This is a genomic window from Alcanivorax sp., assembly GCF_017794965.1.
GTDB lineage: Bacteria > Pseudomonadota > Gammaproteobacteria > Pseudomonadales > Alcanivoracaceae > Alcanivorax.
In genome coordinates, this window is the sequence record NZ_CP051240.1 from 1,892,236 (window position 1) to 2,007,578 (window position 115,343).

Genomic DNA, 115,343 nt, shown 5'->3' on the forward strand with positions numbered 1-115,343 from the left:
GTCCCCCCTTTGATGATCCGAAAGTTCGCCACGCAGTGAGCCTGCTTTTTGATTTTGAATGGTCTAACCGCAACCTGTTCGCCGATGCATATAGCCGCACCATCAGCTGGTTTCCCAATAGCCCATACAGCGCAACAGTCCCTGCCAGAGATGATGAAAAGGCCCTGCTAGAGAAATTTACCTCACAGCTTCCTTCTGACTATTTTTCAGCCAACATTACTCCGCCCGTTAACGATGGTAGCGGCCAGATTCGCAACCGCATGCGCGAGGCTCTGGAACTGCTTAAAGAAAGCGGCTGGACATTAAACGGACAGACCATGGTGAATTCAGAGGGCAAACCACTTCGGTTCACCGTTATTAATGATCATAATCCCGGGATATATCGAATACTTGCCCCATGGTTCAAAAATCTTGAGCGCATTGGGATAAAAACTGATTTTCGCGAATTTACGCCTGCGACTTTTAAAGAATACATCGACAAGTTTGACTACGACGCCGTTATCCATGTGATAACGATGAGAGACTACCCAGGAGCTGAGCTTGAGAATTATTTCAGCTCTCAAGCCGCGAAAAAGCCTGGAAGCCTTAACTTGGCTGGTATCGATGACCCCATTGTCGATTTTCTGGTCAAACAGGCGCTGTCCGCCAAGAATGAGTCCGAATACACACTGGCCCTGCAGGCACTGGATCGTCGCCTGCGCTACCAGCATTACGGGGTACTGAATTATCATATCCGCCACCATAGGGTTGCCTGGTGGAACAAGTTCGCCCGTCCAGCGGAACCAATCCCCTTCGGATTGGGTCTGGACACCTGGTGGATGAAAAAATAACAAGGAGTCGACATGGCCAAACACGGCACCATTCACACCCGAATGCTGCGTGGGCTGATTATGGGTCTGTGCCTTTGCACCGGCCTGGCAAATGCCGGTATCAACAAGAGTCACGCCATTGCCATGCATGGCGAGCCGCTCTACCCCGCCGACTTTAGCCATTTCAGTTATACGAACCCTGATGCTCCCAAAGGAGGCGAACTGAAGCTGCAGGTAGTCGGCAGTTTCGACACGCTTAACCCTTTTGTGCCCAAAGGCCGTCCGGCGGCCGGCATGACCGCCACCGATAATTCCTATCTGTATGACTCACTCACCGTGCGGGGTGAAGACGAGCCCTTTACCCAGTACGGACTGCTGGCCGAAACCATTGAGTGGCCTGACGATCGCAGCTGGGTGCGTTATCACCTGCGTGAAGAGGCCGCCTTTTCAGATGGCGAACCAGTACGTGCGGATGATGTGGCCTGGACCTTCAATACCCTGATCAGCGATGGCCACCCCTTTTACAGTTTCTATTACGCCGAAGTGAAAAAGGTCGAGGTCAACGATCCGCTCACCGTGACCTTTCACTTTGCCGAGGACACCGTCAACAAGGAACTGCCCCTGATCATCGGCCAGCTGCCTGTCCTTCCCAGTCATATCTGGGCGGACAAGGATTTTGCCAAGGCCGGCATGACCCTGCCCGTGGGCTCTGGCCCCTACAGCATCAGCAAAGCCGATCCTGGCAAGAAGATCATTTATCAGCGCCGGAAGGATTACTGGGCCAAAGATCTGCCGGTAATGAAAGGTCGCAGCAACTTCGACACCATCAGTTTCGACTATTTCCTGGATGAAAAAGCCGCCATGATTGCGTTCAAGGGCGGGAATTATGACTGGCGTAACGAAAACAATTCCAAGGAATGGGCCACCGCCTATAACGGCCCGGCCTTCGCATCCGGAAAGCTCAAGAAGGAAGTGGTGGAGCACCATAACCCTGCAGGGGCCCAGGGCTTCATTTTCAACATCCGCAAGTCGCTGTTCCAGGACAGAACCCTGCGCAAGGCCATTGGCTACGCCTTTGATTTTGAATGGTCTAACGCCAATCTGTTTTACGGCCAGTACAAACGCACCCGCAGTTATTTCCAGAATTCCGACATGGCGGCAACCGGCTTGCCCTCTGAGGCAGAACTGGCACTGCTGGCGCCATTTCGCGAGCAACTGCCTGATCAAGTCTTCAAACAGGAGTATCAACCGCCGAAGAGCGATGGCTCCGGGCGTCCACGGGAGAACCTGAGAGCAGCGCAGCAGATGCTCAAACAAGCCGGCTACCAGTTCCGTGATGGCAACCTGTTCACCCCTGACGGCAGCCCGGTGAAGTTCGAAATCACCCTTGCTTCGCCGGCCTTCGAGCGTATCGTCCTGCCCTTCACCCGCAATCTCAAAGCGCTTGGCATCGATGCCAGGGTGGTCACCATTGACTCCGCCCAATACGTGGAACGGCTTCGCAATTTCGAATTCGACATGGTGGTGAACACCATGGGGCAGTCCAGCTCGCCGGGGAATGAGCAGAAAGAGTACTGGAGCTCCGAGGCGGCAGACAGCCCCAATAGCCGCAACCGCATTGGCATCAAGAATCCGGTGGTGGATGCCCTGGTAGACAGGATCATCGCCGCCCCGGACCGTGATTCACTGATCACTGCCTGCAAGGCCCTGGACCGGGTGTTGCAGTGGAACTACTACAGCGTATTGAACTGGTATACCGACACGCACCGTATCGCCTACCAGTCACGCCTCAGACATCCGGAGTTTGGCAAGTATGTCGGGCCGGGCACCTCACTGGATACCTGGTGGGACAGTAGCGCGAAATGAAACTCTACATAGGCAAACGCCTGCTGTTGGTATTGCCGACCCTGCTTGGCATCCTGCTGCTCAACTTTGTAGTCATTCAGGCAGCCCCGGGGGGGCCCGTAGAGAAAACTCTGGCTGAACTGCAGGGCATTGGCACCGACGGCGCAGGCAGCAGCTTTGCCGGTGGCACCGCCGACACCATGAGTGGCGGCAATTACCAGAATGCCAGGGGGCTACCGCCGGAGTTGGTGGAACGCATCGAAAAAATGTACGGCTTCGACAAACCGGCCCATGAGCGCTTCTGGCTGATGCTGAAGAATTACTTCACCGGCAACTTCGGTGAATCCTATTACCGGGACCGCTCCGTCACGGAACTGATCATCGAACGTCTCCCTGTATCCATCTCGCTCGGCTTGTGGAGCACATTGATTGCCTACCTGGTGTCGATTCCTCTCGGCATCCGCAAGGCAGTAAAGGACGGCAGTCGCTTTGATATGTGGAGCAGTACCGCCATCATCGTCGGTTTTGCCATTCCCAGCTTCCTGCTTGGTCTGTTGTTGATCGTGGTCTTTGCCGGTGGTTCGTACTTCGAATGGTTTCCGCTGCGTGGTCTCACCTCGGATAACTTTGATGAATTGAGCATGATGGGCAAGATCGGCGACTACCTGTGGCACATCACCCTGCCCACCATCGCCATCGTGGCCGGCAACTTCGCCGCCCTGACCATGCTCACCAAGAACTCGTTCATGGATGAAATTCGCAAGCAGTATGTACAAACCGCCCGCGCCAAGGGTCTGGAAGAAAAACAGGTGCTGTACGGGCATGTATTCCGCAACGCCATGTTGATCATTATTGCCGGTTTCCCTGCCGCCTTTATCAGCATGTTCTTTACCGGCGTACTGTTGATCGAATTCATCTTCTCTCTGGATGGGCTTGGTCTGCTTGGTTTTGAAGCGGTGATCAGCCGTGATTACCCGGTGGTGTTCGGCACCCTGTTTATCTTTACCCTGCTCAGTCTGGTCATGAAGCTGGTCAGTGATCTGACCTATATGTGGGTGGATCCACGCATTGATTTCGAGCGGAGGGACCACTGATGGGCGCCCTGCTCGGCAGACTGTTCAGCAACAACCCGATCAAGACGAACCCCGTCTGGGCCCGTCAATGGCGCGCCTTCCAGAGCAATCGACGTGGCTACTGGTCCCTGTGGATTTTCCTCGCTCTTTTTGGCCTCACCCTGGGGGCGGAACTGGTAGCCAACGAAAAGCCCCTGCTAGTGCGTTACGAAGGCGATTTCTATGTGCCCGTGTTCAACAGCTATCCGGAAACCACCTTTGGCGGGTTCTTTGAATCCGAAGCCAACTACCGCGATCCGGTCGTCGCAGAGCTGATCAACGACAAGGGCTGGATGATCTGGCCCCCCATCCGGTTCAGCTATAACACCATCAATTACGATCTCGAAGTGCCGGCACCGGCGCCCCCCTCTTCGGAAAACTGGCTGGGTACCGATGATCAGGGCCGCGATATTCTGGCAGGACTGATATACGGTTTCCGCATTTCGGTATTGTTCGGTCTCATGCTCACTGTCTTGTCCAGCGTTGTCGGCATTGTTGTTGGTGCGGTCCAGGGCTACTACGGCGGCAAGCTGGACCTGTTCGGGCAGCGCTTCATCGAGATCTGGTCCAGCATGCCTACCCTGTTCCTGATCATCATTATCTCCAGCTTTGTGGTACCCAGCTTCTGGACACTGCTGGTGATCATGCTGCTGTTTTCGTGGATGACCCTGGTGGACCTGGTGCGCGCCGAGTTCCTGCGCTGTCGCAATATGGACTATGTGCGCTCCGCCAAGGCCATGGGGGTGCGTTCCCCCATGATCATGTTCCGGCACATGCTGCCCAATGCCATGGTGGCCACCCTCACCTTTCTGCCATTTATTCTCAACAGCGCCGTGGTCACGCTCACCTCCCTGGACTTCATCGGATTCGGCCTGCCACCGGATGCGCCGTCCCTGGGCCGCCTTGTGGGACAGGGCAAGGCTAATCTGCATGCCCCCTGGATCGGTATCAGCGTATTCGCCACGCTCACCCTGATGCTGACGCTGCTGGTCTATATCGGCGAAGCCATCCGTGACGCCTTCGACACAAGGAAATTCCTGCAATGAGTCTGCTCAGTGTTCGCGGGCTGACCATTCGTTTTGGTGATCAGACCGCCGTCGACAACATGGATCTGGATCTCGAACCTGGCCGCATGCTTGCCCTGGTGGGCGAGTCCGGGTCCGGCAAGTCCCTGACCGCCCTGTCGTTCCTGGACCTGCTGCCCGATGCGGCCCAATGGTCTGCAGACAGCATGAGTCTGGGCAGCGAGAGCCTGCTCAATCTCGGTGACAAGCAGAAACGCAGCCTGCGTGGCGGTCGCATCGGGATGATTTTCCAGGAGCCGCTCACCGCCCTGAACCCACTGCACAACGTGGAAAAACAGATTTCAGAAGGGCTTTTCCTCCACCAGGGCATGAGCCAGACACAGGCCAGAGAGCGCTGCCAGGAGCTGTTGCGTCAGGTGGAACTCCCCGACAGCACAGAAATGCTGCAACGCTATCCGCATCAACTCAGTGGCGGGCAACGCCAGCGGGTGATGATTGCCATGGCGTTGGCCAACAATCCACAGATCCTGATCGCCGATGAGCCCACCACGGCACTGGATGTCACCGTTCAGGAAACCATCCTCAACCTGATCAAGCGGCTGCAGGAAGAGCTGGGGCTGTCGATTCTGCTGATCAGTCACGATCTGGGTGTGGTGGGCCGCTTTGCCGACGATATTCTGGTGATGCACCGTGGCAGGAAGGTAGAAAGTGGCCCCACCAAAGAGGTAATGGCGAACCCGCGGGATCCCTATACCCGCCATCTGCTCGACGCCGAACCTTCCGGTAGAATGCCGCCGCTGGCCGAAGACAGTCCGGTGCTGCTCGAGGCACGTGACATTGAAGTGGGTTTCAAGACCAAACGCACCAGGCTGTTCCAACCCGCCCCGGTGTTCCGGGCGGTTGACCGGATCAGCCTTGCTCTGCGCAAGGGGGAAACCCTGGGCATCGTGGGCGAATCCGGTTCCGGGAAATCTACCCTGGCACTGGCCATTCTGCGCCTGATTGGCAGCACCGGCAGCATTACCCTGGACGGCGAGGCGCTCCATGAACTCAGTCAGGGCCAGCTGCGCCCCTGGCGGCGCCGCATGCAGGTGGTCTTCCAGGATCCCTTCGGCAGTCTCAATCCGCGCATGACCATCGGCCAGATCATTGCCGAAGGGCTGGCAGTGCACGAGCCCTCCCTGCCCCGTAACCAACGGGAACAACGGGTGGCCGATTTGCTGCAGGAGGTGGACCTTTCTGCAGACGCACGCCACCGCTATCCGCACGAATTTTCCGGCGGGCAGCGACAGCGGATTGCCATTGCCAGGGCGCTGATTCTCAATCCGGATCTGCTGATTCTTGATGAACCGACCTCGGCACTGGATCGCAGTGTGCAGTACCAGATTCTGGAGTTGCTGAAGACACTGCAGCAGCGTCATGGCCTCAGTTACCTGTTCATCAGCCATGACCTCAAGGTGATTCGTGCCATCTGCCACCGGGTCATGGTGATGAAAGACGGTAAAGTGGTGGAGCAAGGCGACGTTCAGCACATCTTTGAGCAGCCCGGCAAAGCCTATACCCGTAAATTGATCGCCGCTGCCATGGCCTGACCACAAGGCCTGGCAGGAAACACACCGTTGCATTTCAATGGGCCCCGGATCACGTCATGGACGGCGAAATTGCCTATACTTGGCCGCAAAAGCCCCTGACCAGCATCACCGGGAAACCAACATACGATTTGAGGGACACTCATGGGATTTCTTGCAGGTAAACGCTATCTGATCGTTGGTATCGCCAGCGACCGCTCCATCGCCACCGGTATTGCCGAAGCCATGCACCGTGAAGGTGCCGAGCTGGCTTTTACCTACCAGAACGACAAGCTCAAGAGCCGCGTGGAGAAAGCCGCAGAGCGTTACGGCAGCAGCCCGGAATTCTGCTTTCCCTGTGATGTCAGCAGCGACGATGAGATCAAGGCCGTTTTCGCCGGTCTGAGCCAGAAGTGGGATGGGCTGGACGGCATCATCCATGCCGTGGGCTTTGCTCCCGGCAATGAACTGGATGGCAACTTCGTCGACGTGGCCACCCGTGAAGGCTTCAAAATCGCCCACGACATCTCCAGCTACAGCTTCGTGGCGCTGGCCCAGGCTGGGCACGAGATGATGAAAGGCCGCAATGCCGCCCTGCTGACCCTGAGCTACCATGCTGCCCGTCAGTCGGTTCCCAACTACAACGTGATGGGCCTGGCCAAGGCCAGCCTGGAAGCGTCCGTGCGTTACCTGGCTGCCAGCATGGGTCCGGAAGGCATCCGCGTTAACGGCATCTCCGCCGGCCCGATCCGAACCCTGGCCGCCTCTGGTATCAAGAAATTCCGTTCCATGCTGGACTACAACGCCGCCAAGGCGCCGCTGCGTCGCAACGTGACCATCGAGGAAGTGGGCAACACTGCCGCCTTCATGTGCTCTGATCTGGCCTCCGGTATCACCGGCGAGATCACCTATGTGGATTGCGGTGCCAGCACTGTCTCCATGCCGTTCGAGCTGGAAGCCGAGTAAGTCACCGGCTGCAACGGCGGAAGCGGATAAGCCGCCTCCCCCTCTCGAACACAACAAAAAGCCCGCCCGGGAAACCGGGCGGGCTTTTTGTTGGCCGCTCTGCGGCTGCTGCACAGACTTGTGCGTAGCTGTGTTTTTGAAGGGTCGTAGCGCAGCGGAGTGACCATGCACTCTGGAATTCTTTCCTCGCTTAGGCTCGGATCGCGAGCAGGCTCGCTCCCACAAGCTCCAGAAAGACTGGTGCCCACAGCATCTCAGTTCCTCGCTGTCGCTCGGTTCGCACCTCAAGATATGTTATTCGCTGCACTCACCCTTCGGGGCGCCCTCCGTGAGTTACTCCGCTACGCTACGGCTCGCAATCTTCGAGTAGCGTTTCTGGAATCCTTACCTCGCTGAGGCTCGGATCGCCTGCAGGCAGGCTCCTACAGCGGCTTCGTAGTAATGCAGAAACGCGGGAACTTATTGGATTTTCCTTTCCAATCAAGCATAGCTTGTAGCTGATAGCTGATAGCTGATAGCTGATAAAAAAAGCCCACCGTCTGGTGGGCTTTTTTTTCAATCGTTCCGACTGACGACAGGCTTACTGACTGTCATCTGCGTTGGGGTTGAGGCGGGCCGGGAACAGCTCGACATCGCCTTCCTCACGCAACAGGGCAAGTACCTGGCGGAAGTTACGCTGTCCTTCCACGTTGCTCAATTCACTGAGCGCGGCCATTTGCTGTTGCGCATTCAGCGGGTCAGCATTGCCATCTTCAACGCGGGTCAGCTGGTAAGCCACCACGGAGCCATTTCCGGTACGAATCAGCGCCAGGTCGGATGCCTCACCTTCAGCAGGTCGGGGCAAGGCGAAGGCGCCATTGACCACTTCCATGGACGGTTCGGCGCCGCCACGCTGCAGGCCTTCCTGCTCTTCCACCTGGGTATCGAACAAGCTTGCCAGCGTCTCCAGATCTGCGCCTTCGGCGATGCGGGTTTCCGCCTCGGCAAACAGGGTCTGGACCTTGTCCGCCGCCATGTCGCCTTTGATGCGTTCACGAATGGCAAATGTCACTTCTTCCAGCGGCATGGCTTCAGCGGGCTTCTCATCCGCAATACGCACCGCCAGATAGTGGCCCTGGGATAGCTCGATCAACTCACTGTTGTGCCCTTCACTGCGTACTTCCTGGGTACCCAACGCCTGTTGAACACGGGGAGTCGCCAGCGGTGCCGGCAAGGAGGACAACGGCACCCAGTCGGTGGTCAGCACCTGGGTGTTCACCTGCTCGGCCGGGCTCTGCAGATCACCATGTTCGTACAGCAGCTCTTCCAGGGTTGCCACGTCATCGGAGAGTAGCGCCTCAGCACGGGCCTGTTGCAGATCCGCACGAATCTGACCCGCCAATTCTTCCAGCGGCGGCATGTCACGCTTTTCGGCCACATTGGTGACCTTGATCAGGTGCACACCCGCATCACTGACCACAGGCTCGGAAACAACATCCGGTGACAGCGCTTCAATAGCGGTTTCCATTTCTTCCGGCAAAGCGCCCTTGGACACCACACCGAGATCACCGCCAGCATTGGCTGAGCCAGGGTCATCCGAGTATTGTGCAGCGGCATCAGCGAAGCTCATGCCGCCGGCAATGGCCGACGCGGCTTCTTCAGCGCGGGCCTTGGCAGCTTCCAGATCACGATCTCCGCCCACTTCAATCAGGATATGGGACACATGGCGAGCCGTGTTAGCCGCGGAGTCTTCCATGATTGCCTTACGAACTTCATATTCGGCAGCCACATCCTCATCGCTGACGGACACCTTGTCGGCGTAGTCATCCGTGGAGAGTTCCACATAGGCAATCCGGAATTCTTCCGGACGCATGAATTCGCCCTGGTTGTCAGTGTAGTAAGCTTCGACTTCCTCGTCGCTTACGGTGAAACTGTTGCGCAATTCATTCAGGTCCAGCTGCGCATAACGAATATCACGCACCTGCTCACCCAGACGACGCTGTTCATTCAGTTCGGCAGGCAAGGCAAAATCGGTGGCCATGAACCCGGAACGATATTGCTCCTTGACCATGTCCTGACGCAGGCCACGGATATAGCTTTGCGGGGTCATGCCACGGGCGCGAAGCTCACGCTCGAAACGCACGTTGGAAAACTTGCCCTCTTCCTGGAACAGCGGCTGGCTCTGAATCATCGGATTCAACTGATTGACGCTGTACACCATGCCAGCGTTTTCTGCCGCACTCAGTATCAGTTGCTCATTGACCAGGCCATCGAGCACCATCTCCGGGCGCACAAAGGAATCCAGCATGGCCGGGTTCATGTTCGGGCTTTGTTGGCGCAGCATGTCGCGAACACGCTCAACGCGCTGGCTGACTGCTCGGCGAGTAATGGAATTGCCTTCCACCTCGGCCACCACATCTCCGCTACCGCCGCCGACGAAATAGCCGTAGAAGCCGGAAATCACAAAGGGAAGGATAATCGCGGCAAGCAGGACCTTGCCCACGGGACCGCGGACAAACCGTCTGAACTCCTGCATGTAATTACTCCGTAGGGATACTCTGTTGAATCTGTTTTTTTATTGAGAACACCCTGTATGGATAGTTCCCTTTAAACGGAAAAAAGCGCATCCGCGGACGGCTGCGCTTTCTCAAACTGGCGGAGCGGACGGGACTCGAACCCGCGACCCCCGGCGTGACAGGCCGGTATTCTAACCAGCTGAACTACCGCTCCTGCAAACAGTTTAGTTTACCGCGTCTTTCAGCGCCTTGCCGGCCTTGAAGCCCGGTACCTTGGCAGCTTTGATCTGGATGGTCTGACCCGTCTGCGGGTTACGGCCTTCGCGGGCAGCACGCTCTTTCACTGCGAAAGTACCGAAGCCTACCAGAGATACGCTGTCGCCTTTTTTCAGGGCGCCAGTTACCGCTTCCAAAGTAGCGTCCAGAGCACGACCTGCGTCGGCTTTGGAAATGTCCGCGCTAGCGGCAATCGCATCAATCAACTCTGACTTATTCACAAAGTTCCCCTTTCTGTTTTTTCCCGGTTTTATGGTCGAGGCGGATGCACTCTCCTAAGCGAAGCCGACTTTATACCAATGGGTATAGGGGGCGTCAAGGAAGGAAAAATGCTATCTCACCCAAGTTTTAAAAAGTTGAAAAACCAAACAGATCAATACGTTAAATTACTTTCAATATGATCTGTCAGTGTGTACTGGGTCGTTTGTTACCTTCCTGGTTTTTCTCTTCTGAAAGCGCCAAATCCTCATCCTGCTCAGCTTGAGACAGCGGGCTGGGTTGATGAGTCAACGCTACATCAAGCACCTGGTCAATCCATTTTACCGGCTTGATCTCCAGAGATGCCTTGATATTCTCCGGAATCTCTTTCAGATCCCGTTCGTTTTCTTCCGGAATCAATACCGTCTTGATTCCGCCACGGTGTGCCGCGAGGAGTTTTTCCTTGAGACCACCAATGGGCAGCACCTGACCGCGAAGGGTAATTTCGCCGGTCATGGCTACGTCTGCGCGAACCGGGATACCGGTCAACACGGATACCATAGCAGTACACATGCCAATACCTGCGCTGGGGCCGTCTTTCGGCGTCGCGCCTTCAGGCACGTGCATGTGCAGGTCGTTACGCTCAAGTGCGCGACGACGAATGCCCAGGGTGCTGGCGCGGCTTTTCACCACTGTCCATGCAGCCTGAATGGATTCCTGCATCACATCGCCAAGGGAACCGGTAGAGATTACCCGCCCCTTGCCGGGAGTGGAAACACTTTCAATGGTCAGCAACTCACCGCCCACAGACGTCCAGGCCAGCCCGGTCACCTGACCGATCTGATCCTTATCTTCGGCACGACCAAAGCTGAACTTGCGAACCCCAAGGTAATGCTCAACCTGTTCATCGGAAAGCGTGATGGTCTCGGTAGAGCCGGCCAGCAGGTTTTCCTTAACAACCTTGCGGCAGATCTTGCTGATTTCCCGCTCCAGGCCGCGCACACCCGCTTCCCGCGTGTAGTGCCGCACGATAAAACGCAGCACTTCGATATCAATTACCAGCTCATCCTTTTTCAGACCATTGTTCTTGATCTGTTTGGGGAGCAGGTATTGCAGGGCAATATTGACCTTTTCATCCTCGGTGTAGCCCGGGATACGGATCACTTCCATCCGGTCCAGCAACGGGCCGGGGATATTCATGGAGTTGGACGTACAGATAAACAGGGTTTCGGACAGGTTGTAGTCCACTTCCAGATAATGATCGCTGAAAGTGTCATTCTGTTCCGGATCCAGCACTTCCAGCAGTGCAGACGCCGGGTCACCACGGTTGTCCATGCCCATCTTGTCCACTTCGTCGAGCAGGAACAGGGGGTTACGCACACCAACCTTGGAGAGTTTCTGGATTACCTTGCCAGGCATGGAACCAATATAGGTTCGGCGATGACCACGAATTTCCGCCTCATCACGAACGCCGCCCAGCGCCATGCGAATGAACTTGCGATTGGTGGCCTTGGCAATGGACTGACCCAGCGAGGTCTTGCCCACACCCGGCGGGCCCACCAGACACAGGACCGGCCCTTTCACCTTCCCGACCCGGCTTTGGACCGCCAGGAATTCGAGGATCCGGTCTTTTACTTCTTCCAGCCCGTAGTGGTCGCTGTCCAGCACGTTCTTGGCATTGACCAGGTCATGTTTTACCCGGCTACGCTTCTTCCATGGCACTGAGGTCATCCAGTCCAGATAACCGCGCACCACCGTGGCCTCCGCAGACATGGGAGACATCATCTTGAGCTTGTTGAACTCACTCTGGGCCTTGTCGCGGGCTTCCTTGGGCATGCCCACGCTGTCCAGTTTCTTCTCCAGCTCATCCAGATCATTGCCGGTCTCGTCGAGATCGCCAAGTTCCTTCTGGATCGCCTTCATCTGCTCGTTCAGGTAATACTCGCGCTGGCTCTTTTCCATCTGCTTCTTGACGCGACCGCGAATGCGCTTCTCAACCTTGAGCACATCAATGTCGGATTCCATCAAGGCAATCAGATGCTCGACACGCTCACGCACATCCACCATCTCAAGCACGTCCTGTTTTTCTTCCAGCTTGAGCTGCAAATGCGCCGCGATGGTATCGGCCAGTCGACTCACTTCATCAATGGAGGAAACAGAGCCCGTCACTTCAGGCGCCACTTTCTTGGAAAGCTTTACGTAGTCTTCGAACTGGGTCAGCAAAGACTTGGCCAGGGCGTCCTGCTCAGCAGCCTCCGGCAACCCTTCTTCCAGTTCACGGACGTCCGCCACCGCACCCTCATCGGCGAAATCCGCCTTGATCAGATGGGCTCGGGTGCCGCCTTCTACCAGCACCTTAACGGTACCGTCGGGTAGTTTGAGCAACTGCAGGATGGTGGACACGGTGCCGACCTTGTAGATCTCGTCGACACCCGGATCGTCGTCCGAGGCATTTCGCTGGGCAACCAGCATGATTTGCTTATCAGCTGCCATGGCAGCTTCGAGGGCCGCAATGGATTTTTCCCGGCCAACGAACAGCGGGATCACCATGTGCGGGTACACCACCACATCACGCAGTGGTAACAGCGGAATATCTTTCAGCACGTATTGCCTCTAATAACCAGGGGTGGCGCCTCAGTCGGGCGCCACTTTGGAAGACTGCTCGCTGTTTTCATAGATCAACAGCGGGTCGGATTCGCCTTTGATGGTCGGGCTGTCGATAACGACCTTGGCAACCCCATCCATGGAAGGCACCTGGTACATGGTGTCCAGCAGAACGCTTTCCAGAATGGATCGCAGGCCCCGGGCACCGGTTTTGCGCTCCATGGCCTTGTGGGCCACCGCGCGCAGGGCATCGTCACGGAAATCCAGTTCGACGCCTTCCATCTCGAACAAGCGGCCATATTGCTTGGTCAGCGCATTGCGTGGCTCGGTAAGGATCTGTACCAGAGCATCTTCGCTGAGCTCTTCCAGGGTAGCGATCACCGGCAGACGACCGATGAATTCCGGGATCAGGCCATACTTGACCAGATCTTCCGGTTCCACATCCACCAGCAGCTCACCCAGGTTGCGGGTGTCGTCCTTGCTTTTCACTTCGGCAGAAAAGCCGATACCGCCCTTCTCGGAACGGTCGCGAATAACCTTGTCCAGGCCAGCAAAGGCGCCACCACAGATGAACAGCATGTTGGAGGTATCCACCTGCAGGAATTCCTGCTGGGGATGCTTGCGCCCACCCTGAGGCGGCACAGACGCCACAGTACCTTCGATCAGCTTGAGCAATGCCTGCTGCACGCCCTCACCACTCACATCACGGGTGATGGAGGGGTTGTCGGACTTGCGGGAAATCTTGTCGATTTCATCGATGTAAACAATGCCGCGCTGGGCTTTGTCCACGTCGTAGTCACATTTCTGCAGCAGTTTCTGGATAATATTTTCAACGTCCTCACCCACATAACCGGCTTCGGTCAGGGTGGTAGCATCCGCAATGGTGAACGGTACGTTGAGCAGACGGGCCAGGGTCTCGGCCAGCAGGGTCTTACCACTACCGGTGGGACCAATAAGCAAAATATTGCTCTTGCCAAGCTCTACCTCATCACGTCCCTTGCCGCCGCTGCGCAGACGCTTGTAGTGGTTGTACACCGCTACCGCGAGCACTTTCTTGGCCCGGTCCTGACCAATCACGTATTCATCAAGGGTGTCCTTGATCTCTTCGGGCTTGGGCAGTCGCTCGCCACCGGTATCACCGGTGTCTTCCTGCACTTCCTCGCGGATAATGTCGTTACACAGATCCACACACTCATCGCAGATAAAGACCGAGGGCCCCGCAATCAGCTTGCGAACCTCATGCTGGCTTTTGCCGCAAAATGAGCAGTACAGCAGCTTGCCGTCATCGCTCTTGCCAGTGGAATCGGTCATCGAATTGCCTCTAAACCTGTGTATTGGATATCGGGTTGTCTTTGAAGATGCAGGGAGACCGGGGCTTTTTCAAGTCCACCGGGCCTCTCCGCCCCTCCGTTAGGACACTTTTTATACGAAAGTCCCTCAATTACACCGGTCGCTGTTTCAATACAGCGTCAATGATGCCGTATTCCTGGGCTTCATCCGCACCCATGAAGTTATCGCGATCGGTGTCCTTTTCCAGCCGCTCCAGCGGCTGCCCGGTGTGATGCGCCAGCAGGTTGTTCAGCTGCCCCTTGATCTTGAGGATTTCCTTGGCGTGGATCTCGATATCTGAAGCCTGGCCCTGGAATCCACCCAGCGGCTGGTGAATCATCACCCGCGCGTTGGGCAGTGCATGCCGTTTGCCGGCCGCACCTGCGGCCAACAGGAAGGCGCCCATGCTGGCAGCCTGGCCTACACACATGGTGGACACATCCGGCTTGATGAACTGCATGGTGTCGTAGATGGACATGCCCGCCGTTACAGAACCGCCCGGGCTATTGATGTACAGATGGATGTCCTTGTCCGGGTTTTCGGACTCCAGAAACAGCATCTGAGCCACGATCAGGTTGGCCATGTGATCTTCTACCTGGCCGATCATGAAAATCACCCGCTCCTTGAGCAGGCGGGAATAGATATCAAACGAACGCTCACCACGGGCGGTCTGCTCAATCACCACCGGTACCAGGCCAAGGTTGGTCGGGTCCTTGCTCAGCTCGGTCATTTCCGGGGTCATGGATTGAATACGGCTCAAGTCGATCATGTAGCGCTTTCCTTCTCGTCGATCGTCCGCGGACGCTCTTGTTGGTATGGGTGCATTGAGCGACGTTTTGCCGCCGCCAAGGCCCTCTCCTGATGCTGCAATGGGGCCCAATCAGGCGCAAAACAAGGCGTTCAGGAAAATTTAGTCTTCCCGCATCTTATGACGGCACCACAGGGGCGTCTATAAAAGCGGGCGCAGGAGGGGTTCAAGTGCACAATTCTTGGCCAGATTGTGCATTTATAGGTCAATTCAGGCAGAAAACCGTGCAAAAAAGACGCCTGAAGAGCGAAAAAGTGGCTCAATTGGGGTAACAAAACCGGGTGATATTAGTAGCGAGTTACGAGTTTCGAGTTGCGAAAGGTGAAAACCAGGCGAGCCTAATGCCTTGTTTCTTGCCCGCAGTCAGGTTTTCCCGGGTTTGCGGGAATCTGCTGCTCCAGCGCTTTACTCCGCCTTGAGTGAGATTGATGCCATGGGGACAGCTTGCGGAACAAAGGGGGTTTTGATCCTGGGTTTTGATCGCCCCTCGAGTGGGGCTCCTACAGCAACAACAGCAGCACTCAGCAATTCGCGCTCAGTGAACTCTGTGACCTCTGTGGTAAATCCGCTTTTGATCTTTGCGTGTTGCGTGATGCATGAAGCGTGTTGCAGCCGCAGAGCGGCATAAAAAAAGGGCCCGAAGGCCCCTTTTTTATGCGCAGAGCGCCGGGATCAGGCTTCAGCCTGCTCGCGGGGCTTCACGGCGTCCTGGTAGGACATGGTCTTTTCTTCCACCTTGGCGCTGTCCAGCACCAGGTCGACCACTTGCTCTTCCAGTACCGCGCCTTCGATCTGCTGCAGCTGCTGGGGGTTACCGTACACCCAGTTCACGACTTCTTCCGGCTTTTCGTACTGCTCAGCGATTTCCTCAACACGGGCCTTCACCTTGTCAGCGTCAGCTTTCAGCTCGTTCTGATCCAGGATGGCACGGATGATCAGGCCCAGGCGTACGGAACGCTGTGCCTGCTCGGTGAACAGATCGTCAGGCAGAATAGACGCATCGAACTGCTGGCCACCGCCAAACTGCTGCACCATCTGCTGACGCATGCGCTGAACTTCCTGGCTGACCAGGGCTGCCGGCAGATCAAATTCGTGCAGTTCAGCCAGTCCTTCCATGACCTGCTCTTTTACCTTGCCGGTCACAGCATTCTTCAGCTCGCGCTCCATGTTCTTGCGCACTTCAGCCTTGAATTTGGCTTCATCGCCATCTTCAACGCCAAAACCTTTCATGAACTCCGCGTCCACTTCCGGCAGCTGCTTGCCTTCCACCTTGTTCACCTTGATCTGGAACACCACCGCCTGACCTTTCAGGTCTTCAGAGTGGTATTCTTCCGGGAAGGTCACGTTGATGTCTTTCTCTTCGCCGGCCTTCATGCCAACGATGCCATCTTCAAAACCCGGGATCATCTGACCGGAACCCAGCTCCAGGTTCTGACCTTCAGCGGTACCGCCCTCAAAGGCTTCATCGCCCTTCAGGCCCTTGTAGTCGATGTTGACGCGATCGCCTTCTTCAGCGGCACGGTCCACTTCTTCGAACTGGGCACGTTGCTGACGCAGGGTCTCGATCATGGTGTCCACGTCTTCATCAGACACGTCAGCCACCGGCTTTTCTACCGCCACACCATCGAACGCTTTCAGTTCGACTTCCGGGTAAACTTCAAAGGTGGCAACGAATTCCAGATCCTTGCCTGCTTCATTGGTGGTCGCTTCAAAGCCAGGCATACCGGCCGGTTGCAGCTTTTCCTGCTCAACGGCTTCGATGAAGGCTTCACGCATGACATCGGCCAGCACCTCGTTACGCACAGTACCGCCGAAGCGACGCTTCACTTCGCGCATGGGCACTTTACCCGGGCGGAAACCGTCCAGACGGATATTCTTTTTGGCTTCCTGCAGTTTATTTTCTACTGCAGAGTCCACCTTCTCCGCCGGAACACCCACCGTCAGACGGCGCTCAAGACCTGAAGTCGTTTCAACAGAAACCTGCATAACATCCTCTTTAAAAAGACTTTTTGCTGCTCACCGCCAATAACAATGACGCAGACGGCTCGATTAAGGGCGCAGATTATAATCAAACACGCCCCGTATGCCTACATAACCCGCCGGGTTAGTGGTGGCCACATACGAAAAAGCCTCCGGGGTGTCCCGGAGGCTTTTTCGATATTGCGTATGGGGTGACTGAGGGGATTTGAACCCCCGACCACCGGAGTCACAATCCGGGGCTCTACCAACTGAGCTACAGTCACCATAAACTTGTCGCTTCCCTGCCTGGCACGCCTGGCAGGACTCGAACCTGCAACCGACGGCTTAGAAGGCCGTTGCTCTATCCGGTTGAGCTACAGGCGCATTGCAGGTTCCGCTGTTCACTGATGGTCGGGGTGGAGGGATTCGAACCCCCGACATCCTGCTCCCAAAGCAGGCGCGCTACCAGGCTGCGCTACACCCCGTGTATCAGTCACGCCAACAGTGCTTGAAAGCGAGGCGCGCATAATACTCGGCACCCCGGGTAGCGTCAACGCACCGGGGAACAAAAAAATCTCTAACGCACAGATTTTAAACAACTTGTGAGGGTAGCCGCCATTCTGACAGCACCTGTTCGGACAGTTTTTCGATTCCAGGGGGGAGCACTCCGCCCTCCCCTTATCAGCAATGGCGGCCGCCCGACGCCTGATGTGAAAAGCAAAACACTCCGCATCAAGGCCAGGCAGTCGACCATCGCCGGGATCTGAAACGAACACACATCAGCCGCGAACAACAAAAACAACACCTTAGGCCTTCGCACTGAAGCTTGCTTTGCGCCCATGGGCCGCCCGTGCGAAAATCTCGCGCCCTGATTCCCCTTTATCTTTACCGCAGAGAGAGACTTCATGACCGCCCAGATTCTCGATGGCAAGGCCCTGGCCCAGCAATTCGAAGAAGAGATGCGCCAACGGGTTGAGGCCCTGAAAGCCAAAGCGGATGGCCGCACCCCGATTCTGGCCACCATCCTGGTTGGGGCTGATCCTGCCTCCGCCACCTATGTAAAGATGAAGGGCAATGCCTGCCGCCGCGTGGGCATGGAATCCGAGGCCATCGAAATGGCGGAAAGCACCACCACCGAGGAGCTGCTCGCCAAGATCGACGAACTGAACAACAACCCGGATGTGCATGGCATCCTGCTGCAGCACCCGGTACCCGCCCAGATTGACGAGCGCGCCTGTTTTGACGCCATCAGCCTGGAAAAGGATGTGGACGGCGTGACCTGCCTGGGCTTCGGGCGCATGAGCATGGGCGAAGCCGCCTATGGCTGCGCCACCCCCAAGGGCATCATGCGCCTGCTGGAGCACTATCAGGTAGAAATGGAAGGCAAGCACGCCGTCGTGGTCGGCCGTAGTGCCATCCTCGGCAAGCCCATGGCGATGATGATGCTGGAAGCCAACGCCACCGTGACCATCTGCCACAGCCGCACCCAGAACCTGGCCGACCTGGTGAAACAGGCGGATATCGTTGTCGGAGCCGTAGGTAAACCGGAATTCATCAAGGCTGACTGGATCAAGGACGGTGCAGTGGTCGTGGATGCCGGCTACCACCCGGAAAAATGCGGCGACATCGAGCTGGCCCCGCTGGTTGACCGCGTAGCCGCCTACACCCCGGTCCCCGGCGGTGTCGGCCCCATGACCATCAACACCCTGATCTTCCAGACCCTGCAGTCCGGCGAGAAAGCCCTGGGTTAAAAACCTGCCCAGCCAAAAGCCGCGACCAGCCCATGCTGCTCGCGGCTTTTTTGTGTGCCGCTCTGCGGCTGCAACACGCTTCACGCATCACGCGGCACGCTACATGTAAACACGGGGGCATCACACAATGTGGGAGTTTGCTTGCAAACGAAGCTTTTCCCAACCTCGCCCCACCCCTCTTCGCTTGCAAGCAAGCTCCCACAAAAAGTGAAAGCCACTGCCACAAAAAAGCCGCACCCAAATTCGGGCGCGGCCTCTATGCTCTCAGCCAACCACCACGCGAAACCGCGCAGCTATTAACTATTCACTGTTAACTATTAACTGCTCTTAATTGTCTTTGGGCCACGACTCCCGCAACCCCACCGTCTGGTTGAACACCAGCTTGTCCTCACTGCTGTCCTGGTCCACACAGAAGTAGCCTTCGCGCTCGAACTGGTAGCGGGTTTCAGCCAGCACGCCACGCAGCCCGGGCTCCACCAGACAGCCATCCAGAACCTGGAGCGACTCGGGATTGATGTTGTCGAGGAAGGTCTGTCCTTCCTCTACCTTGTCCGGGTTGGCCACGGTAAACAGCCGATCGTAGAGACGCACCTCACAGGGCAGCCCCTTGCTGGCGCTGACCCAGTGAATGACACCGCGCAACTTGCCCTGCCCTTCGTCATTTTCCGGGTTCTTGCCAAGGGTGTTCGGGTCATAGGTGCAACGGATCTCAACAATCTCACCGCTGTCATCCTTCACCACATCCGTGGCCCGGACCACGTAGCCATAACGCAGCCGAACCCGATCACCCAGCACCAGGCGCTTGAATTTCTTGTTGGCCTCTTCGCGGAAGTCCTCACGGTCGATATAGACCTCACGGGTCATGGGTACCTGACGGGTGCCCATACTTTCATTCTGCGGGTGCACCGGTGCAGTCAGCGACTCTTCCTGTCCCTCTTCCCAGTTTTCGATGACCAGCTTGAGCGGATTCATCACACACATGGCACGGGGGGCATGCTGGTTCAGATCGTCCCGGATGGACGCTTCCAGCATGGCCATATCCACCACGGAATCGGCACGGCTGACGCCCACGGACTCGCAGAAATGGCGAATGGACGCCGGCGTATAGCCACGCCGGCGCAGGCCGGAAATGGTCGGCATGCGCGGATCATCCCAACCCTCCACATGGCCCTCATCCACCAGCTGCTTCAGTTTGCGCTTGCTGGTGACCGTGTAGTTGAGATTGAGTCGGGCAAATTCGTACTGGCGCGGGGTGGCGGCCACCGAGGTATTCTCCACCACCCAGTCATAAAAGGGGCGATGGTCTTCGAATTCCAGGGTACACAGGCTGTGGGTGATGCCCTCAATGGCATCGGACAGCGGGTGGGTGAAATCATACATAGGGTAAATGACCCACTTGTCACCCGTCTGGTGGTGGGTAGCCCGACGCACCCGGTAGAGCACCGGGTCACGCAGGTTCATATTCGGGCTGGCCAGATCAATCTTCGCCCTCAATACGGCCCCGCCGTCAGGGAACCCACCGTCACGCATCTTCTCAAACTGTGCCAGCGCCTTTTCCGGGCTCTGGTCACGGTATTCGCTGGGCGTGCCCGCCTGCTGAGCCCAGCCACGCATTTCGCGGATCTGCTCCGGCGTGGACAGATCCACATAGGCCAGGCCTTTCTGGACCAGCTCCACCGCCAGTTCATACAACTGGTCGAAGTAACTGCTGGCGAAACGTATCTCTCCCGCCCATTCGAACCCGAGCCACTCCACGTCCCGCTTGATGGACTGGATGTACTCGTCCTCTTCCTTTTCGGGGTTGGTGTCGTCAAAGCGCAGGTTGCAGGCACCCTGGTAGCTCTCGGCGATACCAAAATTCAGACAAATGGATTTGGCGTGACCGATGTGCAGGTAGCCATTGGGCTCCGGCGGGAAACGGGTGACCACCTGACCGTCATTTTTGCCCTCTGCGAGGTCGCGATCGATGATCTGTCTGATAAAATTGCTGGGCGCTTTGGTTTCGCTCATTGCCTTCGCCGGATACAGTGAAAATAAAGGTGCGCTAGTGTACAGTGCAGCCCCCCTCAGTCAAAGACTCCGGGCCTGCACATCGGCAATTTACGCCATGGCTTACAAGCTCGACCAGTGGAGAGATACCCAATGAAAGTGGTGCTGAATACAACCTACGGCAAAATCACCCTGCAACTGGACGCAGAAAAAGCGCCTTTAACCACCGAGAACTTCGTGCAATACGTCAAGGATGGTCATTTTGACGGCACCATTTTCCATCGTGTGATCAGCAACTTCATGATCCAGGGCGGTGGTTTCACCGAAGACATGCAGCAGAAACCCACCCGTGACCCGATCCAGAACGAAGCTGGCAACGGCCTGTCCAACAAGGTGGGCACTGTCGCCATGGCGCGCACCCCGGATCCGCACTCTGCCTCTGCCCAGTTCTTCATCAACGTGGCCGACAACCACTTCCTGGACAAGGAGCGCAGCCAGGACGGTTGGGGCTATGCCGTGTTTGGTGAAGTGGCTGAAGGGATGGACGTGGTCGAGAAGATTCGTGGCGTAGCCACCGGCAACGCAGGCTTCCACCAGGACGTGCCGGTAGAGCCGGTACTGATCGAATCTGCCGAGCTGGTCGGGGAGTAAGCCTCATGCGCCTTGTTGTTGCCCTCTTCGCCCTGCTCCCCTGCCTGTTGCTGGCCAACCCCACGGTTCGCCTGGAAACTACGGCCGGGCCGGTGACTGTGGAGCTGTTTGAGGACAAAGCCCCACAGACCGTTGCCAACTTTCTGCAATATGTGGACAGCGGCTTCTATGATGGCACCCTGTTCCACCGTGTGATCAAGAACTTCATGATCCAGGGCGGCGGCTTCGACAAAGACGGGCAACGCAAGGCCACCCGGTCCCCGATCCAGAATGAAGCGGACAATGGCCTGAGCAACCGTCGTGGCACCCTGGCCATGGCGCGCACCGGCAACCCGCACTCAGCAACAGCCCAGTTCTTCATCAATCTGGTGGATAACCGTAACCTGGACTTCACCAGTAAAAGCCAGCGTGGATGGGGTTATGCGGTGTTCGGCAAGGTCACCGAAGGCATGAATGTGGTGGACAACATTGCCCGCGAGCGCACCACCAGCCAGCGCCTCAGCGGCATGATGGCACGCGATGTGCCCGAAGTGCCGATCCTGATCACCAAGGCGTACCGTCTGGGTGAAAACAGCGGTGAACAGGCAGATCAGTAATTACCATGGCGTATTCCCTGTTCATTTCTGATCTGCACCTGGATCCGGAACGTCCCGAGCACCTGGAGGCGCTCAAGACGCTACTGGCTGAGCACGCCGGTCAGGCCGACGCGCTTTACGTTCTGGGTGACCTGTTCGAAGCCTGGATCGGCGACGACGATGACACCCCGTTCAACCAGGCCGCCATCGCTGCCTTCCGGCAGTTTTCCGACAGTGGCAGCAAGCTGTACTTCATGCATGGCAATCGTGACTTCCTGCTTGGTGAGGACTTTGCAACTGCCTGTGGTGGGACCTTTCTTGAAGAAGGCACGGTCGTGGATCTGTACGGTACTGCCGCCCAGCTGATGCATGGCGACAGCCTGTGCACCCTGGACACCGAGTATCAGCAATTCCGCGCCATGGCGCGCAGCCCGGAGTGGCAACAGGGAATGCTCTCGCAACCGCTGGAACAGCGCCGCATGATCGCCCAGGGCATGCGCATGCAAAGCCAGGGCAAGAACGCCAATAAAGCGGAAAACATCATGGATGTGACTCCGGAAGAAGTGATCAAATCCATGGAAACCGCTGGCGTTCAGCATCTCATCCACGGCCACACGCATCGCCCCGATGTCCACGATGTTCGCCTGACTGACGGCACCGGCAAACGCTGGGTGCTGGGGGATTGGGGCAAGCTTGGGTGGCAGATTGTGGCGGATAGTGAGCGGGGGTTGAGGCTGGAGAGCTTTGCGATCAGTTAACAGTTAACAGTGAACAGTGCGCGTTCAGCGCAGGATGTTCATAAACGCATGAGGCCGCGCTCAGAGTATGGGCGCGGCCTCATGCGTTTAAGATCAAAACATCCTGATCCGCGACGCTGTTAACTATTCACTGTTAACTGTTCCCTGCTTAGGGACGCCCGAATGAAACCGAAATTCCTCATCCGGCGTTTCGATCAGTTCCCGCTCCGCGTCCTTGAAGAACGCCACCCGCTCATCAATGGACTCGCCAGCATACTGCTCTGCCAGGCGCAGATAGTCTTCGTAGTGGCGGGATTCGCTTTTTAGCAGGTAGCGGTAATAGCGGCCCAACTCCTCGTCCACGTGGGGCGCCAGGGCGGCGAAGCGTTCGCAGCTTCTTGCTTCGATCAGGGCGCCGATGATCAAGGTGTCGACCAGACGCCCCGGCTCGGTGGTGCGCACATGCTTTCTCAGCCCCTGGGCATATCGGGCCGGTGACAGATGATCATAGGTCACCCCGCGCTCGCGCATGATCTGAATGACTTGCTCGAAATGCAGTAACTCCTCCCGGGCCAGCTGGCTCAGCGCATCCAGCAAATCGGGGCGATCCACGTAGCGGAACATCAGGTTCAGCGCGGTACTGGCCGCCTTCTTTTCGCAGTGGGCGTGGTCAATCAGCAGGATATCCGGATGCTGCAGAGCCCAATCAATCCAGGCTTGCGGAGTGGGGCAAGGAAGAAACTGCTGAATGTGGGTAATGTCGTGCATGGCATCCTCATGGTCGGCGCGCATTATAGCGGTCACAGGCCCTGCCAGCATCCCGGAACTTTTGCATTTCTCTGTCCCGCGTCTGGCGTCCAGCCGCTGGCGCTTTATACTCCACGCCATGGGAAGAAAAACCAATCCACGCATCCAAACCTTCAAGGGCCGTCTGGCAGTCTGCATGCTGCGCCTGATCGGCTGCCTCCCCTTTGTCGCCAATCGCTGGCTGGCCACCCTGCTTGGTCATCTTGTCGCTGCCTTTCCTTCACAGGCACGAAGGGTATCCGAGGTCAACCTGGCGCTGTGCTATCCGGATAGACCTGAAGCGGAACGTCGCAAGTTGGCGCGTATCTCGCTGGTGGAAAGCATCAAGAATACCTTCGAAATTGCCCTGTTCTGGTCACGGCCGCAGGCTGGCATGGAACGCATCGTCAGTATAGACGGGGGCGATGCCCTGAAAGCCACCGTGGATGACGGCCACCCGGTGATGATCCTCGCCCCGCATCTGGGCTGCTGGGAAGTACTGAATTTCTGGCTGGCCGATCATTACGACCTGCATGTGATGTTCGCCCCATCAGGTCTGCCTGAAGTCGATCAGCTGGTTAAGCAGGGGCGGGAGCATTTTGGCTCTACCATGTACCCCACTACTGCACGTGGTGTTGCAGGGCTGGTACGGGCCATGCGCAAGGGAGCCATGACAGCCATTCTTCCGGACCAGGTTCCAGATCGTCGCAGTGGCCGGCATGCAGATTTTTATGGGCATCCCGCCTATACCGGCACCCTGGCCTGTAAGCTGATCCAGCAAACCGGGGCTCGTCCCTTTATGGCATGGGCTCGCCGCCTGCCGGGTACCGCCGGGTTTGAACTGCGCTTCCGCCCTGCGGATTCCGCCATTGCCGATGTCGACCTGGATACCTCCCTGTCGGCACTGAACCGCTCCATCGAAAAACTCATTGATGAGGGCCCGGAACAGTATCTGTGGAGCTACAAACGCTTCCGCCGCCCCCCCGCCGGTGAACATGCCCCCTATTGAGTTGGCAGAAAGTGACCGCAAGTGATTATGAGTATTCACCCCATGAATGACCGCAACGGTCGTTTCGCTTAACAGTTGATGCCGAATCGGCTATACTCCGCGCGCAATTCCAACCCCCAGTTACACCCTAAAACGCTGATTTCCAAAAGAATTCAGCTGGATTCGTAACAGAACGCCGAGCAAGAGGGAAACGCTGTGCTAGAAGCCTATCGCAAACATGTTGAAGAGCGCGCCGCAGAAGGTGTGCCGCCCAAGCCGCTGAACGAGCAGCAGGTCGCTGACCTGGTAGAGCTGCTGAAGAACCCGCCGGCTGGCGAAGAAGAATTCATTCAGGACCTGTTCGTTAACCGCGTTCCGCCGGGCGTGGACCAGGCCGCTTACGTAAAAGCAGCGTTCCTGAGCGCGATTGTTAAAGGCGAAGCCACTTCTCCCCTGATCGACAAGAAGCGTGCCGTTAAGCTGCTGGGCACCATGCAGGGCGGCTACAACGTGGCTCCCATGATTGAAGCCCTGGACGATGCCGAGCTGGCCGACGTGGCCGCTGAAGAGCTCAAGCACACCCTGCTGGTCTTCGATGCATTCCACGACGTGGAAGACAAGATGAAAGCCGGCAACGCCAAGGCCAAGGAAGTCATCGAGTCCTGGGCTGAAGGTGAGTGGTTCACCCAGCGTGAAGATCTGGCCGAGAAAATGTCTCTGACCGTATTCAAGGTCACCGGCGAAACCAACACCGATGATCTGTCCCCCGCCCAGGACGCCTGGAGCCGCCCGGACATCCCGGTTCACGCCAACGCCATGCTGAAGAATGCCCGTGAAGGCATCTTCCCCGAGAAAGACGGCGAGATCGGCCCTCTGAAGCAGATGGAAGAACTGAAGGCCAAAGGTCTGCCGGTTGCCTACGTGGGTGACGTTGTCGGTACGGGTTCTTCCCGTAAGTCTGCCACCAACTCTGTTCTGTGGCACTTCGGTGACGACATTCCGAACGTACCGAACAAGCGCGCTGGCGGTGTATGTATCGGCGGCAAGATCGCCCCGATCTTCTTCAACACCATGGAAGATTCCGGCGCCCTGCCCTTCGAGTGCGACGTTTCCAAAATGGAAACCGGCGACCAAATCGACGTTTACCCGTTTGCCGGCAAGGTAGAGAAGAATGGCGAAGTGATCGCTGAATTCGATCTGCGTTCCCAGGTACTGCTGGACGAAGTACGTGCTGGTGGCCGTATCAACCTGATCATCGGTCGCGGTCTGACCACCAAGGCTCGTGAGTCTCTGGGTCTCGAGCCCAGCACCCTATTCCGCAAGCCGGAACAGCCGGGTGACACTGGCAAGGGTTACACCCTGGCCCAGAAGATGGTCGGCAAGGCCTGTGGCATGGACGGTGTGCGCGCCGGCATGTACTGCGAGCCGAAGATGACCACTGTCGGTTCCCAGGACACCACTGGCCCGATGACCCGTGACGAGCTGAAGGATCTGGCCTGTCTGGGCTTCCAGGCTGACCTGGTCATGCAGTCCTTCTGTCACACCGCGGCCTACCCCAAGCCGGTAGACGTGGAAACCCAGCACACCCTGCCCGACTTCATCATGAACCGTGGCGGTGTATCCCTGCGTCCGGGCGACGGCATCATCCACTCCTGGCTGAACCGTATGCTGCTGCCTGATACCGTCGGTACCGGTGGTGACTCCCACACCCGTTTCCCCATGGGCATCTCCTTCCCGGCCGGTTCCGGTCTGGTTGCCTTTGCTGCTGCCACCGGCGTTATGCCGCTGGATATGCCGGAATCCGTTCTGGTGCGCTTCAAGGGCAAGCGTCAGCCTGGCATCACCCTGCGTGATCTGGTACACGCCATCCCCATGCAGGCCATCAAGGAAGGTCACCTGACCGTGGCGAAAGCCGGCAAGGTAAACGTCTTCAATGGCCGCATCCTGGAGATCGAAGGTCTGGAAGAGCTGACCGTCGAGCAGGCGTTCGAGCTGTCTGACGCCTCCGCCGAGCGCTCCGCTGCCGGTTGTACCATCACCCTGTCCGAAGACAGCGTGACCGAGTACCTGAAGTCCAATATCACCATGCTCAAGTGGATGATTGCCAACGGTTACGGCGATGCCCGTACCATTGAGCGTCGTATCTCCGGCATGGAAGAGTGGCTGGCCAACCCGACGCTGATGCGTGCTGACGCCGATGCCGAGTACCACACCGTCATCGAAATCGACATGGATCAGATCAAAGAGCCGGTACTGTGTTGCCCGAACGACCCGGACGATGCCAAGACCCTGTCCGACGTGGCTGGCGCCAAGATCGACGAAGTGTTCATCGGTTCCTGTATGACCAACATTGGTCACTTCCGCGCTGCCGGCAAACTGCTGCAGAAAGTGGAAAGCGGCACCATGCCGACCCGTCTGTGGATCGCTCCGCCGACCAAGATGGATCAGCACCAGCTGACCGAAGAAGGCTACTACAACATCTTCGGCAGCGCCGGTGCGCGTACCGAGATGCCGGGCTGCTCCCTGTGCATGGGTAACCAGGCTCGCATCGCGCCGAAGTCCACTGCGGTATCCACCTCCACCCGTAACTTCCCGAACCGCCTGGGTCAGGGTGCGGATGTGTACCTGGCGTCTGCCGAGCTGGCGTCTGTGGCCTCCATCCTCGGCAAGCTGCCTACTGCAGCTGAGTACATGGAATACGCGAACACCATCGATTCCATGTCCTCCGAGATCTACCGTTACCTGAACTTCGACCAGCTGCCGGAGTACCAGGAAGTGGCAGACAGCGTGAAGATCCCGGTTGCCCAGTCTGTCTAAGACGCGGTAATCGCTTCACCACAAAAAAGCCCGGCAATAAGCCGGGCTTTTTTGTGGGTACTACGAGTTGAAAGTTCATAGTTTAACGTTGAAAAGCGCGAACTGATGGTAGTCGTAGCCTGAAAAGTAATAGCCACGCCCATGAGTTTCAGCGCGGGGGAAATCGTTAAACCATTAACTGCACACCCTATTCGCGTTTCAACTTTAAACTTTGAACTTTCAACTCGCTTTTAACCTCTCAGGCTTGCAACGCTTCCAGTGCATTCCTCAACCGCTCAGGAATCGGCACAGGCCTCCCCGTTTCGCGGTTCACAAATACGTGCACTACAAAGCCAGTAGCCTTGGCCGGGCCGGTTTCGCCGAATAGCGCCAGGCCATAACGCACTGAGCTGGAACCCAGCTTGTCCACCTTCATGCCGATTGCCAACTTGTCCGGATAGGCCGCCGCTTCCAGATAATCACACCCGGAGCTGACCACATAGGCAATGTGTTCGCCATCGTGGATATCCAGACCACCTTCATCAATTAGATAGCGGTTGATGGTGGAATCAAAGTAGCTGTAATAGACCACATTGTTGATGTGGCCATAGATGTCATTATCACGCCAGCGAGTATCTACCGGGCACAAATAGCCATACTCATCGCGTTCAGGCCGTGGGGCTTTATCAGTCATCGTTCTCACTCTTTAAAACACTGCCTTGTAGATAGCGAGGGCATCCGCCTCACTGACTTCACGGGGATTGTTCACCAGCAGACGCTGCTGGAGCATGGCGTCGGCGGCCAGGGTTTCCAGGCTATCTTCGGTCACACCCGCATCACGAAGTCGAGTGGGCAACCCTACGTCCTCAATCAATTTTTCCAGGGACGCAATCAGGATCGCTGCGCCATCAGCGTGGCCGGCAAACAGGCGATCACTCAAAATCGGAGCCAGCTGAGCATACAGGGGAGCCGCATCCCTGGCGTTGAAACGCAGTACTTCGGGCAGCACCAGAGAGTTGCTCAGTCCATGGGGGATGTGGAAGTGACCTCCCAATGGATAGGCCAGCGCATGCACAGCCGCCACCGGGGCGTTGGCAAACGCCTGCCCCGCCATCATGGCCCCCAACAAGCAGGCCTCGCGAGCCTTCAGATTGCTGCCGTCCTTCACGGCCTGGACCAGATTACCGCCCAGCAGTCGCAGTGCTTCACGGGCCAGCATGTCAGAGTACGGATTTTTCTTGTGGGCACTGGTATAGGCCTCAATGGCATGCACCATGGCATCCACACCGGTGGCGGCAGTTACATGGGGCGGCAGGCCAAGAGTCAGTTCCGCATCCAGCACTGCCAAATCCGGCAACAGGGATGGCGCCACCACACCGGCCTTGGTGGTTTCACCGGTGGTAACAATGGCCACCGGGGTCACTTCAGAGCCGGTACCCGCAGTGGTGGGCACCTGGACCAGCGGCAGGCGGGGACCGTTAGCCAGCCCTACTCCGTAGATATCTGCCAGGCTCTGGGTCGCATCCGGATGCGACAACAAGGCCACCAGTTTCGCCACGTCCATAGACGAACCGCCACCAAAACCGATGACCAGATCCGCTCCCACATCACGTGCCTGCCCAGAAGCTTCCAGCACAATCCGGTCCGCCGGGTCCGCACTCACCTGGTCGTAAATACTTAGCGACATGCCTGCGCGCTGAAAGCTGTCTTCAACCGGTCCCAGTAACGGGGTGCTGCGAATGCCGGGATCGGTCACCAGCATCACATGATTGGCGCCCAGCTCCTGACATAATTGCGGCAGCCTTGCAGCCGCCCCGGCTTCCACCAGAACACGATGGGTAGTGGCAAACTCAAAACCTGACATGGTGCTTTCTCCAAGGTCCTTAACCCTTCGATGCTATCACAGGCTCAGGAGACAATTGTCGCCATGCTGGATGCCTTTTGAGACAAATGCAGAGGTGGAATCAGAAGCGAGTTACGAGTATCGAGTTGCGAAAAGCGACACCCAAAATCTTTAAGTGTTATTTACCACAGAGGTCACAGAGATCACTGAGAAGGGACCACGGGCTTTCCCAGTGGATTCTGTGGTGGAAATGCTTTTGATTCTGGGCGGGGGGCGTGTCGCTTACTCTGACGAGAACAAGCACGACGCTACAGCGGGGCGCAACCTGCAGGGACCTTATCTTGCCTCCTTTAACCATAATGAACAAAAACGCGCCCGAAGGCGCGTTGTTCTGTTCGATCAAGAAAGCAATCAACCGATGAAATAGTTGCTCGCGTTCTCGTTGATCTGGTCACTGACGTACTTGGCCATGGCATGCACGGTCCACTGGATGGGCGCGCTGATAGACTCCGGAATCAGGCTGGAGTCCGCCACGAACAAGCCTGGCGTATCGTGCAATTCACCCGTGGGTGAGACCACAGACTGATAGGGATCCGCGCCCATACGACAGGTGCCATGGGGAGAGAAACTGTTGGACCGGAAGGTGTAAAGACCCTTGATGCCGTAGTCTACTTTGTCCAGTTTCTCATCCAGTTCAAAAACGGAATCAGCTTCCAGACTCTGAAAGGTGGGCAGGAAAACCTTCTCCGCACCACCGGAAAAGAAGATCCGCGCAGCCAGCGCCGCAGAGGCTTTCATGTTCTCGAACTCTTCCCGGCTGGGATTGAAATGAATGGTCTTGTCACCGGTCCAGGGGTCGCCATCCCATTGCACATAACCATTGCCCAGGTCCTTACTGAATGCATTCACCCCGGCGTAGTATTTGTAGTCCTTCATGAAGTCGATGTGCGCCTTGCCCGCCTTCATGTCCCCCTGTGCCAGCAGGGATTCCGGCTCGGCAAGACCGGAGTAAATGGTATAGCCATCCGTGTGGGTGAACTCATCCACCTGCACGCCCACCAGCGCACCCCGGAAACCAAACAGGGGCTCCTTGAATTTGCCCAGCACCTGGGTGAAAGGCTGAATGGCAAGATTGCGACCCAGCTGGCCGCTGCGGTCAGGCACCTGGCTGCGCTGCAGGATCAGTGGTGTGTGGATACCCCCTGCAGCCATAACCACCATGTCCGCATCCACCTGCATGTCGGCTACATGAGCGCCGCTGTCCGGGTCCACAACCCGGGCTTCCAGGCCTCTGGCCCGCCCATCCCGTGTTTTCACCCGGATCACTTCCGTATCCGAAAAAATGCGCGCTCCGTACGCTGCAGCCCAGGGAAGATGCGTCACCAGCGAGCTCATCTTGCGGTCCGAGGGGCACCCGGCCAGACAGTGTCCGGTGAGCGCACACTGTTTCACGTTGCGCTGGGCCGGCTTCCAGGAAAACTGCATCTTTTCACAGCCCTGAATCACCTTGTGGGCACAGGCATTGATCTCATGGGCTTCATTGGTGTGGATCTGCAACTCATCGGCCACTTTGTCCAGATAAGGACGAAAGTTCTTCGCCGACAATCCCTCAAGGCCGTATTTCTCGGCCCAGCCATCCAGCACCTTGTCGCCCGGCTCTTCCATCACACAGGCCCCCACCACCGTGGAGCCACCCACACAGGCGCCCTGAATAAAGATAATGTCGGCCGTGGTATTCACCTGCCCGACCTGATCCTGGTAGATCTTGGTCATGGTATCGCCAAGGTGCTCGGTAAATGCCGAGCTGGGGTGGTATCGCCCTGCCTCCAGCACCAGAACATCCCTGCCGGCCTTGGCCATTTCATAAGCCACCATGGAACCCGCCGCGCCGGAACCCACCACCACCACATCGGTCTTCAATGTGAAGCGTTTACCCAACGTGGGGTCCAGTGCCACATCCTTCGCCTGGGTGACCGGCACCCCGTCTCTTGGAACGCGAACAAAAGCCATAACTCTCCCCTCAGACCCGCGGCAACGGGGCGTTGCCGAGCCGGCGAACCCCCCAGGTTTCGGTTACCGGACCGTGGTATTCCAGTCCCGGCCAGGTCCGCTCATCGCGCCAGTAATTCAAAGCAATCAGTGCTTTCAACGTGGTCATCAGACCACGCTCGAAGAAGGCACCTTCCTGCATGGCATTGACGTATTCCAGCGCCTTTTCATCGGACAGGGAGGTGAACTGCCTGAACTTGAAACTCATCATGGGACGGTTGTTGAACACCCAGATACCCAACCCGAGCAGGTCCCGGGTCTGTTTTGGCATTCGCTGGGCCATGGTGTCGATATTCCTGACGGTTGGCACCACGCTGGTACTGGAGGGCAACCCGAACTGCTCGGTGGGCAGCATGACGGCGGTGAGGCGGGTGATCACCTCAATCTCGTCCTGATTGAGGCTGTAATACTCCAGGGATTCCGGAGCTTCCTTGCGGCCGAAAAGGCTGGCACAGCCACTGGTGAGCGCCGCGCTGGCGAGTACGGAAGTGCGCAAGAATCCGCGGCGGCTGAGCGGCTCGAGACCGGCCAGATAGCCGGGCAAGGGCGCGCGGTGGTTATTCTTCATCAACACCCTCTCCTGGGCAGGCCTGCAAGGCCCTTGTTGTTATTGGTGGAGATTTCAGACTGAGTCTATAACAAACCGTAACAAACACCAAAGCCCGCAGTGGCGCAGAAGACGCCGGCTTCCGTCAGATGGGTAACTCCTTGTAAACAAAAAGGGGGCATCGCGGAATTGCACGGAAACAAGCTGGTCAGACGCCTGAAGTCGGACGTCTGACGCGAAAGACAGAAAACCGGTAGCCCCAACCAGGCATCCACGCTATTAGCCAGCCACTCCCGGCAACTGCATTGCTCACCGGTATCCCTTGGCCAAGCGAGCCTGGTTTGAGCGTCAGAGCTCCGACCAGGCCCGTCACCTTCCCATCAACCCCCGATGGGGGTTTGTACCAGGCATGTTGGGTGTTGCCTCATGCGTGTTGCAGCCGCAGAGCGGCCAGCCGCCGCCCTGCTCTCCTTAACTCATATGGCGGGCGATTCGGGTGGCCAGGGCATAGACCGTGATTTGCGGGTTAACGATGATGGAGGTAGGCAGCAGGCTCGCATCTGCCACATACAGCCCCGGCACATCATGGGTTTCACCATTGGCCTTGACCACACTGGCATCCGGGTCAGCCCCCATCCGGCAGGTGCCCTGGGGATGATAGCTCACCATGCGCAGATGCTGGGGCGCGTTCTCAAGGGAGTCCACCTGGTCATCAATGTCCGCCTCGGAACGGATTACCCGCTTGTCGCTGGCCGGCACGTACACCTCGCTGGCCCCGGAGGCCAGGTGCAGTCTGGCGGCTGCCTTGATGGCACGCTGCATGGACGGGAAGTCCGCGTTGCTGAGCTGGTAATTGATCGCCTTGCGTTCGCCATCCCATTCGATGGTCCCCACATTGTGATCATGAATGAGGGTAACCAAACCGGAGAGATAGCGGGCATCGGCCATGTAGTCCATGAACGGCTTGCCCGTCCCGGGCTCGGCCAGCATGGTCATTTCCACCAGACCGAATCCCCCGTCTTCAAGCACAAAACCGCCCTTGTCCGGATGCATGAACTCATCCACGTGCACGCCCAGCAAGGCCCCGCGCCAGGGATGGATGGGCTGTGGGTAGCGGGCTGCTACCAGCAGGGACGGGTGACAGGCAAAATTGCGCCCCACCTGCCCTGACCGGTTGGCCAGACCACTCTTGAGCAACAGCACCGGCGTCTGCACGGCCCCGGCAGCCAATATCACCCGCGGCGCCTTGACGGTCATGGAGGCCGCCACCGTGCCATCATGGCGAGTGATTACCGCTTCCACTCCGCTGGCCTCGCCGTTCTCGGTGAGCACCTTTTCAACCCGGGTATCCGAGTAGATGCTGGCACCGTAGGCCTGCGCCCACGGCAGATACGTAACCAGCATGGATTGCTTGCGTTCGGTCTTGCAGCCGGACAGACAGTGTCCGGTCAGGCCACACTGGCGAATATTGCGGCGCAGGGGCTTAACGGACCAGCCCAACTTCTTCGCCCCTTCACGGATTACCTGGCCGTGGCGGGCAATTTCGTGCTCGCCGTTGTCATGCACTGACAGGTTCTTTTCCACTTCATCAAAATACGGCGCCAGCTCGGCCTCGGTGAGCTCACTGAGCCCGAAGTCACGTTGCCAGTCCTGCAGGATGAAATCCGGTGTGCGAAAGCAGACACAGCCATTGACCACGGTGGAGCCACCCACACAGGCCCCCTGCAGTACCAGCAGATCACCACTGCTATTGGCCTGCCCCCCCTGATCCTGATAGAGATCGTGGAGGCTTTGGGTGAAGTCTTCGGTAAACGCCTGGGACGGCACATAGGGACCCGCTTCCAGCACCACCACTCGCTTCCCCTGGCGTGCCAGTTCATAGGCGCTGACCGCCCCACCCGCACCCGAGCCTACGATCACCACATCCGCATCCAGTGTGATCTGACTGTCGATAACGTCTGCTGCCTGATGAACCTTGAGGCCGCTGGCCTGAAACCGTATCTGACTCATGCCTGCTCCTGCTGTGATGCGACTGGGGAATCCTGAGGTAATGGGGCATTGCCCAGATAAGGCAGCCCCCATTTGTCGCTCACGGGACCATCGAATTCGGTGGGTGGCCAGGTGGCCGGTTCCTGCCAGTAGCCGCTGTAGACCAGCTGCTTGATGACCGTGGTAAGGGTACGCTGCAACACGCTGCCCTCGCCCCAGCGATCAAACAGCTCACGGGCCGGACCCGCTTCCAGATCGACAAACCGGCAGCCATGGCTGAAAACCACCACGTTATCGAACAGCGACAGGCCTGCCCCCAACTCCTTGCGGGTAACCGGGTCAAGGAAGCTCAGTGTGGTCTGCACATTTTGCACCACAGGTACCGTGGCACTGTCTACCAGGTTGGTGCCTTCCACCGGCAACAGCACCACCCGTGCACGTTCAAAGAGATGGTATTCGGCAGCAGACAAGCCTGTAGCCCACTCGGGTGCCGGCATATCGTCACGGGGAGAACGGCGCAAAAGCGCAAAACCACCGGCCGCTACCGCCGTCACCGCGGCAACGCCGCCAAGGCCCCATTTGAGAAATTGTCGCCGGGCCATGCCCTGCTGCCAGACCCGTTGAATACGGCCTGCCTGATACTGGCTGTTCATCGCCATTCCTTACCCTGAAAACGTGCATTTCAAGCTAAAGAAAAGGCCAGATGAATACAATATGTTTACCGAACAGGGGAGCTTGACCGGAAAGCACAACCACCATGTGCAGGCTGTATCATCAGGCGTGGGGAGGCTCCACCGGCACCTTTGGCCCGACGGCCACCGGGTCCAGATGAATAATCACATCGGCGCCGGGAAAGGCCTTCTTGATATCCATCTCTATGCGGTCGGCCAGATCATGGGCCATTCTCAGGGTGAGATTCTGATCCATATCCAGGTGCAGCTGGATGAAACAGGTACGGCCGCTAAGACGGGTGCGCAGATCATGGAAACCCAGTGCATCGGGATGGGAAGACACAATGGCGCTGATCTGGTTGCGCACCTCCCCGGGCATCTCCCTGTCCAGCAACAGCTGGCTGGATTCCGAGGCAATATGCCAGGCACTTCGCAGAATATACAGTGCAATGGCCAGGCCCACTGCGCCATCCAGCCACAGCCAGCCAAAGCTACTCACCGCCAACACGGCAATGATGCCCACATTCACCGCCAGATCAGAAAGATAGTGCAGCGAGTCCGCCTCAATGGCGGTGGAACCGGTATGGCGGATGACGTAGCGCTGTATCAACAACAATCCGAAGGTCAGTGCTATGGATAACACCATGACACCAATCCCCACCATACTGGCCTCGATGGGAGCCGGATCCAGCAGTTTCAGCACCGACTGATGAATCAGAAACAGGGATGAACCGGCAATGAAAATGGCCTGCCCCAGCCCGGCCAGCGCCTCTGCCTTGCCGTGGCCGAAACGGTGCTCCTCATCGGCAGGCACCAGCGAAAAACGGATAGCGAAGAAGTTGATCAGGGACGCCAGAGAATCCATCACTGAATCCACCAGCGATGCCAGCATGCTCACCGAGCCCGTCATGATCCAGGCCACCGACTTGGCGGCAATCAACACCAACGCCGTGGCAATCGACGCCGTGGCGGCCAGCATCAGCAGTTGGTGGTCTCGTTTGGTACCGTCACTCATGGGTGAGCCCACTTTCAGGTATTACTGTTTGGGGAGGTACTGCATGGGATCCACTGGCTTCCCGTCCCGGCGAATCTCGAAGTGGAGCTGGGTCCGGAAGGTGCCAGTTGCGCCCATGGTGGCAATCTTTTGCCCGGCTTTCACCTTGTCGCCCTCCTTGACCAGCATGGAATCATTATGGGCGTAAGCACTCAACCAGCGGTCATTATGCTTGAGGATCAACAGATTGCCATAACCGGTCAGACCACTGCCGCGATACACCACACGGCCATCGGCGGCGGCAATGACCGGACTGCGTGAACTGCCACTGATGGCAATCCCCTTGCGCCCTGAAGAGGCAGAGGAAAAACGCTCCACCACCGAGCCGCTGGCCGGCCAGCGCCAGGTAACCGGCCCGACCGTGCGAGCCCCGCTGCCGGACGAAGCCACCGGTTTGGCAGGTGCAGGCTTTTTCGCCGGGGCCGGGCTGGCGGGCGGTTTGCTGGAGGAAGCGGGCTTCGGTTTGCTGGCCGGTCGGGAGGAGCTATTCAGGGCCAGAGAAATGCGCTGGCCGGGATAGATAGTGTACGGGGCGGAGATATTATTGGCCGCGCCCAGTTCACGGTAATCCCAGCCATATCGCCAGGCAATGGAGTACAGGGTTTCCCCTTCCCGCACCTGATGCGTACCGGAAGTGACTTTCCGTTGGCGGGCATCCTGACCATAAATATCGACCACGGGAGCCAGGCTGGCGCTGCAGCCGCTCATCAGCACCAGAAACACGATTGCCACAAGCAATCGAAACTGTTCTGTCACTTTTATGCCGTGGTTACTGATACGAATCGTCCTCAACCAAGTCAGGGTTATGCCTTGCCATTCTGCCCCGGCGCCAACCGGTGCAGTAGCCATACTAGGGCGACGGCAATCAGCGCCGTCGACGCGGCAAACAGGGTCTGTGCACTGTCCCCGGTGGCAACCGCATACCCTGTAGGGGTGAACCACTGATCCTCAAGTCCGGAAGCATCAGCAACCCGCCAGGGCCAGAGTTTCACCAGGGAGCCGGCCATAAAGCCCGCCAGCAATGCCATTACTGTGTCGTGAAAACGATGCAGGGTCCATTTGAGAATATGAACAAAGCTTAGCAAGCCCAGCGCACAGCCGGACAGAAACGCCAACAACAATGGCAGGTCAGCGCTCTTCACAGCTTCCAGTACGGGCTGGTACATGCCCAGTAAAAGAAGGATAAAACTCCCGGAAATGCCGGGCAGGATCATGGCACAGATTGCCACCATGCCACTGAGGAAAAACACCAGTGCGCTTCCCCCTCCCTGCAGACCAGGCGCCAGCGCAATCATCACGGCAATCACCGTGCCGACCAGCCAGGCCAGACCCTGCACCGGGCCACGCTGCTGCAAGGGCGCCACCACCATGAAGATGCTGGCCAGAATCAGGCCACTGAAAAATGCCCAGACGGGTATTGGATGGGTTGCCAGCAGCCAGGTAATCAGCCTGGCCAGCAAGGCGATGCTGGTAAAGATGCCGGCCAGCAAGGTGACCAGAAAGGCGAAGTTGCCCTGTCGCCAGAACGCGGCAAAGCCCTCGCGGCGCCACACGCCCAGCAGTCGTGGCGTCATACCGCCAAGGGTATCGATCAGTTCTTCATAAATGCCGGTAATCAGGGCCAGGGTGCCACCGGACACCCCAGGCACCACATCCGCCGCCCCCATGGCCATGCCACGAAAGAAAATACCGGGTCGAATCATTGTGTTCCTCATTCATCACGCTGCATGCAGCAGCGGGATATCGCTGTTTTTATTGTGAAATGTCTTTGACCTCGACGAGGGGGTTTAGTTGAAAGTTAAAAGTTCAAAGTTGAAACGCGAATAGAGGCAATCGTGTTCTGAAACGTCCTATCCGCGTCTCATGCATCAGAACGCGGAGATAGCCTGGCAGGACACGGCAAGCACACGCGCGCTTTTCAACTTTAAACTTTTAACTTTCAACTCATCTCATCACCCCGCGCTGGAACGGCACAAACCGCACCGCATCCAGCGACCGGGAATGAAAATCATCGCCGTCACGGTCGACCACGGTGAGAATCTGTTTGCGGTCATCACCCACGGGCATCACCAGCCGGCCGCCATCCGCCAATTGTTCGAGCAGGTCGCCCGGAATATCAGGTCGGGCGCAGGCGGCGAGGATGCCATCAAACGGCGCTTCGGTTTTCCAGCCAAAACCGCCATCGGCATGCTTGAGCTGCACCTTGGCAAGGCCAAGGCGGAGCAATCGCTTACGCGCCTGGTCCTGTAAGGGTCGGATGCGCTCAACGGAATAAAGTTCATCACAGAAAGGGGCCAGTACCGCAGTCTGGTAGCCGCAGCCGGTACCAATCTCCAGCACCTTGCCACGCCTGCCCTCCTCCATCAGCAGCTCTGTCATGCGAGCCACAACCCAGGGCTGGGAGATGGTCTGGCCATGGCCGATGGGTAAGGCCGTATCGTCATAGGCCTGGTGAGCCAGGGCTTCCTCAATGAAAAAATGGCGCGGCGTATTGCGAATCGTATCCAGCACGCGCTCGTCCTGGATACCGGCGTCCCGCAGCCGCTGCACCAGACGATCCCGAGTCCGTGCAGAGGTCATGCCGATGCCGCTGAGTTGGATATCCATGTTGTACTTCGTTCTCTACGCAGAGTCTCTGGGTGTACTCACCAGCTCTGCCATGACTGTTGTTGCAAACGCACCTGCAGGCAGCGTGAACGCCAGCTCCAGGCAATGTTCCCCTTCCCTATCCTGCTGCAAGGACCATTGCAAGTCCTGTACCGGCAACCGGGTGGCACGGCGGATTTCATCCACGCCTTCCCGACACAGGCCATCGATCACGGCCTGGCTGGGCGCCAGAATCTGTTGTTCCATATCCCGGCAAGGGCCAGATGATGCCATGCCCGCCACCCCCGGCATAGGGGCGGTGGGATGCACCTCGCCACTGGCCACCCGTGCGGCCGCCTCGGCATCCTCATCGGCATTGAACAGGCCCCGGCTGCCTTGCGGCTGCAGGATGTCCCCTTCCAGCAACCGGTTCCAGACTCCCCGATGAACCCGCTCAGCCAGCACCTGATTGAACAGGTCACTGCGTACCGCTGACAGCCAGATACTGCGTAGGGACTTCTTGCGCGGCGCCTCACCACCAGTAAGCCAATCACGCCCACGGACCAGATTGCCGGCACCGCGGCCAAAACGCTGCTCGCCAAAATAATTGGGAATGCCCTCGGCATCAATTGCCGCCAGACGGCCTGCCAGTGCCTCGGCATCGCCTTGAAAATCCGTAGCACGAATCACGAAACGATTGGCACGGTGCGTGCCGCGGTTCAGCTTGCGGCGATGACGGCTCGCCTGGATCAGCTTCAGCCCCTGCGGCCATTCAAGGTCAGGATCCGCCTTGCCAGGCAGATGCAGGCTAAACCACTGGCGGGTCACCGCATGCTTGTCCTTGAGGCCGCTGTAACCGACTGAAAGCCGGTGCACCCCGGCCGATTTGGCCAGCCACATGGCCACGTCTTCGGTGTTCCAGCCGGTCTTTTCGATTTCCAGCCAGAGATGCTCACCCTCACCTTCCGGATTCACATGCATGCACTCATACACCTGAAAGTCTTCAGGGCGGGCTTTCAGACAGGCTTCGGCCACCGGCCCGCCGTGGGCAAACGGCAGGCTCACCGGGATTCCAGCAACACCGCCGCCTGCACGGCAATGCCTTCCTTGCGGCCGGTGAAACCCAGTTTTTCCGTGGTGGTGGCTTTCACGGAGACCTGATGCACCTGGCACCCCAGCAGCCCGGCAATGCGCTCACGCATGTCGCGAATGTGCGGCGCCAGCTTGGGCGCCTGGCAAATGATAGTGAGATCGGCATTACCCATCTGCCAGCCCGCTGCGGTGATGTCCTGGTAGATGGCCTGCAGCAGCTTGCCGGAATCCGCGCCTTGCCATTGCGGGTCAGTGTCCGGAAAGTAATGGCCGATGTCCCCCAGTGCCAGTGCACCAAGCAAGGCGTCCGACAGGGCATGCAGGGCCACATCCCCATCTGAATGCGCCTTGAGGCCATGACTGTGTGGAATCGCCACGCCACACAGCATCACATGATCACCGGCATCGAAGGCATGTACATCAAACCCCTGACCAATACGCACGGGCATCACACGCCTCCCTGTTCTTCAAACTGACGGGCCAGATAGAAGCGTGCCAGCGGCAGGTCTTCCGGCACGGTAATCTTGATGTTGTCGCTGTGTCCGCGCACCAGCCCGGGGCGCCAGCCCTGGCGCTCCATGGCGGAGGCCTCGTCGGTCACCGCGCTGAGATCACCACTGAGAGCTTCGTACAGGGCCGCCGCCGGAAACAGCTGGGGAGTCAATGCCCGCCAGATGACCTCACGGTCCAGGGTAGCCTCGATCAGGTTATCGCTGCTGGCCTGCTTGATGGTATCCACCACCGGCAGTGCCAGGATCGCGCCCTGCTCGCCAGTGCTGGCCAGCAGGCTGTGAATATCTGACAGACGCACCAAAGGCCGGGCCATGTCGTGTACCAGCACCCAAGCCTCTTCACCGCCGTCCATAAGCACCTGGGCGACGGCATTGCGTACCGATTCCGCCCGGCTTTGACCGCCGGTCACTGCATGCACACGACGATGGGTCGCCACCGGCAAGGTGGGCCACCAGGGATCATCCCCGGACACGGCAACCACCACACTCTCGATGGGCGCAAAGGACAACAGCCGCTGCAGCGTATGTTCGGTGAGCGTCTTGCCGGCCAGAGTCAGGTACTGTTTGGGAATGCCGGCCTGCATGCGTTCGCCGACACCGGCAGCAGGCACAACAGCATAAAGAGGTCCACGGATTACCGGATTCACTCGGTACTCCCTGGCTGTTCGAGAATCAGAAAAAAGGTTTCACCCTTGCGGATCATGCCCAGGTCCTTGCGAGCGATTTCTTCCACCGCTTCTGTGCCCTGCTTCAGGTCTTTTACATCCGCGGCCATGAGGCGGTTGCGCTCATTGAGTTTGGCGTTGGCTTTTTTCAGTGCCGCCACGTCCTTTTCCAGACTGGCCACATGGCGCAGGCTGCCCTCGCCAAACCACAGACGTGCCTGCAACCCCAGAAACACCAGAGCCAGCACGGCGATCACCACCTGCCGGGCAGGCGACAGCTTCAGTGCTGCACGCTTGCCCTCGAGGGGGGACATCTTGCTGGCCCGGGTGCCTGGCATCAGTGCTTAACCGAGGAACTTGAACTCTTTGCGGCCATGGTAGGCAGCGCGACCCAGCTCCTGCTCGATGCGGATCAAACGGTTGTACTTGGCCACGCGGTCGGAACGGCACAGGGAACCGGTCTTGATCTGGCCGGCAGCAGTGGCCACTGCCAGGTCGGCAATGGTGCTGTCAGCGGTTTCGCCACTACGGTGGGAGATCACCGCGGTGTAACCGGCATCCTTGGCCATCTTGATGGCTTCCAGGGTTTCGGTCAGAGAACCAATCTGGTTGAACTTGATCAGGATGGAATTGGCCACACCCTCATCGATACCCTTCTTGAGGATCTTGGTGTTGGTTACGAACAGGTCATCACCTACCAGCTGTACCTTGTTGCCCAACTTTTCGGTGAGGATCTTCCAGCCCTCCCAGTCAGACTCGTCCATGCCATCTTCGATGGAGATGATCGGGTAACGATCACACAGCTCGGCCAGGTAGTCGGCAAACTCTGCAGAGGACATGCTGCGGCCTTCGCCTGCCAGAACATACTGGCCATCCTTGTAGAATTCGCTGGACGCGCAATCCAGTGCCAGGGTCACGTCATCACCGGCCTTGTACCCGGCGATCTCGATGGCTTCCATGATGGCTTCCAGTGCCGCCTCGTTACTGGGCAGGTCAGGTGCAAAACCACCCTCGTCACCCACAGCGGTATTCAGGCCACGCTTCTTGAGTACCCCTTTCAGGGCATGGAAGATTTCAGCGCCATAGCGAATCGCTTCAGCCACGGTGGAGGCACCCACGGGTTGAATCATGAATTCCTGGATGTCCACATTGTTGTCGGCATGCTCACCGCCGTTGATGATGTTCATCATTGGCACCGGCAGGGAGTACTCGTTGTCGTCGTCCTGCAGGTCGGAGATGTACTCGTACAGGGGCTTGCCCTGGTCCACAGCAGCGGCCTTGGCGGCAGCCAGGGACACGGCCAGGATGGCGTTGGCGCCCAGCTTGCCCTTGTTCTCGGTGCCGTCGGCCTCGATCATGGCCTGATCAATGCCTTTCTGGTCAGCCCCTTCCTTGCCAATCAGCAATTCACGGATTTCGGAATTCACGTTGCCCACCGCCTTGGTCACACCCTTGCCCAGGTAGCGGCTCTTGTCACCGTCACGCAGTTCAAGGGCTTCACGAGAACCGGTGGACGCACCGCTGGGGGCACAGGCACTGCCACGGGCACCGGATTCCAGAATCACATCGGCTTCGATGGTGGGGTTGCCGCGGGAATCGAGAATTTCGCGGGCTTTGATATCAACGATCTTGGACATGAGGGTCAATCTCTCTTCAATCAGTTGTTTTCAAAGGCAGGCAGTGCCTTGACGGTATTATCCAGGGTTTGCATCTGGGCAAGGAATGGCTCCAGACGGTCCAGACGCAGGGCGCAGGGGCCATCGCATTTGGCGTTGTCCGGGTCAGGATGGGCTTCCAGGAACAGTCCGGCAATGCCCTGACTGATACCCGCCCGGCCCAATTCGGCCACCTGGGCACGGCGGCCATCGGCGCTGTCGGCACGACCACCCGGCTTCTGCAGGGCATGGGTCACATCGAAGAACACCGGGTAATTGAATTGCTTCATGATTCCGAAGCCGAGCATGTCCACCACCAGGTTGTTGTACCCGAAACTGGAACCACGTTCGCACAGGATCAGCTGATCGTTTCCGGCATCCTCGCACTTGTGCAGGATATGGCCCATTTCATGGGGGGCCAGAAACTGGGGTTTCTTGATATTGATGATGGCGCCGGTCTTTGCCATGGCCACCACCAGATCCGTCTGCCGGGCCAGGAAGGCTGGCAGCTGGATAATGTCACAGACTTCGGCCACCGGTGCCGCCTGGTAAGGCTCATGGACATCGGTAATTACCGGGCAGTTGAAGGTCTTCTTCACTTCTTCAAAGATCTTCAGGCCTTCCTCCATCCCCGGACCCCGATAGGAACTCAGAGAAGAACGGTTAGCCTTGTCGAAGCTGGCCTTGAACACCCAGGGGATGTTCAACTTGCTGGTAACTTCGGCATAGGCCTCCGCTACCTGCATAGCCATATCCCGGGATTCCAGCACGTTCATGCCGCCAAACAGCGCCATGGGCTTGTGGTTGCCGAATTCCAGCTTCCCCAGACGAATGATTTTCTGCTCGCTCACTACACCACTCCTTGTGCGTGTTATTTCGCGGCCTTGTAAGACAGGGCGGCTTCCACATACCCCCTAAACAGGCCATGGCCATCACGGGGGGTGGAGGTGAATTCCGGATGGAACTGGCAAGCCACAAACCAGGGATGATCCGCCACTTCGATCACTTCCACCAGCTCGCCATCCACGGAACGGCCGACAATCTTGAGCCCGGCGGCTTCCAGCGCGGGCAGATAATTGTTGTTCACCTCATAACGGTGACGATGACGCTCAACAATATGGGTGGAGCCATAACATTCCGCAGCTCGGCTGCCAGCTTCCAGCACACATTCCTGGCCGCCGAGACGCATGGTGCCGCCCAGATCGGAATCCGCGGAGCGTTGCTCCTTGTGGCCATCTTCAGTAATCCATTCGGTGATCAGCCCCACTACCGGATCCGGCGTTTGCGGATTCAGCTCGGAAGAATGCGCTTTCTCGATCCCCGCCACATCACGGGCATACTCGATCACCGCCAGCTGCATACCCAGACAGATACCCAGGTACGGGACCTTGTTCTCACGGGCATAACGGATCGCTGCGATCTTGCCTTCCGTACCGCGGTCACCAAAACCGCCCGGCACCAGAATGGCGTCCAGGTTATCCAGCACACCGGTGCCATCGCGCTCAATGTCTTCGGCATCCAGATAAAGGATGTTCACCTTGGCACGATTGCTGATGCCAGCATGAATCAGGGCTTCGTTCAGTGACTTGTAGGCATCCACCAGCTCGATGTATTTACCCACCATGCCAATGGTGACCTCACCTTCCGGGTTGAGCTGGGCTTCGACAACACGATCCCACTCGCTCAGATCCGGGACCGGCAGATCCAGGCCGAACTTGTTGACGACGATGTCATCCAGGCCCTGCTCATGCATCACGCGAGGCACCTGGTAGATGGTCTTGCAGTCCGGCGCGGAGATCACGGCACGGGCTTCCACGTTGGTGAACAAGGCGATCTTCTCCCGGGCGCCCTGGGGAATCGGGTCATCGGCACGGCAGACCAGAACGTCAGGCTGCAGACCAATAGATCTCAGCTCTTTTACAGAATGCTGGGTGGGCTTGGTCTTGATCTCGCCAGCGGTGGCGATATAGGGAACCAGGGTCAGGTGAACCAGCAGGGACTGGCTGGAACCCAGTTCCACACGCATCTGGCGGGCGGCTTCCAGGAACGGCAGGGACTCGATGTCACCGGCGGTACCACCGATCTCGACGATGGCCACATCGGCATCCCCTGCCCCTTCACGAATCTTCAGCTTGATCTCATCGGTGATGTGCGGAATCACCTGTACGGTGGCCCCCAGGTATTCACCGCGACGTTCCTTGTCCAGCACGTCCTGATAGACACGCCCGGTGGTAAAGCTGTTGCGGCGGTTGAGACGGGTACGAATAAAGCGCTCGTAATGACCCAGATCCAGATCGGTCTCGGCGCCATCTTCGGTCACGAACACCTCACCGTGCTGGTAGGGACTCATGGTGCCGGGATCCACATTGATGTAGGGATCCATTTTGATCAGGGTGACCTTGAGGCCGCGGGCTTCCAGCAAGGTGGCCAGAGAAGCAGAGGTAATCCCCTTACCCAGGGAAGACACCACACCGCCAGTGACAAAGATGAAACGTGACATGCACTCACCAGATTGCTTGGGATCAGCGTCTACCGGCACCGGTGAGAGGTGGCAATAACGCTGATTCCCTGATGGATTAGTAGCGCGCCATCAAGTGTGAACCGGCCCCAATAAAAAAAACACCCTGCTCGTGGCATCACGGGCAAGGGTTGCTCTTGGATCGGGTTGGCCAGCTACGCAAGTGATGGATGAACACCTGAAAATTCAGGGGCTTGCGCTACATCAGGACGGGAGAAAATGTTAACAGAAGCGGCCCCGCGCCTCAATCGGGAATACACGGGTTAGATGAATATTTTGCAGTGCCAGTGAATTGCTGTCTTACGGCCTTCAGCCACTGCTTGCTATTGGGGCCTCCACAGCCCCCCATCCCGGCAATCACACCAGGATCGGAGGTTACCCGTAACAGAGCTGGAAAGTGAGACTCAGCCCTTGCCCTGCTGGCAGCTTTCCAGCACTTCGGCAAACGGCGTCTCCACCAGAGACGCAAACGCCGGATGTCGGCCAAGGCGGGCTCGGCTGGCCCGGGGACTGGTAATGCCACACAGAAACCGGGCCAGCTGACGAGGGCTGGCCAGCGCGGCATGTCCTTCCTGCTGCACCTCATGGATCACCTTGAGATCGACAGCACGGTGCTGGCGGGGAGGCATTGCCCCGCTCTGGCCGAGACAGGCGCTGCACTGTCCACAGGGTTGCGCCAGCTCCTCGCCGAAATACCCCACCAAAGTCTGCTGGTAACAACGGCTTTGCCCGGCCCAGTCAGCCACCTGCTGGAGCCGGTCGATATCCCGTTGTTCGCGCAGCAAAAACTGGGACTGCAAACGATCAATCAGCCCCTGGCTGTCGGAGGGAGGATTGACCATGCGAAAGCCCTGGCGCACCCCGGCTACCCGCAACTCCACCATGCCCTGCTGCTCCAGGTAACCCAGCGCATTGAGAATTCGAATGCGCTCCGCCTGCAATTCCCGGGCAGCGTCGATGGGTGTCAGGGTAAGCCAGGTCCGCCCCTGCTTGCCGGTGGCAAACAGGGCCTGGAGGAAGGCTGCACGCTCGGCATCAAACCGGGACAGCAGCGTCTCCTGCGGCGTCAGGAAAGCGAGCTTGTATTCAGTATAGAAAGGCGCTGTGGCCTTGATGATGCCCTCCAGCTCCAGGTAGGTCAGCAGGGTATTGATGACCAGAGGGCGGACATCAAACTGGCCGGATAACTCATGCACGGAGAGATCAAACTGCTCGGGCTGACCCAGTAACCAGCGCACCAGGCCGGCCAGTGCCTCGCCATCCGGGGTATCACCATAGCTGAAGTTTTCCAGCACGGTCAGATCATCCAGGCTGGCCAGCAAGGTACAGCGTGATGGCTTGCCATCACGCCCTGCCCGGCCAATTTCCTGCATGTAGTTTTCCAGCGACTTGGGCAGGTTGTAATGGTAGATGGCGCGGATATCGGCCTTGTCGATACCCATGCCAAAGGCAATGGTAGCCACCACGATATCCACCAAACCGCTCATGAAGGCTTCCTGTGCCTGGTGCCTCAATTCATCCTTCAGGCCGGCATGGTAAGCCAGTGCCTTCAGCCCCTTGCGTTTGAGGAACGCCGCCACCTCTTCGGCGGTTTTCTGCAGGGTTACATAGACAATGGCTGGCTCCGAAGGCTGAGAGGCCAACTGTTGATAGAGCACCTCCTGGCGCTGCGACGGGGTTGCCGGTTGCACATGAATGGCCAGATTGGGGCGAAAGAACCCGGTCTGCACATGATCATCGGCGCCGATGGCAAAGCTGTCACGAATCTGGCTCGCCACCTGAGGGGTCGCTGTGGCGGTGAGCGCCAGTACCCGGCCTACCTTCAACTCATCGGCCAGCCGGGCCAGCTTGAGATAATCCGGCCGGAAGTTGTGCCCCCATTCAGAAACACAATGGGCCTCGTCCACCGCCATCATGCTGATAGAGAGGCGTTTCAACCGGGCCATGAAACGTTCATTGGCGAGCCGCTCCGGCGCCACATAAAGCAGCTTGATACTGCCCTGCTCCAGCCCCTGGTAGATGGCTTTCAGCTCATCAGCATCGACACTGGAATCCAGCCGTGCCGCCGGGATATTCAGCGCATTGAGCTGATCCACCTGGTCCTTCATCAGCGCGATCAGCGGCGAGACCACCAGGGTCAGGCCATCCATCATCAAGGCAGGCAGCTGATAGCAGAGGCTCTTGCCGCCACCGGTTGGAAACACCGCCAGGGCGGAACGCCCTGACAGCAGGGTCTCGATCACCTGCTGCTGGCCCGGCCGGAAGTCCTGCAGACGAAAGGTCTGTTGTAACAGCTGCTGAATGTCTTGCCGCATGGGAGCCCTCTGCCAGCGATGACGGCAACGCCCCACCACTGACTGTTTGTTCAGTACGCATTAACGAGAGAGAGTGTGGCAGACCCGGAGGCTCACATCGAGGGAATAGTGGCGTATTTTGCTGTCAGCCCAGGCTTACAGGGAAGGCAACAGAAACCATTGCTCCGCAGCGTCAGCCGCTTCACCATCGGCCAGCCCCACCTGGGGTACCGAGACCAGCACCTGGTCACGGTACAACAGCGGCCACTGCTTGCGCTGCCAGGGCGGCACCCCCGCTTCACGCCACAGCTCCTTGACCTGCTGGTGCATGCCATGACGGCGGATCCGGCACGATCCCCTGATACCACGCAGGGTCAGATCTCCCGGCGGTCGCAATACCGATACTGCACCCTCCCCCGGTTCCCGGCTCCAGCGCCACTGGGGCAATAGCGGAGGCGGGGTATCGGCACGCCATTCCAGACAATCGCTCCAGGGAGTGAACGTCTCACGTTCGCCAAGATAGAGCGCTCCCCGGTACAAGCGAACAGCCCAGTCACCCCACTCCACTCGGGCCTGGCTGTCCCCGGCTGCGTGTTGGACCTCAAGCAGTTCAGCCAATACCGCCTGACTGGGCGCCGTGGCACCGTTGTGCTGCAGCCACCAGCGCACCAGATTGCGCTGGCGCGCCGCGGATAGCCGGTGCAGCTGGCCCAGAGGCAGGGTTCTCCCCATCACATTCTGGTCGCAGGCATCCTCACTGGCGATTTCTTCCAGCAGCCCGGCCGCTTCCGACATATGATCTGCTGCCCGTGCCAGGGTGGCATCTGCTCCCGGCCAGTGCTGGCGTAACAGCGGCATGATATGCAGTCGCAGGAAATTGCGGCGCAGACGGTCGTCCTGATTGCTGGGATCGTCCAGCCAGGTAACGCCTTGATCCTCCGCCCAGCGGGCCAGTGTCGGCCGATCCACAGCCAGCAATGGCCGCCAGATACTCACTTCGTTGCGACGGGAACGGGAACGCATGGCAGACAGACCTCGTACCCCTGCTCCCCTGAGCAGTCTGAGCAGCAGCGTTTCTGCCTGGTCGGAACGGTGATGGGCCGTGATCAACGTGGCGCCTTGCGCAGCCGCCAGCGGCAGCAGCACCCCATAGCGGGCATCCCGGGCGCCCGCTTCCAGCCCTTCAGCAAGGTCCACATCAACCTGCTGCAAGGTAAAGGGAACGCCGTGCTGTTCAGCCTGTGACTGACAGAACTGTGACCACCGGGAACTGGCCGCCTGCAGCTGGTGATCCACATGCACCACCGCCAGACGCGGGCCAAGTCCGGCCCGGATCAACAGGGTCAAAAGCAGGGAGGAATCGAGCCCGCCGCTGAGCGCCAGCAACAAAGGCCCGGCAGGCGCCTGTTCTGCCAGCTCGCGGCAGAACCGGGCAAGATCCTGCATGATCAGCTGTCGGCGGACTCGGTGGTGAAGTTGCCGTAGCTCATCAGACGATCATAGCGACGGCCCACCAGCTGCTCGATGTCCATCCCCTTGAGGATGTCCAACTGCTTGACGAAGGACTTGCGGATCGCTTCAGCAGCCATGTCGTAATCACGGTGTGCGCCACCCAGCGGCTCCTTGATCACCTGATCGACGATACCCAGCTCATGCAGACGTCCGGCAGTCAGGCCCATGGCTTCGGCCGCATCCGGGGCTTTGTCGGCACTGCGCCAGAGAATGGAGGCACAGCCTTCTGGTGAAATGACTGAGTAAGTGGAGAATTCCAACATCTGGAGATGATCACAGACCCCGATGGCCAGTGCACCACCGGACCCCCCTTCACCGATAACGGTGGCGATGATCGGGGTTTTCAGCTGGGACATGACGCGCAGGTTACGGGCAATCGCTTCAGACTGGCCACGCTCTTCCGCATCAATACCCGGGAAGGCACCGGGAGTATCAATGAAGGTCAGGATCGGCATCTTGAAGCGCTCGGCCATTTCCATCAGGCGCAGGGCCTTGCGGTAGCCTTCCGGCTTGGGCATGCCGAAATTGCGACGCACCTTTTCCTTCACTTCGCGGCCCTTCTGGTGACCGATCACCATCACGGGCTGGTCGTCCAGTCGGGTCACCCCGCCAACGATGGCCGGATCATCCGCAAAGGCGCGATCGCCGTGCAGTTCATCAAAGTCGGCAAAGATACGCTTGATGTAATCCAGCATGTAGGGACGCTGGGGATGACGGGACAGCTGGGAAATCTGCCAGGAGGACAGGTTCTTGAAAATCGACTCGGTGAGGCTGATGCTCTTTTCCTGCAGCTTGCCCACCTCTTCGGAGATGTTCACTTCGCTGCCGCTGCCCACCAGTCGCAATTCCTCGATCTTCGCTTCCAGGTCGGCGATCGGTTGTTCAAATTCGAGGAAGTTCGGGTTCATATCTGAGCCTGTTTGATCAAATTGTCGTAGTTGGGCCCGTTCCTCAGACCCAATACCCTGATTTATATGCCGACCAAGTGTAGCGGCAACCAGACGAAAAGGTCGAGCAATGGCCGCAAGCTGAAGGTTGCAAACTGTTTCAATAAGAGACGCGGCATGTAACATGCATCACGCATCACGCATGCGCCCTGCCAGCATTAGCCATGGCGGAGATGGGCTTTCGCCCATTTCCGCCCTACGAAAAGCCTGGAAGAACGTGGCCAGAGCCTGCCAATCGCGCCGCCAGCGACGATCCTACGGCCAGGTTTCGATTTTCGCGTGCAGCATGCAGCGTGTTGCGTGTTGCATGCGACGAAGTCGCCCTCAATACTCCACGCGTACCGAGTCATCCCCGAACTGCACACGCAGCTCTTCCACCAGGGAGTCGTGGGGGCTGACCTTCCAGTCGTCGCCCAGCCACACGCTGGCGGCGGCGATCTGGTGGTCCAGATCCAGCAACACTGGCGTGTTGCCGCCCTGGTAAGGTGCCAGGGTCTGCTGCAGACGCTCTGGCAGGGAGTCCTGTACGGGTGTTGCCAGGCGCAGACGCCGGGCAAAGGTTTCCCGCGCCTGGCGCATGTCCATAATTTCGTCTGCTATCAGGTTGAAGCCGCCAGTGTAATCATCATTGCGCACGCCGCCCTTGAAGATCAGCAGCTCATCTTTCTGTACCAGCTCACCGAACTGGGCAAATGTCTTGCCGAACACGGACACTTCCAGCCGCCCTGTCTTGTCATCCAGAGTGACAAACGCCATACGCTCGCCGCTACGCTTGCTGCGCGTAATACGCAGTGCCACTACCAAGCCGGCCACCATGGCCGCTTCGCCCTTCGCGGTAGGTTGCAGGGCATTCAGACGGGAAGAGACAAACTGGCGCACCTCCCCTTCATACTGATCGATGGGGTGACCAGTAAGAAACAGCCCGAGGGTATCGCGCTCACCATTGAGGCGGGTGTCATCATTCCAGTTACGTGCCCGCTTCCATTCCACTGCGGTGGCCGGGGATTCATCCACGGCACCGAACATGTCCATGATACCCGCCGCTTCATTGCGGGCATCCTGATCGGCCGCCGCAATAGCATCCGGCAGTGTGGCAAGAATCGTGGCCCGGTCGTGGAAACTTTCACTCTCTGTTTCCGGGGTCGGGCCCAGTTTGTCCAGCACGCCGGCACGCACCATGGCTTCCAGGGAGCGACGATTGATCTTCTTCAGATCGATCCGGCGGCAGAAATCGAACAAGTCCTTGAAATCGCCCTTGCCGTCATCCCGGGCAGCCACAATGGCATCAATGGGGCCTTCGCCCAGCCCCTTGATAGCGCCCAGACCATAGACGATGTCGCCTTCCGGATTCACCGTAAAGCGGTAGCCACAGGAATTCACATCCGGCGGCAACACCTTGAGCCCCATGGTCTTGCACTCATCAATGAAGGTCACCACCTTGTCGGTGTTCTGCATATCCGCAGAGATGGTGGCGGCCATGAACTCTGCCGGGTAATGCACCTTCAGCCAGGCCGTCTGGTAGGCCACCAGCGCATAGGCCGCAGAGTGAGATTTGTTGAACCCGTAACCGGCAAATTTTTCCACCAGATCGAAGATCTTCATGGCAAGTTCAGGGTCCACGCCTTGCCCCTTGGCACCTTCCTCAAAGATCTCCCGCTGCTTGGCCATTTCCTCGGGTTTCTTCTTGCCCATGGCCCGGCGCAACATGTCCGCACCACCCAGCGTATAACCTGCCAGGACCTGGGCAATCTGCATTACCTGCTCCTGATAGAGAATCACCCCATAGGAGGGTTTCAGGATCGGCTCCAGCCACTCGTGCTGGTACTGTGGATCCGGATAAGCCAACGGCTCGCGACCGTGCTTCCGATTCACGAAATTGTCCACCATGCCGGACTCCAGCGGCCCCGGACGATACAGGGCCACCAGTGCGATAATGTCCTCGAAGACATCGGGCTTGAGCTTCTTGATCAGCTCTTTCATGCCCTGACTTTCCAGCTGGAAAACCGCGGTAGTATCCCCCCGTTTCAGCAACTCGAAACTACCCGCATCATCCAGCGGGATGTGATCAATATTGAGATCATCCTGGCCTTCACGCTGACGCTTCACATTGGCCGCTTTCACCGCCCAGTCGATAATGGTCAGGGTCTTCAGGCCGAGAAAGTCAAACTTCACCAGCCCCGCCGCTTCCACATCATCCTTGTCGTACTGGGTCACCAGGTTGGTGCCGTCTTCTTCACAATAAAGCGGCGCAAAGTCGGTAAGTTTGCCGGGGGCAATAACCACCCCACCTGCATGCTTGCCCACGTTACGGGTCAGGCCCTCCAGCTTGCGGGCCATATCCCAGATTTCATTGGCGGATTCCTTGTCGGAGTTCTCATCGCTTTCGAGGAACTCGCGGAGGGTTTCCTCCTGCTCAAGGGCCTTTTCCAGGGTCATGCCCGGCACACCGGGAATCATTTTCGAGAGCCGGTCTGCCAGACCATAGGGCTTGCCCTGCACCCGGGCCACATCACGCACAACCGCCTTGGCGGCCATGGTACCGAAGGTAATGATCTGGCTGACCGCATCGCGGCCATACTTGTCAGCGGTGTAGTTGATCACCCTGTCCCGCTTCTCCATGCAGAAATCCACATCGAAGTCAGGCATGGAAACCCGTTCCGGATTAAGGAACCGCTCGAACAGCAGATCGTATCCAATCGGATCAAGGTCGGTAATCTTCAGTGCGTAGGCCACCAGGGAGCCGGCACCGGAACCCCGGCCCGGCCCCACCGGTACCTGGTTGTCCTTACCCCACTGGATAAAGTCAGCAACGATCAGGAAGTAGCCGGGGAAACCCATCTGATTGATGATATCCAACTCGAACTTGAGACGGTCATCGTAGGGTTTTCGTTTTTCAGCGTACTCAGGATCATTCTCGTCGAGCAGCACCTTGAGGCGTTCTTCCAGCCCTTCCCGCGATACCTGCTCGAAGTATTCATTGATGGTCAGGCCTTCCGGAATCGGGAAATCCGGCAGGAAGTTTTCCCCGAGGCGAATATCCAGGGTACAACGGCGGGCGATTTCCACCGTGTTTTCCAGTGCTTCCGGCAAGTCGGAGAACAGTTCGACCATCTCTGCTTCAGACTTTAGATACTGTTCTTCGGAGTATTTCTTGGGCCGACGCGGATCTTCCAGAGTGTTGCCATCATGAATGCAGACTCGGGCCTCATGGGCTTCGAAGTCTTCCTTGCTGATGAAACGCACATCATTGGTCGCCACCACCGGTAGCGACAGCTGCTCCGCCAGGGCCACGGTGGCGTGCAGACAGTCCTCATCCCCGGGCCGGGACGTGCGCTGTACTTCAAGGTAGAACCGGTCGCCATACAGGGAAGCCAGCCAGGATGCCTGCTGTTGGGCGAGATCGGTTTTCTCGGCCAGCAGTAACTGCCCGATTTCCCCGTGACTTGCCGCCGACAGCACGATCAGGCCCTCGTTAAGCTCGGCCAGCCATTCCGGTTTCACCAATGCCAGACCGCGATCCTGGTTAGTCTGCCAGGCCCGACTGATGAGCAAGGTCAGGTTCTGGTAGCCCGCCTCATTAAGGACCAGGAAGGACAACCTGGCGGGGTCTTCAAGATGGGTGGATTCCACCCAAAGGTCTGCTCCCATGATCGGTTTTACACCGGCGCCCATGGCACTCTTGTAGAACTTGATCAGGGCGAACAGGTTGGAATCATCCGTGACAGCCACGGCAGGCATGGCATTGGCTGCACAGTGCTTGATCAGCTCTTTTACCCGCACTACTCCGTCAGAAAGGGAATAGTCAGTATGCAGACGCAGATGAACAAAACGGGGTTGGCTCAAAACAACTTACCTTGTGCAATTGCGGCAGACACCGGGCCAAAGGAGCGGCGATGCTCGGCCAGGGCGCCATGTTCATTCAATGCCGCCAGGTGAACCTTGGTGGGGTAACCCTTGTGGCGATCAAAACCATACTGGGGGTACTGCTCATGAAGCTGCTGCATTTCCCGATCCCGGGCCACCTTGGCCAGAATCGAGGCAGCGGAAATGGCAGGCACCCGGCCATCTCCCTTGACCACCGCTTCCGCCGGACACGGCAAGGGTGGGACCCGGTTACCGTCTACCAGCACGGCATGGGCGTCAAGCGACAATCCCTGCACCGCTCGCTGCATGGCCAGCATGGTGGCATGGAGGATATTCATTTCATCGATTTCTGCCGGTTCCGCACGCCCCAAGGACCAGCTCAACGCTTTCGACTTGATCTCAGCTTCCAACTGCAAGCGTTTCTTTTCTGTGAGTTTTTTGGAGTCGGCAAGGCCGGGAATGGGCTGTTCGGGGTCGAGGATCACCGCGGCAGTCACCACCGCGCCAACCAGCGGGCCCCGGCCTACTTCATCCACCCCGGCGACACGCATGCCGGGAGACCAATCGAATCGTGACGGAAGAAAAGGTTCAGCCAGGGCGTACTCAGAAAACGGGTCCATCTCAGCGCTCCAGCAACTGGCTGACGGCTTCGGCTGCCTTCTCACTGGCGCCACCGCGTAACTGCTCATGCACAGCGCGGAAACGAGAGATTAACGCCTGTGCCTGATCAGGGTTATCCAGCCAGCGGGAGACGGACGCCACCACGGCCTGCGGAGTCAGATCATCCTGGATCAGCTCGGGCACCATCTCTTCACGGCACAGTAGGTTGGGCAGGGAAACAAATTCGCTTTTTACCAGCCGGCTGGCAATCGCGTAAGTCATCTTGCCGACGCGATATCCCACCACCATGGGCTTACCCACCAGCAACCCCTCAAGCGTTGCCGTACCAGACGCCATCAGGATCACGTCCGCCGCCGACATCACCGTGCGGCTCTCGCCATCCACCAGGGTCACTGGCAGCGCGGGAGCCTGCCCCAACACGGCTTCAATCTGTTCCCGGCGGGCGGCATTGGCGGCCGGGATGACAAAGCCCAGTTCGGGACGGGCGCTGTGCAGCGCCAGCATCGCCTCCAGGTAGACCGGCATCAGCTGTCCGACCTCCCCTCCCCGGCTACCCGGCAACACGGCCAGCAGGGTATCGTCCTGTCTCAGACCCAGCGAGGAGCGAGCCGCAGCGGTGTCCGTTTCCAGCGGCACCCGATCCGCCAGCGGGTGGCCAACAAAGGCTACCGGGACCTGATGCTCTTCATAGAAGCGCGCTTCAAAGGGCAGCAGGCACAGCATCAAATCGATGCTTTTCTTGATCCCCTTGATCCGCCCCTGACGCCAGGCCCACACCGACGGGCTGACATAGTGAACCGTCTTGAGCCCTTGCGCGTGCAAACGTCGAGCAATGGGCAGAGTGAAGTCCGGGGAATCGATACCGATCACCACATCAGGCTGTTGATCTAGCAGAAAGCGGATCAGCTGTTTGCGCAAACGCAGTAATTCTGGAAGGTGGGCCAGCACTTCGGTGATGCCCATCACCGAGAGCTTTTCCATGGGAAACAGGCTGTCCAACCCGGCAGCAGCCATTTCACTACCACCGACGCCGATAAAACGGGCACCAGGATAGCGGGCCTGCAGTGACTGCATCAGGCCAGCCCCGAGGATATCGCCGGACGCTTCGCCGGCGATCAGGGCAATCAGGGGAGCGTCGTTTCGCAACGCCATATCAGCGTGTAATGCCGCGCTCGGATGCCTTGAGGGAATCGATCAGGATCTGCAGCTCATCACCGGCAGGCATGGCTTCCAGCTCCACCAGTGCTTGCTCCAGCGTCAGTCCCTGACGGTAGATCACCTTGTAAGCATTGCGCAGGGTCGCGATCACTTCTTTGGACCAGCCACGACGCTTCATGCCCTCAAAGTTCATGCTGCGCGCCTGGGCCGGGTTGCCGGACACCATCACGTAGGCAGGAATGTCCTTCAGCACCAGAGAGCAGCCAGAGGTCATGGCATAGGAGCCAATCTTGCAGAATTGGTGCACCCCGGTCATGCCACCGAGAATCACACCGTTGCCCACATGGGCATGCCCTGCCACCGAGGCGTTATTGGCAAAGATACAGTCGTCGCCAATCATGCAATCGTGGGCCACATGCACATAGGCCATCAGCAGGTTTCGACTGCCGATTCGGGTAAGAGAGTTATCCTGGATAGTGCCACGGTGAATGGTCACGGATTCACGGATAACGTTGTCGTCACCGATTTCCAGACGGGTGGGTTCACCGTTGTACTTCTTGTCCTGGCACTCTTCGCCCACCGAGGCGAACTGGAAAATGCGATTGTTCTTGCCAATGGTTGTTGGTCCGTTAACAACCACATGGGGACCAATCACGGTACCGGCACCGATTTTCACGTCAGGGCCGATGATGGAATATGGGCCGACCTGCACGTCCTCTGCAAGCTCCGCGGCCGGATCAATAATGGCGGTCGGATGAATCATGGTGTTATCGCTTGTTCTTGATGTAAGTGAGCCAAGTATACGTGACTACGCGACTCGATCCGACCGTTTGTTGATGGTTTTGAGCAATCAGCTCTTGTGCTCTGCCACCAGCATCTCGGTAGAAGCAACCGTCTTGCCATCCACCTGGGCTTCGCACACGAACTTGAGAATATTGCGTTTGGTGGTCACGTGTTCTGCGAACAGGTGCAGGGTATCACCCGGCAGCACCTGGCGCTTGAAGCGGGTCTTGTCGGTGCCCACCAGCAGGTAGTTGAAGCCATCAGCCGGCTTTTTGTTCTCGGTGACAAAACCGAGGATGCCCGCGGCCTGGGCCATGGCCTCGATAATCAGCACGCCAGGCATGATCGGTTCATGGGGGAAGTGCCCATTGAAGAACGGTTCATTGATCGTTACGTTCTTGATCGCCTCCACACGCTTGCCCGGCTCCAGTGCCAGCACACGGTCTACCAACAAAAAAGGGTAACGGTGGGGCAGGTATTCCCTGACCTCAAGGATATCCATCATCTTGTGTTCCACACAGGCAGGGGCCGCAATACGCGGCCGTTAATCACTCAAACGTTCCAGTTTGCGTACGCGGCGTGCAAGCTCATCCAGCTTGCGGAAACGTGCCACATTCTTTCGATAGCGGGTCTGTTCATCCGCAGGCAAGGCAGAGCCGTAGGTGCCTGGCCGGGTGATGGAGCTGGATACCAGGGTCATACCCAGCACCTGCACCTTGTCACAAATTTCAATGTGACCGGACACCCCGACGGCGCCCCCCAGCAAACAATAGGAGCCAATCCTGGAAGAACCGGCGATGCCGACCTTCCCGGCCAGGGCTGTATGGTCGCCAATAATCACGTTATGGGCGACCTGAATCTGGTTATCCAGAATAGCGCCGTTGCCGATAATGGTATCGTCGATGGCACCCCGGTCAATGGTGGTTCCCGCGCCGATTTCCACATCAGCGCCAATCCTGACACCGCCTACCTGATGCACCTTGGTCCACCCTGCCCCATTGAAGGCAAAGCCGAAACCGTCCGCACCGAGCACACTGTTGGCGTGTATGATAGTGCGCGGACCCACTGTAACACCATGGTAAATTGTAACATTTGGCCAGATACGACACCGCTCACCGATGCAGGAACCTGCACCAATGACAGCGTTGGCCATAACCACAACGCCCTCTCCAATCTGCACATCCGCATCAATCACCACATTGGGACCGATGCTGGCCGTGGTCGGCACCACGACAGACGGGTCGACCACCGCAGAAGGATGAACACCCGGTTGCGCCTGGGGCGCCACTTCGAACAGGGCACTGGCCCTGGCAAAGGACAGATAGGGATCCTTGACGATCAGGGCCGGCACCGGACAGAACTCACACTGGTCCTCCTGCAACAACACCACAGCTGCACGGGTCTGCTCCAGGTAACTGCGGTAACGCGGGTTCGCCAGAAACGTCATCTGGGTGGCGGTTGCCGATTGGATCGTACCCATGCCATCCACTGGCTGGTCGGCGTCACCGCCAACCAGTTCGGCGTCCAGAAGACGGGCGAGTTCTGCCAGGGTATGCATTATTTCATCTTGTTCAGTTGCTGACTGACCGCTTCAGTTACGTCGAGAGCCTCTTCGCCCACATACACAGCGGCCTGCGCATTAATCACCAGGTCCAGGTTCTTTTCCTTGGCAACGGCACTGATCGCCTGCTGGAATTTGGGCCCCATTTCTTCCATGACTTCACGCTCGGTTGCCTGGGCACGGCCCTGCAGTTTGCGCTGCAGGCTCTTGATCTCGATCATTTTCTGCTGGCCCTTGGTGCTCATTTCTTCCTGTTGCTCAGGAGACAGGGTCATGGCCTCTTTCTGCATCTTGGCCTGAATTTCCTGTACTTCCATGCCCAGCTTGTTGAGCTTTTCTTCGTCCGGGGCCAGTTCTTTTTCCAGCGCGGACATCTTCGACTTCACAGCCGTGGTTTCCTGAAGGGCCTTGAGCGGGTAAACGATACCGATGCTGGTCTCAGCAAACGCCAGAGCGGGAAACAAAAGCGCGACGGCGAGCAGGCATTTTTTCATCATTATTAAAACTCCTAGAAAGTCTGTCCCAAAGAAAATTGAAATACTTCTGTGTCATCACCCGGCTGATCATTGAGCGCCTTGGCCAGGTTGAAGCTGAGCGGACCGATAGCAGTCAACCAGCTCAGACCGATACCCGCTGACGTGCGGATATCCTGCGGTTCGAAGTCCGCAAAGATGTCATCCCGTTCGGTCTCGAAGACGTTACCCGCATCCACAAAGAAGAAGGTGCGCACGCTTCGCGACTCCGGGGCAAACGGGGTCGGGAAAATCAGTTCCAGACTCGCTTCCGTCAGCAGGTTACCGCCAATCGGGTCCGGGTCCGGGTCAACGGTTCCGTTGAGGAAATAGCTCAGGCCTTCGGAGCGTGGCCCCAGAGAGCGAGACTCATAGCCGCGCACCGAACCGATACCACCGGAATAGTAGTTCTCGAAGAACGGCAGGACTTCATCGTCACCGTAACCGTCACCGTAGGCCACATCACTGCGCATGCGCAATGTCCAGCGCTGGCTGATCGGGAAGTATTTCTGCCCGGTCCAATTGGCGCGATAGAAGCCATAATCCGACCCGGGTACAGCCACTTCCAGCCCCAGTGTGCTGGACCAGCCGCGGTCCGGGAAAATGCCCCGGTTCAAGGTACTGGTGGACAGAGAAGCATTGAGTTTGTACTCGTCAAACTTGTTGCCTTCGGTAATCAGGAAATTGGCAATATCCACCGCCACGAAGTCACCGGTGGTGATGTCAGTACGCTCATAGGTACCACCGAAACTCAGACGCGAGTATTCAGAAATCGGATACCCGAAGGTGACCGAGCCACCCAGTCGGTCAGCGGCATAGGACGCCACCGACGTTTCATCGTAATCAATTTCCGAGAAGAACAGGCTGAACCCGCGGCTTACCCCGTCCAGTGTGTAGTACGGGTTGTAGTGCGAGAAGCTGTAGGAGTCCCGCACCTCGGAACGACTCAGGGCAAAGGAAACCCGGTTACCCGTACCACGCCAGTTATTCTGGCTCACGTTGGCACCAAAAATGAAACCGGAGGCGTCGGAGAAACCCACATTGGCGCCGATGGAACCGGAGGGCTGCTCCTCGACGGTGTATTCCACATCCACCAGATCATCGGTATTAGGCACCCGCGGGGTGTCCGCCTGCACCACGCTGAAGTAACCCAGGCGCTGCAGTCGCTGGCGGGACAGATCCACCAGCGAGGTGTTGGCCGGTGCATTCTCGAACTGGCGAAGCTCACGGCGCACCACCTCGTCAGAGGTCTTGGCGTTACCGGAGAAATTGATACGGCGCACGTAGACCTTGCGACCCGGCTCCACGTAGAAGGTCACATCCACCGTCTTGTTCTCATCGTCCGCGTTGTGGTCCTGACCACGCACCTCTGCAAACGTGTAGCCCTCATTACCAAGACGACGTTTGATCAAATCATTGGTATAGGTCACCAGCTGCTGACTGAACACCTGCCCTTTCTTGACGATCAGCAAGGGTTTGAGTTGTTCCTCTGCCACCACCAGATCACCGGCCAGATTCACCTCGTTGACGGTGTACTGCTCACCTTCAACCACATTAAGGGTAATGAAAACACTACGACGATCAGGGGTAACAGACACCTGGGTAGATTCGATGGAGAAGTTGATGTATCCACGGTCCAGGTACCAGGAGCGCAACCGCTCCAGATCACCACTGAGCTTCTCCCGGGAGTATTTGTCATCACCTTTGATAAACGACCAGAACCCGGTGGAATGCAGCTCGAAATCTTCCAGCAGCTCCTCATCGTCGAACAACTGGTTTCCGACCACATTGATGTCGCGGATACGGGCAGCCTTGCCCTCATAGATCTCGATCTTCAGCGCCACCCGGTTTCTCGGCAAGGGGGTGGATTCGGTCTTGATACTGGCCCCGTAGCGGCCCTGACTGACATACTGGCGTTCCAGTTCACCGGCAATGGACTCCAGGGTGGAGCGCTGGAACACCTCACCCTCAGCCAGCCCCGCTTCGGTGAGACCCTTACGAAGATTTTCTTCGTCGATGGACTTGTTGCCGGACAGTTCGATGCGGGCAATGCTGGGGCGCTCGGCCACGATCACGACCAGATCATCCCCATCACGCCCAAGCTGGACGTCCTCGAAATTACCCGTGGCAAACAGGGTCTGCACGGCGCTCACCACAGCCTCCCGTGTTACAGTGTCACCGGCCTGAATAGGCAGCTCGGCGTAGACACGCTCTACAGGCAAGCGCTGAAGGCCCTCAACGCGAATATCGTGCACCTTGAACGGCAACAAGCCATTGGCAGAGGCCAGAGAGGCTGCGAACAGGCAAATCATGGCCAGCCAGCCCTTGAAAAGGCGGCGGGTAGTGTCCCCAAATATCATGAAAACTGCTTCACCAAGTCGTTATAGATCGCCAACAGCATGAAACTGACAACCAGAGTCAGCCCAACACCCTGAGCGGCTAGAAGAAAACGTTCAGGTAAACTGCGACCGCGAATCATTTCAATGATTCCAAAGAAAATCCAGCCACCATCCAGCATGGGTATTGGCAGCAGGTTGATTACCCCGAGGGTAATGCTGAGATAGGCCAGCAATGCCAGAAAACTGGCCATACCAACGGCGGCACTCTCACCCGCAACCTGGGCGATGGTAATCGGACCGCCGAGGTTATCAAGGGAGAGCTTGCCGGTCACCAGTTTGGCCAGGCTGGCAAGGATCACTTCCACCTGCTCCACGAATCGGTCACCGGCATGCGGAATGGCCGAGAACAGGGAAAACTCCTGACGATAGAGACCACCGGCGGCGACCCCGATACGTCCAAAGGTCTGCCCTTGCTCGGTCACGGCTTCAGGCACGACCGACAAGTCCAGCAGGCGCCCGTCACGCATCACGGTCAATGACAGCGCTTCACCGGCGTGGCCCATGATCTGTGTCTGCCACATCTGCCAGTTGTTCACGGGAGCCCCCTCCAGCCCCAGCACCAGATCGCCCTTTCTTAGGCCAGCACGGGCGGCGGCGCTGTCATCCAGCACGTCACCAATGATCACCGCCTGGTTCAGCCCCAGCGTCTCCAGCGGCGAGCTTTCCGGGTCCTCAGACCACAGACCGATATCCAGCTGCCGGACCCGCTGCTCACCCCGTACATCCTGCACGGTGACCGCCAGGGGTTGCTCCTCACCAATATGCAGGATCATTTCATTGTAGAACGGGCGCCAGCCTTCCAGCGTCACATCACCCACCGCCTGGATGCGGTCACCGGGCTGAAATCCCGCCTGTTGCGCTGGGGTGTCCGGCGCCACCGGACCAATTACCGCCCGCATACCGGATTGCCCATAACTGGCCAGCAGCACCCAGTAGATCAGCATGGCGAGAATGAAATTGAACACCGGTCCAGCGGCGTAGGTAATGACGCGCTGCCAGGCGGGCTTGGAGGAAAACTCACCGGGGTCCCCTTCCGCCGTCTCATCTTCGCGGGCATCCAGGGGTTTCACATACCCACCCAGGGGAACGGCACTGATAGTCCACAGAGTGCCCTTGCGATCGGTGAAATTGAGCAGCTTGGGGCCAAACCCCACAGAGAAAGTCAGCACACGAACGCCAAAGGCTCGCATGGCAAGAAAGTGGCCCCACTCATGGAAGGCCACAATGATGATGATGGTGACGACAAAAGCCAGAACCGTCAGCATCCGCGCTCCTTGATCAGGCGACAGGCCACATCGCGGGCCTGTCGATCAATATTCATTACGGCGTCCACATCCTCACAGGAAGGCGCGGACTGCCTGGCCAGTGTCTGCTCCACCACCGCCGGAATCCCCATGAAATCCAGCGAGCCGGCAAGGAAAGCCGCCACAGCCTCTTCATTGGCGGCATTGAGTACCGCCGTGGCCGTGCCTCCCGTTTCCATGGCCGCCCTGGCCAGCGCCAGGCAAGGAAACCGTTGGGTATCCGGCAGCTCGAAATTGAGCCCTGCCAACCGGGAAAAATCCAGTCGCTGCGCCCCTGACTCCACCCGCTCCGGCCAGGAGAGGCCGCAAGCAATGGGAGTGCGCATATCCGGCGTCCCCATCTGGGCAAGGACCGAGCCATCGCGATAGGCCACCATGGAATGCACCACGCTCTGCGGGTGCACCACCACATCAATCTGGCTGGCGGGCACATCGAATAACCAGCAAGCCTCAATAAACTCCAGCCCTTTGTTCATCAGGGTGGCAGAGTCCACCGATATCTTGGGGCCCATATCCCAGTTGGGATGCTTGATCGCCTGGGCCGGAGTTACCGCCTGCAGCTGCGCCTCGCTGAAATCACGAAAGGGTCCGCCGGAAGCAGTGAGCAACAAACGCTCTACTCCGTCGTTCACGCCCTCTGCCGGCAGGCACTGGAAAATGGCGTTATGTTCGGAATCCAGCGGCAGCAACGTGGCGCCACTGTCGCGCACGGCATTCATGAACAGGGCACCGGTAACCACCAGCGCTTCCTTGTTGGCCAGCAGCACACGCTTCGCGGCCTTCACAGCCGCCAGGGTCGGCCTGACACCGGCCGCGCCAACAATAGCCGCTACTACGGTATCCGCCTGTTCGTGGGCCGCCACCTGCGACAATGCCGCCTCACCTGCCAGCACCTCAGTGTCCGACCCGCCAGCGCGAAGATGGTTCCGCAGCTTCTCGGCTGCCTGCTCATCGGTGAGCACGGCAAAACGGGGCCTGACGGCCAGGCACTGCTCGGCCAGCAACTCCCACCGCGTACTGGCGGTAAGGGCAAAAATTTCATAGCGATCCGGGTGACGTGCAACCACGTCCAGCGTTTGCTGGCCAATACTTCCCGTTGCACCCAGCACCGTGATGCGCTGTTTCACAGGCTGCCTCCCGGCAGGCCAAACCAGTTGAAGCCTGCCAGCGCGATGGGCATGGCCGCTGTCACGCTGTCGATGCGATCCAGCATCCCGCCATGGCCCGGCAGGATGGTGCCGCTGTCCTTGAAGCCGCGCTGGCGCTTGACCATGCTCTCGAACAGGTCACCCAGTGCCGATGCCAGCACCGTCATCAGGGCCACCAACAACAACGGGATCAGGGAAGCATCCAGTACACCGCTGGCGTAAACCCCGCCAACCACCACCAGGGACAGCAACACGCCACCCACCAGCCCTTCTATGGTCTTGCCCGGGCTGACCAGTGGTGCCAGCTTGTGCTTGCCCAGCGCGCGGCCGGCAAAATAGGCGCCAGTGTCTGCGGCCCATACCCACAACAGAATAAACAACAAGGCAAAGGGACCAGCCAGCCCCAGCGCACCTTGATCCTGCAATTGCACAACCGCCGCCCAGGACGGCACCAGCAACAGGAGGCCAACCACTGACATCAGGCCGGTGCGATACCAGACCCCGGCATTACCGGGGTAACCAACAACCAGCACCAGCGCCAGCAGCCACCAGGCAGGAATTGCATTGAGCAGCCAGGCTGGCTGAAACAACTCGGCCAGCACCATGGCCCCTGCAAGCAGCAGGGTCCAGAGCAGGCGTACCGCCTGGGAAATCTTCCCCATCATGGCCGCCCATTCCCAACCGGCCAGCAAAAAGAAGATTCCGGCCACAAGGGCGAAGGGTATCCGGTCCAGGCCGAACATGGCCCCCAGAACGATGGGCAGCAGTACCAGCGCGGTGATCACCCGCAGCTTTAGCATTATTCTTCTCCTTTCAGGGCGGCCACTTCCTCACCGGAACGGCCAAAGCGGCGCTGACGCCCCGCATAGTCCTGCAACGCCTGGTCGAAGGCGTCAGCATCAAAATCCGGCCACAATAGCGGGGAAAAACAGAACTCGCTGTAGGCCAGCTGCCAGAGCAGGAAATTACTGATTCGTTGATCCCCACCGGTGCGGATCAACAGATCCGGAAGCGGCAGGTCAGACATGGCGATCCTTGCCCCGAGCGCCTCGCTATCAATCTGCTCCGGTCTCAGTTCACCGGCAGCAACCTGTTCAGCAAGCTGACGGGCCGCGTGGGCAATATCCCATTGTCCGCCATAATTCACGGCGATCACCACGGTCATGCGTGAATTACCTGCGGTCAGGGATTCAGCCTCATCCATGCCCGCCTGCAGTGCTTCGGAAAAGGCAGAGCGGTCACCAATGAAACGGATACTGACCCCTTTGGCATGCAACTCCTCTACCCGGCCACTCAGCGCCTTGAGAAACAGCGCCATCAGGTGCGCCACCTCTTCCGGCGGACGGCGCCAGTTCTCGGAACTGAAGGCAAACAGTGTCAGTACTTCAATCCCACGGGTGGCCGCCTGGCGGATAATCGTCTGCACCGCCTGCTCTCCAGCCCGGTGACCCTCCTCCCCGGGCAGTCCGCGCTTGCGTGCCCAGCGATTGTTACCATCCATGATAATGGCAACATGACGGGGCAAGGCCCCTTGATGAGAGTCGATATCCGGCGCACTGGAGCGGGGCTGGTCACTGGACATAATACTTCCGCCAATAACAAAAGCGGGCTGCTGCGCAGCCCGCCTGCATCGAAATTCGAAACCGACAACCGTATCAGACGGTCATCAGCTCCTCTTCCTTTTCTTTCAGAACCTTCTCTACTTCCGCCACCATCTTGTCGGTGAGCTGCTGGATCAGTTCCTCACCGCGACGGGATTCGTCCTCGGAGATTTCCTTTTCCTTGAGAAGTTCTTTCAGGTCACCGTTGGCATCACGGCGGATGTTACGGATGGAGACGCGCGCCTGCTCGGCTTCACCACGAACCACCTTGACGAGGTCCTTACGGGTTTCTTCAGTGAGTGGCGGCAGCGGCAGTCGGATCAGGTTGCCGGACGTGGACGGGTTCAAACCCAGATCCGAGGTCATGATAGCCTTCTCGATTTGCGGAATCAGGCTCTTGTCGAACGGAGAAATGGTCAGCGTACGCCCTTCTTCCACAGAGATATTGCCCAACTGTTTGAGCGGCGTCTCGGAGCCGTAATAGTCCACCGTTATATTGTCCAGCAGACTGGGATGGGCGCGCCCGGTACGGATGCGCTTCATGGCCGTATCCAGTGCCGCCAGGCTCTTTTTCATGCGGGATTCCGCATCTTCACGAATATCGTCAATCACCGGTATTTCCTCACCATCTCTTCAGACGCGCTTACTGCGCGGCTTCAACCAGGGTGCCTTCATTGCCGCCCAGCATCAGGTTCAGCAGGGCACCCTTCTTGTTCATATCAAATACACGCAGAGGCATGTTGTGGTCCCGCACCAGACAGATCGCGGTCAGGTCCATCACGCCCAGTTTTTTATCCAGCACTTCGTCATAGGTCAAGATGTCGTATTTGACCGCATCCGGGTTCTTTTCCGGATCATCATTATACACACCGTCTACCTTAGTAGCCTTGAGCACCACATCGGCATTGATCTCGATGCCACGCAGGCAGGCCGCAGAGTCCGTGGTAAAGAACGGATTGCCGGTGCCTGCACAGAAGATCACCACCTCGCCATTCTTCAGGTGACGGTTGGCATTACGATGATCGTAATGCTCGACAACGCCACTCATGGGAATTGCCGACATCAAACGGGTGCGAATATTGGAACGCTCCAGAGCATCCCGCAGGGCAAGCCCGTTCATCACGGTTGCCAGCATGCCCATATGATCACCGGCCACCCGGTCCAGACCGGCGCTTTGCAGGGCCGCGCCGCGGAACAGGTTACCCCCGCCGACCACCAGTCCGACCTGCACGCCAATACCGACCAGCTGGCCAATTTCCAGAGAAATTGCGTCCAGGACTTTGGGGTCGATACCAAATCCTTCGTCACCCGCCAACGCCTCACCGCTCAGCTTGAGCAAAATACGGTTATAGCGCGGCGAGCGCTCCTTGTTCGTCGGCATGTCCAAGTCTCCGCCACTCATGAATACCCGCCATTATTCAGTTGGTTGCCGTTTCCGGCCAGCACATCCTGCCGCGGCCTGTTCACAGTACCGCCAAGCACGATGGTTGCAAGCACTTTCCTCTTTTCGCCAGCTGACGCCCGGGCAGCAATTGGGCGCACCCGCATCAACAGGCGAAAAAAACGCCCTGCCGGCAGGCCGGCAAGGCGTTATTTTCTCATCGACAGGCAGCCTTAGCCTTTCGCCGCAGCTTCTACCTCGGCAGCGAAGTCGACTTCTTCCTTCTCAATACCTTCACCCACGACCAGACGCTCGAAAGCGGTGATCTCGGCGCCGGCACCCTTCACCAGAGCACCAACAGAGGTATTGGGATCCTTCACGAAGGGCTGATCCAGCAGGCTCACTTCCTTCAGGAACTTGTTGATACGACCACCGAGCATTTTCTCGACGATCTCAGCCGGCTTGCCTTCCATATCAGGCTGGGCACGGATGATTTCTTTCTCTTTTTCCAGCACGTCAGCCGGAACCTGGTCGCCGCTAACCACCATCGGGTTAACCGCAGCAACGTGCATGGCAACGTCTTTACCCAGCTCGGCATCACCACCTTTCAGGGCAACCAGAACACCGATCTTGCCACCGTGGACGTAGGCACCGATGGCACCTTCAGCTTCCAGCTTGGCAGCACGACGGATCTGGATGTTTTCACCGATCTTCTGAACCAGCGCCTGACGCGCTTCTTCAACGGTGGCACCATCTTCCAGCTTCAGATCAGCGATCTTGGCCGCATCGGTCTCGCCAGCAGCCAGGGCAGCTTCAGCCACCTTGTTGGCAAAACCCAGGAAGTTGTCGTCACGGGCAACGAAATCAGTTTCGGAGTTGATTTCAACCAGTACGGCAACGGTGTTGTCAGCATTGGTAGCGACAACAGCAGCGCCTTCGGCAGCAGTACGACCGGCTTTCTTGGCCGCTTTGGCCTGACCGGACTTACGCATTTCGTCGATGGCCAGTTCGATATCACCATCAGCTTCCACCAGCGCCTTCTTGCACTCCATCATGCCAAGACCGGTACGCTCGCGCAGTTCCTTAACCATTGCAGCAGTTACAGCAGCCATGATTATCCTCTCAAAACGTTTGGTTTCGGTAAGACGGGCAGGCGAACGCCTGCCCGAACAGATCAGCCTTCAGCGCTCTCGCCTTCAGCTTCGCCTTCTACCTCGACGAATTCACTCTCACCACCGGTCTGGGTCTGGGCGTACTGCTTGCCTTCCAGAATGGTGTCGGCTGCCGCTTTCACGTACAGCTGAATGGCGCGGATTGCGTCGTCGTTACCCGGGATCACGTAATCAACGCCATCCGGGTTGGAGTTGGTATCGACAACGGCGACAACCGGGATACCCAGCTTGCGGGCTTCCTGCAGGGCGATGTCTTCATGATCCACGTCGATCACGAACAGGGCATCGGGCAGACCGCCCATGTCCTTGATACCACCGATGGAACGCTCGAGCTTGTCCATCTCACGCTTACGCATCAGCGCTTCTTTCTTGGTCAGCTTGTCGAAGGTACCGTCCTGGGCCTGAGCTTCCAGGTCACGATAACGCTTGATGGACTGACGGATGGTTTTCCAGTTGGTGAGCATGCCGCCCAACCAACGGTGATCCACATAGGGCATGCCGGCACGCAGTGCTTCTTCGCGAACCGCTTTCTGCGCTGCACGCTTGGTGCCGACAAACAGAATCTTGTTGTTGCTGGCAGCCAGCTTGTTCAGGAACGACATGGCGTCGTTGAACAGAGGCAGGGTCTTTTCCAGGTTGATGATGTGAATCTTGTTACGGGCGCCAAAGATGTAGGTGTTCATCTTCGGGTTCCAGTAACGGGTCTGGTGGCCGAAGTGCACACCGGCCTTCAGCATATCGCGCATAGTTACGCTGGACATTGGTTTTTCTCCACTTTGGGTTAGGCCTCCACGCCCCCGCATACACCCAACCCGGCTCACCTTATAGAAGGAAGACAGGCACCCAGGGCAATGTGACGGGGCATGTGTGATTTCCTTCCCCTGCTTCGACGGTTACAATGCAGCACCATTGCCACAGAGCAGACCATGAGCGGGAAAGCGCGCGCTTTATACCACAGCACCCCGCCACAGGCAACGAAAAGTCGCCTTTTTTACTGTTTTGCCTCGGCCTAAAAAATAGCCAACCCACTGAAAATGCTGGAGTTTCCTCGATCCCCATGAATGTCGTCATTAAAACCCCCGAACAAATCGCCAAAATGCGAGAAGCAGGCAAACTGGCTGCAGAGGTCCTCGAAATGATCGGCGAGCACGTGAAACCCGGGGTCACCACCGAGGAACTGGACCGTATCTGCCACGACCATATCGTCAACCGGCAGCAAGCCATCCCCGCCTGTCTGGGCTACCGTGGCTTCCCCAAGTCCATCTGCACCTCAGTCAATCATGTGGTATGCCACGGCATTCCCAACGACAGCAAGACGCTCAAGAAAGGGGACATCGTCAATATCGACGTGACCGTGATCAAGGATGGCTGGCACGGCGATACGTCCAAGATGTTCTTCGTGGGCGAGCCGTCAGTGCTGGCCAAGCGCCTGGTGGAAACCACCCGTGAATGCATGATGGCTGGCATCAGAATGGTCAAACCCGGGGTCAAACTGGGTGATATTGGCCATCGCATCCAGAAGATAGCGGAAGGAGAACGATTTTCCGTGGTCCGCGAGTACTGTGGGCACGGTATTGGTGAAGGCTTCCACGAAGAACCCCAGGTACTCCATTACGGCAAGCCGGATACCGGTCTGGAACTGCAGGAAGGCATGGTGTTCACCATTGAGCCCATGATCAATGCCGGCAAAGCCGCCAACAAGCTGCTTCCGGATGGCTGGACGGTGGTCACCAAGGACCGCAAGCTGTCTGCCCAATGGGAACATACCATTGCGGTCACCGCCGATGGCTACGAAGTGCTCACCGCCCGCAGTGAAGAAAACGACCTGTACTGATTCGCTTCGCTGACGACTGGCGTGCGTCCTGCATGATGCAGAGCGCCCGCTGTTCGTCAGCCTTACATCACAGGACAATAATGCAGCTCACCCCCGTGCTTACCCAGCAAGCCCTCCTCAACGCCATGCAGGAGAGCGCCCAACCCGGCCAGTACGCCCGCCAGTACCTTGAGCAGGGCCAGGAGCGCCTGAACCAGCAGTTCGAAACTGCCGACATCACCGATCTGGTCCATGCCCGTGCCGAACTGGTCGATCAGGTAATGATTGCCGCCTGGTCCCTGTTCGGTCTCGCCGAGCACAACGATGCCGCCCTGGTGGCCGTGGGCGGCTACGGCCGCGGTGAACTGCATCCCTGTTCAGACGTGGACCTGCTGATGCTGATTGCAGACAGCAGCAATAATTCCCTGTTCGACAGCCTTGAGCGCTTTGTGGCCTTTCTGTGGGACATTGGCCTGGAAATCGGCCATGCAGTGCGCACCCTGGATCAGTGCGTGGAACTGGCCCGGGAAGACATCACCGTGGCCACCAATATCATGGAAGCGCGCACCCTGGCCGGCGACGACGGCCTGCGCATTAAACTGGAGGAGCGCACCGGCCCGGACCAGATGTGGGACTCCGCCGCCTTTTTCGCTGCCAAGTGGGAAGAACAGGTTGGCCGCCACAAACGTTTCAATGACACCGAGTACAACCTGGAACCCGATATCAAGAATGCCCCGGGCGGCCTTCGCGATGTACAAATGATCGCCTGGGTGGCCAAGCGGCATTTCAACGCTGACAGCCTGGAAGCCCTGGTCGACGCCGAATTCCTCACCAAGGAAGAATACTCGGTGCTGCGCAAGTGCCTGGATTATCTCTGGGAGGTGCGCTGGCAGCTGCACGTGCTGACCGGCCGCAATGAGAACCGGTTGCTGTTCGATCACCAGCGGCAGCTGGCAGCCCGGCTCGGCCATGAAGACTCCAGCGCCAACCTGGGCGTGGAAGTGTTTATGAAAGGCTTCTATCGGGTGGCGCTGGCATTGTCGGTACTCAACGAAATGCTGCTGCAGCTGTTTGACGAAGCCATCCTGCGCAGTGATGAGCCGGAACAGGTTCGCCCTCTCAATCGCCGTTTTCAGGTACGCAACGAGTACCTGGAAATCACCCATCCGGAAGTGTTTAGCGAGCAGCCCTCTGCCCTGCTGGAAACCTTTGTGCTGATGGCCCAGAACCCGGACCTCAAGGGGATTCGCGCCACCACCATTCGGGCGTTGATCTATAACCGCCGCCAGATTGATGATGCCTTCCGGGCGGACCCAACGAACACCGCCCTGTTCATGCAGCTGCTGCGCAGCCCCAATGCTCTCTTCACCCAGCTGCGGCGCATGAAACGCTACAGCATCCTGGGCCGTTATCTGCCGGAGTTTGGCGCCATCATCGGGATGATGCAGTACGACCTGTTCCACATTTACACCGTGGACGCGCACACCCTGCTGGTAATCAAGCACATGCGCCGGCTCCGCTACGAAGACATGCGCGATGAGTATCCGCTGGCCACCGAAGTCTTCTACCGTCTTCCCAAACCCGAATTGCTGTATACCGCTGGCCTTTACCATGATATCGCCAAGGGCCGCGGCGGCGACCATTCCAGCCTCGGAGAAGTGGATGCACTGGACTTCTGCCAGCGTCACGGCCTGAGTGCCTGGGATGGCAAACTGGTGGCCTGGCTGGTGAAAAATCACCTGGTGATGAGCGTCACCGCCCAGCGCAAGGACATCTCAGACCCGGATGTGGTCTACGAATTCGCCCGCAAGGTGGGCGATCTGGTGCACCTGGATTATCTCTACGTGCTCACTGTGGCAGACATCAACGCCACCAACCCCACCTTGTGGAATTCCTGGCGCGCCTCACTGTTGCGTCAGCTCTACACCGAAACCAAGCGCGCCCTGCGACGCGGCCTCAACAATCCGGTGGACAAGCAGGACTGGATCGACGAAACACGCGATGAAGCCATGAAGCTGCTCACCGGGCAGGATCACGACGCCTCGGACATCGAGGCGTTGTGGGCCAACATCGGGGATGAATACTTCCTGCGGGAAACGCCACGGGATATCGCCTGGCATACCGAAGCCATGCTCGATCGTGAAGACCCCAGCGATCCGCTGGTGCTGATCGGGGAAACCAGCCAGACCTCCATTGCTGGCGGCTCGCAGATCTTTATCTACACCCCGGACACCCGAAACCTGTTCAGCGCCACCGTAAACGCCCTGGACACTCTCGGCCTGACCATCATGGACGCCCGCATTATCACCAGCGTGGATGGTTTCAGCCTGGACACCTATATCGTTCTGGACGAACAGGGCACCCCCATCGGCGAGGACTGGGCGCGTATCGAGCAGATCCGCAAGACTCTCACCGAGACCCTCAAGCATCCCGAACGCTTCGCCAGTACGGTGAGCCGACGCATGCCGCGTCGAAACAAGCATTTTGACGTGCCCACCCAGGTCATTATCAGCAACGATATTGTCAACGACCGCACCGCCGTGGATATCCAGACGCTGGACCGCCCTGGCCTGCTGGCGCACATCGGTCGTATCTTCATGCGCTTTGAGCTGCTGGTGCAGAATGCCCGCATTGCCACCCTTGGCGAGCGCGCAGAAGACGTCTTCTTCATTACCGATCTCGACGGTGAGCCGGTTTCCGATCCCGCCCTGTGCCAGGAACTTCAGGAAACCCTCAGACAAGAGCTCGACGACAAGAACAACGGAAATCAGTAACCCATGAATCCAGATCTGGAACGGCTGCACCCCTACCCGTTTGAGAAACTCAAGGCACTGTTCAGTGGCCTGCCGGCTTCGGACAAGTCACCCATTGCCCTGTCCATTGGCGAACCCAAGCATCCCTCTCCGGAGTTTGTGCAGCAGGTGATCCGGGACAACACAGCCCGGCTTTCCAATTACCCCACTACCGCCGGCCTGCCGGAACTGAACGACGCCATCGCCCAGTGGCTAAAGCGCCGCTTTCACCTGCAGGCCATCGACAACAGCCAAGTGCTACCGGTGAATGGCACCCGGGAGGCCCTGTTTGCCTTTACCCAGGCGGTGATTGATCGCCAACGCCAGCCCCTTGTGCTCATGCCCAACCCCTTCTACCAGATCTATGAAGGAGCCACCCTGCTGGCCGGCGGCGAGCCCATGTACCTGCCCTGCACCGACAGCACCGGGCTGCAACCGGACTTTGATGCGGTCAGCGAGGACACCTGGATCCGCACCCAGTTGTTGTTCATTTGCACCCCCGGCAACCCCACCGGGGCTACACTCAGCAAGGCACAACTGAAGGCGCTCATCGAACTGGCCGACAAGTATGACTTCGTGATTGCCTCGGACGAATGCTATTCCGAAATCTACCGGGACAAGCCGCCGGCCGGACTGTTGGAAGCCTGTGCAGAAATGGGCCGACATGACTATCGCCGCTGCGTCGTCTTTCACTCCCTGTCCAAGCGCTCCAATCTCCCCGGCCTGCGCTCCGGTTTTGCCGCCGGCGATAGCGAAGTGCTCAAGCGCTTCCTCCGCTACCGCACCTACCACGGCTGTGCCATGCCTATTCATCACCAGCTGGCCAGCATTGCCGCCTGGAATGATGAGCAGCATGTAGCGGCCAACCGCGCGCTTTACCGGGAAAAATTCGATGCCGTGCTGGACATTCTCGGCGGCCCCCTTAAGGTATCCGCCCCGGAGGCCGGCTTCTACCTGTGGCCAAAGACGCCGATCAGCGATGAAGAATTTGCCCAACGCTTGCAGGCCGAGCAGAACGTGACCGTACTTCCCGGCCGCTACCTGTCACGCACCGTCAATGGCAAGAACCCGGGAGAAAATCGGGTAAGAATGGCACTGGTGGCACCGCTGGAAGAATGTATTGAAGGCGCCAGGCGCATCAAGGCGTTGCTGGATACGTTATAAGCAGCAAGCTACAAGCTTCAAGCAGCAACACGGATCAAGTTGGAAGAGATCCATACCGCCCTGCCCGCCCACAAGCCTTGTGGTGAAGCGCGGCGATGACACTGGCGTTCACTGCAGCTCATCCCGCGTTGAGGCTTGTAACTTGTAGCTGAATTTAAGGAAGAAACATGGAACTGACCATCTTCGGTATCAAGAACTGCGATACCATGAAGAAAGCCATGAAATGGCTGGATGACAACGGTGTGGCCTATCACTTCCATGACTACAAGAAGGAAGGCGTGCCTGAAGCATCCCTGCTGCACTGGCTGGAAGCCCTGGGCTGGGAAACCGTGATCAACAAGCGGGGCACCACCTGGCGCAAGCTGGATGACGCCACCAAAGACACCATGGATGCCATCAAGGCCGTGGCCGTGGCACTGGAGAATCCGTCCATCATCAAGCGACCGATTCTGCAGAACGACAAGATTCTCACCGCCGGCTTCAAGGCCGACGAGTGGCAAGCACTTTTGAAATAAGCGCCCTGCGCAACCGATTTCACAGAGAGGACCTCATGAGCAACTACTTCGCCATCGCACTGGGCTGCGGCACCAAGAACCGTAACGACAACTGGCTGGAAGTCTACTACCCGGACCCGGCCATCAATCCTGACAACAAGCTGGTGGAAGTCATCCGCGAAGAGTTGGGTTACCAGGGCGGCAACGCGGCCATCGAACTGACCCACCGTCAGGTTCAGCACATTGCCCGCGAGTGGCGCGAAGCCGGTTTCGAGCATGAGGCAAGCTATGCGGTCGCCTTCCAGGAGTCCGGCACCCCGGTGGTATTGACCGTACTGGAAACCGATGCCGAGCCTGCCTCCACGCCCGAGGCCTACCTGAAACTGCACCTGATTTCCCACCGCCTGGTGAAGCCCCACGGTGTAAACCTGTCCGGCATCTTCCCGCTGCTGCCCAACGTGGCCTGGACCAACGAAGGCGCGGTAGATCTGGAAGAACTGCAGGAACGTCAGCTGATGGCGCGCCTGAACGGCAAGGTGCTGTCCGTGAACAGTGTGGACAAGTTCCCCAGAATGACCGACTACGTGGTGCCGGCTGGCGTGCGTATCGCCGACACCTCCCGTGTCCGTCTAGGCGCCTACGTGGGCGAAGGTACCACCATCATGCACGAAGGCTTCATCAACTTTAACGCCGGCACCGAAGGCCCCGGCATGATCGAAGGCCGCATCTCCGCCGGTGTCTTCGTAGGCAAGGGCTCTGACATTGGCGGCGGCGCCTCCACCATGGGCACCCTGTCCGGCGGCGGTAACATCATCATCTCCCTGGGCGAAGGCTGCCTGCTTGGTGCCAATGCCGGCACCGGCATCCCGCTGGGCGATCGCTGCACCATCGAGGCCGGTCTCTATATCACCGCAGGCTCCAAGGTCCAGCTGATGGACGACAAGGGCGAGATCGTGGAAACCGTCAAGGCCCGCGACCTGGCCGGCCAGTCCGACCTGCTGTTCCGTCGCAACACCACCAACGGTGCCGTGCAGTGCCTCACCAACAAGAGCGCCATCGCCCTCAACGAAGAACTGCATAAGCACAATTGACGCAACACGCGGCACGCTTCACGCAACACGCCGGCGTGCCCGCCTGTTTCTGTAGGAGCACCTCTCGAGGTGCGAACCCGCCAGCGGGTTCATTCCTACCCTATTCGCACCAGGATCAGTTGAAAGGAGCGAGTTGAAAGTTGAAACGCGATCACGCCCAGCTTTATCTGCAACCCTGTTGCCCGCGCCTGTTTGACGGGAATCCGCGGGCAACAAACCAGAAAACAAATCTGAGCTGTCACGCGCCTTTTAACTTTCAACTTTAAACTTTCAACTCAGGAGCCCCTATGTCCCGCACCCTCGACTACACCAAGGAACTCATCCGCCGCGCCTCCGTCACGCCTGAAGACGAAGGCTGTCAGGACTGGATGATTGAAAAACTGGAAGCCCTGGGCTTTGAGTGTGAAACCCTGTGGTTCGAGGAAGTCCGCAACCTGTGGGCGCGGCGTGGCAGCGAAGGGCCCGTGTTTGCCTTTGCCGGGCATACCGATGTGGTGCCCACCGGGGATGTCTCTGCCTGGAAATACGACCCCTTCATCCCCACCGAGGAAGGGGATCTGCTTTACGGTCGGGGCACCGCCGACATGAAAGGCTCCATTGCCGCCATGATGGTGGCCATTGAGGACTTCGTAGCGGCCAACCCGGAGCACACAGGCAGCCTGGCACTATTGATCACCGCCGATGAGGAAGGACCGTCCGTGAACGGCACCGTCAAGGTGGTGGAGACCCTGCAGGCCCGTAACGAACACATCGATTACTGTCTGGTGGGTGAGCCCTCTTCCACCGACACCGTGGGCGATGTGATCAAGAACGGACGTCGCGGCTCGCTCGGCGCCAAACTGGTGGTGAAAGGGATCCAGGGCCATGTGGCCTACCCGCATCTGGCCCGCAACCCGGTACACGATGCGGCCCCTGCGTTGGCCGAGCTGTCCGCAGTGGAATGGGACCAGGGGAACGAATTCTTCCCGGCCACCAGCTTCCAGATTTCCAATATCAATGCCGGCACCGGGGCCACCAACGTGATTCCCGGCACCTGCGAAGTGGTCTTCAATTTCCGTTTTTCCACTGAACTCACCGACGCCATCTTGCGCGAGCGCACTGAAGCGATTCTCGACAAGCACGGCCTGGACTACGACCTGACCTGGACCCTGTCCGGACAACCATTCCTCACCGACCGCGGAGCCCTGGTAGATGCCACGGTGGACGCTATCCGTGACGTGACCGGTAAGGACACCGAACTGTCCACCGCCGGCGGCACCAGCGACGGCCGCTTCATCGCGCCGACAGGTAGCCAGGTTGTCGAACTCGGCCCCATCAACGCCACCATCCACAAGGTGGACGAACACACCAGCATCAGCGAACTGGAAACGCTGACAAAGATCTACACTCGCCTGCTGGAAAACCTGATGGGATCGTGATGCCTGATGCCTGATGCAAAAAGGCCCGCCCGGTACCCGGGCGGGCCTTTTTGCATCGGTAAAACACTCGCTATACCCCGCTGTAGGAGCCCAGCTTGCCTGGGCGATCCGAGCGACAGCGAGGCAAGGATTCCAGAAACACGGATCAAACCTCAAAAAACAAAACACGTTCCATGCTTCTGGTTTTGCCTTTCGAAACTCGCTTCTCGCAACTCGAATCTTTTTACCTCGCCAAGGCTCGGATCGCTTGCAGGCAAGCTTCTACAGATTCCCCCCGCCCTGGCGCGTAGCACCTACAGCCCCCCACCATTATCCGCTACCATGTCTAAAATACTGATCACCGGGAACAACAATGTGGCTGCATGAAATTCCGGTTGGCGGCTTGCTGGTCAGCCCCATGGTGCTGTTTGTGTTGGTGGCACTGGCCTGCACCGCCGCCAGCTGGCTGCTGTTGCGGCAACTGGGCTGGCACCGCGCCATCTGGAAAGGCCCCTGGTTTTATCTCTCGCTCTTTGTCTGCTATCTGGCCCTGACCCTGGGTCTCATGAGCTAAGGACCGACATCGCCCATGTCACAACCTGTTCGCATTCTCGTCACCGTGGCTGTCGTGGTGCTCGCCATCATCGCGGGTAACTGGATCTGGAATTACTACCTGTACGCCCCCTGGACACGGGACGGCAAGGTGCGCGCTGAAATCATCACCCTGTCACCGGATGTCTCTGGCTGGGTCTCGGAATTGCCGGTTACGGACAACCAGCGCGTAAGCCGTGACACCCTGCTGCTGCGGGTAGATCCTCAACGCTATCAAGCCGCCATCACCAAGGCCCGGGCACAGATGGAAGTGGCCCAGACCCGCCTGGCCATGGCTGAGTTGAATCGTGAAAGCAGCAATGGCGATGCCCGCCAACAGGCTGCTCTCAACGTCAAACTGGCCAGCGCCGATCTGGACATGGCCCAAGCCGAACTGCGTGCTGCTGAACTGGATCTGGAACGCACCGAGGTGCGTGCACCTGCCGACGGCACCGTGGTCAATCTGACCATCCAGCAAGGCAACTTTGCCCAACGGGGCAAGCCGGTACTGTCCATGGTCAAGTCCGGCAGCTTCTATGTGACAGGATACTTCGAAGAAACCAAACTGCCGCTGGTGCATATCGGCCAACGGGCCTCGGTGGTTCTGATGAATGGCGCCCACACATTGCAAGGCAAAGTCACCAGCGTGGGACAGGCCATTGCCAACGCCAACACCCGCACCGACCAGCAGTTGCTTCCCCAGGTACAGCAGACCTTCAACTGGGTAAGGCTGGCGCAACGGATTCCCGTGCATATCGAGCTGGACAGTATCCCCGACCACATTCTTCTGGCCGCCGGCATGACTGCCACGGTGCGCCTGCATGACGATTAATCCGGCACTGGCAACGGTACTGACACCGGACAGGCGTTCGGTGATCTTTGCCTGCAAAGGCATTCTCAGTATGGCCCTGGCCCTGTTTCTGGCCATGCAACTGCAGCTGGAGCGTCCCTACTGGGCCCTGATTTCCGCCGTGTTTCTGCAGATCCGCCCGGAGACCGGGCTGGTGATTGAAAAAGGGCTATGCCAGATCGGAGGCACCCTGGTGGGCGGGGCCATGGGGCTGCTGATACTCGCCTGGTTACTCCCCTACCCGGTACTCGCGATTGCCGCACTGACACTGTGGATTGGCCTCAACGCCGGGGCTTCTGCCTGGGTTCGACAGGCCAATTTCATCTACGGTTTTGCCATGGCCGGGATTACTGCCACCCTGATTGTGGTGATTCCCATTGCCAACCCCCATGCCACCTCCAGCATTGGCATATTCCACGTGGCCACGGCACGGGTCAGCGAAATTATCCTGGGCGCCGTCTGCGCCACGCTGGTCAGCAACCTGCTGTGGCCCGCCCGGGTGGAAGGGCTGCTGCGCAGCCATGCGCGCAATGCCCTGAACCAGACCCTGGCCTATCTGGAACTGGAGCTGGATCCCACCGGTACCCATAACCGTCGCCACCGCCAGGTGGATGCCCTGTTGCAGGATATCTTTGCGCTCAGTGATGACAGCTCTGCGGTCACCTACGAAGGCAGTCAGGGCCCGGGGCGAGCCCGGGCCGCCACCTTGATCTGTCACAAGACCCTGTCCCTGGTGGCGCGCAGCCGGGTTATCGGACGCCTGATGCGTTATCACGATGACCTGATGACCGATGAAATGCGCAAGCTGCTGGTGGTGTTGCGCACCGCTTTTACCGCCATGCGGGAAACCTCCTCTGCGGAGCAGGCCATGACTGAAGCCAGGGCCCTACGGCGCTACCTGAAAGAGGCACGTGAGCAACAACCGGAGGATGCCCCGGCGCTGCAGCGGCGCCTGTTTCTGGTGGCCCGGAATCTGACCGGGGACCTGATTCTGGCGCTGGAGGCCAATCGTGCCCTCTACTCTGCTGAAGATATGCAGTTACGTGCTACCACCCTCAAACCTTACCGGGACTGGCAGGTGGCTTCCGCCGTGGGTATCCGCAGTGCACTGGTTTTTCTGATCGCCAGCATCCTGTGGATTGGCACGGCCAGCCCCATGGCCATCATGCTGATGGTCATGCCGGTGATCTTTACCATCATGTTTGCGCGCCTGGCCGAACCGGACAAGGTGCTCAAGCGTGCCACCATTACCTCCGCCCTGGCAGGCCCGGCCGCTCTGTTCCTGACACTGCCGCTGGTGTCCATGGCCAACAACCACTTCCTGCTACTGATTCTCGCCCTGGGCGGCCCCATTTTTGTGGCCCTGCTGGCCATCAGCCGCCGCGAAACCCTGCCCTACGGGCTTGGCTTCTGCACCCCTTTCATCATCCTGGTGCAGCCAGGCAGTCATATGGACTTCGACATCGCCCGGGTGGCCAGCAACGCCCTGGCGATCACCCTCGGGCTGTTTCTCGCCTTCCTGATGTTTCGGCTGATCACCCCACCCAATGGCGCGGGGCTGCGGCGCCGCTTGATTCGCGACACCGCCATCGACCTGCACACCCTGCTGGGACAACCCGCCAATCTGCGCGAAGAGTGGCTCAATTCACGCATGGCAGACCGGTTACGCTGGCTCACCATCTGCGACAAGGCGCTGCCGGAAACACGCCGTCATTTCACCGATCTGGGACTGACCGGCCTCAATCTGGGCCAGGTATCCCTGTGGATTCACAGTCGTATTCCGGCACAGCCCGCCGAGCCGCTTCGGGCCGCGGCAGCCGACTGGCAGCATGCACTGGCCGCGGCTTATCAACTGTGCGCGTTCGGTACCACTGATGCGCGCTTCAGCCAGGCTTGTGACGCCCTGCTGGCAGCCATGGAAGCGTCCCCCGCCATCACCCATCGGCAACGCCAGCAAATCGCAGGGGCCCTGGAGCGCATCAACCTGACCTTCCCTCGGCTGGCGGAGCGGCTGGGGCCGGATTGGCAGCCCGAAGACCTTCCCGAGACGGCCCAGTCCTCTTCCTGAATGACCCTGGTTTTCACTGCAAAAAGCCCCATTCACCGCTTCCCGGGCGGATAGAGCAAGGACAACAGTGAGACAGGGCTTTGCTGCAGAGGCAGACCATTCCGGCCCGAACAGCCCTAGCCATAGTGTCTACTCTATGGTCTTCTAGTCGCATCCGGGCAGCCGCCCACCCCAATGCCCCCAACAGGCCCCTGGATGGCCTGTCGTTATGGAGCCATTCCCATGACCATTCAGGAACAGATTGAAACCGGTGTCGTAGTAGACACCAACCCGGCCACAGGATCAGCCGTTGCCGAGCTCAAGGAAACCGACCTGTCCCGCCTGCCGGCCATTTTCGAAAAAGCACGTGAAGCCCAGGCCATCTGGGCGGCAAAATCGTTCAAGGAACGGGCCCGCCATATTCAATTGATGCGTGATTACATCGTCGATCGTGCGGACGATCTGGCCCGCACAGTCAGCGAAAGCAACGGCAAGACCCTCACTGATGCACTGGCCACTGAAGTGTTGCCCTGCGCTCTGGCTTGCAAGTGGTATGCAAAAAATGCGGAAAAACATCTGAAGGGAAAGCACCGTCCGGGCGGCAGCATTCTGTTCTTCAACAAACGAACCCAGATGATGCGCGTACCACTGGGTGTAGTCGGTATCATCAGCCCCTGGAACTACCCGCTGTCGATTCCTTTCGGCGAGATTGTCATGGGCCTGATGGCAGGCAACGCCATCATCCTCAAGGTGGCCGCCGCCACCCCGGCCGTGGGCCGCGCAATCGAGAACATCATTGCCGCCGGGGAGCTGCCGGAAGGCCTGTTCCACCATGTGGTGGGTTCCGGTGCCAAAGTGGCCACCGGCATGTTCGACAATGGTGTCAACAAACTGTTTTTCACCGGTAGTGTTCCCGCCGGCAAGACCCTTATGGCACAGGCGGCCGAAACCCTGACGCCAGTTTCTCTGGAGCTGGGTGGCAACGACCCCATGATTGTGCTGGAAGACGCCGATTTGGAACGGGCCACCAACGGGGCCGCCTGGGCAGGCTTTCAGAACGCCGGGCAGAGCTGCGGTGGCGTGGAGCGTATCTATGTGGTGGATGCGGTCTATGATGAGTTTGTCGACCTGCTCTCGCGCAAGACACGACAACTTCGCCATGGTGTGGGCTGCAAGGGCTTTGACGTGGATATTGGCAGCCTCACCACCGCAGGCCAGCTGCGCACCGTGCAACAACATGTGGAAGACGCTCTGGCCAAGGGGGCACGCATAGAAGCCCAGTCCCGCCCGGTGGGCGATGTGGACAATGGCTTCTTTTTCCCGGCAACAGTGCTCACCCAGGTCACCGATGACATGCTGACCGTCTGCGACGAAACCTTTGGCCCTGTGGTGGCAGTGCAACGGGTAGCCAACGAGGAAGAAGCCATCCAGAAAGCCAACGCCTCACATCTGGCGCTGACGTCATCGGTATGGACCCGAAATAACAAACGGGGCCGTGCCATCGGCGCTCGCCTGGAATCCGGTGTCACCACGGTGAACGATCACCTCTACAGTCATGGCCTGTCTGAAACCCCCTGGGGCGGCTGGAAAGAATCCGGCATCGGCCGCACCCACGGGCCTGAAGGCCTGGAAGAGATGACCCAGGCCAAGGCGATCAACTGGGATATCCTGCCTTCCAAGCGGAATATATTCTGGTACCCGTTCGACGAAGCCACCTACAAGGGCCTGAAGAATGCCCTGCACTTCGTGTTCCCCAGGAGCATCGGCCAATTGCTAGGCGCGTCACTGAAACTGACTCCCTTCCTGGTGCGCAAGATGTTTACGCGCTGGAAAACCTGACGAGCAGTGAATAGTTAACAGTTAATAGTGAACAGTGCGCGAGCCTCGCTCGCATGTACTGATAGACAAGAGGCCGCGCCCAGGCATTGGTGCGGCCTCTTGCATTTGGCAATGATTGGGGAAGCTCTATTTCTGGTCGCTGGGTTCTTCGTCGTTAGCAGCGTCCAGCCAGATGAACAGGGCGAAACAGCCTGCAAAAAGGAAAATCCCGCCGATCACAGCCAAGCTGGCAAGCACCATGCTGTCGGTATACATGACTGTCACTCCTCTATCCTGATGCTTCCAGCATAGGCTTCTGCACCAAGACTGTCATGATCTGGGTCAAGATCAGGCATTTTCGCCTGCAAGCAAGCTCCCAAAGCAAAATCCTGATCACCCAAACACAAGAGGCCACGCCCAATGCCTGGACGCGGCCTCTTGCATAGAAACAGGCACGGATCAGTCCCGCGCACTATTCACTATTAACTATTCACTGTTAATTAATCCCGTCGAGCCAATCCTGCGTCGGCACATACCACCACGAACTCATCACTGGCCGGGAAAACTCCAACAGGCGATCCTTGACGGTGTCATCAGCGATACCGTACATGCGCCTGAGCAGGTAATCGAAACGGTCCAGCTCGCAGGTGAAAGACACGAAGTAAAGGCCATGTTCGCTGGTATCGCCGTAGGGCACAGAACGACGCCACATTTTCTGGGGGACGCCGTCGCGATCCACGTCCGTGCGTCCCACATGGGAGTCCGGCGGCATCTTGTCTTCATCAAATTCCACGGCATCTGCCTTGGTCCGGCCAAAAACACGTTCCTGCTCATCTACCGGCAGTTTGTTGAAGGCCTTCAGGTCATGCACCCATTTCTGGGTCAGCAGCCAGCTTCCGCCGGCACCCGGGTGAGCCTCAGGAATGAAGGTGGCCTTTTCCGCCTTCTCACCGGTGGGGTTGCCGATACCATCCACAAAGCCGGTCAGGTCGCGCATGTCATGGTAGACAAAACCGCTCAACTCCAGTTGCACCGCCAGGTCATCACCCACCGCATCACGTACTTTCAGGGCGGTATCGAACACATCACTGCGGGTCTTGCCCTGTACCCAGATCCAGAGATCCCCCTGGGTGGCAGGCACATGCCCCTCCAGGGAAAACGGCGGGAAACTGAAGCGGTTGTCCAGACGTGACCACAGGTTAGGGCCGAAGGCCAGCATCACCGGGGTGCCGTCCTGCTTGAGGGCATTGAGACGCTGCACCAATGCCTCCACAGCGTCATCCGGCAAGCCACTGGTGAGGCAGAATTCGAAAAAGAGATGGTATTGGAAACTACGGTCAAAAATACCCGCTTGCGGTGTCGACACCTGCAACTCCTTGATTGTCTGATCCTGGGCCCTGCTTGTCAGTGGGGCCAATCCTGCCACGGGATTATCCGCTATTGTGTCAGCAGGGACAAAACCGGCGGTACAGGGAATGTAAATTACTGCCCAATTGAAACAAAATGAAATATCCACTGGTGTCCCACCAGCGGCCCTTCCGATAAGATTGGCACACATTAGTTAACTGATCATCACTATGAATCCCTGGTTTGGACTGGATCATCTTGCCTTTTTCCTGATCCGCATCTTTCTGCGGTTGTGTACACGTGCAAACGCACTGCCCAGCAACCCCGAAGATCTGCAGCTGAAACCGAACACGCCGGTTGTCTATGTGCTGCGTAATCGCTCAGCCTCCGACGCGGCCGCCGCCGACCAATCCGCACGGCAGTTGGGGTTGTCCTCTGCCCTTGGCGGTCTGACCCTGGGCAAGACACGACTGCGGCACAGCTACTTCCAGCTCTATCGCCGCCAGTTCAGCAACCGCAGACAGAATGCCCCGGTCTCCCCGCCACGGCTGGAAAAAATGGTCAGCGCGCTGAGAGAAAACCCCGGCGCAGACGTGCAGCTGGTACCCGTTTCCGTTTTCTGGGGACGGCGGCCGGAAAAAGAGAACTCGTTCTGGCGAATCCTGTTCTCTGACAACTGGTCACCGGCCGGTTTCATCAAGAAATTTTTTATCATTATCACTCAGGGCCGTCAGCTGTATGTGAAGTTCAACCAGCCCATGTCACTGCGCACCCTGGTCGATCAGTGCCAGACTGACGAGCAGGCAGTTCGCAAGGCTTCGCGCATCCTGCGGGTGCACTTCCGCCGCCAGCGGGAAGCCGCCATCGGCCCTGACCTTTCCCACCGGCGCACCCTTGCCAACGCGGTGGTGGAATCTCCCGTGGTGCAGGAGACCCTCCGGGCTGAAGCCAAGAGGCTTGAAACCAGCCCGGAAAAACTGGAAGCCAAGGCCCGCAATTATGTGATGGAAATTGCCGCGGATTACTCTCATACCGTCATCCGCTTTCTGGAGCTTTTCCTGAACTGGGTCTGGAACCGTCTCTACGGTGGTCTGCGTATCTACAACATGGACAACCTGACCAAGGTCGCAGAGGACCACGAAGTGATCTATGTGCCCTGCCACCGCAGTCACATCGATTATCTGCTGCTCTCCTTCCTGGTGTACCGCAATGGTCTGGTACCGCCGCACATCGCCGCCGGCATCAACCTGAACCTGCCCGTGGTGGGAACCATTCTGCGCCGTGGGGGCGCGTTCTTCATGCGCCGCAGTTTTCGCGACAACCCCCTCTATGCCAGCGTCTTCAGCGAATACCTGCATACCATTACTGCCCGTGGCTTCTCTATCGAATATTTCGTGGAAGGCGGCCGCAGCCGCAGTGGGCGCATGCTCAAGCCGCGAACCGGCATGCTGGCCATGACACTGCGCAGTTTCCTTCGTGATTCACGCAAGCCCATCGCTTTCGTGCCCGTCTATATCGGCTATGAAAAGGTGATTGAATCCGGCTCCTACATTGGTGAGCTGCACGGGGAGAAGAAGCAGAAAGAATCCGTGGGCGGGCTGATGAAGTCCCTGTCTGTGTTACGCAGCTACTTTGGCCAGGTGCACGTCAACTTTGGTGAACCGATCAAGCTGGTGGACTTCCTGGATCAGCACCATGGCAACTGGCGGCAGGAATCACCGGTCAGCACGGACACGCCCCCCTGGTTTAAGCATGTGGTTGATGAGCTGGGACAACAGGTCGTGGAATCCATCAATGCGGCAGCAGTGGCCAACCCGATCAACCTGCTCAGTCTCGCCCTGCTTGCCTCGCCCAAGCACACGATGGACATTGCCCAGCTTCGGGAACAGCTGGATCTCTACATTGCCTTGCTCAATCAGGCGCCCTACAGCCGTTGCGCAGCCATCGCCAACGACGACGCCCAGGCCCTGATCGATTACGGGCTGGAAAATGACTTCCTGGACCGTATCCAGCACAAGCTGGGTGACGTGGTAACCACCGATGAGAAGACTGCGCTGCAGATGGCCTATGTCCGCAACAACAGCGTTCATCTGTTCATCCTTCCCGGCCTGATCTGTTCGCTGGTGATGAACGCCCGCGCCATTCATCGGGAAACCCTGCAGAGCATGGTGCAGCTGCTCTACCCCTTCCTGCGGAACGAGTATTTCCTGCACTGGGACGAAGGTGAGGCGCTGGCCAAAGCGGTGGATGACATGGTTGCCGTACTGGAAGAACGCAAGCTCATCAGCCGCGATGGCGACAAGCTGATAGGTGCGCCCATCCATACCCATGAAGCAGATATGCTGGAGCATCTGGGGCAGACGGTGATGCCGTCCCTGGAGCGTTACTACCTGACTATCCGCCTGTTGGTGCAGTATGGCTCAGGCATGCTCAATGCAGAGCAACTGGGCGAACTGGCTCACCAGACAGCTCAGCGCCTGTCACTGCTGTATGAGTTCAATTCCCCGGAATTTTTCGACAAGGTCGTGCTGAAGAATTTTATCAGTCAGCTATTCAGCACCGGTCTGGTCACCACCGACGAGGCCGGCGCGCTGGTGTTCGATCCCAAGCTGGAATCCCTGGATGATGAAGCCAACCGCATTCTCAGCCCGGATATCCGTGATGCCATCCAGCGGGTAACACGGGTGGCCAGTCAACCCTGACACAGACACGCCCTCCCGCAAGGAGAGGGCGTGTTGACTGAAAGCGCATCACGCACCGCCTGACGGCGCCCAGCTCCGCGGACTCAGAACTGGTACAGCACCGCCAATCCGTAATTGAAGCTTTCAAGATCCAGCTCCATCCCCTCCGCAAAAGGCACAGACACCCCTTTCAGGAAGGCGCGGTCTTCAGTGGTCAGCGACCCCGCATTGGTATAGGAAACGGAAAGGTCTGCGCTGAAGCTGTCCGTTATCCAGTACATTACCCCGCCACCCAGCTTGAACGCCCAATCGGTATCGTCACTGTCACTGACGGTGGCACTGGTGGTCGGGATGCGAGTACTGACACCTTCAAAACGGTTCACCGCCAGACCGACACCGCCCCCCACATAAGGGTCGAACCGCCCTGCCCCACGGACATCGCTGAAGTGGAAGTACCCGTTGACCAGAAACAGGCGACTGTAGGCTTCCGCGGAAATCTCACCGGTTACCGATGCGCCCCGGGTATAGGTCACCCGGTCGGTATCCTTGCTGGCCAGCCCCATATCCAGCGCCAGCTCGGCACGGAAATGCGGGTTCACAAAATAGCCGGCGCTGAACAACACCTGGTCGGCACCGCCTGGATCATAATTGCTCAGCGTAATCTCGGGATACCCCTCATGCTTGATGGACATATCCTGGCTGCGATAGTCAGAATAACCATATCCCACTCGTACAAATGGACCAGCCAATAGCTGGCCACTCAGCGTCAACAGGACGCAAAAGAGTCCAAACGTTTTCATTTCCCTCTCCTTGAGAAAAAGTGACCCAGTTAACAACACAGCGTTCCCGATTAAACTATGGGCAATGGCAGGGAATGAAGAACATTATCCAAATGAATGTTTTTGAAACGAAGAGGGGCTAGCCCAGAGGATAGACATCAAAACGAACAGCCTTGCCCTTCTGGCTAAAACCGGGAGCTTGTCCGGCAAGCTGGGGGGCCTTGGCCGGGCGCTTGACCACAATTCGATGGGGAGATTGCTCACGGGCCCACTGTAGCAACGCATGCTCTTCTTCAGAAGACGGGTAGTCATTCAGCCATTGCAGCCACAGCAGATCCTTTTTGACTGCAGCGCTTTTCTCACGAGAGGGAAACATGGGGTCAAGGTAGACCGCATGCAATGTGTGCTCCTGAAGATCACGACTATCCTGGCAGGGCAGCAGGGTCATCTGATCAGACAGCGCTGACGGCGCACGGGCCAGGCCATCTGACAGCAGGGCATGCACCAGTGGTGAACGCTCTATCAGCACCACCTCAAAACCGGCCTGGGCAATCAGTGCCGCATCACGTCCCAGCCCTGCGGTCGCGTCCACCACTCGCCTGCGGCCATCACGGGGCTTGCCCAGCGCCTTGATCAGTCGCTCATGGCGCACCCGGTCCGGGTCCAGCCGGTAACCCTGCTTGCCCTGGCTGAAATCCACAGCTAGCGGGGTTTCCCGACCTTCTGGCACCCACAGGCTGAGACGGCCATCGTGGATGCCCATGACCAACCTGCAACCTGCCGCCAAAGCGTCATGCTCATTGGCCACCCTTTGGCCTGGCAGTGCTTCGGGACAATCAGGCAGCAACCCCACCAACACACTCATCCTTCAGGCCAGCCACACCAGTAGCGCGACCCCGAGTACCAGTCGGTACACCACGAAAGGGAGCATGCCGAGACGTTCCAGCAGACGGATGAAGAAGACGATGGTCAAATAGGCCGTGATCGCGCTGACCGCAGCCCCCAATGCCATCAACCCCCAATCCACGGGCGCCTGCAGCTCCAGCAAATCACGGGTCTTCAGCAGCCCTGCGCCCAGAATCACCGGTATGGACATCAGAAAGGAGAAACGGGCCGCGTCTTCCCGGCGCAGCCCCAATGCCAGTGCGGCGGTAATCGTGATACCGCTGCGCGAGGTTCCGGGAATCAACGCCAGCGCCTGGGCAAACCCCACCAGCAGGGCCCCGACAATGCCCAGCTGGGCCAGGGAGCGGGAACGGGAGCCAAAGGCATCGGCAAGCCACAGCAGCCCGCCAAACACCAGGGTGGTAATGGCGATGACCAGCGCCGAGCGGAGCTCACGCTCAATGAAATCATCCCCCAGCACACCGAACACCACGGCAGGAACCGTTGCCAACACCACCAACAGGCCCAGACGCAGATCCTGATTCATCTGGCGCTGCACCACCGCCTGCCCCGCGCCACCGATCATGGCGCCGATATCACGGCGATAATAGGCCATCACCGCCAGCAGGGTTCCCAGATGAACAGCCACATCGAAAGCCAGCCCCTGATCCGGCCAGCCCAGCACTTCAGACGGCAGAATCAGGTGTGCCGAACTGGATATCGGCAAGAATTCGGTGAGTCCCTGAATCAGGGCAAGAATCAGCGCCTGAAACCAATCCATGGCGTTTCCTTACAGCTGGAATGATTGATGGTCACGCTTCGCTGGCGGTGACCTGATAGCCTTTCACAAATTCTGCAGGCATGCGTTTTGGCCTGCCCGAGTCCAGCGCCACGCACACCCACTGGGTGCGCCCACGCAACAAGGTCACACCGTCCGACTCGCGAATAATCTGGTATCGCCGGGTAATGCTGAGACGCTGGTCGTTGTCCACAATCCAGGTACCAATCAGCAACGTTTCCCCTTCAAAGGCGGGAGCCAGGTAGTCCACTTCGGTTCGCCGGGCCACCATGGCGCGGTTGAGGCTCTGGTAGAGATCCCAGCCCAGACCCAGCACTGTGGTGTGGTCCCAGGCAATCTTTTCCATGAAACGCAGATACTCGGTGTTATTCACATGCCCCATTACATCAATGGATTCAGCGGGCACCGTCACCGCCAATACATGCTCATTGGGCAGATCCCATTTGATCATCGCACCGCTCCCTGAATAACCTGATCACGCAGATAGACCGGCTGGGCCAACTCGGCACTCACCGCCTCCCCGCGCACAAAGGCGGATAATGCCAGTTGAGCCACTGCCTGGGCATGGGGGTGGGCGTCAGGGACGCAAATGCTTGCGTCATATTTGGCCTCCAGCGCGTCCTGGTACACCAGCCCCGAACCGGCAATCAGCCATTGGCCATCCAGGTCAGGGAGCGCGTCGGGTTTGAACAGGCTGTCTGGCAAGAGCGTTTCCACCTGCTCACCGTGAATCCGGTAGGCACCGAGGTATACCTCGCCCATACGCGCATCAAAACAGGCGATCACCTGACCGTTAGGCGGCGGCGTCACACTCAGTGCACAGGCGGCCAGGGTTGAGACGCCCACCACCGGCAGCTCTGCGGAAAACGCCAGCCCCTGGGCGACAGCCGCAGCCACACGCACACCGGTAAAGGCGCCGGGGCCATGGCCAAAGGCAATACAGTCCAGCTCACGCAGCGACAAGTTAGCCGCAGCGAGCATAGTGTCCACCATGGGCAGAGCCATTTCAGTCTGCTTGCGCGGGGCAATCTCGAAGGTTTCGCGTATCTGTTGTCCGGCGGGCAGGCTGTCATCCAGCAATGCCACCGAGCAGGACTCCCCTGCCGTTTCCAGAGCCAGAATTCGTGTCATGCTTGGCCTTCTTTCTCAGTGGGTTTTTCGCCGTGCAGCTGTCGGGCCAAATAGGCAAAGAACCGTTGGACCACGTCCAGTTTGCGGGTCTTGGTCATGTTGGGCAGGCTGTTGACGAACAGTTTACCGTAGCTCTTGGTCAGCAGCCGCGGGTCTGCCACCACCAGCAGGCCGGTATCCTGCGGATCCCGGATCAGTCGTCCAGCCCCCTGACGTAACGCCAGCACCGCCTGGGGGAGCTGATAATCACGGAACGCATTACCACCATTGCGGTTGATATGTTCAATACGCGCGGCGGCCACCGGGTCCCCTGGAGAACCAAACGGCAGCTTGTCGATGATGACACAGCTGAGCGCATCACCGCGCACATCAATGCCCTCCCAGAAACTGCTGGTGCCCAGCAGTACCGCATTGCCTTTGTCCCTGAAACTGTCCAGCAGTTCACGGCGACCCGACTCGCCCTGCACCAACAGGGGATAGGTAATACGCGTGCGCAGGATCTCCGCCGCTTCACGAAGGGCTCGATGGCTGGTGAACAGGAAAAACGTGCGCCCGCCGGCGGCTTCGATCACCGGCACCATCTGTTCGGTCAGCTCACGGGTATAGGCCGGATCACTGGGCTGAGGTAGCCCTTCAGGGGCATAGAATACCGCCTGTTTCTTGAAGTCGAACGGGCTTTCCAGTCTCAGGGTATCCGCGCTGTCCAACCCCAGTCGTTTCTGGATATGCTCAAAACGCCCGCCCACCGACAACGTGGCCGAGGTCAGAACCCAGCTGCAGGGATTGCGTTCGCGCTGGGCGCGCAGCTGAGCGGAGACGGACAGGGGGGTGCTGTGCAGCACCACGGTCCGTTTGAACGTTTCGAACCAGTACACCCGGTTGGGCTGGTCCCCCTGCAGATAAGCGGCCAGACAATCCACGTGCTCACTGGCGCGTCGGGAACAGGCTTCCATACCGCGGCTGGCCTTGCCCAGCGGCCCCAGAAATACATCCAGCTGGCGCAGGGCTTCAAGCAGGTCTTCACCGGCCCGCATCACCGCTTCGTTATCACACACCTCGGACCAGGGCGCCCGCCGCTCCATCTCGCCAAGACTGAGGCGAAAATCCAGGCAGCCCTTTTCCACACTGGCGATCAGCTGGTTGAGCGTAGCCAGATCCGCGGTGGTCTGACCGGCTTCAGAAAGGCTGTCCCGCCCCAGTTCCTGAACCTGGCGGGTACTGAGGGTGTCACCAAAAAACGCCGCAGCAATTTCCGGTAGCTGGTGAGCCTCATCGAAAATTACCGTATTGGCACTGGGCAGCAGCTCCATGCCAGCGCCACTGCCCCGCAGGGCGGCATCGGCAAAAAACAGATGATGATTGACCACCACCAGGTCTGCCTCCTGTGCCTCCTTGCGCGCATTCATCAGCGGGCATTCCTGGTAACTGGGGCAATCAGTGCCCAGGCAATTATCCGCTGTGCTGGTCACCCATGGCCAGATGGGCGCGTCTTCAGGGAGCTGCTGTAACTCGGCGATATCTCCGGTGCGGGTACGCCCCGCCCAGTGCGCCACAATCTGCATTTGTTCTACGGTTTCCCGGGTCAGGAAACGGGCTTCTTCCTGATGCAGCTCAAGACGATAAGGACAAAGGTAGTTAGCCCGCCCTTTCAACAAGGCCACCTTGCGCGGCAAGCCCAGCGCCTTGCGTACCAGCGGCAAGTCCTTGAAAAACAGCTGGTCCTGAAGGCTTTTGGTGCCGGTGGAAACCAATGTGGGCCCTTCCGACAGCAATGCCGGCACCAGATAGGCCAGCGTCTTGCCGGTGCCTGTTTCCGCTTCCACCATCAGCGTTCCACCACTGCGGATTGCGGTCTCCACAGCGTCCGCCATTTCCAACTGAGGCTCACGGGGTTGATACCCCGGCAACAGCGGCGCAAATCGCGTTAAATCGGTAAGATGGGAACGGGCACTGGTCACAACATTTCCTGAATCAATAAAGGCTGCCCGAGCATGGCGCGAGCGCGTGAGAGCATAGCCGATTCACTGCAGGAACCCAACGCAAGCAGGCATTCAATGAACGACTATACCCTGATCATTCTGGCCGGCGGCAAAGGCACTCGCATGGGCGGCGCCGACAAGGGCCTGATAGCGGTGAACGGCAAGCCCCTGATTACGCAATTGCTGGAGCACATTAGCCCCCGCCCTGCCCGCATCATTATTAGCGCCAACCGCAACCAGGAAACCTATCGACACTGGGCAGATCAGGTGGTGCAAGACCGGCGTGCGGACTTTCCCGGCCCCATGGCCGGTCTGGAAGCCGCGCTGTCCGTCGCCACAGGCCAATGTGTTTGCCTGCCCTGCGATCTGTTGCAACCCCCCGCTTCCCTGATCCGGGATCTGCTCAGCAACGCCAGCCCTGAGCATGTCTGTGTGGCCCGCGATCCCATCCGTCGCCAGCCCCTCTGCCTGGCACTGCATGCCGAGCCCTGGCAAAACAGCCTCAGCCGTTACCTGGATGAGGGAGGCCGCAGCGCCTATGGCTGGCTGGAACAGCTTCCCCTGCAAGAAGTGGCCGTCGCCACCCCGATCCAGAACCTGAATCATGCGGAACGCCTGATGCCTGATGCCTGATGCCTGATGCCTGATGCCTGATGCCTGATGCCTGATGCAAAAAGGCCCGCCGGTAAACCGGGCGGGCCTTTTTGCATCGATAAAACACTCGCTATACCCCGCGTAGGAGCTCAGCTTGCCTGAGCGATCCGAGCCTAAGCGAGGTAAGGATTCCAGAAACCCATCCCAAAGCTCAAAACCCAAACCGCTTTCCATGCTTCTGGTTTTGCCTTTCGAAACTCGCTTCTCGCAAATCGAATCTTTTTACCTCGCCCAGGCTCGGATCGCGAGCAGGCTCGTTATTCGCTACGCCCCCCTTCGGGGCCGCACTCCCTGCGTTACTCCGCTGCGCTACGTTCCCTCAGCAGCACCACCCGCGGCCCAGACACAAAAAAGCCCGCCCGGAGAACCGGGCGGGCTTTTTGGGTCGCTGGACAATTTGAGGCGTCAGGCCTCAGGCATCCAGCATCAGGCGTGAAACACTCAGGCAGTCACTTCCTGGATCTGCTTCATCAGGGCAACCTGATCGGCAGAAGGCTGGGCAGTCTGCAGCACCATCAGCTTGCTCATATCGCCTTCGATGCGAATCTGGCCGCTCATGAAGCCCTGCATACCCGCAGACTGGTCACCTTCGATGAAGATGCGCTTGGCCAGATCTGCCGGCAGAATCAGAGTGGTTTCGGCGGATTCGTGGTGACCTTCCTCGATCATGCCAGACACCAGCGCCATCTGCTTCTCACCCTGATCGTGGGAAACAGTAATATTGATCACCAGATCAGCAAGCGCACCCGGTGCATCAATCTCACCCGCCGCATCACGCAGTTCCTTGACCTTTGCAAACCACTCGTCAGACAAAAATTCCAGGCTCATTGTTATCTCCTAAATATCGTTATGGCTTCGACGCCCCCTCGCAGGAGGCCACAGGACCAATTCAAACGAGCGTTCGAAACTTACTCGTACCTTATAGAAACCCCCAGAGGGTGGCAATAGTGTGAAGCGGGTCCTGCGGGGACAAAAATGGGGTGGCCGATCGGCGCCACAAAGCCTGCCGGACAGCCCACCGCCGGCAGCCCTGTGCCCTTCAGGGGCGGGCAGAGGAGCTCCCACAGCGTGGTTTTCCCGGCTTTGCGTGCCGCGTGTTGCGTGAAGCGTGATGCAGCCGCAGAGCGGCCAAAAAAAACCCGGCGCGCGGCCGGGTTCTTGTGAACAGGAGGGTGTGCCCGTTACAGGTCGTAACCACGCTCCTCATGCAGGGCGATATCCAGCCCCTGGGTTTCCTCATCCCCATCCACTCGCAACACAGCGAACAGGCCGATCAACTTGAGCAGCAGCCAGGTAACGATGGCGGTATAGACAAAGGTGGAAACCACGCCCAGCGCCTGAACACCTACCTGATCCAGCATGGTGTAGCTCTCTTTGGCAAACCCGTAACCGGAGAACAGGCCCAGTTCGGTGGAAGCAAAAATGCCGGCGAACAGGGTCCCCAGGATGCCGCCGATACCGTGCACCGGAAAGACATCCAGGGAATCATCAATCTTCAGTTTGTGCTTGATGAAGATCACCGCGTAGAAGCAGATCACACCGGCAGACAGCCCAATGACCAGTGCAGCCGCCGGGCCGACGAAACCGGAAGCCGGAGTAATGGTGCCGAGACCGGCAACCATACCGGTGGCGATACCCAGCGCGGAAGGCTTGCCGAACTTCTTCCACTCCATGGTGATCCAGGCCAGGGATCCGGCGGCGGCAGAAATATGGGTGACCAGCATGGCCATGGCAGCATCACCATTGGCAGCCAGTGCAGAACCGCCGTTGAAACCGAACCAGCCCACCCACAGCATGCCGGCACCGGTCACGGTCATGGTCATGTTGTGGGGCATCATGCCCTGGGTCGGAAAACCCTTGCGGTTACCGAGCACCACAGCGGCAACCAGCGCCGCAACACCGGCGGTGATATGCACAACGATGCCACCCGCAAAATCATACACACCCAGTTGAGCCAGCCAGCCGCCACCCCACACCCAGTGGCACACCGGAATATAGACCGCCAGCAACCACAGCACCGAGAAGGCCAGCATGGGGCCGAAGCGCATGCGCTCGGCAAAGGCCCCTACAATCAACGCCGGAGTAATGATGGCGAAGGTCATCTGGAACAGCCCATGAAGACTCTTGGGCAAGGTGCCTTCCAGGGTTTCCCGGGTGATGCCATCGAAAAACACATGCTGGAACCCGCCGATCCAGGCATTCATGCTGCCGCCATCGGAAAAGGCCAGGGAATAACCGGCAATCAGCCAAACCAGAGACACCGCACAGGTAATGGCAAAACACTGCATCAGCACCGACAACACATTCTTGCTGCGCACCAGCCCGCCGTAAAACAGGCTCAACCCCGGCAGAGTCATGAACAACACCAGCGCGGTGGCGGTCAGGATCCAGGCACTATCACCACTGTCCAGGCCATCCGCCCACGCCAGGGAGGGCAACATCAACAACGCTAACAGACACTTTTTCATCATCATCCCCCTTAAATGGCTTCCTGGCCGGTCTCGCCAGTACGAATGCGAATGACCTGCTCCAGGTCGTGGACAAAGATCTTGCCATCGCCAATCTTGCCGTTCCCCGCGGACAGCATGATGGCCTCGATAGCCTGATCCAGCTGATCATCACGGACCGCCAGCTCCAATTTCACCTTGGGGACGAAATCCACCACGTACTCCGCACCGCGATACAGTTCGGTGTGGCCCTTCTGGCGACCAAAGCCTTTTACCTCGGTGAGGGTGAGCCCCTGAACCCCGATCTGGGCCAGCGCGTCCCGCACATCGTCTGCCTTGAACGGCTTGATTACCGCAGTCAGCATTTTCATGGATATCTCCTGATCCTCATCAAATTGCACCAACACAAAGCGGCGTCGGTAATTTGCACCGGCAGAGTGCATACAAGAATCAGGCCATATTAGGGCTTATTATTTTTCAATAACTTGCAGCCACCTCAGCACACATATGCACCATTAAAATGCACTTAACCCAGATTTCCTCCGTATTGCGCACCTTTAGTGCGCACATGAAGCACCAAAACCGGAACAAGAAACCCGGTGAGCGATATGAAATGGTGCCTCGAAGAGCAATAAAGGCCTGTAGAGGCTCGCACCTGCACCACTAATACGCAGGCATCCCCAGGCATGGTCGTCGACGGACAGCGGTCAGGCAGAAAAAAGGCGCCCCGCGGGGCGCCTTTGAGTCAAACGGAAACCACATTTAGTAGAGGTAATTGAACATCTTGCGGCGATACTCGCTGGCCAGCGGATCCCCTTTCGGTAGACACTCAAACACTTCCAGCAAGGCACTGCGAGCAACACCCTCCTTGTAGTCACGGTGGTCACGCAACAATACCAGCAGCGATTCCAGGCCTTGCTTGAACTGACCGGCGGCAGCGGCTTGCAGGCCATGGGCATAGAGATCTTCCGGGCTGGGGGCATCACTAATACGCGCTTCCAGTTCCTTGAGGCTCTGCCCCGCCCCTTCCAGTTTTTCCAGCAAGGCAAACCGGGCGCGGAACGGACGCAGCGGTTCTGCATCCTCAGCCACCTCCGCCAGCACCGACTGGGCATCATCCAGCTGGCCCTGGCCCAGCAGGTATTCCACCAGCAGTGCACGAATGGCGTGCTTGTCCGGGGACTGTTGCAGGGTCTGGCGCAGTGCCGCTTCCGCTTGCTCGCCATGGCCCGCCTCAATCGCCATACGAACCTGTTCGATAAAACCTTCTTCCTGTTGGGCCTGAGCTGCCTCTGGATCTACGATCGGGGCAAGCCACTGACGCAGACTCTCTTCGGTCTGCGGACCATCCAGCTCATTGGCCAACTGACCCTGATACACCAGCTTGAGGCTGGGCAGGGCCTGTAGCCCGAACTGGCTGGCCAGCATCTGCTGCTCGTCAGCGTTGATGGTGGCCAGGATCACTTTGCCCTGATATTCATTAACCAGTCGCTCAAGCACAGGCGCCATCTGCAAGGATGGCTGGCTACGGCTTGACCAGAAACTGACCAGCACCGGGATCTGCCGGGACTGCTCCAGCACCTGCTGAATGTTCTGTTCGTTAACTTCGATGATATAGCTGTTCGGTTGCACAGACATGCTCCTGGCTGATGACGCTTTGCGCGCATTGTAAGGCAAGCCGTGAACAAAATCCGGCGTCCATGTGTCTGACACTCCAGCCGCCTGGTTTGCTCACTTTATGTGCACACTACAGAGCAGTCAGGTTAGACTGAAACCGTGTCATTTCAGCAGCTGTCGGTTCCGTGTACAGGTTTCACGCTGTCTGCATGGCCGCTGAGTACGCTGGAACGAACTCTCATACAGGCAAAGGAGACCGCCATGCTTAGCCTTCTGGCTATCGTAGTTCTGATTGCCACACTAATGACCCTGTTTTACCAGCAGGTCAGCCGTGGCATCGGTAGTGTTGTATTCGTGGTTATCTGGTTATTGAGCGCCTTTCTTGCGCCCTGGCTGGTCAACCCGCTCGCGCTGCTGGTCCTCGCGGCAGGGGTCACGCTTCTCAATCATGTTGACCTGCGACAACGTTTCGTCACCCGCCCCGTGTATGGCGCGCTTGCGAAGGTCATGCCCGCGATTGGCGATACTGAACGCGAAGCAATCGAAGCCGGCACCACCTGGTTCGAAGCTGATCTTTTTTCCGGCCGTCCGGACTGGGAAAAGTTTTCCCATATCCATTTCACCACGCTCACCGATGAGGAACAGTCGTTTCTGGACAACGAAGTGCAGGAACTGTGCGACATGCTGGATGAGTGGAAGATCTTCCACGAACTCAAGGATCTTCCGCCTGAGGTCTGGGACTTCCTCAAGCACAAGGGTTTCTTCAGCCTGATCATCCCGAAGGAATTCGGCGGCAAGGCCTTCAGCCCCTACGCGCAAAGCCGGATCATGAGCAAGATTGCCACCCGCTCTCTGACCGCCGCGGTGACCGCCATGGTGCCCAACTCACTCGGTCCGGGTGAACTGCTTGCAGAATACGGCACCGACGAACAGAAGCAGCAATGGTTGCCCGGCCTGGCCAGTGGCGATGAAATCCCCTGCTTCGGCCTGACCGGCCCTGAAGCCGGCTCCGATGCCGGAGCCATTCCCGATACCGGCGTGGTCTGCAAAGGCAAGATCGACGGCAAGGAAGTGTTGGGCATGCGCCTGAACTTCGCCAAACGCTGGATTACCCTTGCACCGGTGGCCACCGTAGTCGGCCTGGCCTTCAAGCTCTACGACCCGGAGCACCTGCTGGGTGATGAAGATGAACTGGGTATCACCTGTGCCCTGATTCCCGCCGACACCAAGGGCGTGGAAATCGGACGTCGTCATTATCCGGGCTCACCCTTCATGAACGGCCCCATCAACGGCAAGGATGTGTTTGTGCCCCTTGATGCCATCATCGGCGGCCCGGACATGGCGGGCAAAGGTTGGCGCATGCTGATCGAGTGCCTTGGTGCCGGGCGGGGTGTGTCTCTGCCGGCTTTGGCCACGGCCAGTGGTGAAATGGGTTACCGCATGACCGGTGCCTTCGGCCGGATCCGTCGTCAGTTCAACACCGCGGTGGGTGAATTCGAAGGCGTGCAGGAGGCCTCCGCCGAGGTAGCTTCCATCGCCTACACTCTGGAAGCCTATCGCCATCTGGTTACCCGCTCACTGGAAGACGGTGCGCCCTCCGTGGTCACCGCCATGGCCAAGTATCATTCCACCGAAATGATGCGTGAGCTGATCAACCACGGCATGGACATTGCCGGTGGGCGTGGCATTCAGTTGGGCCCGCGTAACTTCCTGGCTCTGCCCTACCAGTCCACCCCCATTGCCATCACAGTGGAAGGGGCCAATATCCTGACCCGCTCCCTGATGATCTTTGGACAGGGTGCCATGCGTTGCCATCCGTACCTGTATGACGAACTTCAGGCCATTCAGGCTGAAGACAAGGACAAGGGGCTGCAGGATTTCGATGCCCTGTTCTTTACCCATGCAGGGCATACGCTGGGCAACATGAGCAGCGCCATCATTCAGGCGCTGACTGGCCCTTACCTGTCGGATGCACCGGCCAATGCGGATGCCTTCAGCGCCCCCTGGTACCGACTGGTCAACCGTTACAGCGCGGTGCTGGCCTCCACGTCTGACATGGCTCTGGCATTGCTGGGCGGAGACCTGAAACGTCGTGAGCTGCTGTCAGCCCGGCTCGGGGATGTGCACAGCCAGCTGTTGATTGCCTGTGCCATTCTCAAGTACCACGGCACCCTGCCACGGGATGAAGCCAACGATGCCCATGCCAGCTACGCACTGCGGCGCGCCTTCAGCAAAGCCCATGATTCCCTGGAAGCTTTCTATCGCAACTTTGGCTTCTTCGGTATTGGCCATGTGCTCAAGGGTCTGTTCTTCCCGTTCGGTCGCCCCTGCAAGGCTCAGGCGCCCAGCGATGACCAGATTCGCACACTGGGTGAGATGATCATGGCGCCCAGCTCGGTGCGGGATGCCCTGGCGGAACCGGCCTACATCTCACAGGACCCGGAAGATGCCATTGGTCGCGTGGAAGCCACCTACCAGAAACTGCTTGAAGTAGAACCCGCCTGGATTGCGTTCCTGAAAGCAGAAGGCAAGGGCCAGCTGGAAGGGGCCACGGTACTCGATAAACTCAAGGACGCCGCCAGCAAGGGCATCATCAGCGATGCCCAGGTGGATGCCGTCAATGAGTACGATGCCATGCGCTATGACTGTCTGCTCACCGATGCCTTCGACAAGAACCTCAAGAAGGTGAAAGTGCACGCAGAACGGCCGGTCATGTAGTCTCCAGCTGCCGTAGGAGCGTCGCTGGCGGCGCGATAGCCGAGCCCGATAGTATCGATTTACCACAGAGGGCATAGAGAACACTGAGTAAAAACCATCGTTACTCGGTGAACTCTGTGCTCACCGTGGTGAAAATGCTTTTTATCCTGGGTTTGAATCGCGTCGCCACCGAGCGCAGCGAAAGAACGCCTGACAAGGCGGCCCCGAAGGGATGAGCGGAGCGGATAACGACACTCCTATGGACAGGCTTTCTCAAATTCGAACCCGCTCACACTTAAGACCAAAAGAAAAAGTGATTACTTTTTAATCAATCGCTGATTTTTCCGGCAGTTGTGTCGCCGTCATTCTCCTTACATGAAGATTTAACATTTTTATCACCCTTTTGGCGCTTTCCCGCGCCGCGCCTTTGGTCTACGCTTTCCCGAAATTCTGCCCCTCCGGGTCATACCCGCGCTTTCAGCGCCTCGCCCCAGCTACACAGGTCAGGAATGACAGCAGTCGTAGAAGAAAAATCAGTACTCGAATTCAAGGGCCGCATGTTGATGATGACGGTCCTGCAGCTCAATACGCTGGATGCTCAACAGTTGCATCAGGAAATCAGCCTGCGACTGGATGAGGCGGCGGAGTGGCTGCAGCAAGCTCCGGTGGTCATCGATATCCCCGAGGAAGTTGAACTGGATACCGCCAACCTGTTGCCTGCGGTGGATACTCTGCGCAATCTCGGGGTCAACCTGGTGGCGCTGGCACGCAATGAACGCATTGATGAAGCCACGGCATCCCTGGTGGGGCTGGGCACACTGAGCCTCAGTGGTGGCCGGGACATTCCCCGCCGTGCCGATCCCGCCCCCCAGCAGGGTGCAAATGAACAACCCACTGCTTCTGCCGAACGGGTGGAAACCCTGGTGGTGGAGCAGCCAGTCCGCTCAGGTCAGCAGGTCTATAGTCGTGGCGACATGATTGTGCTGGCCCCGGTGAGCACCGGCGCGGAAATCATGGCAGAAGGCAACATTCATGTTTACAGCAACCTGCGCGGCCGGGCCATGGCCGGCGTCAGGGGCGATACCAGTGCCCGAATTTTCTGCCAGCAGCTCAATGCCGAGCTGGTGTCGATTGCCGGGCATTATCGGGTAGCCGAAGATCTGCCCGATGCACACCGAAATCAGCCTGTGCACCTGTCCCTGCAGGGCGAGGCCATGCATTTTACCGCGCTGAAATAGCGCTCAGGGACTGAGAAGGTAAGGAGAAAAGCGTGACAAAGATCGTGGTCGTGACATCCGGCAAGGGTGGCGTCGGCAAAACCACTACCAGTGCTGCACTGGCTACCGGGCTTGCTCTGCGCGGTTTTAAAACCACTGTTATCGATTTCGATGTGGGCCTGCGTAATCTGGACCTGATCATGGGCTGCGAACGCCGTGTGGTCTACGATCTGGTCAACGTGATCAACGGGGATGCCAACATCAAGCAGGCTCTGATCAAGGACAAGAAGGTGGAGAACCTGTTCATCCTTCCTGCTTCCCAGACCCGCGACAAGGACGCCCTGACCCAGGAGGGCGTGGAAGGGGTATTCAATGCCCTGCGCGACGACATGCAGATGGACTACATCATCTGCGACAGCCCCGCCGGCATCGAGAAAGGTGCCTTGATGGCAGCCTACTTTGCTGACGAAGCCGTGGTGGTCACCAACCCGGAAGTATCCAGTGTTCGTGACTCTGACCGCATGATCGGCATTCTGGCCAGCAAGACCCGCCATGCTGAACAGGGCAATGGCGACATTCCGGCACGCCTTCTGCTGACCCGCTACTCTCCGGACCGTGTGGAAAGAGGTGAGATGCTGTCGGTTGAAGATGTTCAGGAAATCCTGGCCATTGAACTGCTTGGCGTTATCCCGGAATCCCAGGCGGTGCTGAACGCCAGTAATGCCGGTAGCCCGGTCATTCTGGATACGGATTCCGATGCCGGTCAGGCCTACAGCGATGCCGTTGCCCGTTTCATGGGCGACCAGTTGCCACACCGCTTCACCACTGTTAACAAGAAAGGTCTGTTTGGCCGACTGTTTGGAGGCTAAGGGATGAGCATCTTCAGTTATCTGCTGCCCAAGAAGCAGACCAGTGCGTCCGTTGCCAAGGAACGGTTACAGATCATTGTGGCCCGCGAGCGCTCTACCCGCGGGGGGCCCGATTACCTGCCGCAGTTGCAGGAAGAGCTACTGCAGGTAGTTCGCAAATACGTGCCAGTGGACCAGGATGCGGTGAACATACAGCTGGACCGGGATTCAGGTTGCGAGATTCTCGAGCTGAATATCACACTGCCGGAAGGCAGCCAGTAGTCCAGGCTCCCTGATCTGCACAGAAAAAAAGCGAACCCTGCGGTTCGCTTTTTTTTGGTTCATCACGGGTTAGCGGGAAGTTGCTGCTACCAAGGCCTTCCCGCAGGAGCGTCGGTTATTCGCTCCGCTCACCCCTGCGGTGTCGCCTTGTCAGGTGTTCCTTTGCTGCGCTCGGTGACGATGCGATTCCAGCGCTTTACTTCGCCCGGTTGAAATCGGTGTCTGGTGGGAGATTCAGCTTGCTGAACGCAGGTTCTGGCAACAGCTCCCGATCGAAGGTTTCAGTGATCCCTGTGGTGAAAACGTTATTGATCCTGGTCTGAAATCGCGCCGCCAGCGACGCTCCTACGGAAAGGTGGGGCCTTCCCGGCAATCCGCGATGAATCTTTTCTCCGCATCACTTGTTGTTCTTGCTCCTTCGGGGAGGTTTGGTCAATAGCGCGCAGCCACCCAATATAAAAGCCAAATTTTGCATACTTAAACCCCGTTCACCCCCGTTGGCAAACCGCAGGGAAGCCGCCCCCCCAGAGGTCCTTACAATATTTCACGCAGCGCCCTACCTTGTGCTTTGCGAGACAAAGAACAGCGGACTATGCTAATTGGTGACCGCATAGTCAGGCTGCCTTGTTGGCTTGAAACCTGACAAAGCCATAACACAAAAATCTACCGTGTGGCAGGAGCCACGGCGGTGACTGGCTCGGCAAGAGTCAAAGGGAGAAAGTGTGGCAAAGGATCGTGCTCAACTCTGGCGTTGTCTGGCAAGCCTTCTGATAGGCTTGGTGTTGCCGGTGCATGCTAGTGCAGCCGGGCACCTGCAAGTGGAGAACCCGGTTACCAATATTGAACTGGGCACCCACATGGAAAGCTGGTGCGACAATGACGGCCTTTCCACCCTTGCCAAGGCCCGCAGCCAACACTATACCCCCCTGCAACGCAGCCGGATCAATTTCGGATACCGTAAAGACGCCTGCTGGTTTCGGGTTGCGCTGGAAAATACTGGTGACACGGAACTGCCCCTGTGGCTTCAGGTGGATTACGCCGTGCTGGATAATGTGGATTTTTTCCTGACCAGGGGCGATCAGGTCCATGCATGGCACATGGGCGACACCCTGCCGTTCAGCAGTCGCGCGGTGCACCTGCGTACCTTCACCCTGCCCTTTACCCTGTCAGCCGGAGAAACCCGCACCCTCTATCTGAGAGTTCATACCATCAGCAGTGCCATGACCGTGCCACTCACACTGAGCGGCAGGGATCATTTCATTGAGCAGCAAAGCAGCCATGAATGGCTCATGGGCGGTTTCTACGGAATTGCGATCGGTCTGTTCTTCTACCATCTGGTGCTGTGGCTGGGCGGTCGGGAGCACAGTAGCCGTTTTTACATGGTACACGTGGCCTGCTCCACCCTTTACATCGCCTGCCTGCAAGGGGTCGCGCACCGGCTATGGTTTGCCGACAGCGTGCTGCCACAAGCGGCTAATCACCTGTTTGGCTATCTGACCCTGCTGTCCGGCCTGCTGTTTGCCAGGGATTTTCTTCACACCCGTCAATGGCACTGGCTGGATCGCCTGTTACTGACTGCGGTTGGGATTCAGGTAATCATTATCCTGGCATTGCTGGTCCTGCCGGTAGGTACAGTGGCACCACTCCAGGGCGGGGTAGCGCTGGGCACATTGGCATTACTGCTGCTTATTGGTCTATATAGCCTCTATCGCGGCCATCCTCAGGCCCGCATTTTTGTCTTCGCCTGGGGAATGTTCCTGCTCACCGTGGCGCTGCTGGCCCTTGGCGCCTATGGGGTTATCACTCTCCCCGGGATTCTCAACATCATCGGGGTGCAATTGGGGCTTGTACTACAACAGGTGCTGCTGTCCTTTGGGCTGGCCTATCGGCTGCGGAGCCTCAAGCAGGAAACCCTGCAACGTCAGCAGGATATCGCCCGCGCCCAGGCCGAGAACGATGCCAAGACCGACTTTCTCGCCAAGATGAGTCACGAAATCCGTACGCCCATGAATGCCGTGCTTGGTCTGGCTGAGCTGATGCGGGGCACGCGTCTGGATGGCACCCAGCGCAACTATGTGGATACCATTTATAGCGCGGGTAACAGCCTGCTCAATGTGATCAACGATATTCTGGACTTCTCCAAGATCAGCTCCGGCAAGCTTGAGCTTGAAATCAGCAGCTTCAACCTGCATCGCCTGCTTGAAGACTGCCTGATGATCTTCCATGCCAACGCGGAGCAGAAAGACATTCGCCTGGTGAGTGACTGGGACAGCAGCCTGCCCGAGTGGGTTAGAGGTGATCAGACACGGTTACGGCAGATTCTGCTCAATCTGCTATCCAATGCCATCAAGTTTACCGAGCAAGGGACCGTTACCCTGCGCGCGGAAGCCGCCAGAACCCGATCCCCCGATACGCTGCTGCTGTATTGCCAGGTGGCAGACCAGGGCATCGGCATGAGCTCTGAGGAGCTGGCCATCCTGTTCCAGTCGTTTCAACAGGCCGACAGTTCCACCTCGCGTAAATATGGTGGTACCGGCTTGGGGCTGGCCATTTCCCGGCAGTTGGCGGAGCTCATGGAGGGCCGCCTGGAAGTACATAGTAAGCAGGGGCAGGGTTCAACCTTCACACTCAGCATCCCCCTCAAGCGAGGCGCACCACAGCACGATGATGGTCCCGGCTCAACACCCCTGCCATCGCAGACGAATCCGCTGCATGTCCTGGTGGTCGAGGATAATGCCGTCAACCAGATGGTGATTGGTGCCCTGCTCAAGCAACTGTCCGTCAAGACCACCCTTACCAGCAGCGGCCTTGAGGCGCTGGCTTTACTCGAGGATCGGAAGCTGGCCCCGGATGTGATTTTGATGGATTGTGAGATGCCCGATCTTGATGGTTACCAGACCACTGGATTGATCAGGGAACTGGAGAGCCGTGAAAACCGTCCCCGTACCCCCGTGTTGGCATTGACCGCCCATGCCTCCAACGAACACCGGGAGCGGTGCTTTGCCAGCGGCATGGACGATCACATTTCAAAACCCGTGACACTGGATCAATTGAGAAGAAAGCTGCAGGAATGGATTACTCACCAGGGAGCCTCTGAATAACGCCTTGCATGCTCAGTCTTTCAGGCTGGTTCGCCCCCTCGGCAAAGGTAAAGAGGGGACGCGCTTTTGATGGCATGCTGGTTGCCTGTCGAGGCTCATACCTTCAAGAATAGGCAACAACGAGTGCGGGCCAGCCTGGAAGACCCGAAGGGCTCGGCCAGGAGTTATTCAGAGGCTCGCTAGCTGGGTAAAACCTGCCATTGCGGCTCTTCGTATTCACCGATCACGGTGACAGAAACAACGTTTGCGTGTTTCGCCAGGATCGCCTTGACCTTTTCACTGCGCGAATCATCCTTGGCATCGCGATGCGCCTTGCTTTCCCAATGAGCGATGGCAAGCACCGTATCGGGGTGGCCAATCTTGCGATGCAGATAGGTGCCACGGGCACCAGCAGACTGCTGAATGATTTCACTGGCTTCCACCCAGCCCTGCGCATACTCCTCCACGCTGAAACCAGGCGTCATGGTCACTTCAAAAATGAATTTCATGGTCTCTCTCCCTGACGGTAGAACTGGGCCAGCAGCCGGTACAACGCAGGCCAGTCACGGAACAACGTATCGGGGGATTCAAAAAAGGCTTCGCTGCACACCGCAAAGAACTCCCCCGGCCCGGTTAGCGCATAGGCATCCACCGGCATGGGCCGGTGGTGATGGTAATCCTCCAGCAGCTCCTGATACGCCCGACTGAAGACGTCATACCATTGTTGCGCTCGCATCCCCTCATGCAGAGGCGGCGCCCCATTGGCGCCCTGATGGCGCATATCCAGCTTGTGCGACATCTCATGGATCACCACGTTACTGGCACCACCGGCCTGGCAGACAGCCTCCCAGGAGAGAATGACCGGTCCCTGATGCCAGGCTTCCCCGGCCAGCACTGGCCCACGGGCATGAACCACACCGTCGGCGGTACGATGGGGGCGATTGGGAATAAACGCACCTTCATAGAGGATCACTGTGTACCAACCGTCGTACCAGTCCAGCCCCAGTTTGAGCACAGGCACACAGGCCATGGTAGCGACTTTCAGGCACATGTTGTCAGTGATGGCGAAGTCACCGCCAGGCGCCACGCTCTTGCGGGCCAGAAAGCGAAATGCCATTGCCATCAGCGCGTCACGCTCCTGGCCCTGATAGCGGGCCATCACGGGCCAGTCGGCCACCGCAGCTTCCCACTGCGCCGCAGTGAAACCCATCTTCCGGACCCGTCGGGCATCCCGCCAGTTACGCCACGCTGCAAACATCAGCCCTCCGTTGTGATAGACAGATGCCCTTCCCCGGTCCCCTGCTGTGTCAGCATGGCCGGATTCGCCATCCTTATGGCGCCGAGGGAATCCTGTCAGTGTGAAGCGCCATGCTACCATCCGCTCCCCGTATTCATGGAAGTCCTTCGCTGTGCCATTCAGCCAAGCCCACAAAGCCGATTTTCTGCTACTGGTTGTCACCCTGCTGGCGGCCATCAGCTGGATGTTTTCCCGGGAAGCCGTGCTGGCCATGCCCCCCTTGCTGTTCATGTCCCTGCGCTTTCTGCTTGCCTCACTACTGCTAAGCCTGGTGGCTTTTCCCCAGCTGGCCAGACTTACCACCGGACAACTATGGCGCTGTATCCGTGTCGGCCTGGTGTTCGGTGTTGCCATGTGTTTCTGGGTACTGGGACTGGCATTTGCCACCCATGTGGGCGAAGGGGCCTTTCTTACCAGCCTGGGCGTGGTGCTGGTGCCGGTGATTGCCCGCGTGGTATTTGCCGAGCCGGTACCGGGTAGCACCTGGCTGGCCCTGCCGGTAGCGGTAGCCGGACTGGCTCTGCTATCGCTGGAACAGGGGCTGCAGCTTGAGGCTGGTCAGCTGCTGTTCATCACTGCCGCTGCTATCTTTGCCCTTTACTTCAACCTCAATACCCGTGCCGCCAATACCCTGGCTATCCGAGACAGCAATGGTCACACCGTGGAGCAGCCGCGCATCCCCGCGCTTGCCCTGACCACCGTGGTGCTCGCGGTGGTGGGGGTCGTCACCGGTTCCCTGTCGCTGTACTTCGAGCCCTGGCAAGACGCCATGACCCAGATGCAGGGAGAGCTGGTCATGTGGATTGTGCTTAGTGCCACCGTGGGAACCGCTATGCGCTTTCTGGTCCAGACCTATGCGCAAAGCCTCTCCCTGCACAGCCACGGGGTGGTGATCATGGTGCTGGAACCCATGTGGACCGCGCTCATGGCCGCACTCTGGTTCGGCGAGAGCATGACCGCCCTGCAAGGTGTTGGCTGCGGCTTGATCTTCCTGTCATTGCTGGTCAACCGTTGGCGGGCAGTGAGGCGAATGCTGCGCCTCGGATAATATCATTATGGCATCGCTACGCCTATTGCCCCAGCTGTCCAGCCCTTTCCCCACTCTCGGTGCCAGCCTGTGCACACTCGTGTTCCTCCCCCGGTACCAATCTCTCTGGCAGTGAACAAATTAGGCTGATTTGTGTGACCCAATTCCTGTTCTGGAGGGATTCACAGTGCACCATCATGCACATCAAACCAACAACAATAAAACTGCGCCATGGATGCAAACAGACTGCCAATCAAGAGCTGCGTGTTGGCCCTGCTGATCACTGCCAGTGGCTTCAGCCATGGGACTTCGTGCCAGGAAAATGCTCCGCCGCCACTCACCCTGGCCAGCCTGGCAGGGGATGACCGTACACTGGTCAGCTTGCTGGACGAACCGGCAACGGAACAACAGGCCCCGGCCCTGCAGCATTACAATCGTGCCGCCCAAAGCAACAACAAACCTATTCTCGGGAATTATGCGCGGCTGCGTCTGGCAGCCCTGGCATTGCGCGACGGTGACACCACCTTTGCCCGTGAACAACTTGCCCAGATTGAACAGAACAGTCCCGCTGCTGTGGATGCCGCCCTGCTGCTGGCAGAAAGCTATCGCAAGGATGGCGATCGCGAGCGGGCTCGCGCCTGGTTTCTGCGCATAGCGGCGCGCTTCCCCGGCAATCCCCGGGCGGTTTCCGGCCTGGTGTTGGCGGGTGATGACTGGCGCCGACAAGGCGCGGCCCAGCAGGCCCTGCCGGTCTATAACCTGGCGCTGGACAAGGCTGCCGAGAACATGAAGGCCCTGGATGAGCTGGAGAACAATCCGGATCGTCTCTATCGGGCGCTGACCAACAGTGTGGCTGGCAACAGCACCACAGTCATGGATCAGTTGGTACTGGCACTGGTGCGCGACAGTGACAGCCAGGTGCTTGCCTCCACCCGCCAGCTCATCGCGGCCAAGCACCGCATGCGCTGCCTGGAAAGCGAAGAGAAATCCCTCGACAATGCCATTGAACATGCCTCGGCAAGAGACCTGTCCAATGGCGCCTTCCGCAAGTCTGCAGAGATGGAAAAGACAGCCACTGAGCAGGAAATTACTGATCTGGAACGGGTGCTTGCCAATGCCCCGAAGATGCCGGAATTACAGATGCGTCTGGAGGATGCACGCAGCAGACTGGCGCGCCTGAATCAGCGACTGGACTCGCTGGGCTCTACCGCCCTGCCCCCTGAACTGGCGCAACGCAAGCAGCAGATGGAGGCTGACAAGACAGCGCTGAACCGTTCTATCCTGGCTGCCCGGGAGCAAGTGAGAGCGGCGCTGGAAAAGGAAGTGCCAGAACTGAAACGGTACTACCGCAATCTGGCGGGGGAGGCGCAACTGGGCATCGCCCAGTTGCTGCAGAATACAGAGAAGCGAGCGCAATCATCCCTTGTGGGATACAAGTAAGGCTTCAACCTTGTCGATGTACTTCTGCTTGGCGGTGTCTGCGTCCATGCCCTTGAGCTTGGCCCAGGCATCGTATTTGGCCCGCTTCACCATATCCAGCATGCCCGGACGCTTGCCACTGACATCCCCTTCGCTACCCTGCTTGAAATGCGCATAGAGGAACAGCAGGTCATCGTTGGAAGGCTTGCGGTCCAGCGTCTGAACCTCTTTCTGGGCTTGTTCAAAACGAGCAGTATCAGTCATCGTTATTCCTGTTATTAACGGGTTGGGGGAGCCTCTGGATAACGGCTTGTGTATTCAGTGTGCAAGGCGTTGTTCAGAGGCTCTCTTGGTAAGGGCAGCACGCTGCCTGATGCAGGAAATAGTGCGCGGTGTTCGCGGCAGAATCAACTGGCACTAACCCTGTATTCAGCGACCAGTAAGCTTCCGGAACGGCTCGGACAGCAAGGCAGGATGGCGCGGCACAATCTCACTAAGCATCTGCACCATGGATTCCAGATCCGCGTCCATGTCCCCACTGGGCAGAATACTGCCGACAACTCGCACTTGTTTGCGGCGATAGCAGAACCCCAGCACCACAATCGGAATCCCCTGGGCTTCGGCAATCCGGTAGAACCCCGTCTTCCAGCGTGCAGCCCCCTTGCGGGTGCCCTCCGGAGCGATGCCCAGCCAGCAGGGTTCCTGTTGCATGGCCTGGGCAGTCTGCTCCACCAGGTCATGGGCATTCTCCCGGTTTACAGGAATACCCCCCAGCCAATACATAAACCGCCCGAAACGCCCTTCAAACAGGGTGTGTTTGCCCATGAAACGCACATAAATGCGTAACGCCTGAATAGCACTGAGGCCGATCACCCCATCCATGTTGGAGGTGTGCGGCGCCACAGCAAGTACCGCGCGCTCCACATTGGGCAGGCTGCCAACAATACGCCAGCCCATCAGTTTGAGGATCAGCCGGCCCAGTCCGGCAAGCAACCAGTGTCCGCGACGGGGGACCGCCGGCCCAGGGGTTTGCGGGGTTATTGCCGGCAAAGGCCGTTTCATGCGAAGACCGTAAAGGTCTGGCGACTGAGCGCCACCGCCCGGCCGTCGGCGTCCCAGATGGTGGCTCGGCTTTGCCCGTAGCCATCGCTGCACTGGTCAGTATCCACCTGATAGCGCCAGAGTGTGTCGGCAGGCCGGCTTGCCGGGTCGTCCAGCAGTTCCATTGTCCAAGTCAATGAACTGGCCGGGGCCGGGGTACGCAACATGGACAGCACCGAAGGGGGCCAGGTGTCCACCAGTGCAATCAATGCCGCCGTACTCATGGCTGCCGGCGCCTCCCGAAACCCCATGTACCCGGTAAAGTTGGCTTCATCACTGCCGCTGTAGGGCGGCTTGCCATTGGCATAGCGCATGTCAAAGTGCTCCAGGAAATCCGGCGTCACGCCCTTGATATTGGGCAGACTGAAGCTGTCCTCCGGCGCTTTCATGGCAGGCATAACGGGGGCCGCCACCTTCACAGCCGATTCCCGCGCAGCCCCCAGACTCGCCAGCATGGCCGCCACCACCTGGCCATCCTGACGGGCAGTGACCATGGCCTGCATCACCGACTTGCCTTCCCGGAACACCTCACTGGTCAGCGTCACCGGTCCCGGCGCCGCAGGCGCCACAAAAGACAGGGAGAAACTACGCAGCATCCGCCCTGCACCAACACTCTTTTCGAGGTGATCATACAGGACCGCGCCCACCAGACCGCCGAACAGGGCACGCCCCTGTCCCCAACCTTCAGGAAGAACGCCGCTGCCTTTGCCATCTACGCCGGCCAATACTTCATCAAATGTCATAACATGATCTCACTACCTGGTTCAGCCGCTCAGTAAACCATTACCGGGCCGCCGCATGAAGACGCAATCAGGACAAAGCCGTGGCAATCTGCGACAGCGGGATCATTCACGGAAAACAGGGTGATTTTGCCATGCGCAGCGGGCCACTAAGCGGTAGCATAGGCGCCAATTTTCCGTTTCACCCGCTGGAGAGCACAATGGCCTGGTTGAAATCCCGCCGCCTGCAGTACCTGTTGGCCATCACCGCCCTGTTTTTCGGGCTTATGGTCATACTGCGTGCAATGTTCTATTTCGGTTTCTCTGAGGTCCCGGCCACTCCGAATGTGGATCAGGAAGCCGTGCTGGCGGCACTGGGGGTTGGCCTGCGATTCGATCTTCGTCTGGCCCTGCTGATGATGCTGCCACTGGCGGCACTGGCATACCTGCCACGTTTCAATCTGCTCACCAGTGGCCTGATGCGCGCCCTGGGCCACCTGTACCTGATTGTCGCGCTGGGCCTGCTGGTGCTCACCTATATCTTTGACTTTGGTCATTACGCCTACCTGGGCGAGCGCCTGAACGTGACCGCACTGCGTTTCCTGCAGGATACCCGTGACTCCACCCTGATGGTGTGGGAAAGCTATCCCGTCATCTGGATTACTCTGGGTTGGATTGCCAGCGTGGCCGGTGGCTACTGGCTTGCCAGGGTGCTGGAGCGCAAACTCCTTGAGCGTAGTGCGGCTGGCATCTCCGGCATGCAGGCAACGCTGGGCTTTGTGGTGTGCTTTGCCCTGTTTTTCTTTGCGATTCTCGGCCGTGTCAGCAATATCAATATCCTCAACCCGATTCCGCTGCGCTGGAGTGAGGCCTTTGTGTCCGGCGACCGGGCCATCGGTGCCCTGGGCCTCAATCCCGTCCTCTACTTCCGCGACACCCTGCTGATCCCGGTTTCCCCCTATGACAAGGACAAGGTGGCCGAGTACTACCCGCTCATGGCCGACCATCTTGGCATTCCGCAAGATCAGCGCCAAAGCCTGAACTTTGTCCGGCAGGTAGAGATACAGAGCCACAAGCTGGACTATGATCGCCCGCCCAATGTGGTCTTTATCATGCTGGAATCACTGGGCGCCAGCCGTGTCAGCAGTTATGGCTTGCCGATTGAAAGCACGCCCAACCTGGATCGGCTGGCCGCAGAAGGCTGGCGGTTCAAGAACTTCTATGTGCCGGTCACCGGCACCGCCAAGACCATCTGGGCCACCTTCACAGGCATCCCCGATGTGGCACCGACGGAAAGCGCCAGCCGCAACCCCCTGACCAGCCACCAGCGTACCGTGGTCAACGAATTTGAGGGCTACCGGAATTTCTATTTCATTGGTGGCAATGCTGGCTGGGCCAATCTTGATGGCCTGGTGCAGCAGAGTATCGATGATCTGGAACTGTATCAGGAGGGCGACTGGGAATCGCCAGATGTGGATGTGTGGGGCATTTCCGACCTGAACCTGTTCCGTGAATCCAACCAGATTCTGGCCGACGTGCCCGATGATCAGCCGTTTTTTGCGTTTATCCAGACCGCCGGCAACCACCGCCCCTTCACCATCCCGGACAACAACGGCGATTTTGAGCCACGCACCGATCTGTCCGAAGAGGAACTGGCCAAGCACGGCTTCCGCAGTGCAGCCCAGTACAACGCCGTTCGGCTACTGGATTACAACGTGGGCGAATACATGAAATGGGCCAGGGAGAGTGACTACTTCGATAACACAATCTTTGTGTTCTTCGGCGATCACAGTAACCGCATTACCACCCTGCCGCATATGCCGGCCATGGATCAGCTGGGCCTGGAAAGCAACCACGTACCCCATATCATCTACGCACCGCGTTACCTTTCGCCCCGGGAGATTGACGACTCAGTTGGCCTGGTGGACGTGCTGCCCAGCATTGCCGGAATGCTCGGGCTGAACTATCGCAACACCACCCTGGGCCGGGACTTTCAGACCCCGGCGCCAGAAGGTGAGCGAGCCAGTTTCGTGGTGCTCCTTGAAGGCCCCAACCCGGTCTATGGCATGGTCACCCGGAATTTTCTGGTGCGCATGAATGCGGATGGCAGCAATGCCACCCTGCATGACCTGCACAGCGATACCCCGAAGAAGGATGTCTCTGCCGCGCATCCTGAAACATTCAAACGCCTCTTCGATCTGGCCCGTGCCGAATACGAAACCGCCCGTTTCATGATGTACGACAACGTGGATGATTGAGGGGACGCGACACGCAATACGCTTCATGCAACACGTAAATCGGGGCCTCGGCGATGGGCGAGGCTCTGGTTTGGGAATCAGTTGAAAGTTCAAAGTTTAAAGCTGAAAAGCGCGGGATGGGGTGTCTTGTACTGGAATGCCCCGCCCGCGATTGACTGCCTTTCGTTCAGCGAGCTGAATCTCCCACAAGACAAGGCTTCGTCTTTCCCTCACCTACCCCGAATCCTGCGAAGGTTTTCCCTTTCAACTTTCAATTTTGAACTAATCAGCCACGGGCAGAGGTGGCAGGTTTTCGCATGTTGCATGAAGCGTGTTGCGTGCAGCGTCTCTCATTCCCACTCAACATCCGGAAGCTGCGCAAAAGCGTCTCGCAGCCCATGGGACCAGGCTTCACCCAACGCCCGGAAATGGACATCATGCTCGGTGACATCATGGTGATTGGCCAGGCTGAAACTGTCGCAGTCGTAGATCAACACATCCAGCGGCAACCCCACGGATAGATTGGAACGGATGGTGGAATCAAGACTGATCAGGGCACACTTAGCCGCGTCCTTCAGTGACAGCTGGTAATCCACCACCCGATCAAGGATGGGTTTACCGTACTTGACCTCACCAATCTGGAAGTACGGCGTATCCGCCGTGCTCTCGATGAAATTCCCTTCCGGGTAGATCTGGAACAGCCGGGGCTTTTCCCCGTGAATCTGGCCGCCCACAATGAAACTGCAGCCAAAATCCACATTGCCCTGGCTCTGACCGGAATCACGGCGGATCACTTCCCGGCTGGTACTGCCGATAATCGACGCCACCTCATACAGGGATCGGGCACCAAACAGGTTGGGCTGATCACTGTTGAGACGCATGTTGAGCAGACTGATCACACTTTGGGTTGTCGCCAGATTCCCTGCACTGAGAATGACGATGGCTCTTTCGCCATCCACCATGAACTTGTGCAGTTTCCTGAAGGTGGCAATCTGGTCCACCCCTGCATTGGTGCGAGAATCCGCAGCAAATACCAGACCCTTTTCCAGGGACATTGCTACGCAATAGGTCATGCCTGCCTGCTCCGAAAGCTGAAAAAATCGGTCACTGTGTACTGTCCGACACGGTCCGATTGACCAGTGCCACCGCCTCCAGCGACTCGACGCCACCGCCGAAGCGTACACCACGCACCGGACAGGCATCCATATAATCCATCCCGACGGCCAATTTCAGGTGATGACGGGGTTGGCAGGTCTGGTTGGTCACATCAAAGGTCTTCCAGGTATCGTACTGCCACACCTCTGCCCAGGCGTGACTGGCCACATGCTCGGAATCCTTGCTGTAAAGATAGCCGCTGACATAACGGGCCGGCATACCCAGTGCCCGACAACAGGCGAGGAAAACATGGGTGTGATCCTGACAGACCCCCTTGCCAAGCTTCCAGGCTTCCCGGGCATTACTGGCCACACTGGTGACCCCTGGCGTGAAGGGCATACCCTGAAGAATGGATTCGCTCAGTCGCTCCAATCGGTCGCCCTGCGACGCGCCATCATGACGGTGCGCCAGTTCATCCAGAGCGGCGTTACTCTCGGTCAGCAAGGTGGGGCGCGTAAAGACCAATGGCGAGAGACGGTGATCACTGTCTTCACTGTCCTCGTCGGTAATTTCCACTTCCCCTTTCACCGTAAGCGCGATCTGCTGGTGTGGTCGGTCCAGGGTCAGCACATGGAGAATATTGTTGTAGCCATCCGAGCCTTCTTCCGCCTGTTCCGGCAAATCCAGCTCCCAGCTGAGCACCCGCTGTCTGGGCGACGGCCGTGGCGTCAGTCGCAGATACTGGGTGCTGTGTTTGACCCGTTCCGAGTAACGGTATTCGGTACTGTGTTGAATAGACAGTTTCATACCAGCTCCAGATATTCACTTTGAATGGTGTCCGCAAGCTCATTGATGCGGCGCAGGAAATCCGTGAGGTAGTCGTGCAGGCCAATATCGACGATATGCTCCATATCCCCATACTGCAGACGGGCCAGCTGTACCGCCGCCAGTCGTTTTGACTGCAGGCCCGCATTGCCTTCGATGGCAGGCAGCAAATTGCACAACATCTGCAGACAGGACAGTAACGAGCGCGGCACTTCCGGTCGCAGAATGAGCAACTCAGCCACCCGCTCACCGTTAATGGTTTCGCTGAACATTTCCCGGAATGCCTCATAGGCCCCCACTGAACGCAACAAGGCATGCCAGCGGTAATAATCCAGGGTGGCGTTGGACTGCGCCTGCCCGTCACGATGCTTCACATCCAGGATCCGGGCAGTATTGTCCGCCCGCTCGATAAAGGTCCCCAGGCGCAGGAAACGGAAGGTGTCACTGCGCATCAGGGTGCCGTAGGTTGCTCCCCGGAACAGATGGGAACGGTTCTTCACCCACTCGAAGAATGCGGTTTCGCCGTAGGCCTGCAAGCCGACCTGACGGATCTCCTTCAGTTCCAGCCAGGTGCTGTTGACGCTTTCCCACATCTCGGCGGTTATCTTGCCCCGCACAGCATGGGCGCTTGCACGGGCCTGACGCAGGCAGGAATAGATACTGGCCGGGCTGTCCGCATCAAGGGTGAAGAAGAACAGCAGATTCTGAATGGTGATCTTGCCGTAGCGGGCACCGTAATGATCCGCCGTGCCGGTAATCGCCAGCGGCGCCGCAATCTCTGCCTGGGTGTCCACCGCAAAGCGGATCAACGACAGGTTCCAGACCACATCCAGCATTCGTGCGGTATTCTCTGCCCGCTCAAAATAGCGCGACAGCCAGTAAAGGTCCGAAGCGGTACGACTCAGCATACACCCTCCTCCCCACTCTCCAGCACCCAGGTATCCTTGGTTCCTCCCCCCTGGGAGGAATTCACCACCAGGGACCCGGACTTCATGGCTACCCGGGTCAAGCCCCCAGGCACCACTCGGGTTTCGTTACCACTGAGTACAAAGGGGCGCAGATCGATGTGGCGAGGCGCGATGCCCTCCTCCACAAAAATCGGACACGAGGACAGGGACAAGGTCGGCTGCGCGATATAGTTTCCCGGATCGGCTTTCAGTCGCTCACGGAACAGTTCGATTTCGGCCTTGCTTGCCGCCGGTCCCACCAGCATGCCGTAGCCACCGGCGCCATGAACCTCCTTGACCACCAGTTCCGGCAATTGATCCAGCACCTGCTTCAGGTCATCCGGCTTGCGACACTGCCAGGTGGGTACGTTGTGAAGAATCGGTTCTTCATCCAGATAGAAGCGAATCATGTCCGGTACATAAGGGTAGATGGATTTGTCATCCCCTACCCCGGTACCCACGGCATTGGCCAGCACCACATTGCCCTGCCGGTACACCGACAACAGCCCCGGCACGCCCAACATGGAATCGGAGCGGAACGCCAGCGGATCGAGAAAATCATCATCGATACGTCGATAAATCACATCCACCCGCTGTGGTCCGGCGGTTGTGCGCATGTAGACGAACCCATCCTTCACAAACAGGTCCGCCCCTTCCACCAGCTCGATACCCATTTGCTGGGCCAGGAAGGCATGCTCGAAGTAGGCACTGTTAAACTGCCCCGGGGTCAGCAACACCACGGTGGGATGACTGTAACTGGCACTCTGCTGCAGGGTCTCCAGCAGCAGACTGGGATAATGCTCCACCGGCGCCACGGTCTGTTCGGCAAACAACTCCGGAAACAGCCGCATCATCATGCGCCGGTTCTCGATCATGTAACTCACCCCGGACGGCGTGCGCAGATTGTCTTCCAGCACATACCAATCGCCCTCGCCATCGCGAATCAGATCGACCCCACTGATGTGCGAATACACCTGATTGTGCAGATTCACATCCTGCATGCACGGCTGATACTGAGTGTTGCCGAAGATCTGTTCGGCAGGGATGCGCCCGTCACGGATGATGTTCTGATCGTGATAGATATCGTGCAGAAAAAGATTGAGGGCGTTGACGCGCTGGATGGCGCCTTTCTCGAGTAATGCCCATTCGCTGGCAGGGATTACCCGCGGCAGGGTATCGAAGGGAATCAACCGCTCGGTGCCGCTTTCTTCACCGTAAACATTGAAGGTAATGCCCACCCGGTGAAACTGAAGCTCCGCCTCCTTGCGTTTGCGTTGCAACATGCCGCGATCCTGTCGCAGCAACCAATCGTGATAACTCGTATAGTGAGGCCGCACCTCACCGCCCGGCGCTATCATTTCGTCAAAACCGGACACCGCCGGCAACTTTAATGACCGCATGGCGAATTCCTTGGCCTTGAAGCACGCTAAAGGCATGCCCCTGAAAGCACATCAGCAAGTCCTGTGCCAGA

At 58.3% G+C, this 115,343-nt stretch carries 97 protein-coding genes and 4 tRNA genes (1 of these 101 running past the window's edge); 32 read left to right on the forward strand and 69 right to left on the reverse strand.

What is annotated here, in order from left to right; genetic code table 11:
* The 6 genes from HF945_RS08445 to HF945_RS08470 form a co-directional block, all read left to right on the forward strand.
* Positions 1 to 830, forward strand: partial view of an extracellular solute-binding protein gene (locus HF945_RS08445; RefSeq protein ID WP_290525292.1) — the 3' end only. Its footprint begins 1,021 nt before the window's first position; the window shows 830 of its 1,851 coding nt (coding positions 1,022–1,851); its start codon lies beyond the left edge, outside the window; the stop codon is at positions 828 to 830.
* Between the two features lie 12 nt (positions 831 to 842).
* Complete coding sequence (locus tag HF945_RS08450; RefSeq protein WP_290525293.1) at positions 843 to 2,675, forward strand: extracellular solute-binding protein; 1,833 nt, start codon at positions 843 to 845, stop codon at positions 2,673 to 2,675.
* The gene (gene yejB / locus HF945_RS08455) at positions 2,672 to 3,748 is read left to right on the forward strand and encodes a microcin C ABC transporter permease YejB (RefSeq protein ID WP_290525294.1); all 1,077 of its coding nucleotides are present in this window, start codon (positions 2,672 to 2,674) and stop codon (positions 3,746 to 3,748) included. Before HF945_RS08450 ends, yejB begins: the two co-directional genes overlap by 4 nt.
* Before the next feature lie 38 nt (positions 3,749 to 3,786).
* A complete protein-coding gene (locus HF945_RS08460; protein ID WP_366492905.1) occupies positions 3,787 to 4,812 on the forward strand; it encodes an ABC transporter permease in 1,026 nt (341 codons plus the stop codon).
* On the forward strand, positions 4,809 to 6,383 hold the full coding sequence (locus tag HF945_RS08465) for an ABC transporter ATP-binding protein (RefSeq protein WP_290525296.1): 1,575 nt from the start codon (positions 4,809 to 4,811) through the stop codon (positions 6,381 to 6,383). Before HF945_RS08460 ends, HF945_RS08465 begins: the two co-directional genes overlap by 4 nt.
* Positions 6,384 to 6,524: 141 nt before the next feature.
* Complete coding sequence (locus HF945_RS08470; protein ID WP_290525297.1) at positions 6,525 to 7,325, forward strand: enoyl-ACP reductase; 801 nt, start codon at positions 6,525 to 6,527, stop codon at positions 7,323 to 7,325.
* Between the two features lie 580 nt (positions 7,326 to 7,905).
* On the opposite strand, the gene HF945_RS08475 is transcribed toward HF945_RS08470, so the two are convergent.
* The 10 genes from HF945_RS08475 to HF945_RS08520 all read right to left on the reverse strand — a co-directional run bounded on the left by HF945_RS08475 (position 7,906) and on the right by HF945_RS08520 (position 17,479).
* Positions 7,906 to 9,840 (reverse strand): SurA N-terminal domain-containing protein, encoded by a 1,935-nt coding sequence (locus tag HF945_RS08475; RefSeq protein WP_290525298.1) that lies wholly within the window; start codon positions 9,838 to 9,840, stop codon positions 7,906 to 7,908.
* A 117-nt stretch (positions 9,841 to 9,957) separates the two neighbouring features.
* Positions 9,958 to 10,034, reverse strand: a tRNA-Asp gene (locus tag HF945_RS08480).
* A 10-nt stretch (positions 10,035 to 10,044) separates the two neighbouring features.
* Positions 10,045 to 10,317: an HU family DNA-binding protein gene (locus tag HF945_RS08485; protein ID WP_102790958.1), complete on the reverse strand. Its 273-nt coding sequence runs from the start codon at positions 10,315 to 10,317 to the stop codon at positions 10,045 to 10,047.
* 184 nt (positions 10,318 to 10,501) lie between these two features.
* Positions 10,502 to 12,898, reverse strand: a complete 2,397-nt coding sequence (gene lon, locus HF945_RS08490) for an endopeptidase La (protein ID WP_290525299.1) — start codon at positions 12,896 to 12,898, stop codon at positions 10,502 to 10,504.
* A 30-nt stretch (positions 12,899 to 12,928) separates the two neighbouring features.
* Complete coding sequence (clpX, locus tag HF945_RS08495; protein ID WP_290525300.1) at positions 12,929 to 14,209, reverse strand: ATP-dependent Clp protease ATP-binding subunit ClpX; 1,281 nt, start codon at positions 14,207 to 14,209, stop codon at positions 12,929 to 12,931.
* 130 nt (positions 14,210 to 14,339) lie between these two features.
* Positions 14,340 to 14,996: an ATP-dependent Clp endopeptidase proteolytic subunit ClpP gene (clpP, locus tag HF945_RS08500; RefSeq protein ID WP_290525301.1), complete on the reverse strand. Its 657-nt coding sequence runs from the start codon at positions 14,994 to 14,996 to the stop codon at positions 14,340 to 14,342.
* A 711-nt stretch (positions 14,997 to 15,707) separates the two neighbouring features.
* A complete protein-coding gene (gene tig, locus HF945_RS08505; protein ID WP_290525302.1) occupies positions 15,708 to 17,021 on the reverse strand; it encodes a trigger factor in 1,314 nt (437 codons plus the stop codon).
* Between the two features lie 181 nt (positions 17,022 to 17,202).
* A tRNA-His gene (locus HF945_RS08510) sits at positions 17,203 to 17,278 on the reverse strand.
* Positions 17,279 to 17,301: 23 nt separating this feature from the next.
* Positions 17,302 to 17,378, reverse strand: a tRNA-Arg gene (locus tag HF945_RS08515).
* 24 nt (positions 17,379 to 17,402) lie between these two features.
* Positions 17,403 to 17,479: transfer RNA gene (locus HF945_RS08520), tRNA-Pro, on the reverse strand.
* 420 nt (positions 17,480 to 17,899) lie between these two features.
* Here HF945_RS08520 and folD point away from each other — a divergent pair.
* On the forward strand, positions 17,900 to 18,745 hold the full coding sequence (folD, locus tag HF945_RS08525; protein ID WP_290525303.1) for a bifunctional methylenetetrahydrofolate dehydrogenase/methenyltetrahydrofolate cyclohydrolase FolD: 846 nt from the start codon (positions 17,900 to 17,902) through the stop codon (positions 18,743 to 18,745).
* Between the two features lie 327 nt (positions 18,746 to 19,072).
* On the opposite strand, the gene HF945_RS08530 is transcribed toward folD, so the two are convergent.
* A complete protein-coding gene (locus HF945_RS08530) occupies positions 19,073 to 20,755 on the reverse strand; it encodes a glutamine--tRNA ligase/YqeY domain fusion protein (protein ID WP_290525304.1) in 1,683 nt (560 codons plus the stop codon).
* A 132-nt stretch (positions 20,756 to 20,887) separates the two neighbouring features.
* On the opposite strand from HF945_RS08530, the gene HF945_RS08535 reads away from it, so the two are divergent.
* From HF945_RS08535 to HF945_RS08545, 3 genes are read left to right on the forward strand one after another with little or no spacing between them, the layout of a single operon-like run.
* Positions 20,888 to 21,385: a peptidylprolyl isomerase gene (locus HF945_RS08535; RefSeq protein WP_290525305.1), complete on the forward strand. Its 498-nt coding sequence runs from the start codon at positions 20,888 to 20,890 to the stop codon at positions 21,383 to 21,385.
* A gap of 5 nt (positions 21,386 to 21,390) precedes the next feature.
* A complete protein-coding gene (locus HF945_RS08540) occupies positions 21,391 to 21,981 on the forward strand; it encodes a peptidylprolyl isomerase (protein WP_290525306.1) in 591 nt (196 codons plus the stop codon).
* Positions 21,982 to 21,986: 5 nt separating this feature from the next.
* Complete coding sequence (locus HF945_RS08545) at positions 21,987 to 22,718, forward strand: UDP-2,3-diacylglucosamine diphosphatase (protein ID WP_290525307.1); 732 nt, start codon at positions 21,987 to 21,989, stop codon at positions 22,716 to 22,718.
* 123 nt (positions 22,719 to 22,841) lie between these two features.
* Here HF945_RS08545 and HF945_RS08550 read toward each other — a convergent pair whose 3' ends face one another.
* The gene (locus HF945_RS08550) at positions 22,842 to 23,465 is read right to left on the reverse strand and encodes a tRNA-(ms[2]io[6]A)-hydroxylase (RefSeq protein ID WP_290525403.1); all 624 of its coding nucleotides are present in this window, start codon (positions 23,463 to 23,465) and stop codon (positions 22,842 to 22,844) included.
* A 175-nt stretch (positions 23,466 to 23,640) separates the two neighbouring features.
* Here HF945_RS08550 and HF945_RS08555 point away from each other — a divergent pair, with 175 nt between their 5' ends.
* Positions 23,641 to 24,492, forward strand: coding sequence for a lysophospholipid acyltransferase family protein (locus HF945_RS08555; protein WP_290525308.1), 852 nt, complete (start codon positions 23,641 to 23,643; stop codon positions 24,490 to 24,492).
* A 195-nt stretch (positions 24,493 to 24,687) separates the two neighbouring features.
* A complete protein-coding gene (locus HF945_RS08560) occupies positions 24,688 to 27,288 on the forward strand; it encodes a bifunctional aconitate hydratase 2/2-methylisocitrate dehydratase (protein ID WP_290525309.1) in 2,601 nt (866 codons plus the stop codon).
* Between the two features lie 238 nt (positions 27,289 to 27,526).
* Here HF945_RS08560 and HF945_RS08565 read toward each other — a convergent pair whose 3' ends face one another.
* The 36 genes from HF945_RS08565 to rpsB all read right to left on the reverse strand — a co-directional run bounded on the left by HF945_RS08565 (position 27,527) and on the right by rpsB (position 67,466).
* Entirely contained in the window at positions 27,527 to 27,961 is a 435-nt protein-coding gene (locus HF945_RS08565) for a thioesterase family protein (RefSeq protein WP_290525310.1), read from the reverse strand.
* Positions 27,962 to 27,973: 12 nt separating this feature from the next.
* Complete coding sequence (locus HF945_RS08570) at positions 27,974 to 29,131, reverse strand: iron-containing alcohol dehydrogenase (RefSeq protein WP_290525311.1); 1,158 nt, start codon at positions 29,129 to 29,131, stop codon at positions 27,974 to 27,976.
* Positions 29,132 to 29,521: 390 nt separating this feature from the next.
* Positions 29,522 to 31,120: a GMC family oxidoreductase gene (locus tag HF945_RS08575; protein WP_290525312.1), complete on the reverse strand. Its 1,599-nt coding sequence runs from the start codon at positions 31,118 to 31,120 to the stop codon at positions 29,522 to 29,524.
* 10 nt (positions 31,121 to 31,130) lie between these two features.
* Positions 31,131 to 31,727 carry a transcriptional initiation protein Tat gene (locus HF945_RS08580; protein WP_290525313.1) on the reverse strand — a complete coding sequence of 199 codons (597 nt, stop codon included), beginning with the start codon at positions 31,725 to 31,727 and terminating at the stop codon, positions 31,131 to 31,133.
* A 450-nt stretch (positions 31,728 to 32,177) separates the two neighbouring features.
* The gene (locus HF945_RS08585) at positions 32,178 to 33,716 is read right to left on the reverse strand and encodes a GMC family oxidoreductase (protein ID WP_290525314.1); all 1,539 of its coding nucleotides are present in this window, start codon (positions 33,714 to 33,716) and stop codon (positions 32,178 to 32,180) included.
* Entirely contained in the window at positions 33,713 to 34,354 is a 642-nt protein-coding gene (locus HF945_RS08590; protein WP_290525315.1) for a hypothetical protein, read from the reverse strand. Before HF945_RS08590 ends, HF945_RS08585 begins: the two co-directional genes overlap by 4 nt.
* Before the next feature lie 115 nt (positions 34,355 to 34,469).
* Positions 34,470 to 35,381 carry a cation diffusion facilitator family transporter gene (locus HF945_RS08595; RefSeq protein WP_290525316.1) on the reverse strand — a complete coding sequence of 304 codons (912 nt, stop codon included), beginning with the start codon at positions 35,379 to 35,381 and terminating at the stop codon, positions 34,470 to 34,472.
* Between the two features lie 21 nt (positions 35,382 to 35,402).
* Entirely contained in the window at positions 35,403 to 36,152 is a 750-nt protein-coding gene (locus HF945_RS08600) for a peptidoglycan DD-metalloendopeptidase family protein (RefSeq protein ID WP_366492870.1), read from the reverse strand.
* Between the two features lie 71 nt (positions 36,153 to 36,223).
* Positions 36,224 to 37,123, reverse strand: coding sequence for a DUF368 domain-containing protein (locus HF945_RS08605; RefSeq protein WP_290525317.1), 900 nt, complete (start codon positions 37,121 to 37,123; stop codon positions 36,224 to 36,226).
* A 241-nt stretch (positions 37,124 to 37,364) separates the two neighbouring features.
* Positions 37,365 to 38,027 (reverse strand): protein-L-isoaspartate(D-aspartate) O-methyltransferase, encoded by a 663-nt coding sequence (locus HF945_RS08610; RefSeq protein ID WP_290525318.1) that lies wholly within the window; start codon positions 38,025 to 38,027, stop codon positions 37,365 to 37,367.
* Between the two features lie 15 nt (positions 38,028 to 38,042).
* Positions 38,043 to 39,071, reverse strand: a complete 1,029-nt coding sequence (truD, locus tag HF945_RS08615; RefSeq protein WP_290525319.1) for a tRNA pseudouridine(13) synthase TruD — start codon at positions 39,069 to 39,071, stop codon at positions 38,043 to 38,045.
* On the reverse strand, positions 39,068 to 39,547 hold the full coding sequence (ispF, locus tag HF945_RS08620; protein WP_290525320.1) for a 2-C-methyl-D-erythritol 2,4-cyclodiphosphate synthase: 480 nt from the start codon (positions 39,545 to 39,547) through the stop codon (positions 39,068 to 39,070). Before ispF ends, truD begins: the two co-directional genes overlap by 4 nt.
* On the reverse strand, positions 39,547 to 40,257 hold the full coding sequence (gene ispD, locus HF945_RS08625) for a 2-C-methyl-D-erythritol 4-phosphate cytidylyltransferase (RefSeq protein WP_290525321.1): 711 nt from the start codon (positions 40,255 to 40,257) through the stop codon (positions 39,547 to 39,549). Before ispD ends, ispF begins: the two co-directional genes overlap by 1 nt.
* The gene (locus tag HF945_RS08630) at positions 40,254 to 40,613 is read right to left on the reverse strand and encodes a septum formation initiator family protein (protein ID WP_290525322.1); all 360 of its coding nucleotides are present in this window, start codon (positions 40,611 to 40,613) and stop codon (positions 40,254 to 40,256) included. Before HF945_RS08630 ends, ispD begins: the two co-directional genes overlap by 4 nt.
* 6 nt (positions 40,614 to 40,619) lie before the next feature.
* Positions 40,620 to 41,912, reverse strand: a complete 1,293-nt coding sequence (gene eno, locus HF945_RS08635; protein ID WP_290525323.1) for a phosphopyruvate hydratase — start codon at positions 41,910 to 41,912, stop codon at positions 40,620 to 40,622.
* A 20-nt stretch (positions 41,913 to 41,932) separates the two neighbouring features.
* Positions 41,933 to 42,781, reverse strand: coding sequence for a 3-deoxy-8-phosphooctulonate synthase (gene kdsA, locus HF945_RS08640; protein ID WP_290525324.1), 849 nt, complete (start codon positions 42,779 to 42,781; stop codon positions 41,933 to 41,935).
* Positions 42,782 to 42,801: 20 nt separating this feature from the next.
* A complete protein-coding gene (locus HF945_RS08645; protein ID WP_290525325.1) occupies positions 42,802 to 44,430 on the reverse strand; it encodes a CTP synthase in 1,629 nt (542 codons plus the stop codon).
* A gap of 422 nt (positions 44,431 to 44,852) precedes the next feature.
* On the reverse strand, positions 44,853 to 46,763 hold the full coding sequence (locus tag HF945_RS08650; protein WP_290525326.1) for an ATP-dependent DNA helicase RecQ: 1,911 nt from the start codon (positions 46,761 to 46,763) through the stop codon (positions 44,853 to 44,855).
* A 135-nt stretch (positions 46,764 to 46,898) separates the two neighbouring features.
* Entirely contained in the window at positions 46,899 to 48,188 is a 1,290-nt protein-coding gene (tilS, locus tag HF945_RS08655) for a tRNA lysidine(34) synthetase TilS (RefSeq protein ID WP_290525327.1), read from the reverse strand.
* 2 nt (positions 48,189 to 48,190) lie between these two features.
* Complete coding sequence (locus HF945_RS08660; RefSeq protein WP_290525328.1) at positions 48,191 to 49,162, reverse strand: acetyl-CoA carboxylase carboxyltransferase subunit alpha; 972 nt, start codon at positions 49,160 to 49,162, stop codon at positions 48,191 to 48,193.
* 363 nt (positions 49,163 to 49,525) lie between these two features.
* Positions 49,526 to 53,044 (reverse strand): DNA polymerase III subunit alpha, encoded by a 3,519-nt coding sequence (gene dnaE, locus HF945_RS08665; RefSeq protein WP_290525329.1) that lies wholly within the window; start codon positions 53,042 to 53,044, stop codon positions 49,526 to 49,528.
* Positions 53,041 to 53,685, reverse strand: coding sequence for a ribonuclease HII (gene rnhB / locus HF945_RS08670; RefSeq protein ID WP_290525330.1), 645 nt, complete (start codon positions 53,683 to 53,685; stop codon positions 53,041 to 53,043). The genes dnaE and rnhB overlap by 4 nt, the downstream gene beginning before the upstream one ends.
* 1 nt (position 53,686) lies before the next feature.
* The gene (lpxB, locus tag HF945_RS08675) at positions 53,687 to 54,838 is read right to left on the reverse strand and encodes a lipid-A-disaccharide synthase (RefSeq protein ID WP_290525331.1); all 1,152 of its coding nucleotides are present in this window, start codon (positions 54,836 to 54,838) and stop codon (positions 53,687 to 53,689) included.
* 1 nt (position 54,839) lies between these two features.
* On the reverse strand, positions 54,840 to 55,607 hold the full coding sequence (lpxA, locus tag HF945_RS08680) for an acyl-ACP--UDP-N-acetylglucosamine O-acyltransferase (protein ID WP_290525332.1): 768 nt from the start codon (positions 55,605 to 55,607) through the stop codon (positions 54,840 to 54,842).
* 87 nt (positions 55,608 to 55,694) lie between these two features.
* A complete protein-coding gene (gene fabZ, locus HF945_RS08685; protein WP_290525333.1) occupies positions 55,695 to 56,132 on the reverse strand; it encodes a 3-hydroxyacyl-ACP dehydratase FabZ in 438 nt (145 codons plus the stop codon).
* A 39-nt stretch (positions 56,133 to 56,171) separates the two neighbouring features.
* A complete protein-coding gene (gene lpxD / locus HF945_RS08690; RefSeq protein WP_290525334.1) occupies positions 56,172 to 57,185 on the reverse strand; it encodes a UDP-3-O-(3-hydroxymyristoyl)glucosamine N-acyltransferase in 1,014 nt (337 codons plus the stop codon).
* Positions 57,185 to 57,685, reverse strand: coding sequence for an OmpH family outer membrane protein (locus tag HF945_RS08695; RefSeq protein ID WP_290525335.1), 501 nt, complete (start codon positions 57,683 to 57,685; stop codon positions 57,185 to 57,187). Before HF945_RS08695 ends, lpxD begins: the two co-directional genes overlap by 1 nt.
* 11 nt (positions 57,686 to 57,696) lie before the next feature.
* Positions 57,697 to 60,060 carry an outer membrane protein assembly factor BamA gene (gene bamA, locus HF945_RS08700; protein WP_290525336.1) on the reverse strand — a complete coding sequence of 788 codons (2,364 nt, stop codon included), beginning with the start codon at positions 60,058 to 60,060 and terminating at the stop codon, positions 57,697 to 57,699.
* Positions 60,057 to 61,364 carry an RIP metalloprotease RseP gene (gene rseP / locus HF945_RS08705; RefSeq protein ID WP_290525337.1) on the reverse strand — a complete coding sequence of 436 codons (1,308 nt, stop codon included), beginning with the start codon at positions 61,362 to 61,364 and terminating at the stop codon, positions 60,057 to 60,059. The genes bamA and rseP overlap by 4 nt, the downstream gene beginning before the upstream one ends.
* A complete protein-coding gene (gene ispC / locus HF945_RS08710; RefSeq protein WP_290525338.1) occupies positions 61,358 to 62,530 on the reverse strand; it encodes a 1-deoxy-D-xylulose-5-phosphate reductoisomerase in 1,173 nt (390 codons plus the stop codon). Before ispC ends, rseP begins: the two co-directional genes overlap by 7 nt.
* Complete coding sequence (locus HF945_RS08715) at positions 62,527 to 63,351, reverse strand: phosphatidate cytidylyltransferase (RefSeq protein ID WP_290525339.1); 825 nt, start codon at positions 63,349 to 63,351, stop codon at positions 62,527 to 62,529. The genes ispC and HF945_RS08715 overlap by 4 nt, the downstream gene beginning before the upstream one ends.
* A complete protein-coding gene (uppS, locus tag HF945_RS08720) occupies positions 63,351 to 64,133 on the reverse strand; it encodes a polyprenyl diphosphate synthase (RefSeq protein WP_290525340.1) in 783 nt (260 codons plus the stop codon). Before uppS ends, HF945_RS08715 begins: the two co-directional genes overlap by 1 nt.
* Positions 64,134 to 64,206: 73 nt before the next feature.
* Positions 64,207 to 64,764, reverse strand: a complete 558-nt coding sequence (gene frr / locus HF945_RS08725) for a ribosome recycling factor (protein ID WP_290525341.1) — start codon at positions 64,762 to 64,764, stop codon at positions 64,207 to 64,209.
* Between the two features lie 31 nt (positions 64,765 to 64,795).
* The gene (gene pyrH, locus HF945_RS08730; RefSeq protein ID WP_290525342.1) at positions 64,796 to 65,533 is read right to left on the reverse strand and encodes a UMP kinase; all 738 of its coding nucleotides are present in this window, start codon (positions 65,531 to 65,533) and stop codon (positions 64,796 to 64,798) included.
* A gap of 233 nt (positions 65,534 to 65,766) precedes the next feature.
* Complete coding sequence (gene tsf / locus HF945_RS08735; protein WP_290525343.1) at positions 65,767 to 66,645, reverse strand: translation elongation factor Ts; 879 nt, start codon at positions 66,643 to 66,645, stop codon at positions 65,767 to 65,769.
* Positions 66,646 to 66,707: 62 nt separating this feature from the next.
* Entirely contained in the window at positions 66,708 to 67,466 is a 759-nt protein-coding gene (rpsB, locus tag HF945_RS08740) for a 30S ribosomal protein S2 (protein WP_290525344.1), read from the reverse strand.
* Between the two features lie 296 nt (positions 67,467 to 67,762).
* Here rpsB and map point away from each other — a divergent pair, with 296 nt between their 5' ends.
* The 10 genes from map (at position 67,763) to HF945_RS08790 (ending at position 80,783) form a co-directional block, all read left to right on the forward strand.
* Positions 67,763 to 68,539, forward strand: a complete 777-nt coding sequence (gene map / locus HF945_RS08745) for a type I methionyl aminopeptidase (RefSeq protein WP_290525345.1) — start codon at positions 67,763 to 67,765, stop codon at positions 68,537 to 68,539.
* 80 nt (positions 68,540 to 68,619) lie between these two features.
* Positions 68,620 to 71,292: a [protein-PII] uridylyltransferase gene (locus tag HF945_RS08750; RefSeq protein WP_290525346.1), complete on the forward strand. Its 2,673-nt coding sequence runs from the start codon at positions 68,620 to 68,622 to the stop codon at positions 71,290 to 71,292.
* A gap of 3 nt (positions 71,293 to 71,295) precedes the next feature.
* Entirely contained in the window at positions 71,296 to 72,474 is a 1,179-nt protein-coding gene (gene dapC / locus HF945_RS08755) for a succinyldiaminopimelate transaminase (protein ID WP_290525347.1), read from the forward strand.
* Between the two features lie 167 nt (positions 72,475 to 72,641).
* Positions 72,642 to 72,989: an ArsC family reductase gene (locus HF945_RS08760; RefSeq protein WP_290525348.1), complete on the forward strand. Its 348-nt coding sequence runs from the start codon at positions 72,642 to 72,644 to the stop codon at positions 72,987 to 72,989.
* A gap of 35 nt (positions 72,990 to 73,024) precedes the next feature.
* Positions 73,025 to 74,059 carry a 2,3,4,5-tetrahydropyridine-2,6-dicarboxylate N-succinyltransferase gene (gene dapD, locus HF945_RS08765; protein ID WP_290525349.1) on the forward strand — a complete coding sequence of 345 codons (1,035 nt, stop codon included), beginning with the start codon at positions 73,025 to 73,027 and terminating at the stop codon, positions 74,057 to 74,059.
* Between the two features lie 287 nt (positions 74,060 to 74,346).
* Positions 74,347 to 75,477, forward strand: a complete 1,131-nt coding sequence (gene dapE / locus HF945_RS08770; RefSeq protein ID WP_290525350.1) for a succinyl-diaminopimelate desuccinylase — start codon at positions 74,347 to 74,349, stop codon at positions 75,475 to 75,477.
* Positions 75,478 to 75,829: 352 nt separating this feature from the next.
* On the forward strand, positions 75,830 to 76,030 hold the full coding sequence (locus tag HF945_RS08775) for a DUF1656 domain-containing protein (RefSeq protein WP_035230830.1): 201 nt from the start codon (positions 75,830 to 75,832) through the stop codon (positions 76,028 to 76,030).
* Between the two features lie 15 nt (positions 76,031 to 76,045).
* Positions 76,046 to 76,879: an HlyD family secretion protein gene (locus HF945_RS08780; RefSeq protein WP_290525351.1), complete on the forward strand. Its 834-nt coding sequence runs from the start codon at positions 76,046 to 76,048 to the stop codon at positions 76,877 to 76,879.
* Positions 76,869 to 78,965, forward strand: a complete 2,097-nt coding sequence (locus tag HF945_RS08785) for an FUSC family protein (RefSeq protein WP_290525352.1) — start codon at positions 76,869 to 76,871, stop codon at positions 78,963 to 78,965. Before HF945_RS08780 ends, HF945_RS08785 begins: the two co-directional genes overlap by 11 nt.
* Positions 78,966 to 79,187: 222 nt before the next feature.
* Entirely contained in the window at positions 79,188 to 80,783 is a 1,596-nt protein-coding gene (locus HF945_RS08790; RefSeq protein ID WP_290525353.1) for an aldehyde dehydrogenase family protein, read from the forward strand.
* 126 nt (positions 80,784 to 80,909) lie between these two features.
* Here HF945_RS08790 and ccoM read toward each other — a convergent pair whose 3' ends face one another.
* Positions 80,910 to 81,038, reverse strand: coding sequence for a cytochrome c oxidase subunit CcoM (gene ccoM, locus HF945_RS08795; protein ID WP_290525354.1), 129 nt, complete (start codon positions 81,036 to 81,038; stop codon positions 80,910 to 80,912).
* Between the two features lie 220 nt (positions 81,039 to 81,258).
* Complete coding sequence (locus HF945_RS08800) at positions 81,259 to 82,128, reverse strand: Dyp-type peroxidase (RefSeq protein ID WP_290525355.1); 870 nt, start codon at positions 82,126 to 82,128, stop codon at positions 81,259 to 81,261.
* Positions 82,129 to 82,339: 211 nt separating this feature from the next.
* Here HF945_RS08800 and plsB point away from each other — a divergent pair, with 211 nt between their 5' ends.
* Positions 82,340 to 84,811 carry a glycerol-3-phosphate 1-O-acyltransferase PlsB gene (gene plsB, locus HF945_RS08805; RefSeq protein ID WP_290525356.1) on the forward strand — a complete coding sequence of 824 codons (2,472 nt, stop codon included), beginning with the start codon at positions 82,340 to 82,342 and terminating at the stop codon, positions 84,809 to 84,811.
* Between the two features lie 83 nt (positions 84,812 to 84,894).
* Here the strand turns inward: plsB and HF945_RS08810 are convergent, their stop codons facing one another.
* The 6 genes from HF945_RS08810 to HF945_RS08835 all read right to left on the reverse strand — a co-directional run bounded on the left by HF945_RS08810 (position 84,895) and on the right by HF945_RS08835 (position 90,342).
* Positions 84,895 to 85,590, reverse strand: coding sequence for an outer membrane beta-barrel protein (locus HF945_RS08810; protein WP_290525357.1), 696 nt, complete (start codon positions 85,588 to 85,590; stop codon positions 84,895 to 84,897).
* A 118-nt stretch (positions 85,591 to 85,708) separates the two neighbouring features.
* Complete coding sequence (locus tag HF945_RS08815; RefSeq protein ID WP_290525358.1) at positions 85,709 to 86,434, reverse strand: class I SAM-dependent methyltransferase; 726 nt, start codon at positions 86,432 to 86,434, stop codon at positions 85,709 to 85,711.
* A gap of 3 nt (positions 86,435 to 86,437) precedes the next feature.
* A complete protein-coding gene (locus tag HF945_RS08820) occupies positions 86,438 to 87,235 on the reverse strand; it encodes an undecaprenyl-diphosphate phosphatase (protein ID WP_290525359.1) in 798 nt (265 codons plus the stop codon).
* Between the two features lie 31 nt (positions 87,236 to 87,266).
* Positions 87,267 to 87,704 carry a thioesterase family protein gene (locus HF945_RS08825; RefSeq protein WP_290525360.1) on the reverse strand — a complete coding sequence of 146 codons (438 nt, stop codon included), beginning with the start codon at positions 87,702 to 87,704 and terminating at the stop codon, positions 87,267 to 87,269.
* Entirely contained in the window at positions 87,701 to 88,384 is a 684-nt protein-coding gene (gene tsaB / locus HF945_RS08830; RefSeq protein WP_290525361.1) for a tRNA (adenosine(37)-N6)-threonylcarbamoyltransferase complex dimerization subunit type 1 TsaB, read from the reverse strand. The genes HF945_RS08825 and tsaB overlap by 4 nt, the downstream gene beginning before the upstream one ends.
* Complete coding sequence (locus tag HF945_RS08835; protein ID WP_290525362.1) at positions 88,381 to 90,342, reverse strand: ATP-dependent DNA helicase; 1,962 nt, start codon at positions 90,340 to 90,342, stop codon at positions 88,381 to 88,383. The genes tsaB and HF945_RS08835 overlap by 4 nt, the downstream gene beginning before the upstream one ends.
* Positions 90,343 to 90,438: 96 nt before the next feature.
* Here HF945_RS08835 and HF945_RS08840 point away from each other — a divergent pair, with 96 nt between their 5' ends.
* On the forward strand, positions 90,439 to 90,996 hold the full coding sequence (locus HF945_RS08840; protein ID WP_290522247.1) for a molybdenum cofactor guanylyltransferase: 558 nt from the start codon (positions 90,439 to 90,441) through the stop codon (positions 90,994 to 90,996).
* 462 nt (positions 90,997 to 91,458) lie between these two features.
* On the opposite strand, the gene HF945_RS08845 is transcribed toward HF945_RS08840, so the two are convergent.
* The 4 genes from HF945_RS08845 to HF945_RS08860 form a co-directional block, all read right to left on the reverse strand.
* Entirely contained in the window at positions 91,459 to 91,845 is a 387-nt protein-coding gene (locus HF945_RS08845; RefSeq protein WP_290522248.1) for an SCP2 sterol-binding domain-containing protein, read from the reverse strand.
* Between the two features lie 353 nt (positions 91,846 to 92,198).
* Entirely contained in the window at positions 92,199 to 93,491 is a 1,293-nt protein-coding gene (locus HF945_RS08850; RefSeq protein WP_290522249.1) for an ammonium transporter, read from the reverse strand.
* A 5-nt stretch (positions 93,492 to 93,496) separates the two neighbouring features.
* Positions 93,497 to 93,835 (reverse strand): P-II family nitrogen regulator, encoded by a 339-nt coding sequence (locus tag HF945_RS08855; RefSeq protein WP_290522250.1) that lies wholly within the window; start codon positions 93,833 to 93,835, stop codon positions 93,497 to 93,499.
* A gap of 391 nt (positions 93,836 to 94,226) precedes the next feature.
* A complete protein-coding gene (locus HF945_RS08860; RefSeq protein ID WP_290522251.1) occupies positions 94,227 to 95,096 on the reverse strand; it encodes a tetratricopeptide repeat protein in 870 nt (289 codons plus the stop codon).
* Positions 95,097 to 95,342: 246 nt separating this feature from the next.
* Here HF945_RS08860 and HF945_RS08865 point away from each other — a divergent pair, with 246 nt between their 5' ends.
* The 5 genes from HF945_RS08865 to HF945_RS08885 all read left to right on the forward strand — a co-directional run bounded on the left by HF945_RS08865 (position 95,343) and on the right by HF945_RS08885 (position 103,226).
* Entirely contained in the window at positions 95,343 to 97,799 is a 2,457-nt protein-coding gene (locus HF945_RS08865) for an acyl-CoA dehydrogenase (protein WP_290522252.1), read from the forward strand.
* 488 nt (positions 97,800 to 98,287) lie between these two features.
* Entirely contained in the window at positions 98,288 to 99,016 is a 729-nt protein-coding gene (minC, locus tag HF945_RS08870; protein ID WP_290522253.1) for a septum site-determining protein MinC, read from the forward strand.
* A gap of 32 nt (positions 99,017 to 99,048) precedes the next feature.
* Entirely contained in the window at positions 99,049 to 99,864 is an 816-nt protein-coding gene (gene minD / locus HF945_RS08875) for a septum site-determining protein MinD (protein WP_290522254.1), read from the forward strand.
* A 3-nt stretch (positions 99,865 to 99,867) separates the two neighbouring features.
* A complete protein-coding gene (gene minE, locus HF945_RS08880; protein WP_290522255.1) occupies positions 99,868 to 100,125 on the forward strand; it encodes a cell division topological specificity factor MinE in 258 nt (85 codons plus the stop codon).
* Between the two features lie 722 nt (positions 100,126 to 100,847).
* On the forward strand, positions 100,848 to 103,226 hold the full coding sequence (locus HF945_RS08885) for a hybrid sensor histidine kinase/response regulator (RefSeq protein ID WP_290522256.1): 2,379 nt from the start codon (positions 100,848 to 100,850) through the stop codon (positions 103,224 to 103,226).
* Between the two features lie 179 nt (positions 103,227 to 103,405).
* Here HF945_RS08885 and HF945_RS08890 read toward each other — a convergent pair whose 3' ends face one another.
* Both HF945_RS08890 and HF945_RS08895 read right to left on the reverse strand, forming a co-directional pair.
* A complete protein-coding gene (locus HF945_RS08890) occupies positions 103,406 to 103,714 on the reverse strand; it encodes an antibiotic biosynthesis monooxygenase (RefSeq protein WP_290522257.1) in 309 nt (102 codons plus the stop codon).
* Positions 103,711 to 104,463 (reverse strand): M90 family metallopeptidase, encoded by a 753-nt coding sequence (locus tag HF945_RS08895; protein ID WP_290522258.1) that lies wholly within the window; start codon positions 104,461 to 104,463, stop codon positions 103,711 to 103,713. The genes HF945_RS08890 and HF945_RS08895 overlap by 4 nt, the downstream gene beginning before the upstream one ends.
* Positions 104,464 to 104,614: 151 nt before the next feature.
* On the opposite strand from HF945_RS08895, the gene HF945_RS08900 reads away from it, so the two are divergent.
* Positions 104,615 to 105,550: a DMT family transporter gene (locus HF945_RS08900; RefSeq protein WP_290522259.1), complete on the forward strand. Its 936-nt coding sequence runs from the start codon at positions 104,615 to 104,617 to the stop codon at positions 105,548 to 105,550.
* A gap of 210 nt (positions 105,551 to 105,760) precedes the next feature.
* Positions 105,761 to 106,969, forward strand: coding sequence for a tetratricopeptide repeat protein (locus HF945_RS08905; protein WP_290522260.1), 1,209 nt, complete (start codon positions 105,761 to 105,763; stop codon positions 106,967 to 106,969).
* Here the strand turns inward: HF945_RS08905 and HF945_RS08910 are convergent.
* The 3 genes from HF945_RS08910 to HF945_RS08920 all read right to left on the reverse strand — a co-directional run bounded on the left by HF945_RS08910 (position 106,946) and on the right by HF945_RS08920 (position 108,792).
* Positions 106,946 to 107,212, reverse strand: a complete 267-nt coding sequence (locus HF945_RS08910) for an acyl-CoA-binding protein (RefSeq protein ID WP_290522261.1) — start codon at positions 107,210 to 107,212, stop codon at positions 106,946 to 106,948. The genes HF945_RS08905 and HF945_RS08910 overlap by 24 nt on opposite strands.
* A 165-nt stretch (positions 107,213 to 107,377) precedes the next feature.
* On the reverse strand, positions 107,378 to 108,010 hold the full coding sequence (locus tag HF945_RS08915; RefSeq protein ID WP_290522262.1) for a 1-acyl-sn-glycerol-3-phosphate acyltransferase: 633 nt from the start codon (positions 108,008 to 108,010) through the stop codon (positions 107,378 to 107,380).
* Entirely contained in the window at positions 108,007 to 108,792 is a 786-nt protein-coding gene (locus tag HF945_RS08920) for a thioesterase family protein (RefSeq protein ID WP_290522263.1), read from the reverse strand. Before HF945_RS08920 ends, HF945_RS08915 begins: the two co-directional genes overlap by 4 nt.
* A 197-nt stretch (positions 108,793 to 108,989) precedes the next feature.
* Between HF945_RS08920 and HF945_RS08925 the strand changes: the two genes are divergently transcribed.
* Positions 108,990 to 111,026, forward strand: coding sequence for an LTA synthase family protein (locus HF945_RS08925; RefSeq protein WP_290522264.1), 2,037 nt, complete (start codon positions 108,990 to 108,992; stop codon positions 111,024 to 111,026).
* Between the two features lie 329 nt (positions 111,027 to 111,355).
* On the opposite strand, the gene HF945_RS08930 is transcribed toward HF945_RS08925, so the two are convergent.
* The 4 genes from HF945_RS08930 to HF945_RS08945 are packed head-to-tail and all read right to left on the reverse strand — an operon-like array spanning position 111,356 to position 115,272.
* Complete coding sequence (locus tag HF945_RS08930; RefSeq protein ID WP_290522265.1) at positions 111,356 to 112,078, reverse strand: proteasome-type protease; 723 nt, start codon at positions 112,076 to 112,078, stop codon at positions 111,356 to 111,358.
* Between the two features lie 31 nt (positions 112,079 to 112,109).
* Entirely contained in the window at positions 112,110 to 112,907 is a 798-nt protein-coding gene (locus HF945_RS08935; RefSeq protein WP_290522266.1) for a transglutaminase family protein, read from the reverse strand.
* A complete protein-coding gene (locus HF945_RS08940; RefSeq protein WP_290522267.1) occupies positions 112,904 to 113,833 on the reverse strand; it encodes an alpha-E domain-containing protein in 930 nt (309 codons plus the stop codon). Before HF945_RS08940 ends, HF945_RS08935 begins: the two co-directional genes overlap by 4 nt.
* Positions 113,827 to 115,272 (reverse strand): circularly permuted type 2 ATP-grasp protein, encoded by a 1,446-nt coding sequence (locus tag HF945_RS08945; protein WP_290522268.1) that lies wholly within the window; start codon positions 115,270 to 115,272, stop codon positions 113,827 to 113,829. The genes HF945_RS08940 and HF945_RS08945 overlap by 7 nt, the downstream gene beginning before the upstream one ends.
* Positions 115,273 to 115,343: the final 71 nt, after the last annotated feature.

Bases quoted from the DNA above. Each gene is read 5' to 3' on its own strand.
- HF945_RS08785 (WP_290525352.1), top strand. From the start codon at position 76,869: ATGACGATTAATCCGGCACTGGCAACGGTACTGACACCGGACAGGCGT.
- HF945_RS08810 (WP_290525357.1), bottom strand. From the start codon at position 85,590: ATGAAAACGTTTGGACTCTTTTGCGTCCTGTTGACGCTGAGTGGCCAG.
- lpxA (WP_290525332.1), bottom strand. From the start codon at position 55,607: ATGATTCATCCGACCGCCATTATTGATCCGGCCGCGGAGCTTGCAGAG.
- HF945_RS08610 (WP_290525318.1), bottom strand. From the start codon at position 38,027: ATGGATATCCAACTCAGCGGCATCGGCATGACCTCTGCACGGACTCGG.
- HF945_RS08905 (WP_290522260.1), top strand. From the start codon at position 105,761: ATGGATGCAAACAGACTGCCAATCAAGAGCTGCGTGTTGGCCCTGCTG.
- HF945_RS08535 (WP_290525305.1), top strand. From the start codon at position 20,888: ATGAAAGTGGTGCTGAATACAACCTACGGCAAAATCACCCTGCAACTG.
- pyrH (WP_290525342.1), bottom strand. From the start codon at position 65,533: ATGCCGACGAACAAGGAGCGCTCGCCGCGCTATAACCGTATTTTGCTC.
- eno (WP_290525323.1), bottom strand. From the start codon at position 41,912: ATGTCCAAGATCGTTGATATCAAAGCCCGCGAAATTCTCGATTCCCGC.
- dapD (WP_290525349.1), top strand. From the start codon at position 73,025: ATGAGCAACTACTTCGCCATCGCACTGGGCTGCGGCACCAAGAACCGT.
- HF945_RS08715 (WP_290525339.1), bottom strand. From the start codon at position 63,351: ATGCTAAAGCTGCGGGTGATCACCGCGCTGGTACTGCTGCCCATCGTT.
- rseP (WP_290525337.1), bottom strand. From the start codon at position 61,364: ATGCTGACGGTTCTGGCTTTTGTCGTCACCATCATCATCATTGTGGCC.
- HF945_RS08895 (WP_290522258.1), bottom strand. From the start codon at position 104,463: ATGTTTGCAGCGTGGCGTAACTGGCGGGATGCCCGACGGGTCCGGAAG.
- HF945_RS08790 (WP_290525353.1), top strand. From the start codon at position 79,188: ATGACCATTCAGGAACAGATTGAAACCGGTGTCGTAGTAGACACCAAC.
- HF945_RS08845 (WP_290522248.1), bottom strand. From the start codon at position 91,845: ATGAGCCTGGAATTTTTGTCTGACGAGTGGTTTGCAAAGGTCAAGGAA.
- bamA (WP_290525336.1), bottom strand. From the start codon at position 60,060: ATGATATTTGGGGACACTACCCGCCGCCTTTTCAAGGGCTGGCTGGCC.
- HF945_RS08915 (WP_290522262.1), bottom strand. From the start codon at position 108,010: ATGAAACGGCCTTTGCCGGCAATAACCCCGCAAACCCCTGGGCCGGCG.
- minC (WP_290522253.1), top strand. From the start codon at position 98,288: ATGACAGCAGTCGTAGAAGAAAAATCAGTACTCGAATTCAAGGGCCGC.
- HF945_RS08945 (WP_290522268.1), bottom strand. From the start codon at position 115,272: ATGCGGTCATTAAAGTTGCCGGCGGTGTCCGGTTTTGACGAAATGATA.
- HF945_RS08910 (WP_290522261.1), bottom strand. From the start codon at position 107,212: ATGACTGATACTGCTCGTTTTGAACAAGCCCAGAAAGAGGTTCAGACG.
- HF945_RS08820 (WP_290525359.1), bottom strand. From the start codon at position 87,235: ATGGATTGGTTTCAGGCGCTGATTCTTGCCCTGATTCAGGGACTCACC.
- tig (WP_290525302.1), bottom strand. From the start codon at position 17,021: ATGCAGGTTTCTGTTGAAACGACTTCAGGTCTTGAGCGCCGTCTGACG.
- HF945_RS08850 (WP_290522249.1), bottom strand. From the start codon at position 93,491: ATGATGATGAAAAAGTGTCTGTTAGCGTTGTTGATGTTGCCCTCCCTG.
- HF945_RS08585 (WP_290525314.1), bottom strand. From the start codon at position 33,716: ATGAGTCAGATACGGTTTCAGGCCAGCGGCCTCAAGGTTCATCAGGCA.
- lpxB (WP_290525331.1), bottom strand. From the start codon at position 54,838: ATGGCGTTGCGAAACGACGCTCCCCTGATTGCCCTGATCGCCGGCGAA.
- map (WP_290525345.1), top strand. From the start codon at position 67,763: ATGAATGTCGTCATTAAAACCCCCGAACAAATCGCCAAAATGCGAGAA.
- tilS (WP_290525327.1), bottom strand. From the start codon at position 48,188: ATGCAGGATCTTGCCCGGTTCTGCCGCGAGCTGGCAGAACAGGCGCCT.
- rpsB (WP_290525344.1), bottom strand. From the start codon at position 67,466: ATGTCCAGCGTAACTATGCGCGATATGCTGAAGGCCGGTGTGCACTTC.
- HF945_RS08475 (WP_290525298.1), bottom strand. From the start codon at position 9,840: ATGCAGGAGTTCAGACGGTTTGTCCGCGGTCCCGTGGGCAAGGTCCTG.
- HF945_RS08450 (WP_290525293.1), top strand. From the start codon at position 843: ATGGCCAAACACGGCACCATTCACACCCGAATGCTGCGTGGGCTGATT.
- HF945_RS08825 (WP_290525360.1), bottom strand. From the start codon at position 87,704: ATGATCAAATGGGATCTGCCCAATGAGCATGTATTGGCGGTGACGGTG.
- clpP (WP_290525301.1), bottom strand. From the start codon at position 14,996: ATGATCGACTTGAGCCGTATTCAATCCATGACCCCGGAAATGACCGAG.
- HF945_RS08855 (WP_290522250.1), bottom strand. From the start codon at position 93,835: ATGAAAATGCTGACTGCGGTAATCAAGCCGTTCAAGGCAGACGATGTG.
- tsaB (WP_290525361.1), bottom strand. From the start codon at position 88,384: ATGACACGAATTCTGGCTCTGGAAACGGCAGGGGAGTCCTGCTCGGTG.
- ispF (WP_290525320.1), bottom strand. From the start codon at position 39,547: ATGCCCGTGCGTATTGGTCAGGGGTTTGATGTACATGCCTTCGATGCC.
- HF945_RS08470 (WP_290525297.1), top strand. From the start codon at position 6,525: ATGGGATTTCTTGCAGGTAAACGCTATCTGATCGTTGGTATCGCCAGC.
- tsf (WP_290525343.1), bottom strand. From the start codon at position 66,645: ATGGCTGCTGTAACTGCTGCAATGGTTAAGGAACTGCGCGAGCGTACC.
- HF945_RS08575 (WP_290525312.1), bottom strand. From the start codon at position 31,120: ATGGCTTTTGTTCGCGTTCCAAGAGACGGGGTGCCGGTCACCCAGGCG.
- HF945_RS08555 (WP_290525308.1), top strand. From the start codon at position 23,641: ATGCTGCGCCTGATCGGCTGCCTCCCCTTTGTCGCCAATCGCTGGCTG.
- HF945_RS08465 (WP_290525296.1), top strand. From the start codon at position 4,809: ATGAGTCTGCTCAGTGTTCGCGGGCTGACCATTCGTTTTGGTGATCAG.
- HF945_RS08580 (WP_290525313.1), bottom strand. From the start codon at position 31,727: ATGAAGAATAACCACCGCGCGCCCTTGCCCGGCTATCTGGCCGGTCTC.
- HF945_RS08695 (WP_290525335.1), bottom strand. From the start codon at position 57,685: ATGATGAAAAAATGCCTGCTCGCCGTCGCGCTTTTGTTTCCCGCTCTG.
- HF945_RS08650 (WP_290525326.1), bottom strand. From the start codon at position 46,763: ATGCGGCAAGACATTCAGCAGCTGTTACAACAGACCTTTCGTCTGCAG.
- HF945_RS08645 (WP_290525325.1), bottom strand. From the start codon at position 44,430: ATGTCACGTTTCATCTTTGTCACTGGCGGTGTGGTGTCTTCCCTGGGT.
- HF945_RS08930 (WP_290522265.1), bottom strand. From the start codon at position 112,078: ATGACCTATTGCGTAGCAATGTCCCTGGAAAAGGGTCTGGTATTTGCT.
- HF945_RS08660 (WP_290525328.1), bottom strand. From the start codon at position 49,162: ATGAACCCGAACTTCCTCGAATTTGAACAACCGATCGCCGACCTGGAA.
- HF945_RS08920 (WP_290522263.1), bottom strand. From the start codon at position 108,792: ATGACATTTGATGAAGTATTGGCCGGCGTAGATGGCAAAGGCAGCGGC.
- fabZ (WP_290525333.1), bottom strand. From the start codon at position 56,132: ATGATGGATATCCTTGAGGTCAGGGAATACCTGCCCCACCGTTACCCT.
- HF945_RS08595 (WP_290525316.1), bottom strand. From the start codon at position 35,381: ATGAGTGACGGTACCAAACGAGACCACCAACTGCTGATGCTGGCCGCC.
- HF945_RS08865 (WP_290522252.1), top strand. From the start codon at position 95,343: ATGCTTAGCCTTCTGGCTATCGTAGTTCTGATTGCCACACTAATGACC.
- folD (WP_290525303.1), top strand. From the start codon at position 17,900: ATGACCGCCCAGATTCTCGATGGCAAGGCCCTGGCCCAGCAATTCGAA.
- rnhB (WP_290525330.1), bottom strand. From the start codon at position 53,685: ATGGACCCGTTTTCTGAGTACGCCCTGGCTGAACCTTTTCTTCCGTCA.
- HF945_RS08630 (WP_290525322.1), bottom strand. From the start codon at position 40,613: ATGCCAGGCACCCGGGCCAGCAAGATGTCCCCCCTCGAGGGCAAGCGT.
- HF945_RS08940 (WP_290522267.1), bottom strand. From the start codon at position 113,833: ATGCTGAGTCGTACCGCTTCGGACCTTTACTGGCTGTCGCGCTATTTT.
- HF945_RS08570 (WP_290525311.1), bottom strand. From the start codon at position 29,131: ATGTCAGGTTTTGAGTTTGCCACTACCCATCGTGTTCTGGTGGAAGCC.
- lpxD (WP_290525334.1), bottom strand. From the start codon at position 57,185: ATGCATACCCTGGCAGAACTCGCCCGTCTTCTGGACGCCGAACTGGTT.
- HF945_RS08890 (WP_290522257.1), bottom strand. From the start codon at position 103,714: ATGAAATTCATTTTTGAAGTGACCATGACGCCTGGTTTCAGCGTGGAG.
- clpX (WP_290525300.1), bottom strand. From the start codon at position 14,209: ATGACCGATTCCACTGGCAAGAGCGATGACGGCAAGCTGCTGTACTGC.
- HF945_RS08840 (WP_290522247.1), top strand. From the start codon at position 90,439: ATGAACGACTATACCCTGATCATTCTGGCCGGCGGCAAAGGCACTCGC.
- HF945_RS08530 (WP_290525304.1), bottom strand. From the start codon at position 20,755: ATGAGCGAAACCAAAGCGCCCAGCAATTTTATCAGACAGATCATCGAT.
- uppS (WP_290525340.1), bottom strand. From the start codon at position 64,133: ATGTCCAGTGACCAGCCCCGCTCCAGTGCGCCGGATATCGACTCTCAT.
- HF945_RS08550 (WP_290525403.1), bottom strand. From the start codon at position 23,465: ATGCACGACATTACCCACATTCAGCAGTTTCTTCCTTGCCCCACTCCG.
- HF945_RS08935 (WP_290522266.1), bottom strand. From the start codon at position 112,907: ATGAAACTGTCTATTCAACACAGTACCGAATACCGTTACTCGGAACGG.
- HF945_RS08775 (WP_035230830.1), top strand. From the start codon at position 75,830: ATGTGGCTGCATGAAATTCCGGTTGGCGGCTTGCTGGTCAGCCCCATG.
- HF945_RS08750 (WP_290525346.1), top strand. From the start codon at position 68,620: ATGCAGCTCACCCCCGTGCTTACCCAGCAAGCCCTCCTCAACGCCATG.
- HF945_RS08590 (WP_290525315.1), bottom strand. From the start codon at position 34,354: ATGGCGATGAACAGCCAGTATCAGGCAGGCCGTATTCAACGGGTCTGG.
- HF945_RS08605 (WP_290525317.1), bottom strand. From the start codon at position 37,123: ATGATTCGACCCGGTATTTTCTTTCGTGGCATGGCCATGGGGGCGGCG.
- minE (WP_290522255.1), top strand. From the start codon at position 99,868: ATGAGCATCTTCAGTTATCTGCTGCCCAAGAAGCAGACCAGTGCGTCC.
- HF945_RS08815 (WP_290525358.1), bottom strand. From the start codon at position 86,434: ATGAGTGTGTTGGTGGGGTTGCTGCCTGATTGTCCCGAAGCACTGCCA.
- HF945_RS08540 (WP_290525306.1), top strand. From the start codon at position 21,391: ATGCGCCTTGTTGTTGCCCTCTTCGCCCTGCTCCCCTGCCTGTTGCTG.
- dapE (WP_290525350.1), top strand. From the start codon at position 74,347: ATGTCCCGCACCCTCGACTACACCAAGGAACTCATCCGCCGCGCCTCC.
- HF945_RS08780 (WP_290525351.1), top strand. From the start codon at position 76,046: ATGTCACAACCTGTTCGCATTCTCGTCACCGTGGCTGTCGTGGTGCTC.
- HF945_RS08545 (WP_290525307.1), top strand. From the start codon at position 21,987: ATGGCGTATTCCCTGTTCATTTCTGATCTGCACCTGGATCCGGAACGT.
- HF945_RS08760 (WP_290525348.1), top strand. From the start codon at position 72,642: ATGGAACTGACCATCTTCGGTATCAAGAACTGCGATACCATGAAGAAA.
- plsB (WP_290525356.1), top strand. From the start codon at position 82,340: ATGAATCCCTGGTTTGGACTGGATCATCTTGCCTTTTTCCTGATCCGC.
- dapC (WP_290525347.1), top strand. From the start codon at position 71,296: ATGAATCCAGATCTGGAACGGCTGCACCCCTACCCGTTTGAGAAACTC.
- yejB (WP_290525294.1), top strand. From the start codon at position 2,672: ATGAAACTCTACATAGGCAAACGCCTGCTGTTGGTATTGCCGACCCTG.
- HF945_RS08565 (WP_290525310.1), bottom strand. From the start codon at position 27,961: ATGACTGATAAAGCCCCACGGCCTGAACGCGATGAGTATGGCTATTTG.
- HF945_RS08925 (WP_290522264.1), top strand. From the start codon at position 108,990: ATGGCCTGGTTGAAATCCCGCCGCCTGCAGTACCTGTTGGCCATCACC.
- ccoM (WP_290525354.1), bottom strand. From the start codon at position 81,038: ATGTATACCGACAGCATGGTGCTTGCCAGCTTGGCTGTGATCGGCGGG.